Consider the following 94,608-nt stretch of genomic DNA (forward strand, 5'->3'; position numbering starts at 1 on the left):
GCCTTCGCGCGCGCAGACCACGCGGAACTCGACCTCGACATGCACCTCGGCCGCCGGCTGGAAGCTCTTGCGCCCGGTCACGAGGTCGGCGTTGGCGGCCGTGATCATGTAGCCCTGGCTCAGCAACGCGCGGCGCGCGGCCTCGCAGGTCTGGGCTTCGGTCGCTTCGTAGTTGCGCGTGTGGGTGGTGGTGGAGCCGAACTCCTCCGGCTCGTAGTTCACGCGGCGCGAACTGCTGCCGCAACCGGCAAGCACGAGGGCGGACACCAGCCCCAGCAGGAGTGCCGGGGCGCGAAGGGAAGAAAAAGTCATGGGTTGCATGGTCGGCATGGAGCGGCGGCGAATGCTAACCGGCGCCTGTGCCGGCACAGGCTTCGAGCGCGGCCGGATGCCAGCGTTCCCTGCCGCCTGAAATTCTCAGGACCAGAGCAGCACGTGATGGGCCCGCGCCCGGGTCGCCGCGATCAGCCGCGCATTGGGCGCGTCGGTGCTGGCGACCCAGTCGCGCGCGGCCTCGGCGCTGCGGCCGAACTGCTGGTGGCGCTGCACCAGGCGCTGCTCGCGCACGGCGTCGTCGATGTCCACGTACCAGACCTCGTCGAGCATCGCCGCCGCGCCGGCCCACGGGCCGACGTCGTGCAGCAGGTAGTTGCCTTCGGTGATGACGAGCTGGGTCGACGGCAGCACGGCGATGGCGCCGGCAATCGGCTCCTCGATCTCGCGGCGGAATTCAGGGGCGTAGACGATGTCGCCGTCGGGGCGCTGCTCGCGCAGGCGCTGCAGCAGCGCCACGTAGCCGGCACTGTCGAAAGTGTCGGGAGCACCCTTGCGGTCGGCGCGGCCGAGCCGTTGCAGCTCGACGTTGGCCAGGTGGAAGCCGTCCATGGGCACGACCTGCGCGCGGTCGGCGCCCACTGCATGAAGCAATGCGAGCGCCAGCGTGGACTTGCCGGCGCCCGGCGCACCGACCAGCCCCAGCAGCTTGCGCTGCCCGCTGGCCATGAGGGCCTGCAGACGGGCAAGGCCGTCGGCAGGAACGGGAGGAAGCTTTTGCAAGGGGATGGAACTCATCCCTCGAGCGTAGCGTCCCCGCGCGTCAAAAAAACATCAGCCCGTCCGACTCCTCGCCGAGCCAGAAAGGCGACTGGAACATTGGCCAAAGGCATCGTCGATGAGGAATTCGCCGAGCATCGTCAACGCGTGCAACGGCCGGGGGCTTCGCCGCTATTTCCGGATCGCGCGGAACGTCAGGCTGATGCGTTCCCCCACGCCGTCAGCCTTGGGAATTGCGTGCAACCAGTCCTGCTGGACAGCGTCCGACATGTAGAGCAACGAACCATGGGGCAGCGGGTATTCGAAGCGCAGGCTGCTGTCGGTCTTGCTGCGATACGCAATGGACCGCGTGGCTCCGACCGACACGATGGCGACACCGGTGCCGGGCACCAGTGCCGCGATGTCGTCGGAGTGGAAACCCATCGACGATGCCCCGTCGGAATAGAGGTTCAGAAGGCAATTGTCCGGACGAAAACCAAGCTCGGCTTCGATCCTGACGCACAGGATTTCCAGCTCGGCCGGCATCGGCACTGCTTGGTAGGCAATCTGCGAATAGTCGTAGGGCACGCCGAAGCTGGCGGTCTTGCGTGCACGCATGCGCTCGTCCCACGTCACCGCGGCGCCGAGCCATTCGAGAAGGGCATCGGGCGACGCGACGAACGCGGGATCGAGGTGAATCGGCGGGCCACTCATGGGCCCGCAGGATACAAGGACCGGCGCCTTGCGATCAGGGGTACAGGCCGCGTTCCTGACGCGCCATCAGGATGCGCTCGCAAGCCACCGCATACGTCGCCGTGCGCAGCGTGATCTTGTGCTTGTCGGCCGTGTCCCAGATCTGGTTGAGCGCGTTCATCATGATGCGGTCCAGGCGCACGTTGATCTCGTCCTCGTCCCAGAAGAAGGACGAGAAGTCCTGCACCCATTCGAAGTAGCTCACCGTCACGCCGCCGGCATTGCAGATCACGTCGGGCACAACCAGCACGCCGCGCTCGGCGAGGATGTCGTCGGCCTGCGGCACCGTGGGGCCGTTGGCGCCTTCGAGCACCAGCTTGGCGGTGGTCTTCTGTGCGCGCTCGGCGGTGATCTGGCCTTCGAGGGCAGCCGGAATCAGGATGTCGCAGGCGACGTTCCAGAAGTCTTCGTTCGGCACGATATCGCCGCCGGACTTGAAGGCGACCACGCCTTCCTTGTTGGCCACCGGGATCAGCTGGGCCAGGTCGAGGCCGTTGGTGTTGACGATGGTGCCGGTGTGGTCTTGCACGGCGACGATCTTGGCGCCCGCCTCGGCGAACAGTTCGGCTGCGACCGAACCCACGTTGCCGAAGCCCTGCACGGCGATGCGCGCACCGCGCAGGTCCATGCCCAGGCGACGCGCGGCTTCACGGCCGGTGACGAACACGCCGCGGCCGGTGGCCTTGACGCGGCCCAGCGAGCCACCCAGGTGCAGCGGCTTGCCGGTGACGACGCCGGTGGCGGTGCCGCCGACGTTCATCGAGTAGGTGTCCATCATCCACGCCATGATCTGGCCGTTGGTGTTGACGTCGGGCGCGGGGATGTCGGTGTGCGGGCCGATGATGATGCCGATCTCGCTGGTGTAGCGACGGGTGATCTTTTCAAGCTCCTGCAGCGAGAGCTTCTTGGGGTCGACGCGGATGCCGCCCTTGGCGCCACCGTAAGGCAGGTTGACGGCCGCGGTCTTGATGGTCATCCAGGCCGACAGCGCCATCACTTCTTCGAGCGTGACGTCGGGGTGGAAGCGCACGCCGCCCTTGCCCGGGCCGCGGCTCATGTTGTGCTGCACGCGGTAGCCCTCGAAGTGGGCGATGGTGCCGTCGTCCATTTCGATGGGCACGTCGACGATCAGCGCGCGCTTGGGGCGCTTCAGGGTTTCGACCCAGCGGGCCAGCGGGCCGAGGTACGGCACGACACGGTCGACCTGGGAGAGGTACGTTCCCCACGGGCTGTTGGCGGTGGGGGAGACGAAGGAGAGTTTTTCACTCATGAGAGATCCCTTGGTTTGGAAAGGTGGCCGCAACGATAGACCTCTCGCGCCCGTCGCGCCATGGCTTATGCGCGTCGCGCTGACGGTTATGCAAGAGAGGTTGGACGGGCTGGGATGCGGCGGTGCAGCACACCTTCATGACGCCAGCATTGCGCCGATGTAATCGCGCCGTTCGGCTGTTGACGCCCTGGCTTCCTAGATTGGTCCGGCATGACGGCCCGAGCCGGCATGGCCGGCGCCATCGGGCGCGGGCAACCAACCCAAGGAGATCTTCGACATGCTGCAACGCAAACTTTTCGCATCGCTCGCCGCCGTGGCGGCTTCCGCTGCCGCGCTGGCACCCCTGGCCGCTTCGGCGGCCGGCGAGTACCACTTCGCCCCGACCGAGGCCGGCGTGACGCGCCACCCCGACCATCTGCGCCAGGAGCCGTCGCGCGACAAGGTGGTCGCCGAGCTGGAGACGGCACAGAAGCAACCCGCCTGGAACATCGTGAGCCGCGGCGCGCCCTGGCCCACGCCGCGCACCGGCCAGCCCGCCACGCGCGAGGCCGTGGAGGCGGAGACCCTCAAAGCCATGCGCGCGGGAACGATCCCGTCGGGCGAACGGTAGGCAAGGGCATGTCCGGCGGGCCCTGTTTTCCGGGCATGCGCCGGACATGCGCAGATGACGAAACTGTCATCAACGGGTTATCGATCGGGTGGATGCGTTTTTTAGAGTTGGTCTCACCAACCACCACTACCAAGGATCTAGAAATGAAGCAGCTGTCCACCACCCGCCTCCTGAGCACCGCCACCGTCGCAGCCCTGCTGGGCCTGATGGCGGCACCGAGCTTTGCAGGCAACTACGCCGAAGGCGATCCGCGTCCCGTGTCGATGAACTCGTCGACGACGCGCGCCGCCGTGGCATCCGACGCACAACAGTGGCTGAAGACCGCGCCCACGCAGGGCTACACCGACGGCATCTCGCAGCAAGCCGCTGTGGTGTCGGCCAACACCCGCGCCGCCGTGGCGGCCGACACGCGCCTGTGGATGCAGTCGGGCCTTGCAGCCAAGCAGAACACCGAATCGGGCACCGATGCATCGCAGCCGGGCTATCGCCAGGCCGCCGCCGAGTACGCGCGCCTGCGCGCCAGCCCGGCCTACGGCGCGCTGGTCGACCAGTTGAAGAACCAGCAGGCAGCGGCCGCCGCGCAAAACGCGGTTCGCTGAGTGCGCCACGCGAAGGAAATGCGCCGGCCAGCCGGCAAAGGGTAGGCCGACGGCATTTCCTTGGTTCTATCTCCTATGGCTTGAGCCCATAGGCCGCATCTTCTGCAATGAATCGATGTGCGAGCCGGATAATCCTCCGATGCTCGACCTGGACCGCATCGATCTCCGCCTGCTGAAGATTCTTCAGGAGGACGGCCGTATCACCAACCTGAAGCTGGCCGAAGCGGTGGCGCTTTCGCCCACCGCCGTGCTGGCGCGCGTGCAGCGGCTGACGCGCGACGGGTTCATCCATGGCTACGAGGCGCGGCTCGATCCGCACAAGCTGGGCCGTGGCTTCACCGTGTTCGTCGAGGTGCTGCTCGACCGCACCACGCCCAATGTGTTCGACCAGTTCAAGGCCGCGGTGCAGGTGCGCGACGAGATCATGGAATGCCACATGGTCGCCGGCGGCTTCGACTATCTGCTCAAGACCCGCATGGCCGACATGGCCGCCTACCGCGAGTTCGCGGGCACGGTGCTGTGGCAACTGCCCGGCGTGCGCGAGACGCGGACCTATGCGGTGATGGAAGAAGTGAAGAACAGCGCGCGCCTGCCGCTGGGCGTGTGAGCGCGGCCGCGCGCAAAACCCGAGCGGCCCAGGCAACCTAGGCAGGCTTGCGCGCCCTGCCGCCGAAGATCGCGGTGCCCACGCGCACCATCGTGCTGCCCGCGCTGATCGCGGCTTCGAGGTCGGCGCTCATGCCAAGAGAAAGCGTGTCGAGTTCGATGCCCGCGTCGCGGATCGACTGGTACACCGCATGCGCGCGCAGGCACAACGCGCGCTGTGCTTCAAAGTCGGGTGCCGGTTCGGGGATCGCCATGAGCCCGCGCAGCCTCAGCTGTGGCAAAGCAGCCACAGCGCGTGCAAGCGCCAACGCCTCATCGGGCGTCACGCCGGACTTGTTGGCACCGCCGTCCACATTAACCTGAAGGCATACATTGAGCGCCGGCAGATGCGCCGGCCGCTGCGCCGACAAACGCTCGGCAATCTTGAGCCGATCGATGCTGTGCACCCAATCGAAGTGCTCCGCGACGGGCCGCGTCTTGTTGCTTTGCAGAGGGCCGATGCAGTGCCACTCGAGGGTGGCGCGCAGATCGGCGAGGGCCTCGATCTTGTCGAGCCCTTCCTGCACATAGTTCTCGCCGAAGGCCGACTGGCCCGCCGCATGGGCTTCGCGCACCGCGTCCGGCCCGAAGGTCTTGGACACCGCCAGCAGCCGGACCCCGGCCGGGTCGCGGCCGGCGGTGTTGCACGCCTGCGCGATCCGGTTCTTTACTTGCTGGAGGTCGTCGCCAATCATCGTCATAATCGTCCAAAATCGTATCAAAACGTCACCAGATCCGAGCCGAGGAACCCCGTGGACATTACCCAATTGCTGGCGTTCAGCGTCAAGAACAAAGCCTCCGACCTGCATTTGTCGGCCGGCCTGCCCCCCATGATCCGCGTCAACGGCGACGTGCGCCGCATCAACGTCGATGCGCTCGACCACAAGGGCGTGCACGCGATGGTGTACGACATCATGAGCGACACGCATCGCAAGCACTACGAAGAGTTTTTGGAGGTCGACTTCTCGTTCGAGATCGACGGCCTCGCGCGCTTCCGCGTGAATGCCTTCAACCAGGCGCGCGGTGCGGCCGCGGTGTTCCGGACCATTCCTTCGAAGATCCTCACGCTCGAGCAGCTGAACGCGCCAAAGATTTTCGGCGAACTGGCGCTCAAGCCGCGCGGGCTGGTGCTGGTGACGGGCCCCACGGGCTCGGGCAAGTCGACCACGCTGGCGGCGATGGTCAACTACCTCAACGAAAACGAGTACGGCCACATCCTCACGGTGGAAGACCCGATCGAATTCGTGCACGAGTCGAAGAAGTGCCTGATCAACCAGCGCGAAGTGGGCCCGATGACGCTGTCGTTCTCGAACGCGCTGCGCTCCGCCCTGCGCGAAGACCCGGACGCCATTCTTGTGGGCGAGTTGCGCGACCTCGAAACCATTCGCCTGGCCATGACCGCGGCCGAAACGGGCCACCTGGTGTTCGGCACGCTGCACACCTCGTCGGCGGCCAAGACCATCGACCGGATCATCGACGTGTTCCCCGGTGAAGAAAAGGAAATGATCCGCGCGATGCTTTCCGAGTCGCTGCAGGCGGTGATCTCGCAGACGCTGTGCAAGACCAAGGACGGCCAGGGCCGCGTGGCGGCGCACGAGATCATGCTGGGCACACCGGCCATCCGCAACCTGATCCGCGAGGCCAAGGTGGCGCAGATGTACTCCACCATCCAGACCGGCCAGGGCTCGGGCATGCAGACGCTCGACCAGAACCTGACGGACCTGGTGCGCCGCAATACGATCTCTGCCGCCGAAGCACGCGGCAAAGCGAAGATCCCCGAGAATTTCCCCGGCTAGTCATGAAGCCCCCCGGTTTTTCACTTCGCTGCGCTTCGTGTAACTCCACCCCCCATGGGGGAGGCGCGGCCGCCTTGGGGCGGCCCGGCGGTCGGCCGCCAGCGGACTCAATTTAGAAATCAAGGAGCGCTCTCATGGAACGCGATCAAGCCAGCCAGTTCATCAACGACCTGCTCAAGCTCATGGTGAGCCGCAATGGCAGCGACCTGTTCATCACCGCCGACTTTCCGCCGGCCATCAAGGTCGACGGCAAGGTCACCAAGGTGTCGCAGCAGGCGCTGGGCTCGCAGCACACGCTGGCGCTGACGCGCTCGGTCATGAACGACCGCCAGACGGCCGAGTTCGAGCGCACCAAGGAGTGCAACTTCGCGATCTCGCCGACCGGCATCGGCCGCTTCCGCGTGAACGCGTTCGTGCAGCAGGGCAAGGTCGGCATGGTGCTGCGGACGATTCCCGCGAAGCTGCCGACCATCGATGGCCTGGGCATGCCGCAGGTGCTGAAAGACGTGTCGATGACCAAGCGCGGCCTGTGCATCCTGGTGGGTGCCACGGGCTCGGGCAAGTCGACCACGCTGGCCGCGATGATCGATTGGCGCAACGAAAACTCCTTCGGCCACATCGTCACGGTGGAAGACCCGGTCGAGTTCGTGCACCCGCACAAGAACTGCGTGGTGACGCAGCGCGAAGTGGGCATCGACACCGACAGCTGGGAAGCGGCGCTGAAGAACACGCTGCGCCAGGCGCCCGACGTGATCCTGATGGGCGAAATCCGCGACCGCGAAACGATGGAGCACGCGGTGGCCTTCGCCGAAACCGGTCACCTGTGCATGGCCACGCTGCACGCCAACAGCGCCAACCAGGCGCTCGACCGGATCATCAACTTCTTCCCCGAAGAGCGCCGTGCTCAGTTGCTGATGGACCTGTCGCTGAACCTGCGCTCGCTGATCTCGCAACGGCTGGTGCCCACCGAAGACGGCCAGGGCCGCGTGGCGGCGGTCGAGGTGCTGCTGAACACGCCGCTGATCTCGGACCTGATCTTCAAGGGCGAAGTGGGCGAGATCAAGGAGATCATGAAGAAGAGCCGCAACCTGGGCATGCAGACCTTCGACCAGGCGCTGTTCGACCTGTTCGAGAGCCACTCGATCACCTTCGAGGACGCGCTGCGCAATGCCGACTCGGCCAACGACCTGCGGCTGCAGATCAAGCTCAACAGCCAGCGCGCGCGCAGCACCGACTTGGCGGCGGGCACGGAGCACTTCGCGATCGTCTGACCCGACCGGGCCGGCGCGGTTGATTGCGCCGCGCTAGTCGATCTGCCGCTGCCAAGCGGCGAAGACACCGGCCACCAACGCAATCACCGCCATCGCGGTGAACCCGTCGAGCGAGGCCATGAAGGTGGCCTGCTGTTCGAGCGTGCGCCACAGCATGCCCAGCGCCATCGCATGCGCCTCGCCCGCCGAATGCCCCGCTGCCGCAAAGCCATGCGTGAGCGATTCCAGCGCCTGCATGAAGCTGGCATTCGCAGGGTTAGCCGATTCGCTCAGCCGCACCTCGTGCAGCGCCAGCCGGTGCTGCTGCAATGCGATCACGCTCGATGTCGCGAATGAAATCGCAAGCTGCCGAACGAGGTTCTTGAGCCGGTAGCCGTGCGCGAACTCTTCGGCCGCGAAGGGGCGAAAGGTGAGGTTGGCCACCGGCAGCACGACGAACAACATCAGCAGCCCGCGCAGCAACAGCGGCCCCAGCAAGGCTTCGCGGCCCACCTGCGGCGTGACCCGCGACAGCCACCACGCCGCCAGCGCCGCAATGCCGAAGCCCGTGACGATGAGCCACTTCTTGCGCGTGAGCAGCGCCGAATAGCGCAGGTAGACGAACACCAGCAGCCCCGTCGCCAGCGATGCCGCGCCCGTGAAGTAGCCGGTGTTGCCGACGGTGAAACCAAGGCCGCCCTCCATCAGCCGGGGCAGCAGGTAGCTGAAGCCCGTCGACAGGTAGTAGTAGACGACGTACAGCGCCAACCCGACCCGGAAGGACGCGTTGCGCAACGCATGCAGTCGCACCAGCGGCGCCGGGTGCTGCCACTGCTGGTAGCCGAACCACGCGAGCCCCACCACGCCCACGATCGTCAGGCCGATCAGCGCGGGCGAGCCGGTGAAAAGCTCGAAGTGCGAGCGCGTCAGCACCACCTGCAGCGCGGCCTGCGCGAGCGCGAAGACGAGGTAGGCGACGTAGTGCGGCTCGGTGCGTTCGTGCGGCTCGACGTCGCCGATGTCGGGCAAGGTCCAGAGCACCAGCAGGCCGATCAGCGCCGCGGCCGGCGCGGTGCTCGCGAACAGCCAGCGCCAGTCGAAATTGGTGACGAGAAAGGCGCCCACGATCGGCGCCAGCGCACCACCGAAGACGATCAGCACCATGAAGGCCTTCAGCGCCTTGGCACGGCGCGCCGGCGGAATGCCGATCTGGATCAGGATGCGGCAGGCACCCAGCATGGGCCCGACGAAGTAGCCCTGCACCGCGCGCGCCAAGGTCAGTTGCGCGGAGCTGTCGCACAGCGCCGCACCCACGCCACCGGCCGCGAAGGCGAACATGCAGATCGCCAGGTAGCGCCGGTAGCCCAGCCGCTCGACCCACGCATGCTGGTGCAGGATGCCGAGCACGGCGCCCAGCGCGTACGCGCTCGAGGCCCACACCAGTTCGTCGGGCGAGGCGTTGACGCCACCGGCGATGTAGCTCGCGAAGAAGGCGAACAGGGCGTTGTCGAAATAGTCGATGGCCGTGACGAGGCCGATGGCCCAGGGCAGCAGCGCGACCGCGACGCTGCTGCCGCGCGAAGGCCATGCCAGGGCCGGAGAGGTCATTCGAAAGCCTCCGTGCCGTGCACGATGGCACCAGCGCCTTCGGGCGGCCTTGCGGTGTTCATGGCGCCGGCCGCTCCTTGCGCCGGCTTTCGAGCGCCTCTTCGACCGGCTCGCCGGCCAGGCGGCGCTCGACATAGTCGAGGTCGCGCCGCAACTGCGCCTGCAGCGCGCCCGCTTCCTTGAGCTCGCGACGCACCTGGGCCACGCGCGCGTCGAGCGTTTCCAGTTGCCCGGTCAGCGTTTCGCGCAGTGTCTTGAGCGACGCGTTCGACAACCGTGGCCGCCCGCCCTCGGCCGGCGCCTCCATCGGCTGCTGCAGCATCGCGGTGATGGCGGTGAGCGAAAAGCCCAGCGAACGCATGCGCAGCACGCGCGCCAGCTTGTCGAGATCGGCCTGCTCATACAGGCGGTAGCCGCCCTCGCTGCGCACCGGCACCACGATGCCCAGTTCTTCGTAGTACTTGAGCGTGCGCGGCGTGACGTCGAGCCGTGCGGCGGCATCGCGCACGGTGATGGTCTTGGCGGGGTTCGGCTCGGTCATGACGGGGCGATTCTACCCAAACCTGCACGTTCACGTACAGGTTTGGTGCATCCCATCGCTCGCGGAATGGCTTTAAGCTCCTGCCCCATGAGCAGCATCAACACCCGAACCTACGAATCCATCCCCGCGCAGACGGTGGCCTTTCTTGGCCTCGGCGTCATGGGCGGGCCCATGGCCGGCCACCTGGCCAAGGCCGGCCACAGCGTGACGGTCTACAACCGCACGCCCGCCAAGGCGCAGGCCTGGGCTGCCGAATTCGGCGCGCCCGGCCGCCATGCCCCGACGCCGCGCGAAGCGGCCGCCGGCGCCAGCATCGTGTTCTGCTGCGTCGGCAACGACGACGACCTGCGCTCGGTGGTGCTGGGCGACGACGGCGCCTTCGCCGGCATGGCGAAGGGCGCGGTGTTCGTCGACCACACGACGGCATCGGCCGACGTGGCGCGCGAACTGTCGAAGGCGGCGCAGGCGCTGGGCCTGCACTTCATCGATGCGCCGGTGTCGGGTGGACAGGCCGGTGCGCAGAACGGCGCACTGACCGTGATGTGCGGCGGTGAAGCCGCCGTGTTCGAGCGCATCAAGCCGGTGGCCATGGCGTTCTCGCGCGCGGTCACGCTGCTGGGCGAGAGCGGCGCCGGCCAGCTCGCAAAGATGGTGAACCAGATCGCCATCGCGGGCCTGGTACAGGGCCTGTCGGAAGCCATTGCCTTCGGCCAGCGCGCCGGGCTCGACATGGAAGCGGTGCTGGGCGTCATCAGCAAGGGCGCCGCACAGAGCTGGCAGATGGAAAACCGCGGCAAGACGATGATCGAAGGCAAGTTCGACTATGGCTTTGCGGTCGACTGGATGCGCAAGGACCTGGGCCTGGTGCTGGACGAAGCCAAGCGCAACGGTGCGCGCGTGCCGGTGACGGCGCTGGTCGACCAGTTCTATGCCGACGTGCAGCAGGCCGGCGGCCAGCGCTGGGACACGTCCAGCCTCATCACCCGACTTAAATAGGCTCGCCCCCAAGCCTCGCGCACTTCGTGTCGCTGCGCCCCCCTACCGGGGGCAACACCTGAGGCCCGGCGAAGCCGGTTCCTCGGTGTTTCAAAAAAGGCCGGGCTGCGCCGGCCGTTGCTTCATTGCTGCTGGATCAGCGCACGGGGGTTGTTGTCGCACCGCCGGCGGGCTGCGTCGAAGTTCCGCCCGATGGCAGCGGCGCCATCGGCGGGAGCGGAACGCGCGACGATGACGACGAGGCCGGAATGGTTTGCGGCGGCGCGGGCGTGGCCGGGACCGACGAAGTCACCGGTGCGCCGGTGCCACCAGCCTGCGACTGGCTGGCAAGGTCGGCCTCGCTGACGATCTCGACCACGCGCACCACCTTCACGACACCGGCCACGCCGCGCGTGATCTCGGTCGCGCGGTCGGTCTCGCGACGGGTGGCGATGCCCATCAGGTAGACCACGCCGCGTTCGGTCACGACCTTGAACGAGTTGGCGAAGATGTCCTTGGCATCGAGCAGCGAAGCCTTGACCTTGCCGGTGACGTAGAGGTCGTTCGAGCGGTCCTGGAAGGTGCTCGGGGTGCCGATGGTGAGTTCGTTGACCACCGAGCGCACGTTGTCGACGCGCAGCACTGCCTCTTCGACCTTGCGGCGGTCGGCGTCGTTGCCCACCGCACCGGTCAGCAGCACCTGGCGGTTGTAGCTGGTGACGCTCACGTACATCTGGTCGTTGGCCATGTCGCGCACACGGGCAGCGGCGCGCAGCTCGATGCCCTGGTCATCGAGTTGGGCACCCGAGCTGCGGCGATCGGTCGCCAGCAGGCCCACGCCCACCGCGGCGCCGCCCACCACGAGCGGAACGCAGGCGGAAAGACCGGCGACCAGTGCGGCACCCATGGTGAGTGCAATGGCGAAACGCTGGATCGGTGTCGTCGTCATGGTCATGAGGAAATTTCCTGTTCTCCGAGTAACTGGGCGTCCACACCATCGCACAGGCAATGCAGCGCGAGCAGGTGGACTTCGTGGATGCGCGCCGCACGCTCGTGCGGGACGCTGATCTGGACATCGGTTTCGCGCAGCGCGCGGCCGATGACGCCGCCGGTGCCGCTGCTGCCCGCGCCCGGTGCCGAAGGCGGGCCCGAGACCGCGTTGCCCAGCAGGGCGACCACGGTCATGTCGCGTTCGTGCGCGGCCATCACGGCGGCAAGCACCGCGGCAGATTGGCCGCTCGCGCTCAGTGCCAGCAGCACGTCGCCAGCCTGGCCGAGCGCGCGCACCTGGCGGGCGAAGCGGTCGGCATCGATGGCGTTGGCGCTGTCGGCATTGGGGTCGGTGGTGTCGCCAGGCAGCGCGATGGCGCCCAGCTCGGGGCGCTCGCGTTCGAAGCGGCCGACGAACTGCGCGGCGAACTGCGCCGCCAGCAGACCCGACACACCCGCACCGCAGGCCAGCACCTTGCCACCGCTGGTCACGCAGGCCAGGATGGCCTGCATTGCCTGGGAGATGGGTTTGCTGAGGACCGGTCCGGTCTGGTATTTGAGGTCGGCACTGTCGATGAAGTGCTGCTGAATACGTTGCTCGAGCATGTGGCGGGATGATAACTGGGGGTTGTGAAACAAGACGTGTGAGTTGTGGAGCCTTCAGCAAGGCTTCAGTTCCCGCATGAAGCGGGTCAGCCGGCGTCGAACGCGGCCTGCAACCAGGTGATTTTCTCCTCGACCAGCACCACGTCGAAACGACAAGGCGGCACCGTGCGCAACTGGTTCAGGTAGTGCCGCGCGGCGAACACGATGCGCCGCTGCTTCAGCCCGGTGATGCTGCCGCCCGCGCCGCCATGCGCGCCCGAGCTGCGCTGGCGGACCTCGACGAACACCAGCGTGCCACCACCGGCGCCACGCGGATCGCGCATGATCAGGTCGATCTCGCCACCGCCTCGTCCGGGCGTTCGATAATTGCGCGCGACCAGCACCAGGCCGGCGTTGTTCAGATGGTCGAGCGCGGCGTCTTCCGCCGCATCGCCACGATGCTTCGTTGTGATGGTCTTCATGCTCCCTGCCGTCTTCTTGTTTGTATTTCCGGAGAAACCCATTGGCTTCACTCGCACCCGCCTCTTTCGGCGCCGCCCTCGCGGCCGCGCATGACGCCGCGGGTGCGCAGCATTATCCGCAGGCCACGCTCTACGTGGTCGCCACGCCCATCGGCAACCTGGCCGACATCACGCTGCGTGCGCTGCATGTGCTGCAACTGGTGGACGTGATCGCCTGCGAGGACACGCGCCACACGCAGAGCCTGCTGCGCGCCTACGGCATCGACCGGCCGGGCGCCCGGCTGCTGGCCGTGCACCAGCACAACGAGGCCGAGGCGGCGCAAACGGTGGTTTCGCGGCTCGCGCAAGGCGAGCGCATCGCCTACGTCAGCGACGCCGGCACGCCCGGCGTGAGCGACCCCGGCGCCCGGCTGGCCGCGGCCGTGCGCGCGGCGGGGCAGCGCGTGCTGCCGCTGCCGGGCGCGAGCAGCGTCACCACGCTGATCGGTGCCGCCGGGCTCGTGGCCGATGGCGGCGACGGCAACGCAAGCAGCGCCTTCGTCTTCGCCGGCTTCCTGCCGAGCAAGGCCGGCGAACGCGACACCGCCGTGCAGTCGCTGTCGCAGGAACCGCGCGCCGTCGTGTTGCTGGAAGCCCCGCACCGCATCGAAAGCCTGGCACGCGCGCTCGCCACGCTGGGCGAGCGCCGCATCACCGTGGGCCGCGAACTTACGAAACAGTTCGAGGAAATCGCGACCGTGGCGGCCAGCGCCCTGCCCGACTGGTTCGGGGCCGACCGCGACCGCACGCGCGGCGAATTCGCGCTGGTGCTGCATCCGGTGGCTGTGTCGGGCGATGGTGGCGCGGAGGGCGAACGCGTGTTGCGCCTGCTGCTGGCCGAGCTGCCAGTGAAGACCGCGGTGCGGCTCGCGGCGGAGATCAGTGGATCGCCGCGCAATGCGCTCTACGAAACCGCACTGCGCATCCGCAACGATGCGCAGGACGCGGACGACGAATAGTCCGCGCTACGACGTCTCATCGGATTCCGACAGGAACCCCGGCGGCACGGACTCCGTCAGCCACACCCCGTTCTCCGCACGATGGAACGCATGGCCCAGCGCATGCATGCGGCCCGCGTCGACCCGCAGCACATGCGCCTTGCCATGGCGCTGCCCCACCTGCACGGCAGTGGCCTCGTCGGCCGACAGGTGCACGTGCTGCCGCGCGCCAGGCAGCAAACCCTGCACGCGAATGGACACGAGAAAGCGCGTCGCCGTGCCATGAAAGAGCCATGCCGGAGGCGCCACCGACTCGAAGCTGCGCCTGACCTGCAGCGTGGAATGGCCTTGCAAGGCGCGAATGCGCAGCCCGTCCGCCGGCAGCTCGTAGCGCTTCTTCGCGCCTGAGATCGCCGCAAGCGCAACCGCCGGCCGCGTCAGGCCGCGCCCGCTGGCGACGGCGCCCGCAACCAGCGCGTCGATGTCGGCCCAGCCTTCCGCATCGAGCTGCAGGCCGATGGATTCGGGCGCATGCCGCAGCACATAGGCGATGAACTTGCTGGCGTCCTCAGGGGTCATGACGCTCTTCTTCCGGCCGGTCGAAGAGCGGCCTGCCAATGGTCGCCTTCCGCGATCAGGGCGTCCATGAGCCGTTGCACATGCGGTGTCGGCGCCCTGTCGGCCGCGTGGAAGACGTGGTACTCGAGCGGCGGATAGCCGTGCAACGGAATCGCCACCAGCCCCTTGGGCATCCGGCAGCATGCGTTGACCACCGTCAGGCCGAAGCCCAGTTGGGCAAAGCGCAGCATCAGCTCCCAGCCGTTGGCCTCGAGCGAAGGCTGCCAGGGCACCGACTCGGCCTGCAGCAGCCGTCCGAGCAGTTCGCGATGCGGCTTGCCGGCCGGCGGCACGATCAGCTGCGCCCCTTTCAGATCCCGCAGGCGCACCGACTTGCGCGAAGCCAGTGCATGCGCACGCGGCACGACCAGCACCTGCCCCACGACTGTCAGCCGCACGGCATGCAGGTCGGCAGGCACCGTGCCGAGCGGTGCGATGCCCAGTTGCGCCTGACCGGCACGCACCGCCTGGATCGACTCGTCCCGGTTGCGCGTCAGCAATTGCAGGTGCGGCGATGCACCGGGACCCGAGAACTGCGACAGTGCCTTGCCCAGCAGGTAGAGGTAGGCGCCCTCGCCCGCCGCCAGCGTGACGGCCGGGTTGTCGCTGCCCGCGGCGATTCCCTTGACGAAGCGGCGGTTCAGCGCGAGCAGCTCCCGCGCATGCCGGGCAACCTGCTCGCCCGTGGGCGTGAGTTCGAGCGCACTGCCCACCCGCAGGTACAGCCGGGCATCGAGCTGCTCGGAGAGCTTGCGCACCTTGGCATGCAGCGCAGGCTGGCTGATGTGCAGCAGGCGCGCCGACTCGCTGAAATTCAGCGTGTCGGCAAACACGGCAAACGACTGCAGCGCATCGAGGTTGGTGCGGGGGATGTCCATCTATCCATTTTATGGATAGCACTTCCAATATCAGTAGTTCCTGGTGATGGGCTTCATTTCTACGATCCGCCTGCTCAAACACACAAGGAACAAGAAATGAAGAACACCCCACACATTCCCCGCCTCGGCATCGACATCGGCCGTGTGCTGATCGCGGCCGAAGGTGCCAACGGCGCGGACACCGCTTTCATCGGAGGCTCGCTGAACGACGCGCTGAACACGCCACCCTACGAAGGCATGTTCGACGCCGTGGCCCCGTTGGTGAAGAAGTTCGAAGGCCGCGTCTGGCTGGTCTCGAAATGCGGGCCGAGCGTGCAGGCCAAGAGCCGTGCGTGGCTGCTGCACCATCGCTTCTTCGAGCGGACAGGCATGGCACCGGGCAACCTGCGCTTCTGCCTCCAACGGCCCCAGAAGGCCGACCATTGCCGCGAGTTGGGCATCACGCATTTCATCGATGACCGCGCCGACGTGCTGCATCACCTGAAGGGCATCGTGCCGAACCGCTACCTGTTCGGCCCGCAACGCAAGCCGGTGATGGACACGAACCTCGTGCTGCTGCCGGCCTGGAAGGACGCGGCGGCACTCGTCAACTGAGGGCCGAGGCCGTGGTGCTAGCCATCCAGCTCCGCATACCGCCTGAAGATCCCGTCTTCATTGAACGCGATGCGGCGCGGGCTTTGCAGATAGTCGTGCACACGCTGGCGGCGCCTGACGTTGGCGTGCAGCTTCTCGACCGCCGGCGTCGCGGCCAGCGCCCTTGCCGTGGCCTTCGGAAATGCGTAGTGCAGCCCGTCCACCAGCTGGAACAGCGAAAGATCGGCATAGGTCAGCGTGTCGCCGACCAGATGCAGGTCGCCCGCGGGATTGCGCTGCAGCACCTGCTCGAACCAGTTCAAAAATTTTGGAATGCGTTCTTCGCGAAAGGCCCGTGCACGCTGCACGGCGGCATCGCGCTGGTCTTCGTAATAGGCACCGGTCGAGATGGGGTGGTGCGTGTCGTGCGCCTCGGCCACCGCATCGGCGATGGTGAGCTGCAGTTGATGGGTCCACAGCCCATCGGACTCGCCGACGCCCGACAGGCCGAGCCGCGGCCCGAGGTACAGCAGGATCGCGGCGGTCTGCCCCACCACGATGTCGCCATCGACGAGGAACGGCGGCGCGAAGGCGGGACGCGCGTTGTTGGGATCGCCGAGACGGCGGCCCAGTGCCGATTCGCCTCCGCCGCCGGACGCGGGCAGGCGCGCGACATCGACATAGTCGGCACCGGCCGCTTCGAGCGCGAGCCGCACGAATTCACCGCGGCCCTGGATGGTGGGCCAGTAATGGAGTTGGTATGGCATGCGGCCATGGTGTCAGGGTCGGCAGGCCCCCGCAACCCGTCTGGCCGAAGCGTCGACTTTCGACTACGCGGCGAGATCCGCGGGCGTCTTGCCGCTTTCGAGCGCCGCCTTGAACCATGCGGGACGCGGACCACGGCCACCCCAGACGTTGCCCTGGTCGTCCTTGAAGCGGGGCGCGGCGGCGGACTTCGCGGCAGCCTTCTTCGCACCCTTGCGCCTGGCCACGGGCGCGGCCGATGCCTTGGAGGCCCGGGGCTTGCGCGTGCCCACGCCCAGTTCTTCGGCCGTGAAGCCGTACACCGCGATCGCTTCCTTGATGCGGGCCAGCACACCGGCTGCTTCTTTCTTTCTCAGCGTGTCTGCTTCTTTTTGGAGTTGGGCGATCTGCTTTTGCACCTGAAGATAGGTCTTGGTCATTGCTTGCGTCGTTGTTGGGGGAAGCCAGCGGTGCTTATACACAGATCGGACACACAGCCGGTCATCTTTAGAAATCGTGTTCACATTGTTACCAACCTGACGATGCAGTGGCAAGCGACGCCCCGGCAGCCATTCAACGCAGCGCCATGCCGGCCAGCACCGCGAGCAGCAACGCCAGGTAGACCCACGTGTGCACGCGGTCCGGAATACGGCCGATCAGCGGCGCGGCGGCGCGAATGCCCACCAGCGAGCCCACGACCAGGGCGCCGAACGCGGGCACGTCCACATAGCCGACATGCCACCCTTGCAGCGATGAAGTCGAGCGCCATGCCAACGCCATGTAGGTCGCGGTGCCGGCCAGCGCGATCGGAAGCGACAGCGGGTTCGCCATGGCTGTCGCGCGCGTCATGTCGATGCCGCGCCGGCGCATCAGCGGCACGGTCATGACGCTGCCGCCCACCCCGAGGAATGCGGCGATGAGGCCGATGACGACGCTGCCGAACGCGGTACCGGCGCGCGACGGCGAACGTATCGCATCCGGCGCGGCGCGCGTCAGGAAGCCGGGGCGCAGCAGGCAGTCGAGGATCGTCGCGCCCAGGTAGGCGACGAAAGCCCAGCGCACGAACTCGCCATCGGCCGAGACGGCAGCCGCCGCCCCCACGACGGCGCCGAGGCCGATGAAGCCCAGCAGCGGCCGGACCTGCGTCCAGTCGAGCGTGCCGGCACGCTGGTGCCGCCGGGTCGCGAGCAGCGCGCCAACGATCATCACGCAGGTCGAGGTCGCGACCGCGATGTGCATGGCCGACCGGCCGATGTCGCTGTCCGCGCCGTGGGCCGCGATCAGGGCTCGATAGAGCAAGGGAACCACCACGAAGCCGCCGCCGAAACCGAACAGCACGGTGGTGACGCCCGCCAGGCAACCAAAGCCGGCGAGCACGAGATAGATCAGCACGAAGCGCCTCCTGAAGACAGACATTGAAGAAGGCCTTCACGATAGATTCGTACCGTGTGGCTCGCTTGCGCAGCTGGGCCAATAATGTTTTCATTTCGGCCAACCGATTCCTGCCCGCCATGCGCAACATCCCGCTCGACTCCGTGGACGCCATCGACCGGCCGGTGCTGGCCATCGGCACCGACTACCCGCCGAACACGCTGCTGCACACGCACAGCCACCGGCGCGCGCAGTTCCTGTATGGCGCCACGGGCGTAATGGAAGTCGGCACCGACGACGGTGCGTGGGTCGTGCCGCCGCAGCGGGGCGTGTGGATTCCAGCCGGCAAGCCGCACCGCGTGCGCATGATGGGCGTGAGCACGCGCAGCCTCTACATCGAACCGCGCGCGGTGCCGCGCAAGGGCGACCAATGCGAGGTGCTGAATGTGTCGCCCCTGCTGCGCCAGTTGCTGATGGAGGCGATCGAACTGCCGGCCGCCTACGAACGGCAGGGGCGCGACGGCACCTTGATGCGGCTTGTGCTGCACGAAGTGGCGCGCGCGCAAGCCTTGCCGTTGCATGTGCCGCTGCCCCGCGACCCGGCCCTGGCCAGGCTCTGCGTGGCGTTTCTTCACCAACCCGACATCCACGCCACGCCGGCGATGTGGGCCGCGCAGTTGAACGTGAGCGAACGCACCTTCAGCCGCCGCTTCAGCCTTGAAATCGGCATGGCCTTCGGCAAGTGGCGCCAGCGCGCCTGCGTGCTGGTCGCCCTGTCGCGGCTTGCCGAAGGACAGGCGGTGACCGTGGTCGCGCTGGACCTGGGCTACGACAGTCCGGGTGCGTTCTCGACGATGTTTCGCAAGACGCTGGGGCGGTCACCCTCGCATTTCGTCATGTCCTGAGGCGCCAGAGGAAAGCAAGAGCGCGGCGAGCCGGCGGGCCCGCTCACCAGAATTTCCACCAGGCGCGCTTGGCCTCGCGCAACGCGAGCGGGCGGGTGTCGAGGTCGGCGGCCTGGGTGGGGATGATCGAGTCCCCCGTGCGCCGCCGCAATTCGGTTTCAAAGGCATGTGCAATGCCGCGCGCCTGCTTCTCGCCGCGCAAGGCCCGGCGACGCCATTCGGCGGCATGCGCTGCGAGGCTGGCCTCGTCCAGATCAGTCAACTCCGTCATGGGTGGGGAAAGAAAAAAACCGGAAGCCTTTGAGAGCTTCCGGTTTGGTATGTGGTCCCGCCGCCAGGAATCGAACCTGGATCTCAGCCTTCGGAGGGCCGAATTCTATCCGTTGAAATACAGCGAGAGAGGGGGTCCGGCAAGCACCGGAGCCACACATTATCGCCTATCAGGCGACGGTCGTTTCGGCGTCGTCCGCGACTGCGATGTGAAGCGACGTCCGGACGAAGCCAAGCCCTTCGAAATAGACGCGCAACGAGTGCCTTCCCATCGGCACGAGGTCGAAGGCCTCGGGGTCGAGCAGCCAGTTCTGGATGAGCCCGCTGATGAGCGCATGCAGGCCCTGCGCCGCCGCATAGCTGGGCACGGGCAGGCGGATGCGATTGCGGCGCGCGGCCAGCTGCAGGGCTTTTTCGAAGTCGGCCACGCAGGCATTGCGCGCATCGAGATGGCGCTGCTGTACCGAGGCCATGTCGTGCGTGTACTCGACCTTGTGGGTCGCCACGTCGAACACGCGGCGCACCTGCGGGTCGGTGGTCATGAGGGTCAGCGCGTGGATCATGCCCTCCTCGATCTCGGCCAGCGGATCGTCGGCGGTGGTGGCCGCGGTGGATGCGCAGATGGCCTTCGGCCCGGCTTCGAGCGGCAGGATGACCCGCTCCATCATCGCGTTGAACAGGTCGGCCTTGTCTTTGAAGTGCCAGTAAATGGCACCACGCGTCGCGCCCGCCTGCTGCGCGATCTGCTGCAACGAGGTCTGCGAAACACCTTGCGCCTGAAACAGCAGCTCCGCGGCATCGAGCAATCGATGCCGCGTGGCCAGTGCTTCTTCCTTCGTACGACGTGCCACCAAGTCTCCTGTTTTGTAAAGACAACGCCCCTTCCGCATCGTGGGGCCATTGAGCGTTGTCACTATACATCCATGAATGTATGTAGACTACCGGGCTTCCCCGATGGCCCGGCTACTTATGCTGGCTTCCCGTTCGCACCGCGAACGCGCCATCTCCCGTCTTCGCTTCAAAGGAATCGCATGCCTCTCCTGCATGTTTCGCGTCAATCGTCCTTTTCGCCGCGTCTCGCGACCGTGGCCGCCGTCGTTCTGCTGGTCCTCGCGGGCTGCGGCAAGAGCGACGCGCCAGCCGGCCCCGGCGGTGGTGGCGGTGGCGCTCATCCAGCGCCCGAGGTGGGCGTGGTGGTGGCTGCGCCGACCGATGTCGGCCTCGTGACCGAACTGCCGGGCCGCCTCGAGGCTTCGCGCATTGCCCAGGTTCGCGCCCGCGCCTCGGGCATCCTGCTCAAGCGCGAATTCCGCGAAGGCAGCGACGTGAAGGCCGGCCAACTGTTGTTCCGCATCGACCCGGCACCGCTGGTGGCCGCTTCGCAGAACGCCCAGGCCACCCTGGCCCGCGCCGAAGCCAACGCCGTCCAGGCCAAGGCCCTGGCCGACCGCTACAAGCCGCTGGTCGAAGCCAATGCCGTGAGCAAGCAGGAATACGCCACCGCCGTGGCTTCCTACAAGACAGCTGAAGCCGACGTGGCCGCCGGCCGCGCTGCCGTGCAGACCGCCAAGATCAACCTCGGCTACGCCGACGTGACCTCACCCATCGCGGGCCGCATCGGCCGCGCCCTCGTGACCGAAGGCGCGCTGGTCGGCCAGAGCGACGCCACCGAGCTGGCCGTGGTGCAGCAGATCAACCCGCTGTACGTGAACTTCACGCAGTCGGCCTCCGACGCCATGAAGCTGCGCCGCGCAGTGGCCGCAGGCCAGTACAAGCGCGCGAGCGGCGAAGAGGCCGCAACCATCCGCGTGGTGCTGGAAGACGGCACCGACTATCCGCTCGAAGGCAAGCTGCTGTTCTCCGACCTCACGGTCGACTCCACCACCGGCCAGGTCACGCTGCGCGCCGAAGTGCCCAACCCCAAGGGCGAGCTGCTGCCGGGCCTCTACGTTCGCGTGAAGCTCGAACAGGCGCAGGCCACCAACGCGATCACGCTGCCGCAGCAAGCCGTCACGCGCACCCAGCAGGGCGACACCGTGTCGGTGGTCGACAAGGACGGCAAGATCAGCAAGCGCACCGTGAAGATCAGCGCCGCCAAGGACAACCAGTGGGTGGTGCTCGATGGCCTGAAGGCCGGCGAGCAGGTGATGGTCGACGGCTTCCAGAAGCTGCAGATGATGCCGCCCGGCACGCCGGTGAAGGCCGTGCCGTGGACCAAGCCGAACCCGGCTGCCGCGGCCCAACCCACGACATCGGCTGCTCCGGCAGCCCCGGCGGCGGCCGCCGCCGCGAAGCCGGCTGCTGAGCCGGCACCGGCCACGGCCGAGAAGAAGTAATCAGGAGCGCGCCCGCATGGCCAAATTTTTTATCGACCGCCCGATCTTTGCCTGGGTGATCGCACTGTTCATCCTGGTGATGGGCGGTGTGGCAATCACCCAGCTGCCGATCTCGCAGTACCCGCCGGTGGCACCGCCCGCCATCGTGATCAACGTCGCCTACCCCGGCGCCTCGGCCCAGACGCTCGAGGACAGCGTGCTGTCCGTCATCGAGCGTGAAATGAACGGCTCGCCGGGCCTGATCTACATGGAATCGGTGGCCCAGGCCGACGGCACCGGCTCCATCACGATCAGCTTCGAGGCCGGCACCAACGACGACCTCGCGCAGGTGGACGTGCAGAACCGGCTGTCGCGCGCAACACCGCGCCTGCCGGCTGCCGTGACGCAGCAGGGTGTGCGCGTGGACAAGTCGCGCAACAACTTCCTGATGTTCGTGATGCTGTCTTCGGACAACCCGAATTTCGACCCGGTGGCACTCGGCGACTACGCGGCACGCAACGTCGTGCCCGAGCTGCAGCGCGTCGTCGGCGTGGGCCAGGCCCAGCTGTTCGGCTCCGAAAACGCGATGCGCATCTGGATCGACCCGGCCAAGCTGCAGGGCTTCAACCTGTCGCCGACCGACGTCAACAACGCGATCCGCGCCCAGAACGCGCAGGTGTCTTCCGGCACCATCGGCGACCTGCCGAACATTCCTGGCCAGGCCATCGCGGCCACCGTGGTCGTGAACGGCCAGCTCGCCAACGTCGACCAGTTCAAGGACATCGTCCTGCGTGCCAACACCGACGGCTCGACCGTACGGCTGAAGGACGTCGCGCGCGTCGAGCTCGGCGGCCAGTCGTATGCCACCTCGGCGCGCCTGAACGGCGTGCCGGCGGTCGGTGTCGGTATCCAGCCCACGCCCAACGGCAACGCGCTGCAGTCGGCCAAGGCGATCCGCGCCAAGATGGCCGAACTCGAGCGCTACTTCCCGCAAGGCGTGAAGTGGGCCATTCCGTACGACAGCTCGCGCTTCGTGCAGATCTCGATCTCCGAAGTGGTCAAGACGCTGCTGGAAGCCGTGGCACTGGTGTTCGTGGTGATGTTCCTGTTCCTGCAGAACTGGCGCTACACAATCATCCCGACCATCGTGGTGCCTATCGCGCTGCTCGGTACCTTTGCCACCCTGCTCGCGCTGGGCTTCTCGATCAACGTGCTGACCATGTTCGGCATGGTGCTGGTGATCGGTATCGTGGTGGACGATGCCATCGTGGTGGTCGAGAACGTCGAGCGCATCATGAGCGAAGAGGGGCTGTCGCCGCTCGAAGCCACGCGCAAGGCGATGCGGCAGATTTCCGGCGCCATCATCGGCGTGACGGTGGTGCTGATCTCGGTGTTCGTGCCGCTCGCGTTCTTCGCGGGTTCGACCGGCAACATCTACCGCCAGTTCTCGGCGGTGATGGTGGCCTCGATCGCCTTCTCGGCCTTCATGGCGCTGTCGCTCACGCCGGCGCTGTGCGCCACGCTGCTCAAGCCCGTCGAAGCCGGCCACCACCACGAGAAGACCGGCTTCTTCGGCTGGTTCAACCGCGGTTTCGCGCGCACGGCCAAGGGCTATGAAGGCATGGTCGCGCGCATCCTGCGCCGCGCCGCACGCTACCTGGTGATCTACATCGCGATCATCGGCGCGGTGGTGTTCACCTACACCCGCCTGCCGAGTTCGTTCCTGCCGGAAGAAGACCAGGGCAACATCATCGTCAACGTGCAGTTGCCGCCGGGTGCGACGCAAGAGCGTGCGCTGTCGGTCATGCAGCAGGTCGAAGGCTTCATCATGAAGCAGCCTGAAGTGCAGAGCATCGTGGGCGTGATGGGCTTCAGCTTCTCGGGCCAGGGCCAGAACGCCGGCCTCGCCTTCGTGACGCTGAAGGACTGGTCGGAGCGCAAGGACCCGGCCCACTCGGCCAGCGCGCTCGCCGGCCGTGCCTTCGGTGCGCTCTCGGGCATCCGCGACGCCTTCATCTACCCGCTGAGCCCGCCGCCCATTCCTGAACTGGGCAATGCCAGCGGCTTCAGCTTCCGCCTGCAAGACCGTTCGGGCGCGGGCCACGAGGCGCTGATCAACGCACGCAACCAGCTGCTGGGCATGGCTTCGCAGAGCAAGGTGCTCGCGCAGGTTCGCCCCGACGGCCTGGAAGACGCGCCGCAGCTGCAGATCGACATCGACCGCGACAAGGCCAACGCCCTGGGCGTGAGCTTCGACGCGATCAATGCCACGCTGTCGACCGGCCTGGGTTCGAGCTACATCAACGACTTCCCGAACCGCGGCCGCCTGCAGCGCGTGGTGGTGCAGGCCGATGCGCCGGCCCGCATGCAGCCCGACGACCTGCTCAAGCTGAACGCCAGCAACACGCAGGGCCAGCCGGTGCCGCTGTCGGCCTTCGCAACCACCAAGTGGGTGACAGGCGCGACGCAGACCGTGCGCTACAACGGCTACCCCGCGATCCGCATCAGCGGCGACGCAGCCCCGGGCTTCAGCACGGGTGCCGCGATGGCCGAGATGGAAAAGCTCGCTTCGCAGCTGCCGCAAGGCTTCGGCTTCGAGTGGACCGGCCAGTCACGTGAAGAAAAGCTCGCGGGCTCGCAGGCCATCGTGCTGTACGGCTTCGCGATCCTGGCGGTGTTCCTCTGCCTGGCCGCGCTGTACGAGAGCTGGTCGATCCCGCTGTCGGTGATCCTGGTGGTGCCGCTCGGCGTGCTGGGCGTGCTGGTGGCGACGATGCTGCGCGCCTATTCGAACGACGTGTACTTCCAGGTGGGGCTGATCACCATCATCGGCCTCTCCGCGAAGAACGCGATTCTGATCATCGAGTTCGCGAAGGACCTGCAGGCGCAAGGCAAGGGCATCATCGAATCGGCCCTGGCCGCCGCCCACCTGCGTTTCCGCCCGATCATCATGACCTCGCTGGCCTTCGGCCTGGGCGTAGTGCCGCTGGTGATCGCCTCGGGTGCCGGCTCTGCCAGCCAGCGTGCCATCGGCACCGGCGTGCTGGGCGGCATGGTGACGGGCACGGCGCTCGCGGTGATCTTCGTGCCGGTGTTCTTCGTGGTCGTGCGTACCTTGTTCAAGGGCAGCGCGCGCCAGCACGAAGCCGACAAGCGGCATGCGGAAGCCGCCGGCATCACGGAAGAGAAAGCACATGACTAAGAAACTGATTCCCACAGCCCTGGCCGCCGCGATGCTGCTGGCCGGCTGCTCGCTGATTCCGATCTACGAGCGCCCCGCCGCGCCGGTGCCGACCACCTACCCGGGTGACCCGGCGCAACCGGCCGGCCAGGCTTCGGCCTCGCTGCCCTGGCAGGACTTCTTTGCCGACCCGCGGCTGGCGGGCCTGATCCAGACCGCGCTCGCCAACAACCGCGACCTGCGCGTGTCGGTGCTCAACATCGAGCAGGCGCGCGCGCAGTTCCAGATCGAGCGCTCCAACCTCTTCCCGGCCCTGGGGCTGACGGGCAGCGGCTCGCGCTCGAGCCCCAACTCGCTGCAAGGCGTCGACGGAATGGGCAGCGTGGCATCGCAGTACAGCGTCAACTTCGGCTTCACGGCCTGGGAGCTGGACTTCTTCGGCCGCATCCGCGCGCTGAAAGACCAGGCGCTGTCGCAATACCTGGCCACCGAAGAAACGCGCAAGGCCGTGCAGATCAGCCTGATCGCATCGGTCGCCAATGGCTGGCTCACGCTGCTGGCCGACGACGAGCTGCTCGAACTCACGCGCCAGACGATGGTCACGCGCGACGAGTCGGTGCGCCTGACCAAGATGCGCTTCGACAACGGCGTGTCGTCGGAACTCGACTTCCAGGCCGCGAACTCGCTCGCTGAAACGGCACGCGCCGCCTACGCGCAGCAACAGCGCGCGCGCCTGCAGGACGAAAACGCGCTGGCACTGCTGCTGGGCGCACCGGTACCGCCCGAAGCCACGGCAGGCGGCGCCAAGGGCCTGGACGGCATCAAGCCGATGCCCGACGTGCCTGCCGGCCTGCCTTCGGACCTGCTGGCCGAGCGGCCCGACATCCGCGCGGCAGAGCAGCAGCTGATTGCGGCCAACGCCAACATCGGCGCGGCGCGCGCGAACTTCTTCCCGCGCGTCTCGCTGACCAGCGGCATCGGCACTGCCAGCACCGAGTTCTCGGGCCTGTTCGACCGTGGCTCCAAGGCCTGGTCCTTCGCGCCGACGGTCACGCTGACGATCTTCGATGCGGGTAGCAACTTCGCCACGCTCAACTCGGCGAAGGCCGGGCGCGAGATCGCCGTGGCGCAGTACGAGAAGTCGGTACAGACCGCCTTCCGTGAAGTGGCCGATGCGCTCGCGGGCCGCGCCACGCTGGGCGAGCAGGTGCGCGCACAGCGTGCGCAGGCCGATGCCGAAGCCGTGCGCTTCAAGCTCTCCGACCTGCGCTATCGCAACGGCATCGCCAGCGCGCTCGACCTGCTCGACGCACAGCGCTCGTTGTTCACGGCGCAGCAATCAGCGGTCAACGTGCGCCTGCTGCAACTGCAGAACCAGGTCACGCTGTACAAGACGCTGGGTGGCGGCTGGGCCACACGCGACAAGGGTTGAGACGCCTCGGCGTCCGATATCGGGAGGCCAATTGCCCGCTGGGGCAAGGGGCCTCTCTATAATCGCCGGTTGGTTAGAGACAAGCCCCCCGACGAGCCCCCGATTTTGAGGACGCCATGAGCGCAGACCCGCATAACCAGGCCACAGAAGAAGCCCATACCGGGCCGATCAAGAACCCGAAGCAGCTGCTGCTGGCGGTATTTTTCTCCTTCATTGCCCCGATCCTGATCATCGTGGGTCTTGTCTCCTACGTGGTCTCGGGCACCAAGCCCGCCGGCACCGCGGAAGGCGACAACATGGCGCTCTACGGGGTGACCAAAGAAGCACGCGACCGCGAAGTGGCCGAGCGCCTCAAGAAGGTCGGCGCCATCGAGATCCGCGACGCCAACCGCCCGCTCGCGACCGGCGAGGCCGTCTTCAAGGCCCAGTGCGTCACCTGCCACGGCGCGCCCGGCATTCCCGGCGCACCTCACCTGAGCGATGCCGCGGCCTGGGGCCCACGCATCGGCCAAGGCTACGCCACCCTCCTCGAACACGCCCTGAAGGGCAAGGGCGCCATGCCCGCCCAGGGCGGCGGCGACTTCGAAGACCTCGAAGTGGGCCGTGCCGTGGTCTACATGGCGAACGCCGGCGGCGCCAAGTTCCCGGTGCCCGATCGTCCGGCTGCCGCGGCACCCGCCGAAGGTGCCTCGGATGCAGCCCCTGCGACCCCGACCGCCGCAGCGGCGCCTGCCGCCAGCGCGCCCGCAGCCAACTGAGCGCGATCGCTCCAATCAAAAAGCCGGCCCAGCGCCGGCTTTTTTCATGGTCGCGTCGAACCGCGAGCTATTGTTTTGATAGCGACACGGCGGCGGCGTGATGTTCCGCCGGACTCAGCACATGCCCGAAGCGGCCAGGCAGTTCGCTGGCCTGCACCGCTTCAGGCGTCCAGAGGCCCCGCTCGATGGCTTCGGCCGCGATGCCCACGTCCTGCGTGTGAACCAGCCCGAGACCGATCGGCGCAACCAGATAGAGCAGGCCTTCCTCGTCGAGCAGGCAGGCGGACACCTCGGCCACCTGGCCCGAATGGGCCGTGACCGTGAAGCCACCGCCCTCCTCGGCCACGCGCCACACCAGCGGTGCGGCCTCCAGCTCCACATAGACGCGCTGCGGCCCGTTCTGGAAGAACCACTGCCCTTCGTCGTCGTGCTCGTAGTTGCGATGAATGAAGTCGATCAGCTTGTCGTGCCGCAGCATCGAGCCCTTGGCCACGCGGAACGGGCCCTGGGCCTGGGTGCGGTCGTCGCGCATGTACCAGTTGCCGCGCGCGTCGAGGCCGAGCCAGCCGTAGCAGTCGGGCACGTTGGGCCATTTGGCGAGTGCTTGTTTGACGATGTCGTCCATGGCGTCATTCTCCCGCCGGTTGCGCGCTCGGGCCGTCAGCCAATGCGCCGCCATGCACCTGCAGCCAGGAACCGACCCGCTCCGGCATGCCGCGTACATGCCCGGGCGGCAGCCCCATCGGAAAGCCCACGTGCCCGCCATGCGCGGGCTGCCACAGCGTGACATGCGCACCAACCTCGCCGGGGCGCGGCAGGCTGCTTGCAGGAATGAACGGATCGTTGCGGGCGTTCACCACCAGCGCGGGCACGCGGATGCGGCTCAGGTGCGGCTTGGCCGAGCCCCGGGCCCAGTAGTCGTCGGCATCGCGAAAGCCGTGCAACGGCGCAGTGAAGACGTCGTCGAAGGCGTAGAGGTCGCGTGCGGCGAGCAGCCGGTCGCGATCGAACAGCCCCGGAAACTGCGCCAGCTTGGCCAGCGCCTTGGGCTTCATCGTCGCAAGGAACATCCGCGTGTAGACCAGCCGGTTGAAACCCCGGCCGATGGCATCGCCACCCGCCGCGAGGTCGAGCGGCGCGCACACCGAGGCCACCGCGCTCACCACGCTGGCTGCCGCGTCGCCGGCTTCGCAGGCCCAGCGCATCAACGCATTGCCGCCGAGCGACACGCCCGCCGCCAGCACCGGGCCGCCGCCGCGCTGCGCGTGCTGTTCGCGCATGCGCGCCAGGATCCAGCCGATTTCTTCGAAGTCACCCGAGTGATAGGCGCGTGGCGCCAGGTTCATCTCGCCGCTGCAGCCGCGGAAGTGCGGCACCGCGAACGCCATGCCGCGCGACGCGGCGAAGTCTGCAAAGGCCTCGGCGTAGTGGCTGCGCGAAGAGCCTTCGAGGCCATGGAACAGCACCAGCAGCGGCGCCTTCGATGCCGATGCGGGCGCATCGACGAAATCGACGTCGACGAAATCGCCATCGGGCGCGGTCCAGCGCTCGCGGCGATAGACCGGCGCCGGCCCGTCGAAGCGCCTTGCATACAGCGCCGGCCAGATGGTCTGCAGGTTGCCGCCGGGCAGCCAGCGCGGCGCCATGTAATCCATCGCCGACTGGGGCGACGAGGAAGTGGCGGGGGAAGAAGAAAGAACGGCGGAAGACATCAATGCAGGGTCTGGGGCGGATCGTTCGCGTCGTCGGGCTCGCGCGCGCTGCCGGGGCTTGCATGGTGCGCCACCAGCCGCCAACCCTGCGCGGTCTTGTGATAGACGTTGGTGGCCAGCACGAAGGCGTGGCGCGGGCCTTCGGCCGTGAGCACCTCGATGCGCTCCAGCACGTTGTGCACTGCGCTCGCCAAAGACTCGATCTTGCGCACCCGCGCCGGTGTGGCGTGGATCGCGCCATTGCCGAACATCTGCTCGAAGGCCGCGCGGATCGCCACGGCCCCCACGAGGCGCGGGCCGCCGGGGTGCACGCAGAACACCTCGTCTTCGTCGGCCCAGCAGGCCATCAACGCATCGATGTCGCCGCGTTGCAGCGCTTCGTAGAAGGCGGCTTCGACGTCATCGGCAGTACCGCCGATGGCCGCGGCGGCGCGGAGTGGTGTCTTGGGCATGGCGTGATTTTGCCGCGCCGTCCGTGACGCCGGCACTGCACCGCGTGAATCAAGCCTGTATCGCGCTGCCGGAATCGATTCGATTCGGTCAAGACAAGACGATCTAACCGGCTTAACCCATTGATCTGAAAGGAATTGGCAGCCTGGCACGGCACATGCCGAGGGCTTCACGAACCGCTACAGGAGCCCTTTCGCGAGCATCGGCATCTTTGTCTCAGTCGGCAGGCAGTAGCCGGCGGCCTCGCTAACCCGCCTGGCCCAGCCAACGCTGCGCCACCGCTTGCATCTCGCTGCCCTGCGAGGCCTGCCACACCAACTCAGGCGCCGCCACGTGCACGCCTTCGGGCGCGATGCGCAAGGCCAGGTCGAGCAGCTCCGCCACCTTCGACGCGCGCACCGGCTGCTCGCTGCTCGGCACCATGAAGCGCACGACGGACAGCATCCACGCGGCCAGCCGCTCGGCCGGGTTCGCGAACTTCGCATTCGCCGGCTTGCGCGCCGAGCGCACGAGGATCACGCGTTCGAAGCCGTTCGCCACCACCGCCTGTTCGTCCAGGCTCGCGAGCCCGCGCTTGAGCGCCTCGGGCAGCCGGCCCTGGTCGTGCGGCTGCACGATGGCCAGCGTGCGCACACCGCAGGCACGCAGCCAGCGCGAGAGTTCCGGCAGGTCGGACGGCGCGGGCACCCACAGCGCACGTTCGCGCTCGTGATACATGCGCGGCGGATCGAAGGCGATGACCGCCGTGTCGGCCGAGGTCAACGGCCATTGCGCGATCGGCAGGCCGGGGCTCAGGTAGGTCTCGACGCCACGCAGCCCGTCGCGGATCGGCTCGCGTGCCAGCACGCGGGCATGGGCAAAGCGGTGGCTGCCCGCCAGCCGGCGCAGCAACTCCTGGCCCAGGGCGCCGGTCGCACCGGCAATGAGCAGCGTGCCGTCGGTGCTTGCGACGACGGGCGGCGGCGCGCGGTTCGCTGCCTGCAGGGCCTGTAGAGGATCGAGGGACATAGAGCCATCTATGCTAACTTCCGGCTCTTCTAGCGGAGGTAATGCAAATGATGATGAAGCGCTGGCTCTTGATTCTCGTGGCGGTCCTGTCCCTGAGCGGCTGCGGCTACAACCAGTTCCAGGCACTCGACGAGGCCAGCAAATCGGCCTGGAGCGAGGTGCTCAACCAGTACCAGCGGCGCGCCGACCTCGTGCCCAACATCGTCGCCACCGTGAAGGGCGAGGCCAGCTTCGAGCAGGACACGCTCACCAAGGTGATCGAGGCGCGTGCCAAGGCAACCTCGATCCAGGTGACGCCCGAGACGCTCAACAACCCCGAGGCTTTCCAGAAATTCCAGCAGGCGCAGGGCGAGCTCTCGTCGGCACTGTCGCGGCTGATGGCGGTGTCGGAACGCTACCCCGACCTCAAGGCCAACCAGGCGTTTCGCGATCTGCGCGTGACGCTCGAAGGCACCGAGAACCGCATCACCGTGGCGCGCAACCGCTACATCGAAAGCGTGCAGGAGTACAACGTGCTCGCGCGCAGCTTCCCGACCAACATCACGGCCAAGATCTTCAGCTACGCACCGAAGCCCAACTTCTCGGTGCAGAACGAGGCGCAGATTTCCACGCCGCCCACGGTCGACTTCAGCGCACCGAAGAAGTAAGCCGCGCCCGATGGCCATGGATGCTGCACTGCTGATGCTACGTCGCGCGCTGGCCGCGGTCTTCCTGACAGTCATCGCCTGGGCAAGCCTGCCGGCGCTGGCACAGCAAGGGCTCGTGCCGGTGCCCGCGCTCACGGCGCGGGTGATCGACCAGACTGGCACGCTCGACAGCGCGCAGCGCAACGGCCTCGAAACCAAACTCGCCGCGTTCGAGCAGCGCAAGGGTTCGCAGATCGTGGTGCTGATGGTGCCGACGACGCAGCCCGAAGACATCGCCAGCTTCACCCAGCGCGTGGGCGATGCCTGGAAGATCGGCCGCAAGGGCGTGGGCGACGGCCTGCTGGTGGTGGTGGCGAAGAACGACCGCCAGATGCGCATCGCGACCGCCAAGACGCTCGAAGGCGCGGTGCCCGACCTGGCGGCGGTGCGCATCATCGACGAAGAAATGAAGCCGCGCTTTCGCAACAACGATTTCGCGGGCGGGCTGAATGCGGCGGTGGACCGGCTCATCGGGCTGGTCGACGGCGAGCCGCTGCCGGAGCCTTCGCGCGACACGGGCAATGCCAGCGGCGGCAATGGCGGCTTCGACTGGGAAAACCTCGCGATCTTCCTGTTCGTCGGCGTTTTCGTCGGCGCGCCCATCGTGCGCGCGGTGCTGGGCCAGAAACTGGGCGCGCTCGTCATGGGCGGCGGCATCGGCGTGGTGGCCTTCTTTCTCACGACCAGCCTGGTCATCGCGGCGATTGCCGGGTTGATCGCGCTGGTGGCCTCTTTCGTCGTCGGCACCGGCAGGCTTGGTGGCGGCGGTGGGGGTGGCTGGGGCGGTGGTGGCGGCGGAGGCTGGGGTGGCGGCGGCCGAGGTGGCGGCGGGGGCGGTTTCAGCTCCGGCGGCGGTGGCAATTTCGGCGGCGGCGGTGCCTCCGGAGGTTGGTGAACATGGCAAGCGACGCAACGCTGTTTTCAAAGCTCGGCCGCATCTGGCGCCATCGCTGGATCGACGAGGCCGCCGTTCGCCATGCGCTGCCGGCCGATGCGCTGCAACGCCTCGGGGGCCGCGTGGCCGCGAGCGAGCGCCGGCACAGCGGCGAGATCCGCCTGTGCGTCGAAGCCGGCCTGCCGATGTCGTACCTGTGGCGCCATGCACCCGCGCGGGAACGCGCCGTGATGCTGTTCGGCAAGCTGCGCGTGTGGGACACGGCACACAACAACGGCGTGTTGATCTACCTGCTGCTGGCCGAACACGCGATCGAGATCGTGGCCGACCGCGGCATCCACGCGCGCGTGGGCGAGGCCGAATGGGCCGCGATGACGCAGCGCATGGGCGCGGCGTTTCGCGAGGGCCGCTTCGAAGATGGGCTCACGCAGGCACTGGAAGAGATTTCGGCCCTGCTGGTCGAGCACTTTCCGCTGGGTGAGAACGAAGTCAACGTGAACGAATTGCCCGACGAGCCTGTGGTGCTCTGAGCCTTGTCCTGTGTCTTTCTCCCTCCCCTCCCGGGGGAGGGGAGGGGTGGGGGCAAGCGGCGTAGCCATCGGGCGCTCTGCCTGCCCACATCCCAGCCTTCCCCCAGAGGGGGAAGGGGCAAGAGTCAATCGGCCACCGGCAGCGCCCACACGGTCGAACCACCCACCGCATAGAAACGCCGTCCCGGCGCTGGCGCCATCACCAATCCCCCCGTGAATTCGCCAAAAGCCGGCAGCACGGCCTGCTGCGCATCGCTTACGAAGCAGGGCAAGCGCATGCTGTCATGCCCGCGGCCGTAGAGCCTGCAAGCCGGATGCAGATGCCCCGCCAGCACGAAGTGCGTCGCATGCGATTGCGGATGGTGGCAACAGGCGAAAGGCCCCAGCAGAAAGGGCTCGTCGACCACGTCGATGTCCAGTGTGTCCGGCGGATCGCCCGCGCGGCTGTCGTGGTTGCCGCGCACCAGCGTCATCGCGACGCCCGCATGCCGCGCGCGCCAGTCTTCCACGGTGGCGAGCACGGTGCGCGCCTGCGCCGCGTGCAGGAAGTCGCCCAGAAACACGACGCGCTGCGGTGCATGCCGCGCGATCAGCGCATCGAGCCGCGACAGATTTTCCAGCGTGGTGCCGCCCGGCACCGGCTGGCCCAGCGCCCGGTAGGTGGCCGCCTTGCCCAGATGCAGGTCGGCCACGAACAGCACGCGCGCACCGGGCCACCAGAGCGCGCGCTCGGGCAGCAGTTGCAGCAGCTCATCCGCCCAATGGACCGAGAGCAGCGACGCGGAAGATTGCGGGGAAGTCACGGGCTGGCAGTGTCGCAAAAGGCGCAGGTGCTGGCGACCGGCTTGCAATTGGCCCCGGTGGCCCCCAGTTCTTGCGCATGACCGAATCGCCCCCGCTGCACATCGTCTGCCCGCACTGCCACACGACCAACCGCGTGCGCGCGGCGCAACTGGGCAGCGCGCCCGACTGCGGCAGCTGCCACCGCCCCTTGTTCGTCGGCCACTCGACCGCCCTGCCGGACGAAGCCACCTTCGACCGCCACATCGCGCGCAACGAGATCCCGGTGCTGGTCGATTTCTGGGCCCCTTGGTGCGGCCCCTGCCGCCAGATGGCGCCGGGCTACGAACAGGCCGCGGCCCAGCTCGAACCGCATGTGCGGCTGGCCAAGGTCGACACCGAGGCCGTGCCGGCGCTCGGCGCGCGCTTCAACATCCGCAGCATCCCGACGCTGGCGCTGTTCCGTGGCGGCCGCGAAGTGGCACGGCAAGCCGGCGCGATGGGCGCAGCGGACATCGTGCGGTGGGTGAAGGCGCACGGCGCCGGCTGACAAGGTGCGAATCAACCTGCTGCGCGCCCCGATCTCGCACCTGCGGTCCTCACCGTACAAGAGTACGGCTCCGGTCCTCGATGCAAGCTCGGGGCGCTCGCGACGGTTTCTTCACACCTTGTCGGCCACGCTTCAGAGCGGCGGCAGCGGCCTCGAAGGCCGCCGCCGCTCGCGCCGGGTGCCTGATGGCTTCACCGGCTTGCCCGGTCCTTCTTGCCCGAAGGCCAGCGTGCCCTTCACGCGCTCCACCCCACCGGCAGTGACCACGCCACCCGCCGCCTTCTCCAGCTGCTCGACCATGCGCGCGATGCGGTCGGCCACGTTCTCGTTCGACAGCTTCTCGCGAAACAGCTCGACCATCAACGGAAACGAGAACGGCGTCGGCCGCGCGAGCGGCTTCAGCACCAGTTGCTGCGTCGCCATGCGCGAAAGGCTCGCGCGCAGGCGCCCGATCTCCAGCTCCTGCGCCAGCAACTCCTGCTCGGCCTGCTGCAGCAGCCTGTTGCCCGGGTCGTACTTGCGAAACACCTCCCAGAACAGCGAAGACGACGCCTGCAGCTGCTTGCTGCTTCGCTTCTCGCCCGGATAGCCCTGGAAGATCAGCCCCGACACGCGGGCGATCTCGCGAAAGCGCCGCTGCGCGAGTTCGCCCGCATTGAGCGAGGCCAGCACCTCGTGCAGCAACACCGCATGGGCTTCGTCGCCCTCGCCTTCTGGCAAACGCAGCACCTGCGGCAGCAGCGTGGGCCAGTCGACCTCTGTCGCACTCAGCAACTCGAAGCCATAGTCATTGACGGCGATAGAGAAGGTGCGCGCCTCGTGCTGCGCGATGCGCCAGGCCAGCAAGCTCGCCAGGCCCAGGTGCACATGCCGGCCCGCGAACGGATACAGGAACAGGTGCGAGCCCTCGCGCGTGCTCAGCGTCTCGGCCAGCAACGTCTGCGGCGTCGGCAGCGCCGACCACTGCTGCTGGATCTCGAGCAGCGGCCGCACGCATTGCAGCTCGGGCGAGTCGTACCGGCCTTCGCCGGCCAGCGCGAGCTGCTGCACCACTGCATCGGCCAGCGTGTTCGACAGCGGCATGCGCCCACCGCCCCAGCGCGGCACCGCCGGCCGCTTGCCGGAAGTGCGCCGCACCCAGGCCGTCATGTCGTGGATGCGCACGAGTTCGAGCAGCCGACCACCGAACAGAAAGCAGTCGCCGGGCTTCATGCGCGCGACAAAGCTCTCTTCGACGTTGCCGATCTTCGAGCCGCCGAGGTACTGCACCGACATGCTGGCATCGCTCACGATGGTGCCGATGTTCATGCGATGCCGCCGCGCGAGCCGTGCATCGGGCACGCGCCACACGCCATCTGCATCGGGCACGGTGCGCTTGTAGTCGGGGTAGGCCGCGAGCGACGGGCCGCCCTGCGACACGAAGTCGAGGCACCACTGCCAGCTCTCATGCGAAAGGTTTTCATAGGCGGCTGTGCCGCGCACTTCGTCGTACAGCGCGTCGGGCACGAAGCCACCGCCGAGTGCCACCGTCACCAGGTGCTGCACCAGCACGTCGAGTGGCTGGTCTGGCGAATGGCGCGCCTCGATGTGGCCCGCCGCAATGGCCGTGCGCGCGGCCGAGCCTTCGACCATCTCGATGCTGTGCGTGGGCACGAGCGTGATGCGCGACGGCCGCCCCGGCGCATGGCCCGAACGGCCCGCGCGCTGCAGCAGCCGCGCCACGCCCTTGGGCGAGCCGATCTGCAGCACGCGCTCGACCGGCAGGAAGTCGACACCAAGGTCGAGGCTCGACGTGCAGACCACCGCCTTCAGTTCGCCACTCTTCAGGCCCAGCTCGACCCACTCGCGCACCTCGCGGTCGAGCGAGCCGTGGTGCAGCGCGATAAGGCCCGCCCACTCGGGCCGAGCCTCCAGCATGGCCTGGTACCAGATCTCGGCCTGCGAGCGCGTGTTGGTGAAGACCAGCGTGGTCTTGCTCGCGGCGATCTCCCCGAGCACCTGCGGCAGCATCGTGAGGCCCAGGTGGCCGCCCCACGGAAAGCGCTCGGCGCGACCCGGGAGCAGCGAGTCGATGACCAGCTTCTTGGGCACCTGGCCCTGCACAAGCACGCCGTCTTGATGGCCCAGCAGCGCGTGCATCGCCTCCTGCAGGTTGCCGAGCGTGGCCGACATGCCCCAGATCGCGAGATCGGCATTCCAGCGCTTGAGCCGCGCCAGCGCGAGCTGCACCTGCACGCCCCGCTTGTTGCCAAGCAGTTCGTGCCATTCGTCGACCACGGCCATCTGCACATGGCCGAGCACCTCGCGTGCATCGGCGCGGGCGAGCAGCAGCGAGAGGCTTTCGGGGGTGGTGACGAGCACTGTGGGCAGCCGCGTGTTCTGTGCGCTGCGTTCGGCTGATGAGGTGTCGCCGCTGCGGGCGCCGGCGCTCCACGGGTGCACGTCGGCGCCGAGGGCTTCGAGTGGCTGCTGCAGTGCGCGCAAGGTGTCGGCAGCCAGGGCGCGCATGGGCGTGAGCCAGAGCACTGTGAGCGGCATCGGTGTCAGGCTGGAAGCACTCGGCTTGCGGGCTCTGGAGAAAGTCAGCAATGCGCCCAACCACACCGCATAGGTTTTGCCCGCGCCGGTGGTGGCATGCAGTAGGCCAGATTTACCTTCACCGATGGCCTTCCATACTTCACGTTGAAAGTGAAAGGGCTTCCAGTGTCGCGATCGAAACCAAGCAGAAACTGAGAACGGCATGGTCAAGCACTGTAAAGTTTGCTGTTTACTACTCAGCGCAATTCACTTCACGGCCGCTTGATTTTTCGCACGGCCAAAGAGTTAAATCACCACACTCAAGGAAAGCAAATGCCACGTCAAACCACTGCCATTCAAATATTTGTAGCTTCACCGGGCGACGTGGCTAATGAGCGAGATATTCTTGAATCCGTTATTACTCAATTAAATTTAATTTGGAGTCAAAGTCTCGGAATCACATTTGAACTCGTCAAATGGGAAACCAATGTTCACCCCTCGTTTTCAAGCGACCCACAAGCCGCCATAAATGAACAAATTGGTGCTTATGATGTCTTCATTGGAATTTTCTGGGGACGCTTAGGTACGCCAACCCCGCGGGCAGACTCCGGGACCATCGAAGAGTTCGATCAAGCATACGCGCGATGGAAGCAAACAAAATCACCAGAAATCATGCTCTATTTCAAAGATGCGCCAATAGCACCTTCGAAAATTGACACGCAACAACTTCTGCGAGTTCAGCAGTTCAAGAAATCGCTCTCTGATAAAGGTGGTCTGTACTTCGAATTCGAGGATGAGGCTGGTTTCGAATCTTCCTTGAGAGGCCATCTTTCAGCGATTGCTCAGAAATTTTCGACGCAAACGCAATTAAGCAATTCACTTTCAATCGATTCATCATTGCCCATTTCGAGCCTTCTTCCAGAAGATGACTTTGGATACATTGACTATTTGGAGATTTACGATAGCAAACTATCGGAAATGACCCAAGCGCTCGACACGATAAATGAAGCAACAGAGCGTGTAGGAGAACAACTAAGCCAACGGACTGACGAATTAAAAACGCAGATCGTAAATGCCGGATCTGCTCGGCGCTTTATTAAGCGATCGGCAGATGACATGAGTAGTTATGCCGACACACTCAACAGTCGAATTAGTGTAATTTCAGCGTCGCGCAAAATTGCGTTTGACGCATTAACCAACGCACTTGCCTTAAGGGCTGACTTCGAAAAATCCGAGTCCGACGTCAATGATCTTTCGGCGTTAAGGCAAACATTGCAATCTTTAGTTGAGACTTCAAATTTTGCAAAATCAGGTATGCGAGGCATGAGAGAATCCGCAGACGCCCTCCCGCGCATTAGCAAAGATATAAATCTAGCAAAGCGTTCCATGGTCTCAAAGTTGGATTTATTTATGCTTGAAATAGAAAGCATACAGTCCACCGTCATCAACATCGTGGATGCGATTGATCGAATTTTAGGCACTGGAGCAAAAGAATAGGGCGCTCATCCTTTGGTTATAAAAATCAAATTCTTTTCAAAGCAGTTATAAATTAACTCAACTGCGTCCGGTCAGTGAAAGGCTCTGCAGGCAATAGCGCGACCAATGTCTCCAAGGTATCCGCCTCATCCACCGGCTTGTCCTCCCGCCACCGCAGCATGCGCGGAAAGCGCACCGCGATGCCGCTCTTGTGCCGCGTGCTGCGCGCGATGCCTTCGAAACCCAGCTCGAACACCAGCGTCGGTTTCACGCTTTTCACCGGCCCGAAGCTCTCGATGGTGGTCTTGCGGATGATTGCGTCCACGCGTGCCATCTCGGAATCGGTCAGGCCCGAGTAGGCCTTGGCGAAGGGCACGAGCTTGCGGTCTTCCTGTCCGGGCGGGCCGTCCCACACGGCGAAGGTGTAGTCGCTGAAAAGGCTCGCCCTGCGGCCATGGCCGCGCTGGGCGTAGATCAGCACCGCGTCGATGCTCAGCGGATCGATCTTCCACTTCCACCACACGCCCACGTCCTTGGTGCGGCCCACGCCGTACTGCGCGTCGCGGCGCTTGAGCATCATCCCTTCGACGCCCATGGTGCGCGCGGCTTCGCGCTGGCGTGCGAGGTCGGCCCAGTCGACACCGGTGAGCATCGGGCTCGGCAACAGCGAAGGGTGCCGCATGCGCGCGACCAGTTCATCGAGCAGCACGCGCCGCTGCGACTGCGGTTGCATGCGCAAGTCGCGCCCTTCCCATTCGAGGATGTCGTAGGCCAGCAGCACCACCGGAATGTCGCGCAGCAATTTGGCACCGAGCGTCTTGCGGCCGATGCGCTTCTGCAGCTCGGCGAAGGGCTGCACCTTGCCTTCGCTTGCATTCTCCGGCGAGTTCTCGTCGCTGCGCCACACGACGATCTCGCCGTCGAGCACCGTGCCATCGGGCAGCGCCTCGCCGAGCACGGCGAGTTCGGGGAAGCGCTCGGTCACCAGTTCTTCGCCACGCGACCACACCCACACGACACCCGCGCGCTTGACCAGTTGCGCGCGAATGCCGTCCCATTTCCACTCGACGATCCAGTCGGCCGGCGGCCCCAGCACCGCATCGAACTGTTCGAGCGGAATGTTGAAGGGGTGCGCGAGAAAGAACGGATAGGGCTGCCCGCTGGTCTTCTGCACCTGCTCGGCGCCCGACTCCGGCGCGATGAGCGCGCTGTAGTCATCGGGCCGCGGCCGCGCACCGATGTGCGTGTAGCCCATGAGCCGTTGCGCGACACGCTTGGCGTCGACGCCGCCGACGGCCGCGAGCGCCTGCGTCACCTGCAGCTTCGACACGCCCACACGGAACGCGCCGGTGATGAGCTTGAAGTACACCAGCCGCTCTTCGGCTGCGAGCTGTTGCCATTGCACGCGCAGCCGTTCGGCGAGCAGGTCGGGCGATGTCTTCGCGGCATCGCGCAGGGGCAGCAGATGCTGCTCGACCCAACCGGCAAGCCCGAGATCGTGCGTTTCACTCGGCGGGGGCAACAGCAATGCGATGGTCTCGGCAAGGTCGCCCACAGCGTCGTAGCTTTCGTCGAACAGCCACTCGGGCAGGCCCGCCGCTTCTTGCGCGAGCAGGCGCAGCAGCTTGGTGGGCACGAGCTGGCGCGGCTTGCCACCGGCCAGGAAATAGACGGCCCACGCGGCATCGGCCGGCGTGGCTTCGCGCAGGTAGCGCTGCAGCGCCGCCTGCTTGGCAAGGCTCGACGTGCTCGCGTCGAGATCGCGATAAAGCGCGGCGAAGTCCTTCACGTGTTCGCTCCGTCCCCCTCCGGGGGAAGGCTGGGATGGGGGCTCTCGGCATCTCCATCGAGGGCCGCTGGCCCCCTCCCCAACCCTCCGGGGGCGGGAGTTTCCTGATCGTCTTCATCGCCGTACTCGGTCTTGAAGCCCCGCGCATCGAGCCCGTTCTCAGTGAGCCATCGCACCATCACCTGCACGCTGCCATGCGTGACGAACACGCGCTCCGCACCGGTGCCCGCAATGGCTTGCTGGAGGCCGGGCCAGTCGGCATGGTCGGACATCACGAAGCCGCGGTCCACGCCGCGTCGGCGGCGCGTACCGCGCAGTTGCATCCAGCCGCTTGCGAAGGCATCGGCGTAGTTGCCGAAGCGCTTCATCCACGGCGTGCCCTGCGCAGAAGGCGGTGCGAGCACCAGCGCGCGCTTGAGCAGCGCCGCATCGACACCCGGATCGGTCACCCGCAAGGTCTCGGGCAATGCCACGCCGGCCGCGCGGTAGACCGCATTGAGCGGCTCCACGGCGCCATGCACGACGATGGGCCCGATGCTGGCGTCCACGCCATGCAGGATGCGCTGCGCCTTGCCGAAGGCATAGCAGAACAGCACCGACGCACGGCCCGCCTCCGCGTTCGCGCGCCACCAGCCATCGATCTCGGCGAACAGCACGGCCTGCGTGGGCCAGCGGTAGATCGGCAGACCGAAGGTCGACTCGGTGATGAAGGTGTCGCAAGGCACGGGCTCGAAGGGCGTGCAGGTGCCGTCGGGTTCGGTCTTGTAGTCGCCCGAGGCCACCCATACACGGCCGCCGTGTTCGAGCCGCACCTGCGCCGAGCCCAGCACATGGCCCGCCGGATGCAGCGACACGCGCACGCCGTGGTGCTCGATGGCTTCGCCGTAAGGCAGTGTCTGCAGGTTGATGTCGGCACCGAGCCGCGTGCGCAAGGTGCCGGCGCTGTCGGTATGGGCCAGGTAGTGTGCGTGGCCGATGCGGGCATGGTCCGAATGCGCATGCGTAATGACGGCGCGCGCCACCGGCCGCCACGGGTCGATATAGAAATCGCCGGGCGGGCAATACAGGCCCTCGGGCCGTGCAATGACGAGGTCTTCCTTGGCGGACATGGCACGCCATCGTAGGCGGTGCCGTCCTTTCTCGCCGCCGAACGCCGGCCGCAAAGCGCTGTGGGCCGGCGCCTACCTGTGCCTAACCGCAACGGCCTGCGCGGGCTTGCTTACTTCTTGCGGGCCGCCATGGCGTCGAGCATGTTCATCTTGGTGCCGTTGGGCATCACCATGTCGCCGGGCCGCTGGTCGGCCTTGCAGGGGCCGATCCATTTCGCTTCCATGGTGGTGTTGCTTTCCGAGCGGCCCATCAGCGGCGGGTTGTAGCTGGCCTTGCGGTCCATGCGGTAGGCGGAATTGAAGTCGCCGCTGATCACGGTGTGCGTGGTGGCGGTGGTGGTGCCGATCTTGCAGACCGAATCGATGGTGATCTGGTTGCCGCTCTGGGCGCGCACGTCTTGCGAGCAGGCGTCCTTGCCGAGCGCTTGCGCCATGCCCTGGCCGCGCTCCTGCATGGCCTTGTCGCTGGCCGCATCGATGCACTGCTGCATGGTGGCGGCAGGGGTCTTGCCGCTGGCATCGCCCGAATGGATCTCCCACAGGCCGGGCTTGCGGGCGGGCATGTCGAGCGCGAACGCGGGGCCTGCAAGGGCACCACCGATGGCGGCGCACAACGCGAGGGCAGGCAAACGAATCTTCATGGTGGACTCTCCCCATCGGGATGGCTGCGAAGCCGGCTTTGTACAGGGCTTGCCGCAGCGGCGGAATATCGCGATCGGCCTACGCCGCCTGGCCCGCATGCGAGCGCGTGGCCGCGCCCTGCCGCGATGTAATACCGAGTGCCACACCCAGCGCCAGTCCACCGAGCACGTCGATCAGCACATGCTGGCGAACGGCCATCGTCGAATACACGATGCCCACGGCCCACGCAGCATTGAACAGGTGCAGCCATGCCGGCGCGCCGACGTCGCGCAGCTGCCGCGCCAGCGCGATGCAGGTGAACACCGCGAACGACACGTGCAGCGACGGAAAGGCATTGCCGGCCGCGTCGACGGTCTTGAGGAAGTGCAGCGAGCTGCCCGGCGTGGTGTCGATGACGAAGTTCGGGATCGCCGTGGGCATGAACCAGAACACGGCCAGCGCAAAGACCGTCATCGCCGCGCAGCCGAACGAAAAGCCCAGCAGCTCGCGCATGTTCTTTGCCAGCAGCACGGGCAACGCGATGTAGCCCCAGAGCGAGAGGTAGACCGGCAATGCCGCCGGCCAGAACGCGATCAGCCGGTCGAAGCCCGTGAGCGGCAACACCCAGGCCTGGCCCGCGCTCTTCATGATCCAGAAGTACAGCGGAAAGAAACCGAGCGTGGAGACGGTGTAGCCGGCCAGCTTCAGCGGAAACAGCGTGATGCAGCGCAGCCACAGGGCCCGCAGCCACCGCGCCGAGGAAGGAGAAGAAAAAGGCCCGCTGGAAGAAGGAAGGGTCATGGATGCCTGCAGTCATGCGAAGCAGCCTCGCGGGTGCGAGGCCGGCGCGCTACCAGGGCGTCCACTTTAATTCGCTTTTCGACGAGGCCACCGTGCGCTCGATGAAGCGCACGCCGCGCGCGCCGTCTTCCACGCGCGGATAGTCGGCCGCCAACGGATCGGCCGCATGGCCCGCCAGCCGCGCGCGGATGTCGGCCGCCACGCCCGCATAGACATTCGCAAAAGCCTCGATGAAACCCTCGGGATGGCCGGCAGGCAGGCGGCTGGCGCGTTGCGCGGCTTCGCACAGCCAGGGCGCGCCGCGCGTCAGGATGCGCTTGGGCCCGTCGTGCGGCAGGTGCACCAGCTGGCTCGGCTGCTCCTGGTGCCATTCGAGCGTGCCCAGCGTGCCCGAGATGCGCAGGCGCAGGTCGTTCTCCAGGCCCGTGCTGATCTGCGAGGCGACCAGCACGCCGCGTGCGCCGCCCTTGAAGCGCAGCAGCAGGCTGCCGTCGTCGTCGAGCATGCGGCCGGGCACGAGCGAGCTGAGGTCGGCGCACAGGCTTTCGATCTGCAGGCCGGTGACGCTGGCCACGAGGTTCTCGGCATGCGAGCCGATGTCGCCGATGGCGCCGGCCGCGCCGCTGCGCGCGGGGTCGGTGCGCCAGTCGGCCTGCTTGTTGGTGCCACCTTCGACATGGCTGGCGAGCCACCCCTGGTTGTATTCGACGACGACCTTGCGGACCTCGCCGATCTGGCCCGAGCGCACCATCTCGCGCGCCTGCCGCACCATCGGGTAGCCGGTGTAGTTGTAGGTGACGCCGAACACCGTGCCCTGCTTCGCCACGGTGGCGACCAGCGCATCGGCCTGCTCGTGCGTGTGCACCAGCGGCTTGTCGCACACCACGTGGAAGCCCGCTTCGGCAAAGGCCTGCGCCACCGGAAAGTGCACATGGTTGGGCGTGACGATCGAGACGAAGTCGATGCGTTCGCCGGCGGGGCGCTTGAGTTCGTCGGCCAGCAGCGAGGGCCAGTCCGCGTGGTTGCGGTCGTCGGCAAGACCCAGGTCGCGGCCCGAGGCGCGCGCCTTCTCGGGGCTCGACGACAGCGCGCCGGCCACGAGTTCGATTTGGCCGTCGAGTGCCATGGCCTTGCGGTGCACGGCGCCGATAAAGGCATCGCGGCCACCGCCGACCATGGCGTAGCGCAGCTTGCGAAGAGGTGTGTCGGTCATCAATGTGCGGCCGCTGCGAACGGGTCGTAGCTGCCGAAGCTCCAGACGTTGCCCTCGGGGTCGCGGGCATCGTAGCCACGGCCCGGGTAGCCGTCGTTGTCCTTGGGGTCGGTGAGTATTTCCGCGCCTGCCGCACGGGCCCGCGCGCAGTGCGCGTCGGGGTCGTCGATGACGGCGCAGACGCACATGGTGATGCAGCCCGCATCGGCGGCCGTCTTCCAGCGGTACTTGTCCGTCACGGGGCCAGGGCGGTCGGAACCGAGCATGACCATCTGGCCGTTCATCACCAGTTCCGCGTGGTGAATGACCGAGGGATCGCTCTCGTCGGCATACACGGCCTTGCGCTCGAAGCCGAAGGCCTTGCAGAGGAATTCGATGGCGGCCGGCGCATTTTTGTAGCGCAGGCAGGGAATCAACGCGTGGTGCACAGGCATTTCAATCTACTCGGGTGTTCCTGGTAACTGCTCCCTCTCCCCAGGGGGAGAGGGAGCAACACGCCCTCAGAACGGCGAGTTGGGGTGGTAGAAGTCTTTCGCGTTTTCCTTGGTGATGAGCACCGAGGGAATGATCGTCGTCGCCGGCAGCTTCTCGCCCTTCAGGCGCGCTTCGGCCGTGAGCTTGATCGCGTCGTAGATGAACTTGGGCGAGTAGCTCACGTCGGCACCGATGCGCGGGTCCTTGCCGTCCATGATGGTCTTGACCATGTCCTTCGCGCCCGCACCGCCGAACACGATCTTGATGTCGTCGCGCTTGGCCTGCGCGATGGCCTTGAGCACGCCCACGGCCATGTCGTCGTCGGCGGCCCAGATGGCATCGATCTGCTTGAAGCGCGTGAGGTAGTCCTGCGTGACCTTGAAGGCGTCGTCGCGGTTCCAGTTGGCGTACTTGGCATCGAGCAGCTTGATGTCGGGGCTGCCCTTGAGCACCGCGTTGAAGGCGTCCATGCGCTCGTTGTCCAGCGTGGTGGCAATGCCGCGCAGCGCCACCACGTTGCCCTTGCCGCCCAGCGTCTTCACGATGTATTCGGCGGGGATCTTGCCGAAGGCGGTGTTGTCGCCGGCCACGTAGGCGTCTTGCGCGCTGGTGTCGGTCAGGCCGCGGTCGACCACGGTGACGTACGCACCCTTGGCCTTGACCTGTGCGACCGGCTTGGTCAGCGCGGCAGATTCAAACGGGAACACGACCAGCGCATTGATCTTGGTGACCGTCGAGAGGTCTTGCAACTGGTTGGCCTGCTCGGGCGCGTTGGCTGCCGTCTTGATCGTGATCTTCAGGTCCTTGTGTTCCTTCTCCAGGTCTTTCTTCGCCTGGTTGGCCCAGTAGTTGATGCCGCCCATGAAGCTGTGCGTGGCCGCGGGAATCGAAACGCCGAGGTTGACCTTGTCCGCGGCAAGCGCCGGCAGGCTGGCGAACGCTGCGGCGGCAACGGCCGTGAGTGCGATACGACGTGTGAAGCTTGTCATGCTGGATGTCTCCTTGTGGTTGATGGAACGAACGAACGTACGAGCGGGAAAAACTCTATCGGCGTCCACGCTGGAGGAACGCGACGATGATGATCACGAAGCCTTGCACCGCGGCGTTCAGGTACACGCTGATGATGCTGGTGAGGTTCAGGATGTTGCTGATGACCGAAAGCAGGATCGCGCCCACCACCGTGCCGGTGATGCTGCCCGCGCCGCCCTTGAGTGCGGTGCCGCCGACGATCACCGCCGCGATGGCTTCCAGCTCCCACAGCAGGCCGGTGGTCGGCGATGCGGAGCCCAGGCGCGGCACGTACAGCAGCGTCGCGATGCCCACGCACACGCCGAGCAGCACGTAGGTCATGATCTTCACGCGGTCGACGTCCACCGCCGCATAGCGCGCCACCTGCTCGTTCGAGCCGATGGCCTGCACATAGCGCCCGTAGGCCGTGCGGTTCAAGATGACGCCGCCGATGATCGCGACGATCACGAACACCCACACCGGCACGGGAATGCCCGCAAGGCTTGCGTAGTACACCGGTGCATAGAGGTCCGACAGGTCGTTGTCGAGCGTGAGCGCGCCGCCGTCGGCAAAGTACGTGAGGTACGCGCGAAAGATGCCGAGCGTGCCCAGCGTCACGATGAAGGGCTCGATGCGGCCCTTGGTAATGAGCAGGCCATGCGCCAGCCCGAACACCGCGCCGAGCACGATGGCCAGCACCGCGCCCATCACCACCGCCAGCAGCGGCGAGCCCGAAGCGGGGCCGGCCCAGTTGATGAACATGATGACGCTGCCTGCGATGAGCGCGGCCATCGAGCCCACCGACAGGTCGATGCCGCCAGAGATGATCACAAAGCACATGCCCACCGCGATGATGCCGATGAAGGCGGTGCGCGTGAGCACGTTCATCGCGTTGTCGAGCGTGGCGAAGTCGCTGTTGAGCAGCGTGCCCGCGATGCACAGCAGCACGAGGCCGATGACCGGGCCGAGGCCATGCAGGCGCTCGGTCCAGCGCGGCCCCGCCTCGCTGCGGTGCTGCTGCTGTTGCGCGGCTTCAGGCGGCGGCGTGGGTGTCTGCTGTTCCGGTGGCATGAGCGATGAGCTCCTCTTCTGTGAGATGGTCCGCATCGAGCGTGGCGACGAGCTTGCCGGCGCGCATCACCGCGACGCGGTGGCACAGGCCGATCAGCTCCATCAGCTCGGACGAGACGACGATCACCGCGAGCCCTTCGCGGGCGAGTCGCTGGATCAGGAAATAGATGTCGCGCTTGGCGCCCACGTCGACACCGCGCGTGGGCTCGTCGAGCACCACCACCTTCGGCCGTGGCTGCAGCACCTTGGCCAGCGCGAGCTTCTGCTGGTTGCCACCCGAGAGCGACGAAGCCTTGACGTCGAGCGAGCCGGTGCGGATGCCGTAGTCCTTCACCGCCTCGGCCAGCGCGCCGCGTTCGGCCTCGGGCTTCAGCCAAGGCTGCGCGTAGCGTTCGAGCGCCATCAGCGTGAGGTTCTGGCGCAAGCCGAAGTTGACGTGCAGGCCCTTGCCCTTGCGGTCTTCGCTGAGGTAGGTAAGGCCATGTTTCGCTGCATCGCGCGGGTTGCGCCAGCCTTTGCCGTTCGGCACGGGCTGGCCGAGCATTTCGACGCTGCCGCTCGCGGGACGCAGGCCGAGCAGGCCTTCGAAGAGTTCGGTGCGGCCTGCCCCGACGAGGCCCGCGAAGCCGAGGATCTCGCCGGGGCGCACCTCGAAGCTCGCGTCCTGCGCCCAGCCGGGCACGTTGAAATTGCGCACGCGCATCGCGGGTGCATCGGCCGCGATCACCACGTCACGCGGCGGGTACAGGTCGGCCAGCTCGCGGCCCACCATGAGGTTCGCCATCTGCTGGCGCGTGACATCGGGCGTGGGTGCGCGCGCGACGAAGCGGCCGTCGCGCATCACGATCACTTCGTCGGTCACCTGCTCCACTTCGTCGAGCTTGTGCGAGATGTAGACGATGGTCACGCCATCAGCGCGCAGCTGGGCGATGAGCTTGAACAGGCGTTCGGTCTCGCCGGGCGTGAGCGTCGCGGTGGGCTCGTCCATGATGAGCAGGCGCGCGCGGCGGGCGATGGCCTTCGCGATCTCGACGAGCTGCTTCTCGGCCACGATGAGCTTGCGCACCTTGGTGCGCGGGTCGACCTGCAGGCCGACGGCGGCGAGGGCTGTTGCGGCGTCGCGCTCCATCGAGGCATCGTCGAGCAGCCAGCCCTTCTTCTTTTCGTGGCCCAGGAAGATGTTCTGCGCCACGCTCAGGTCTTCGGCGAGGTTGAACTCCTGGTGGATCAGCACGATGCCCAGCGCTTCTGCATCGCGCGAACTCGTGAACCGCTGGGGCTGGCCGTTGATGCGCAGCGTGCCGCCGGTCAGTTGCTCGTAGCCCGCGAGGATCTTCATCAGCGTGGACTTGCCAGCGCCGTTTTCACCGAGCAGGCCGTACACGCGGCCGGGCGCGAGCGCGAAGCTCACGCCGTGCAGCACCTGCACCGGGCCGAAGGCCTTCACCACCGCGTCGAATTCGACAGCGACGCTGCCCTTGGTGTGGTTGCTATCCGCGCTCATGGCGCCACTCCGCGCACCTTGAGGGTTTCGTGCATCGCGAGCACGCCGGCGCCGACAAGGCCGCCCTGCATGCCCAGCGGCGTGTACTGGATCTCGAGGTGCCGCGTCGACAGCGCGAGCGAGCGCTGGTACACGCTCTGGCGCACCGCCGCGAGAAACAGCGGCCCGATGCGCGTGATGCCGCCGCCGATGAACACATGCGACGGATTGAAGAAGTTCACCACCGACGCGAGCATCTGGCCGATGAGGCTGCCCGCGTGCTGGATGATGCCGTTGGCGGCCGTGTCGCCGCCGCGGCTGGCCTGGCCCACGTCGATCGCGTCGATGCGCCCGTGCACGCGCAGGCATTCGGCCAGCGTCGCGCTTTCGCCGGCCTCGGCCGCCTGCACGGCCATGCGCGTGATCGCGGGGCCGGCGGCCATCGCTTCGACGCAGCCGAGGTTGCCGCAATGGCAGCGCGGGCCTTCCTGGTCGACGCAGATGTGGCCGACGTCGCCGGCCGACCCGGCGGCACCGCGGTACACCTCGCCGTGGCAGACGATGCCGCAGCCGATGCCGGTGCCGATCTTGATGACGAGGAAGTTGTTGAGCGAGCGCTTGAGGCGCCAGAGCTCGCCCAGCGCCATGAGGTTCACGTCGTTGTCGACGAAGACCGGCGCCGCGTAGTCTTCGCGCAGGTAGTCTCGGATCGAGAAGCCATCCCAGGCCGGCATCAGCGGCGGGTTCACAAGCTGGCCGATCTCGAAGTTGACCGGGCCGGGCACGCCGATGCCGATGCCCAGAACGTTCTTGGCACTGCAGCCGCAGCGGGCCAGCAGTTCGCGCATGAGGACGCGCACGCGCGCCAGCACGACGGTCGGGCCTTCGCGCACGTCGGCGGGTTCGTCGTGTTGCGCGAGCACGGTGAGGTCGGGGCGCAGCACGGCCACGTCGAGGCTGGTGGCACCGATGTCGATGCCGACGAGCACGCCAAGGCCGGCATGGAGCTGCAGGTTTTCGGGGCGGCGTCCGCCGGAAGAACGTTGCAGGCCCGCTTCAGCCAGCAAGCCCTGTTCGACAAGCCCGGCGATCAGCCCGTTGGCCTTGCTCTTGGAAAAGCCGAGCTGTTCGGCCATCGCATGGCGCGAACCGCCGGCCGACCAGAAGGTCGTTTCCAGCAACCGCATTTCGTCGGTCGTGATGCCGCTCCAGGGTGCCACGCGTTTGTCTCCGGTGTTCTTGCCTTCTTTTGCCGCCGCAGCCTGTGGCCTTGGGCGAAGGCGAATACTAGGGGCAGGGCTTCAGCCGGACAAGGCTGAACTTCGACCAAATTCAGATCGAAGATGGCGTATTCGGTGTGGCCTGAAGCCAGACGCAAAAAAGCCGCCCGGAGGCGGCTTTTTGGAGAGCGAGAGCCTGATGGGCTCTTCTCTTACTTCTTCTGGCGGTACTTGCGCAGTGCCGCGATCTGGGCGGCCATCACGGCCAGTTCCGATTGCGCCATCGCGATGTCGATATCGCTCTTCGCGTTCTTCAGCGCTTCCTCGGCGGCAGCCTTGGCCTGGTTGGCCTTTTCGTCGTCGAGGTCCTTGCCGCGGATCGCGGTGTCGGACAGCACGGTGACGGCGTTGGGCTGCACCTCGAGAATGCCACCGGCCACGAAGACGAATTCTTCGCCGCCGTCGGCCGTTTCGATGCGCACGGCACCCGGGCGGATGCGCGTGATCAGCGGGGTGTGGCGCGGATAGATGCCGAGCTCACCGGCTTCACCGGGCAGCGCGACGAACTTGGCCTCGCCCGAGAAGATCGACTCTTCCGCGCTGACCACGTCGACGTGAATGGTGTTTGCCATCTGAGTTCCCATGCCGCCTTAAGCGACCTTCTTGGCTTTTTCGAACGCTTCGTCGATGGTGCCCACCATGTAGAACGCTTGTTCCGGCAGGTGGTCGGCTTCGCCGTTCACGATCATCTTGAAACCACGGATGGTTTCGGCCAGCGGCACGTACTTGCCAGGCGAGCCCGTGAACACTTCAGCCACGTGGAACGGCTGCGACAGGAAACGCTGGATCTTGCGGGCGCGGGCCACAGCGAGCTTGTCGTCGGGAGCCAGTTCGTCCATGCCCAGAATCGCGATGATGTCGCGCAGTTCCTTGTAGCGCTGCAACGTGCCTTGCACGGCGCGGGCCACGTTGTAGTGCTCTTCGCCGACCACGTTCGGGTCGAGCTGGCGCGAGGTCGAGTCCAGCGGGTCCACGGCGGGGTAGATACCGAGCGAAGCGATGTCACGCGACAGCACCACGGTCGAGTCCAAGTGGGCGAAGGTGGTTGCGGGCGATGGGTCGGTCAAGTCGTCGGCAGGGACGTACACGGCCTGGATCGAGGTGATCGAGCCGACCTTGGTCGACGTGATCCGCTCTTGCAGACGGCCCATTTCTTCGGCCAGCGTCGGCTGGTAGCCCACGGCGGAAGGCATGCGGCCCAGCAGAGCCGACACTTCGGTACCGGCCAGCGTGTAGCGGTAGATGTTGTCCACGAAGAACAGAACATCACGGCCTTCGTCGCGGAACGACTCGGCAATGGTCAGGCCGGTCAGCGCCACGCGCAGACGGTTGCCCGGGGGTTCGTTCATCTGGCCGTAGACCATGGCGACCTTCGAGTCCTCGAGCTTCTCGAGGTTCACGACGCCGGAGTCGGCCATCTCGTGATAGAAGTCGTTGCCTTCGCGGGTACGTTCACCCACACCGGCGAACACCGACAGACCCGAGTGAGCCTTGGCGATGTTGTTGATGAGTTCCATCATGTTCACGGTCTTGCCCACACCGGCGCCACCGAACAGGACCACCTTGCCGCCCTTGGCGAACGGGCACACCAGGTCGATCACCTTGATGCCGGTTTCGAGCAGGTCTTGCGAGGGCGACAGTTCGTCGTAGGCGGGAGCCTTACGGTGGATCGAAGCGGTGACTTCCTGGCCGACAGGGCCGCGTTCGTCGATGGGCGAACCCAGCACGTCCATGATGCGGCCCAGCGTGGCCTTGCCGACCGGCACGGTGATGGGGGCGCCGGTGTTCTTGACGATGATGCCGCGGCGCAGGCCGTCGGACGAACCGAGTGCAATCGTGCGCACCACGCCGTCGCCGAGCTGCTGCTGGACTTCGAGGGTCAGCGCGCTGCCTTCGAACTTCAGTGCGTCGTAAACCTTCGGCATCTGGTCACGCGGGAACTCCACGTCGACCACGGCGCCGATACATTGGACAATTTTTCCTTCAGCCATGACGTTTCCTTCTGGATGGATCTCTAAATAATTGCGACAGGTTCTTGCAGAAGCGTCCTGGTGCCAGTACGGGCCGCTTTTGCAAGAATGCCGGACAGGCCGGCACCCTTGGAATGGTTCAGATCAGCACTTCATTGCCGTGGCTTGCGCGGCGAAGGCGTCCGAGGCGGCCTTGCAGGCTTGGCCCAGGGCATCCTTGTTGGTGCCCATTGCCGCCCAGCTGGCCTTGGTCTGATCGAGGCTCGACTTCATCGCGTCGGCGGCTGCACCGCTTTGCGCAGCCACGCAGGCCGTGACCTTCGCCAGGTAGTCGTTGCACTCTTGCGGCAGGTCGGCGGCCGATGCCGTCGGGGCTGCTGCTGCGGGTGCTGCCGCTGCGGGTTCCGGTGCAGCGGGTGCAGGAGCCGGCGCAGGTGCTGCGGCGGGAGCTGGAGCAGGCGCTGGCGCGTCTTCCTTTTTGGAGCAGGCAGTCAGAGCGGCGGCAATGGCCACCAGAGCAAGAATTTTCTTCATTTGCGCAGAGTCCCCTAAAAGAAGGCCTTGGATTACCAGGCACGCAGAGCGTGCCCGATCAGCAATGTGGCCCGTTGCATTGCCTCAATCAGACGCCGGCAGCCGCAGCCGCGCCGGACACGATTTCGGACAGTTCCTTCGTGATGCCGGCCTGGCGGGTCTTGTTGTAGACCAGCTTCAGTTCGTCGATCACGTTGCCCGCGTTGTCGGTGGCAGCCTTCATGGCCACCATGCGCGCGGAATGCTCGGAAGCCATGTTCTCGGCCACGGCCTGGTACACCAGCGATTCCACGTAGCGCACCAGCAGTTCGTCGATCACGCTTTGCGCGTCGGGCTCGTAGATGTAGTCCCACGAGTGATGACCCGACTCGACCTGCAGCGTCTCGGCCTTCAGCGGCAACAGTTGTTCCACCATCGGCTCTTGCTTGATGGTGTTGATGAACTTCGTGTAGCACAGGTACACCGCCGACAGCTTGCCCTCGGCATAGGCGTCGAGCAGCGTCTTGACGGGCCCGATGAGCTTGTCGAGATGCGGCGTGTCGCCCAGGTGCGTCACATGGGCCACCACGCGGGCGCCGATGCGGTTCAGGAAACCCAGGCCCTTGCTGCCGATGGCCACCGACTCGACCACGTTGCCCGCTGCCTGCGCTTCGCGCAGCTTGCCGGTGACAGCACGCAGCAGGTTGGTGTTCAAGCCGCCGCACAGGCCCTTGTCGCTGGTCACGATGATGAAACCGACGCCCTTGGCATCGGTCGTCTTCATGAACGCGTGGGTGTACTCCGGGTTCGCCTTGCCGAGATTCGCCGCGATGTTGCGGATCTTTTCGCTGTAGGGGCGAGCGGCGCGCATGCGTTCCTGCGCCTTGCGCATCTTGGAAACCGAGACCATTTCCATGGCCTTGGTGATCTTCTTGGTGTTTTCCACCGATTTGATCTTGCCGCGGATTTCCTTACCAGCTGCCATGAGAGCTCCTTCTTGCGTCGATCAAGGCGTCGATCAGGCGAACGACTTCTTGAACGAAGTGGCGGCGGCCAGCAGTTCGGCTTCCGCGTCCTGGCAGACCTTCTTGAAAGCCTTCTTCTCGTCGCTGTCGTCGGCCTTGGCAGGCTTGACGTCCCACTTGGCGCCGTTCTTTTCCATCGTGGCCAGCAGAGGTGCGTGGCTCGACTTGAGGAACTGGTGGAAGCCGTGCTCGAACGAGAGAACCTTCTTGACGTCGATGTCGTCCATGAAGCCCTTGTTCACCGCGAACAGCGTGGCGCTCATCAGCGAGATGGGCAGCGGGCTGTACTGGGTCTGCTTGAGCAGTTCGGTCACGCGGGCACCGCGGTCGAGCTGCTTGCGGGTGGCTTCGTCGAGGTCCGAGGCGAACTGGGCGAAGGCCGCGAGTTCGCGGTACTGGGCCAGGTCGGTACGGATACCGCCGGACTGGTTCTTCACCAGGTTGGTCTGAGCCGACGAACCCACGCGCGACACCGAGATACCGGCGTTGATGGCGGGACGGATACCGGCGTTGAACAGGTTGGTTTCCAGGAAGATCTGGCCGTCGGTGATCGAGATCACGTTGGTCGGAACGAAGGCGGACACGTCGCCGGCTTGCGTTTCGATGATCGGCAGCGCGGTCAGCGAACCGGTCTTGCCCTTGACTTCACCCTTGGTGAAGGCTTCGACGTAGTCGGCGTTCACGCGGGCTGCGCGCTCGAGCAGACGGCTGTGGAGATAGAACACGTCACCGGGGTAGGCTTCGCGGCCTGGCGGACGGCGCAGCAGCAGCGAGACTTGGCGGTAGGCCACGGCTTGCTTGGACAGGTCGTCATAGACGATCAGCGCGTCCTGGCCGCGGTCGCGGAAGTATTCGCCCATCGTGCAGCCCGAGTAGGCCGACACGTATTGCATGGCCGCCGATTCGGAGGCCGATGCTGCCACCACGATGGTGTAGTCCATCGCGCCGGCTTGTTCGAGAGCGCGCACCACGTTCTTGATCGACGAAGCCTTCTGGCCGATCGCAACGTAGACGCAGGTCATGTTCTGACCCTTCTGGTTGATGATCGCGTCGATCGCCACTGCCGTCTTGCCGGTCTGGCGGTCACCGATGATCAGCTCGCGCTGGCCACGGCCGACGGGCACCATCGAGTCGACGGACTTCAGGCCGGTCTGCATCGGCTGGTCGACGGACTTCCGTGCGATCACACCCGGAGCGACCTTTTCGATCACGTCGGTCATCTTGGCGTTGATCGGACCCTTGCCGTCGATCGGCTGGCCCAGCGCATTCACCACGCGGCCGATGAGTTCGGGGCCGACCGGCACTTCCAGAATGCGGCCCGTGCACTTGACGGTGTCGCCTTCGGAGATGTGCTCGTACTCGCCCAGAATCACGGCGCCGACCGAGTCGCGCTCGAGGTTCAGCGCGAGGCCGAACGACGGCGTGCCGTCAGCGCTCGGCGGGAACTCGAGCATTTCGCCCTGCATCGCGTCGGACAGGCCGTGCACGCGCACGATGCCGTCGGTCACCGAGACCACGGTGCCCTCGTTGCGGATGTTGGCGCTGACCCCAAGGCCCTCGATGCGGCTCTTGATCAGTTCGGAAATTTCTGCGGGATTGAGTTGCATGACTCTTTCCTTCTTTCTTTGAGGCTACAAGTAGAGGGCTGGAAACCGATCAGGCCGCCAGCGCAACTTTCATTTGTTCAAGGCGCGCTTTGACGGAGGTGTCGAGCACCTCGTCGCCGACCACCACGCGGATGCCACCGATCAGTTCCGGCTCTTGCTGGACCGTGACCTGGAGCTTGCGACCGAAACGCTTTTCGAGCGCAGCGGCCACATTGGCCAGGGCTGCGGCGTCGATCGGGAAGGCGCTGTAGACCACGGCGTCGGACGAGCCGCTCTTCGCGTTGGCCAGTGCCCGGAACTGCTTCGCAATTTCCGGCAGCACCGAAAAACGCCCGTTTTCGAGCAGCGCACTCAGGAAGTTCTGAGCGGGAGCAGCCAGCGGCGCACCGAATGCACCGGCGACCACGCCGAGAACCTGTTCGGCCGTGGCCTTGGGGTTGTCGGCGAACTGCTGGAGCTCTGGATTGGCCGCGATGGCGGCAACCTTTTCGAGCCAGGCGCTGGTACCGGCAACGTCAGACGACGAAGCCTTGAAAAGCGCCTCGGCGTAGGGGCGTGCAATGGTGGCGAGTTCTGCCATGGCTTCGATCAGAGTTCGGTCTGCAGACGGGCGAGCAAATCGGCGTGGACGCCTGCATTCACTTCCTTGCGCAGAATCTGCTCTGCGCCCTTGACGGCCAGTGCGGCAACCTGCTCGCGCAGGGCTTCACGGGCCTTCAGTGCCTGCTGGTCGGCTTCGACGCGGGCAGCTGCAACGATCTTGTTGCCTTCTTCGGTCGCGCGGGCCTTGGCCTCTTCAACGATGGCCTGGGCGCGACGTTCGGCGTCGGCAAGACGTTGTGCGGACTCGTTGCGTGCCTGGCCGAGTTCGGCTTCCACACGCTTGTTGGCGGCGGACAGCTCGGACTTGGCCTTGTCGGCGGCAGCGAGGCCTTCGGCGATCTTCGCAGCGCGGTCGTCCAGCGCCTTCGCGATCGGCGGCCACACGAACTTCATCGTGAACCCGACCAGGATCAGGAACACGATCATCTGAACGATCAGGGTACCGGTAATGCTCACTTTTCACCCTCTCTTTGGGATTGAATGCGAAGCCATTCCGCAGAAGGGAACGACGACACGGGTCCGACGAGAAAGACTTACTTCGGCAGGTTGGCGATCTGAGCCAGGAACGGGTTGGCCGTTGCGAACCACAGTGCGATACCGGTGCCGATAATGAAAGCGGCGTCGATCAGACCAGCCAGCAGGAACATCTTGGTTTGGAGTTCGCCCATGAGTTCAGGCTGACGTGCGGCCGACTCGAGGTACTTGCTGCCCATGATGCCGATGCCGATACATGCGCCCACAGCGCCCAGACCGATGATCAGGCCGGCGGCCAGTGCAACAAAGCTAATAACTTCCATGATGACTCCTAGAGGACTTTGGTTGAAGAGAAAACGAGAAACAAAAACGAAACTGGATGGGTGATCGATCGATCAGCGCGATCAGTGGTGATCGTGGGCCTGGCCGATGTAGACCAGCGTCAGCATCATGAACACGAAGGCTTGCAGCGTGATGATCAGGATGTGGAAGATGGCCCAGGCGGTGCCCGCGATGATGTGGCCGATGGCCAGGCCGATGCCGGTGGCCGACATGGACCAGGCACCGCCCATCAAGGCGATCAGCAGGAAGATCAGTTCGCCGGCGTACATGTTGCCGAACAACCGCATGCCGTGCGAAACGGTCTTTGCGATGAATTCGATCATCTGCATGGCGAAGTTGAACGGGTACAGCGCCCAGTGGTTGCCGAAGGGTGCGGTGAACAGCTCGTGGATCCAGCCGCCAGCGCCCTTGATCTTGATGTTGTAGTAGATGCAGATCAGCAGCACGGCCACCGACATGCCCATCGTCACCGAGAGGTCGGCGGTAGGCACGACACGCAGATAGGCGTGGTGCGGGTCTTCGCCTGCGATGTGGAAGATCTTGGCCCAGATCGCCGGGAACAAATCGACCGGGAACAGGTCCATTGCGTTCAGCAGGAAGATCCAGACGAAGATGGTGAGTGCCAACGGAGCAACGAACTTGCGGCTCGTGGCGTTGTGGACGATGCCCTTGGCTTGCTGGTCGACCATTTCAACCAGCAGCTCGACGGCGGCCTGGAAGCGACCCGGAACGCCCGACGTGGCCTTGCGCGCAGCAAGCCAGAGGAGCCAGCAACCCAGGATGCCCAGGGAGATGGAGAAAAACAGCGAATCGAAGTTGAAGACCGAAAGATCGGCCACACCTGCAGGCTTGGAGCTTTGCAGATGCGTCAAGTGGTGAACGATGTATTCACCAGCGGTCTGACCTTGTTCCGCAGCGTTTTCAGCAGCCATTCCGTTACTCGTCTCTATGTTTCCGGCGCTTGGGCGTGAGCATCACCGCCAACCAAGCCGCCTTCATTGTCACCACCAAGCCGACCAGCATTGCAGGCCAGCTCAGCGCCGTTATCAGCCTTGGCGCAGCGATGAGCATCGCCACGGACAAGGCCATCTTGACCATTTCCCAGAGGAAGAAGCCAAACACCGCAGTGCCCGGATTCAGGGAAGAAAACCGACCGGTCAGACCGCGCGCGAATACCGCCGATGGAATGACCACCGCGATCGCACCGTAAGCGGCGGACCAACCCAGATTTTGCCTCCCCGTCAGTCCCCAGATGGCCAAAGCCACCACCAGACCGACAACCAACTGACCCGCGACCACCCGCCACGGGGAGATCGAAGGATTCTTCGCTCGCAGTTCACGCGCCTCATCGGCGGTCAACGGCTTGAATTCTGCGTCGAGGTCTTCAGCGACCCCCGTGTCTTCTTGTCGGGCGATTGTTTTCATTTCGAATGAAGCCCGGATGACGACCCAGAATTTCTACAAAGCCATTGATTATAAGTAAAAACCCAACCCATCCCGACACCTGACGTGGCGCGCATGCAAATCAGTCGCCGCATTCCCTGACGCGAGCCCGACCCGACGCGCACAACCATAATTCCGCCATGCACCCTATCACCGACGCCCTGCCCGCCACGCTTTGTTACCTCGATGGCGAATACACCGCCCTGCGCGACGCGAAGATCAGCGTGCTCGACCGAGGCTTCATTTTCGGCGATGGCATCTACGAAGTGGTCCCCGTCTATGGCGGCCAGCCCTTCTGTTTCGAGGAGCACATGGCCCGCCTCGATCGCTCGCTGGCCGAGCTGCAGATCACCAACCCGCTCTCGCTCGAGCAATGGCGCGAGATCGCGATGCGCCTGACCGCACCGGGCGGCGACGCACCGCAGTCCGTGTACTTTCAGATTACCCGAGGCGTTGCACCGCGCGACCACTCGATGGTTCGCGGCCTGCGCCCGACGGTGTTCGTGATGGTCAACCCGCTGCCGCCCATCTCCGATGCGGTGCGCACCAAGGGCGTGGCCTGCGTCACCGCCGCCGACTTCCGCTGGCAGAAGGCCCACATCAAGAGCACCAGCCTGCTGGGCGCCGTGCTCGCGCGGCAGATCAGCGTCGAAGCCGGCGCGACCGAGACCATCATGTTCCGCGACGAATGGCTCAGCGAGGCCTCGTCGAGCAATGTCTGGATCGTGAAGGACGGCATCCTCATCGGCCCGCCGAAAGACAACCTCGTGCTGACCGGCATCCGCTACGGCCTGCTCGAGCGCCTGTGCCAGGAGCGCGGCATTCCCTTCACGTTGCGGCGCGTCTCGCGCGAGGAAGTGTTCGCAGCCGACGAGCTGCTGATCTCCTCGGCCACCAAGGAGGTCTTGCCCGTCGTGACGCTCGACGGCAAGGCTATTGGCAATGGCCATCCCGGCCCTATCTATGACAGCTTGTATGCGGCCTATCAACAGGCCAAGCAGCGCAACGCACAGAAGCAAGGAGCCCCGGCATGACCGACAACACGACCACCACCGAGACCACCTCGATTCCCGACCCGCGCAAGGAGTCGCTGATCGAGTACCCGTCGCAGTTCCCGATCAAGGTCATGGGCGCCAAGACCGACGGCCTCGTGCACGCGATCACGCAGATCGCCGAGCGCTTCGACCCGACCTTCGACGCCACCACGGTCGAGCTGCGCGACAGCAAGGCGGGCAACTACCTCGGCGTGACCATCACCGTCACGGCCACCAGCCGCGAGCAACTCGACGACCTGTATCGCGCACTGTCGTCTCACCCCGCGGTCAAGGTCGTGCTTTGACCCTGCGCTGGCGACGCGTGGCGACGGCGCTGTGCGCCAGCAGCTTCGTGGCCGCCTGCTCGACCGCGTCGAACCCCTACTACGACGCGAGCCGCAAGCACCATCGGCCCGATGGCTTCCAGGACAACTACATCGAATTCCAGCCGAAGAATTTCTTCACCGACGTGTTGCTGGGCTGGCAATTGCCGTCGTGGTTCAAGGGCCTGCCGCCCGCACCCAGCGCACCGCCGCCGGTGGTGGCACCCGACCTCGCCTTCCTGCAGGCCAACACCGGCGCGCAGACCCGCCCCGCCGCCACCTTCATTGGCCACGCCACCGTGCTGATCCAGGTACCGACCGCAACCGGCGGCCTCAACGTTCTGACCGACCCGGTGTTCGGCGAGCGCGCCTCTCCCGTGTCCTTCGCCGGCCCGAAGCGCTTCCAGCCGCCCGGGGTGGCCTTGAAAGACCTGCCCCGCATCGATGTCGTGCTGATCAGCCACAACCACTACGACCACCTCGACGAAGGCAGCGTGAAGGCGCTCAACGCGCAGGCTGGCGGGCCGCCGCTCTTCGTGGTGCCGCTGGGCATCGCGCCCTGGCTCGCGGAGCGCGGCATTTCCAACGCGGTCGAGCTCGATTGGTGGGACAGCATCACGCTGCCGGCCACGTCCTCGCCGCAAGCCGCGCAGGTGCGCGTCCAGCGCAACGGCGCGGGCATCGCGACCGACACGCCCGATGCGGTGCAGGTGTTTCTCACGCCGGCGCAGCACTGGAGCGCACGCGGCCTCGGCGATCGGATGAAGACGCTGTGGGGCGGCTTTGCGCTGCTGTCGCCGAAGATGCACGTCTTCTTCTCCGGCGACACCGGCTACTCCAAGGACTTCGCCGACATCCAGGCTCGCCTTGCGCCCCGCCAGGGGCCCGCGCAAGGCGGCGGCTTCGACCTTGCGCTGCTGCCTGTCGGTGCCTACGAGCCGCGCTGGTTCATGAAGGACCAGCACGCCAACCCCGAGGAAAGCGTGCGCATCCACCGCGACCTGCGGGCCAAGCGCAGCCTCGGCGTGCACTGGGCCACCTTCTCGCTGACCGACGAGGCGCTCGACCAACCACCCAAAGACCTCGCCATTGCACGCAAGGCACAAGGCGTGGCGGACGATGCCTTCTTCACCCTCGCCATCGGCGAGACACGCCAACTGCCCGCGCGGCAGGCCACGCCATGAACAGCACCACCGCCGTCGACATCGAGGTCCGCTGGAGCGGTCGCGTCGACTACGCCGAGACCTTCGCAGCGATGAAGCAATTCACGCTGGAGCGCACGCCCGACACCCCCGATGCGCTATGGATTTGCGAGCATGCCCCCGTATTCACGCAAGGCATCGCAGGCAAGCAGGACCACATCCTGAACCCCGGCGACATCCCCGTGGTGCAGACCGACCGCGGCGGCCAGGTCACCTTCCACGGCCCCGGCCAAGTGGTGGCCTACCCGCTGATCGACCTGCGGCGTGCGGGCTACTACGTCAAGGAATACGTTTACCGCATCGAAGAATCGGTGCTGCGCACACTGGCCCATTTCGGCGTGACCGGCCACCGCGTGGCGAGTGCGCCGGGCATCTACGTGCGGCTCGACGACCCGTTCTCGCACGCCGCCCTCACCGGCCCGCTGCCCGCGGGCGACCCGTTTCGCGGCCTCGGCAAGATCGCCGCGCTGGGCATCAAGGTGAGCCGCCATGCCACCTACCACGGCGTGGCGCTCAATGTCGGCATGGACCTCGAACCCTTCTCGCGCATCAACCCTTGCGGCTATGCGGGGCTGCAGACGGTCGACCTTTCTACAATCGGCATCCAAACCACATGGGAAGAAGCCGCCCGGGTCCTGAGCCAGAAGCTCACCACCTACCTGGCGCCCTGACACTCCAATGAGCACCACCGAAGTCGTCCGCGACGCCCAGAGCGCCGAAACCTACAACCCCCTGGCCAAGCAGAAAGCGGCGGCCAAGCTGTCGCGCATCCCCGTCAAGGTGGTCCAGACCGGCGAAGTACTCAAGAAGCCCGACTGGATCCGCGTGAAGGCCGGCAGCCCCACCACGCGCTTCTACGAGATCAAGCAGATCCTGCGCGAAAGCAACCTGCACACCGTCTGCGAAGAAGCCTCGTGCCCGAACATCGGCGAATGCTTCGGCAACGGCACGGCCACCTTCATGATCATGGGCGACAAGTGCACGCGCCGATGCCCGTTCTGCGATGTGGGCCACGGCCGCCCCGACCCGCTCGACAAGGACGAGCCGCTGAACCTCGCCAAGACCATCGCCAAGCTGCGCCTGAAGTACGTGGTGATCACCAGCGTCGACCGCGACGACCTGCGCGACGGCGGCAGCCAGCATTTCGTCGATTGCATTGCCAACATCCGCGAGCTGTCGCCGATGACGCAGATCGAGATCCTCGTGCCCGACTTCCGCGGCCGCGACGACCGTGCGCTGGAAATCCTGAAGGCCGCGCCGCCGGACGTGATGAACCACAACCTGGAAACCGCGCCGCGTCTTTACAAAGAAGCGCGCCCCGGCAGCGACTACCAGTTCAGCCTGAACCTGCTCAAGAAGTTCAAGGCGCTGCACCCGAACGTGCCGACCAAGAGCGGCATCATGGTCGGCCTGGGCGAAACCGACGAAGAGATCCTGCAGGTCATGCGCGACATGCGCGCCCACGACATCGACATGCTGACCATCGGCCAGTACCTGTCGCCGTCGGGCTCGCACCTGCCGGTGCGCCGCTACGTGCACCCCGACACCTTCAAGATGTTCGAGGAAGAGGCCTACAAGATGGGCTTCAGCCACGCGGCCGTGGGCGCGATGGTGCGTTCGAGCTATCACGCCGACCAGCAGGCACACGCCGCCGGCGTCTGACCGCATCGAAGAAGGGCCCCGTCGAGGGCCTTTTTTCATCCGGGGGAAGAAACAGATGCCCACCGTCCTGACGACGCTCGCCACAAGGCCCGTGAAGGGTCTGGTCGAGAACCACGCAGCCTATGCCCGCCAGCATGGCTACGCACACCACGTGGTCGACAGCACCCACGTGTGGGGCCCGCGCCAGCCGGTCTTTCACCGCTATCACGCGATCTACCAACACCTCGCGCAGACCGAAGAAGGCGGCCTGCTGCTGGTGCTCGACCAGTTCGCGGTCGTCTACTGGCCGCATCCGCTGGAGCCCAACTTCGACGGCACGGACGTGCTGGCCTGCGCGCAGGCTGGCGACGACACGCTCTGCAACACGAGCATGCTGCTGTTGCGCAACACGCCAGCGATGCGCGAACAGATGCGCCAGCTTGTCGATCGCTTCTCCCATTGGACGATGCACATCCTGGAAGACAGCGAGCAGCCCGAGAACGCGCTGGTCGCGCCTCTTTTCGCGCCTCGCCCCTGCAGCATTCCCCTGCCCAACGGGCTCTACCCGAACGTGCAGGCCAACTGGCCCGGGGGCAGCTACTACGAGTCGATCCATACGGTGCGGCCGCTGGTGGCCAACGATGCACCCGCGTGGCGGCGCGTCGAAGGCCGCTGGATGCCTCCGGCCGATTACGACTTCCGAGGCGTGCAGAACCTGGTCGAGGAAGCCGCGGCACTGGCGCGCGGCGAGCGCCCGCCCTTTCTTGCGCTGTCCGAAACCGGTCTTCCACCGCAGGACGAACTGCACCTGAACCCCGATGCGCGCATCGCCTTCGTCAGCATCTACACCGCGAACATTGCAAGCTACGGCCGCATCCACGAAGAGAGCTTTGTGCGCTATTGCCTGCGGCACGGCTACGGTTATCACCTCTACCGCAAGGTGCCCGATTTCGCCGGCGAGCTGACCGGCTCATGGGCCAAGCCGCACCTGATGCGCCGCCACCTCGCGGCGCATGAGTTCCTGCTCTGGGTCGATGCCGACATCCTGGTGTTCGACCAGTCCCGCCCGATGGAGCCGCTGGTCGCGGGCCGCCAGGCACTGGTGGCCAACGACCACACCGCGTGGAACATGAATTCGAGCGTTGTCGGCGTGCGCAACACAGCCGAGGGGCATGCGCTGGTGGAAGAGGTCTGCCAGCAGATCGAGGCCGCGCCCGATCGTTCGTCGGTCCATGTCAATGGCGGTGACCAGACCTACTTCGCGAATGTATTCAGGGCCCGGGGCCTGATCACCGAGGCCCAGGTGGTGGACACGCTGTCGCTGGACGCGCCCGCGATCTACGCGAGCGCCGACCACAGCCATTTCGTGCATTTCCCCACGCAACAGACGGCGCAGCGCGCGGCGTCGATGCATTTCTGGAACCAGCAGAGCCTGGAACGCGACGCCCGTCAGGACGCCGCGCCCTGACGAAGCAAGCCCCGCGCACGGCAGGCGGCTGCCGTACGCGCCTCGTCGCTCACCCGCGGGTGGCGTTCTCTTTCATCTTCGCCAGCGCGATGGCGATGGCCGCGCCGCCCAGCGTCTTGATCAGCCCCGAGTGCTGCGCATAGAACTGGCTGACTCCATCGATCACGCCCGCATGCTGCTCTTCGGCATGCGCGGCGATCTCGGTCACTTGCGCGGGCGACAGTTGCGATGCCTGGTCGGGCGTGATCTGCGTCTGCCCCGGCTGCAGCATGCGTCCGAGCACGCCGCCGGCCAGCCCCGATGCAGCGGCCGGCCCGAGCGTGGCCAGGATCTGGTTGAGCACGCCCGCCTGTTGCGTGGGCGAAGACTGGCCGAAGAGCTTGCCGACCATGTCGCCGAACGGCGGCGTCTGGTCGGACCGCATGGCCGCGGCGAGCCCCGCACCGATCTCGTCGGTGGATGCGTGTTGCGTGACCTGGTCGATGTGCGCATCGGCGTTGTTGCCGCCGATGGCCTGCTGGAGGATGTCGAGTAGACCCATGTGAAGCTCCTTGCGTGAGTGTCGAAGTGGCCCGGCCCGGATTTACTTGGTCACCAGGTGCCAGACCCCGAGCAGCACGGCGGCGCCGATCACAGAGGCAATGAAGCCGGCGCCCCCGCCGGCGGCATAAAGCCCCAGCGCCTGTCCAGCATAGGTTGCAACCAGCGAGCCGGCAATGCCGAGCACCACGGTCAGGATGAAGCCCATCGAGTTGTTGCCCGGCAGGATGGCGCGGGCCAGCAGCCCCGCAATGAAGCCGATCAGAATCGTCCAGATAATGTGCACAGAAAAACTCCCCGTTTGTTCGGCACCGAAGGGCTCTCCGGCGCCACGCCATATCCCGGCGCGTCGCGATCGTGGACCTGCCATCCTGAGCGCCAACTGACGGCGCCCTGCCCGCCCCCGTCGCCAAGGTGCTGGCAGCCGGCGGGTTGTTCGCTATCCTGCCGGCTGGTCAAACGGAAGGATTGATTTTGCAAACGCACCCCGCCATTCAAGCGGCGATGGAGCGCCCGTTCGGCGCCATCGCCGACCTGGTTCGCCTCCACGCCCAGCAAACCCCCGACCGCCCCGCGCTCGCGGACACGACCCACACCCTGGACTACCGCGCGCTCGACGCCCTGATGGACCGCGTTGCCGCCAGCCTGCAGCGCGACGGGCTCAAGGCCGGCGACGCCATCGCGATCTGCGCGGCCTCGTCCATGAACTATGCGGCGGTGTTCCTGGGCGCACTGCGCGCGGGCGTCGCGGTGGCACCGCTGGCCCCCGGCTCCACGCCTTCGAGCCTGGCCCGCATGATCGAGGATGCCGACGCGCGCATCCTCTTCACCGACGCATCGGCGGCCGACGTGGTCGGCCCCGCGAAGGAAGGCGGCATTCCGCGCGTGGCACTCGACGGTTCCGCCGCGGGGCGTGGCCTCGATGCCTGGCTCGCGCCGGCCGGCGCACAGCCGGCAGCGGTCGAGGTGCAGCCCTCGTGGGCCTTCAACATCATCTATTCGTCGGGCACCACCGGCGAGCCCAAGGGCATCGTGCAGGGCCATGGCATGCGCTGGGCCCACGTGCAGCGCGGCGCGAAGTACGAGTACAGCCCCGACACCGTCACGCTGCTGTCGACGCCGCTGTACTCCAACACCACGCTGGTGGTGTTCTTCCCCACCATCGCCTTCGGCGGCTGCGTGCTGCTGATGTCCAAGTTCGACGCACTTGGTTACCTCAAGCTGGCCGAGCAGCGCCGCGTGACGCACACCATGCTCGTGCCGGTGCAGTACCAGCGCCTGATGGCGCACCCCGACTTCGACGCGCACGATCTCTCGTCGTACCGCTACAAGTTCAGCACCAGCGCGCCCTTCAACGCCGCGCTCAAGGCCGACGTGCTCAAGCGCTGGCCCGGCGGGCTGATCGAGTTCTACGGCATGACCGAAGGCGGCGGCACCTGCATCCTCGAGGCGCACCTGCACCCGACCAAGCTGCACACCGTGGGCCAGGCCGCCGAGGGCAGCGACATCCGCCTGATCGACGAAGAAGGCAACGAGCTCCCCCGCAACAACACCGAAGCGGCCGGCGAGGTCGTGGGCCATTCGGCCGGCATGATGACCGGCTACCACCGCCAGCCCGAAAAGACGCGCGAAGCCGAATGGTTCGACGCCACCGGCAAGCGCTTCATCCGCACCGGCGACGTGGGCCGCTTCGATGCCGACGGCTTCCTCACGCTGTTCGACCGCAAGAAGGACATGATCATCAGCGGCGGCTTCAACATCTACCCGAGCGACCTCGAAGCCGTGCTGCGCGGCCATGCGGCCGTGGCCGACGTGGCCGTGGTCGGCGTGCCGTCCGAGCAATGGGGCGAGACACCAATGGCCTTCGTGGTGCGCCGCGCCGGCGACGCCACCACCGAAGACGCCCTGCTGCAATGGACCAACGCCCAGCTCGGCAAGACGCAGCGGCTGGCGCGCCTGCACTTCATCGACGAGCTGCCGCGCAGCGCGATCGGCAAGGTGCTCAAGCGCGAGCTGCGTGACCTTGTCGGCCGCTGAGACGTCGGCATCGCCGCCCTCCGAACAGGGCGGTGGCGGCAACGGCCTGCTGTGGGTGCTGGTCGCGGTCGCCGTGCTGTTCGCCTTCCTGCGCCCGCGTGCGCCGATGGACTGGCTCAAGCTGGTCGACTGGCAGACCGTGGGCGCGCTCGCCGGGCTGCTCGCCATCACGCAGGGCGTGGAAAAGAGCGGCATGCTGCAGGCCACCGCGCAGCGCCTGCTGGCACGCACCACCAACCAGCGCAGCCTGGCGCTGTTGCTCACCGCCAGCGCGGCGCTGCTCTCCGCACTGGTGACCAACGACGTGAGCCTGTTCCTGCTGGTGCCGCTCACGCGCGTGCTCGCCAGCCAGGCGCACCTGCCGCTCGCGCGGCTCGTGGTGCTGGAGGCGCTGGCCGTCAATGCCGGGTCGGCGCTCACGCCCATCGGCAATCCGCAAAACCTTTACCTGTGGCATCGCTCGGGCGAAGGCTTCTTCGCCTTCATGGGCATGATGGGGCCGACCGTGGCCGTCATGCTGTTCTGGCTGTTCGTCGCGACCTGGCTGCTGGTGCCGCGCACGCCGATCGCGCTCAAGCCCGAGACCGAAGCCGCGCCGGTGCAGCCGCGCATGCTGGCGCTGGCGGGCGTGCTGTTCATCGGCTTCGTGATCGCGCTCGACAGGCACTGGCTGCTGGCCGGCCTGGGCGTGGTGTTCGGCGTGTTCCTGGTGTCGTACCCGCGCGTGCTGCGCGGCATCGACTGGGCGCTGCTCGCGATCATCGCGCTGATGTTCGTCGACCTGCGGCAGCTGGCCGAGCTGCCCGCCATCGCTGCGCTGCTGGGCCAGTGGCCCATTGCCGAAGGCTGGCGTGCGTACCTGGCGGCCATCGTCACCTCGCAGTTCATCAGCAACGTGCCGGCGGCGATCCTGCTGGACCGCTATGTGCACGACCTGCCCGCGCTCGCGGCGGGCGTGAGCGTGGGGGGCTTCGGCTGCGTGCTGGGCTCGCTGGCCAACCTGATCGCCCTGCGGCTCGCGAAGCTGCCGAACGGCCTGCGCGAGTTCCACCGCATCAGCATTCCCTTTCTGATCGTGTGCGCGGCCTCGGCACTCCTGCTGCGGCTCGGATGACAAGCCGGGGTGCGCGGGAAGACAATCGCTCCTGCCCACGCGCCTTGCTTGCCTCCATGCACACGCCCGCCACCCACACCCTTGCGCTGCGCGACTACGGCCGTTCGCGCGGCAGCCACGCGCACGATCACTTCCAGGTGCTGATCGGCATCGACGGCGTGCTGGAGATCGAGGTCGAAGGCCGCGGGGCGGGCATCGGTGCCGGCGAAGCGCAGGTGGTCGCACCCGGCGACCGGCATGACTTCGAGGCGCGCGGCCACGGCAGCGTGTGCCTCGTGCTCGACACGCCACATCCGCTGTGGGCCCGGTGTGTCGAGCGGGCGCCCGACCATGCCCCTCAGTTGCATGCGCTGGCGCGCTACCTTGCGCAGTGCATGAGGCAGCCAGCGCACGCCGCCCTGGCGCTGCAGCACGGCCCCGCGCTGTTGCTGGAGGCCTGGGGGCCTGCGCCGCCGCCCTCGGACACACGCCGCCGTCGCATCGACTGGCCCGCGCTCGCCGCATGGGCCCGTGCGCGATGGCACGAACCGCTGACCGTCGCCGACCTGGCCGATGTGGCCTGCCTGAGCCCCAGCCAGTTCGCACAGCGTTGCCGCGACGAGCAGGGCATGAGCGCGATGCACTGGCTGCGCACGCTGCGGCTGGCGCATGCGCGCGAGCTTCGGCTGGAAGGCATGGGGGTGGCAGAGACGGCGCGCCGTACGGGTTATCGCTCGCCTTCGGCGCTCACTGCTGCGTTGCGCCGCTGAAGATCCCCGTGTTTCTCCCTCCCCTTCCGGGGGAGGGCCGGGGTGGGGGCACGACGGCGTCCACTGAAGCGCGGCGCCTGATCGAAGGCCTGCCCCCATCCCAACCTTCCCCCGGGAGGGGAAGGAGCAAGTCCATCGATGTGCGACGACGAACCGGCGTTGCGCGACGACCGCTCGGCGTAGCCTCGCCCGTCATCATGTCGTCCACGCTCTACGCCCTGCTCGCCATCGCGCTCTGGGCCACGCTCGCCTCGCTCGGCACCGCGCTCTCGCACCTGCCGCCGTTTCTGCTGACCGGGCTCGCCCTGATCGTCGGCAGCGTGCCGAGCTGGCCGCTGGCGCTGCGCGACCGCGCCGCGTGGAAGGTGCCGCCACGCACGCTGGCACTGGGCATCTACGGGCTCTTCGGCTTTCACTTCCTGCTGTTCATCGCGCTGCGGCACGCGCCGCCGGTCGAGGCCAATCTCGTCAACTACCTGTGGCCGCTGCTCATGGTGGTGCTGGCGCCCGTGCTGCTGCCAGGTGTGTCGCTGCGGCCTCTGCATGTGGTGGCGGCGCTGCTGGGGTTCGCGGGCGCGGTCATCGCGATCCTGGGTGCGCGCGGCGGCGCGGCATCGGCGCTGTCGGATACCGCCGCCGGGTACTGGGGCTTCCTGCCGGCGCTGGGCTCGGCCTTCATCTGGGCCAGCTATTCGCTGTGGACACAGCGCGTGCCCGCGTTCCCGACCTCGGCCATCGGGCTCTTCGGGCTGGTCTCGGGCGCGCTGTCGCTGGGCTGCCACGCGCTGCTCGAACCGTCCGTCGCGCTGTCCACAAAAGACTGGCTGCTGATCGCGCTGTGCGGCCTCGGCCCGCTGGGCGCGGCCTTCTTCGTCTGGGACATGGCGCTCAAGCGCGGCGACGCGCGGCAGATCGGCATCCTGAGCTACATCACGCCGCTGGCCTCGACCGCGCTGCTGCTCACGGTGACCGGCCGCCCTCTGACGGGGACCATCGTGCTGGCCGCGGCGCTCATCATCTCGGCCGCGGTCATGGGCACGCGCGCCCGCTGAATCGCCCATGTCCGACGGGCCGCGCCCGTTTTTGTGGCTAGAGTGGAGGCTCAGGAAAAAAAGGAGCCTCCACCCATGGATCACAAGAACAAGAACGATGACTTCGAGATCACGCCCAAGCTGGTGTTCGACCTGAACCTGGCGCTGTATCTCGACCTGGTGGCCGCACTCGAGGGCGCTGGCGCCATCACCTACCGCCAGATGGCCGCCCGGGTGCTCAACATCAGCATGGACGCGCGCGCCGACGGCGAAGCCGGCCTGTCGACCGTGCTGGAAGGCGTCGCCAAGGGCTTCGCCGGCCAGAGCGACGGCCTGTCGATCGAACTGCTGAAGGCGGCCCGGGGCCTGCGTGAAGACGAGGCCATGGGCGACATTCCGATGCGGCCTGACCTGGGCTGAGCACGCCCTCCAGCCGGCGTGGCGCCTCAAAAAAACAGCGCCACGCCAAGAACCGCACGCTGTCGTTTTTCCCTCGGGATGTACAACACCAACGCGGGCCCTGGCACGCAGCCAGGGCCCGCGTTCTCGTTCACATCACAGGGAGAAAATCCAATGCGTACATTGAAAGCCATGGCCTTGGCCATCGGTTCCAGCCTTTGCATGATTCCGGGGGCCTGGGCCGCCAACTCGCTGCAGATCGTCTGCGCGTCCGACCAGGGCGGCGAGTGCTATGCCAGCTTCGCCTACGACACGACCGCCTACAACTTCGGGCGCGACGCGCGTTTCGAATGGGAAGGCAGGAACATCGCCATGACACCGCTGGTCGGAGGGCGCGTCAAGGTCGCATGCTTCGGCGATGAAAAGATCAGCAAGATGGACGGCTTCAAGGGAGGCTCCTTGACGGTGCGCGTGCTCGGTCCGACGGACAACTCCGAATACCCGAAGGCCAGTGCGACCGTCCCGATCTGCTATCGCTGGTCGACGCCTTGATCCCGCGGCCGTTGCGCCGGACAGCGACTGCTACTTGTAGTCGATCGTGAAGTTCGCAGTGCCGTTGGCGCGCCCCGGCGTCACGGCATTGCCGGTCTGGAAATAACGCGCGGTGAACGGCAGCACGTAGTCGCCGTCCTTCGACGGCCCCACGAACGCGGCCTCGCCATACTTGACCGGCACCTTCTTGTCGTCGATCACCTGGATGCCCACACCGGTGGCGACACCCTGACCGTCCTGCGTGAGGCGCAGGACACCATCGTCACCGCCCGGATCCTTGGTCGCATCCATGCGCAGATACACCTGATTCGCCATGCCCACGCCTGCCTTGCAGTTGAGCTTGATGTTGAAGTTGCGCTCGGCCGTCGTGCTTCCCTTGCCCTTGAAGGCGCTTTGCGGAACCTTGCCGAACTGCACGGAGATGTTGCGCGAGCCCACATCCACCGTGCAGGATGGCGTGATGATAGTGATCGCATTGGCGCTCAGGAACGTGGTCAGCACCGACCTCGGATCGCTGTTGCTGTAGTACTGCGTGTAAGTGCCCTGGGCCAGCGGTCCGCTGCCAGTGGTAGCCGCGGTCTTGTACACCTCGACCCTGAAGGCCGCGGCCGGATCGAATGGACCGAAGCTCCCCGTCAGATCGTGCGGGTAGTAGTTCTTGCTCGTCGAGGAAATGGTGCGCAAGAGCCGGATGCCGATTCCTTGAACATTGGTGGAGTACATCTTTGGCAGGCCAGGGAAGTTCATGTCCTGCCCCTGCAGCATGACGCCATGCACCGTGTCCGAAGTTGCGCAGATCCACGGCTGGTTGCTTCCGCCGCTGTTGGTGAGCGGGAAATCCCTCTCGCCAAGTTTCTGGCCCACGACCGCGTCATTGGGCACGAGGATCGTCCCCATGACCATGTCGATGACCTTCTCCTTGTAGTTCGGGTTCATCTTGCAGCCGGTATCCGCCGCCCAGGCACCTTGCGCGCCAAACCACAGCACGGCGGCCGGGACCGCGAAGCGCGCGAGCCTCCTGCCCGCCGACGCGTTGCTCTGCTTCATTCGGATCCTTTGGATTTCAAGCCGACCACCACATCCGAGGCGCACTGCCCGGACAACTCGCGGATCGGCGGCGGGTTCTTTTCGTCGGGCAGGCTGTAGGGCACGACGCACTGGTCGGCCGCGCCCCGGCCCCATCGCACGGTCAGGCGGCCGCTGCTGGCCGCGCCGGTGACGAAGGCCTGTCCATCGGGGCCGACGATGCCGACCTCCTGGCCCGCCTCGTTCTCGATCTTCGAACCCAGCGGCAGCACCCGGCCCTTCGCATCGGTCAACGCCATCAGCAGGCGGAAACCGACCGAGGTCTCGAACTTCGCGATCACCACGGCGCCGCGCGTGGGCACCACGTCCAGGGCCGCGTTCTTCACTTCCACGGTGTCGCCGAGATCGCCGGTGCGGATCGCGACGCGGTTCAACCGGTAGGGCGTCATGCTGGGGATGACCGCGTTGCCCGCCGCGTCGGTCGCCACGCCGGGCCGCGACTCGATGCCCACGCCCTGGGCCTTCGGCGCCTGCACCAGCGTCAGGGTCTCGCCGAGCGGCTGCGACATCGTGATGCCGCCGCCATGGAACAGCAGGCCGCCGGCCATGCCCACGGTGCTCTGGCCATAGCCGCGGCCCTGCGAATGACCGAGATCCAGGCGGCCCACCGACCCCAGGTAGCTGGCGCTCGCGCTGCCGCTGCTGCCGCCGCCCTGGTTGGTGTCGCTGGCCGTCACGTTGTAGGTCAGGCGGCTGTCCTCGAGGGCCGAACCGTAGACGCTGGCCTGCTGGCTCATGCGGCCGGTGCTGTCGCGATTGAGCGCGTATTGCGCGCTCGCGCGCGTGTCGCCCAGCGGAATGCTCAGCGTGAACATGAGCTGGCGCACCGGCGGCCGGTTCAGGCTGGTGGTGTAGTTGTAGTTGATGCTGTAGCCGAACTGCTTGTAGTTGCCCGAGTAGCCCACCTGCACCAGCCGGTCCTTGGCGCTCGTGCCCCAATAGCTCTGCTGGCGCGCCGACGCGAACACGCTGCCCCAGTCCTTGATCTGCTGCGACAGCTCGAAGCGCACTTCGTTGCGGCGGCTGTTGAAGGACTCGAACGGCTGCAGGTCTTGCATCTGCACCGCTTCCGCGAAGGTGCGGTAGCCGCTGGTCGAATAGCGGTAGCCGGCCACACGGAAGTTGGTGCCCGAGTCCATGAAGGCCTTCGAGTAAAGAAAGCGCACCGACTGGCCGTCGTAGGTCTTTGCGCCCTGCAGCGGTGTGCGGTCGGTGGTGCGCGCGGTCGACAGGTCGATCGACACCGCGCCGAAGTCCTTCATGTTCTTGCCCACGCCGATCAGCATCGACTGGTAGATGCTCGACAGCAGCAGGCCGCCATAGGCCGAGATCTCGCCGCCCAGGCCACGCGCCAGGGTCGCCTGCAGGAAAGCGGGCTGGGACTGCCGGCGCCATTCGCCGGTCGTGGCGACGTCGAGGTAGTTGTTGCGGTACTTGCCCGCGGTGGCCGAATAGCGCCAGGTGCCCTCGCGCAGCAGCGTGGGCACGGCCGAGAAGGCCTGCGTGTATTTGGTCTCGCGGCCGTCGGCCTCGGTGATGGTGACCTCGATATCGCCGCTCGACGCGGTGGGATAGAGGTCGTCGAGCACGAACGCGCCCGGCGCCACGAAGGTGCTGTAGATCACGTAGCCGTTCTGGCGCACCGTGACGCGCGCGTTGGTCCGCGCGATGCCGCGGATCGTGGGCGCGTAGCCCTGCTGGCTGTCGGGCAGCATCGCATCGTCGGACGACAGCTGCACGCCGCGGAAGGGCACGCTGTCGAAGAAGTTGCCCGGCGTGCTGCCGTCGCCGATCAGCAATTGGCCATTGATTGAGGCGATGTCGCGCTGCGCATAGCTGTTGACGGCCTGCCAGCGGCTCTCTCCGTCGATGCCGCGGTTGTAGGTCGAGAAATGGCGAAAGCGCCAATCGCCGTAGTTGAAGCCCGCGCGCAGGCCGGCGAACAAGGTGTTGCGCTGCGGCGTCTTGTTGCGATCGGCGAAAGGGTTGCCGTCGAACACGTTCTGCGGCGGCGCGAAGGGATTCACGTCGTTGCGGTACTTGTCGCCGCTGTAGCGCGCGAAGTTGAGCTGGTAGTCGAGCATGCCGGCGGTGATGCCCCGGTCCCATTTCTCGGGCCCCACGGCGCCGCGCGCCGAGCGCTTGAGCGCCGCCTGCGGGATGCTGACGAACAGGCGCTGCTTGCCGGCGTCGTAGCTGTAGGTGGCCTCGGGGATGGTCGCGCCCAGATCGATGCAGGCATCGTCTGCGGCACTCGCCAGCGCGGGAAACACCGCCACGTTGACGCCCCAGTCGTCGAGCATGCCGCGCGTGAGGCATGGCTGCGCATCGTTCTTGCCGTCCTTCTCGACGAAGCGGATCTGCGCCTGCCCCGCGCCGCGCTCGTTGAGCGAAACGTCCACCGTGTACTGGCCCGCGAGCACGCGGTTGCCGAAGGCAAAAAGCGAAAGATCCGCCAGCGGCTGGTCGCCGCCGATGTTGAGGAATTCCTCGTTGAAGCTGGAGCCTGCCACCTGCTGCTGCGGCTGCGGCTGCGGCTGCGGCTGCGCATGGCCGGGCGTGCCGAGTGCGCACAGCAGCGCCGCGCCCAGCGTCAACCGGAACGGCGCGCGCAGGACAAGTGAACGACTGCTGTGCATGGAGTCCACCGCTTGCGCCTCAGCGCTTTGCCGCATCCGCGGGCGCCGGGACCAGCTCGGGCTTCACGGCCACGGGCTCGGCGCCTGCCGGCACCTGCACGCGCTCTTCGGGCGTCTCGCCGCCGTAGTCATTGAGGGTCGTGAAGTTGACCTGGATCGCCTGCGGCGTCTTCACCGCGCTCAACGGATAGGTCGTCTCGCCGAGCGGCGGCACCATGTCGGCATTGATCAGTTGCTGGCCGCTGTTGATGTTCAGGGCCGTGAAGGTCACGTGGTAGGCCGTGGGATTGGCGACCTTGAGCACGACGCCCTGCCCGTCGGCACCGGCGCTCACCGCCCACTTGAGCTGCGCGCGCGATTCGTCGGACTTGCCCACGAGTTTCGAAGGCCGGTAGAACAGCTTGATGCGGCTGCGCACTGCGATCTGCAGCACGTTCTCTTCGTTCGACTTCTCGGGAATCTCCTTGACGTTGAGCCAGAACACCGACTCGCGGTCGGCCGGCAGTTCGCCGGCCACGCGCATGATGCGCAGGATGTTCTCCATGCCGGGGTCGAGCCGCGACAGCGGCGGCGTGACGAGCAGCGGGGTCTTGTTCTTGCCTTCACCCGCATCGATCCAGGTCTGGACGACGTAGGGCGAGGTGCCGGTGTTCTTCACCGGAATGGAGGCTTCACGGTCCTTCTCGCCGAGGATCACGCGGGTGCCACCGAGCATCACGCCCGCGCCGGCCGGCCACTGGAGGCCCAGCATCAGCAGGATGGCGAAGGCCCAGCGGAAGCGATGGTTGCTGCACATGGAAAGGAAGTCCTTGGGGCCAGCACGGCGCATGAAGCGCGGGCCGGCACGGCGATGCCTGTCGAGGCATCGTCGAAAAAAGAGGCGAAAAAGAAGAGCCGGCGCCGACCGGGACCCGAGGTCCGGGCGAGCGCCGGGGAATGGCCTCACGGTCCGCCCCGAAGCGGCGAGCGCTTCGGCGGACCGCGAAGGCCTCGGGCGCCGCTTACTTGTAGGCGACCGTGAACTGCGCGACCGCGTTGGCCGGACCGACCGTGACGGCGGTCTTGGTCGACACGTACGTCGCCTGGAACTTCAGCGAGTTGTCGCCCAGACCCAGAACGTACTGGCTCGACTCTGAACCCAGCGGAATCTTGGTGCCGGCGGAGTCGCCGAGTTCGATGCCCACGCCCGAAGCCGCGCCCACACCGACCTGGCCGGCATTGGCCACGCGCAGGACCGTGGCGTCGTCGCCATCGGCCGTGCCCGAGAAGGTCACGGTCGCGCCCTTGGCGGTGGCGCCGCAGCCCAGCAGGTCGATGGTGAACTTGGCGGGCGTGGCCTTCTTGCCGACGGTTCCGGTGAACACGGGCGGCGTGGCGGTGCTGAGGGTGCCGAAGACGTTGCGCGAGACCTTGCCGAGCGGCACGGTCATGTTCTGGCTGTTGGGCGAGATCGAGCAAGGCGCATCAACGATCTCACCGGTGAAGTTGATCGTGCCGTCGGCGGCAAAGGCGCCTTGCGACAGGACACCGGCCGCGACCACTGCGGCCAGCTTGAAGAAAACTGCTTTCTGCATTTACATTCCCTGATGATTGATATAACTAAATTGCTACCCGCTTATGCAAGGCAGGCCGCAGTCTAGTTATCCAAAGACGGGAGAAGAAGTGCAGTTGGCGTCAGTTCACTATGGTTAACATTGCAATCACATTGTTTGTGAAATAGGCACGCCCACTAACAAACTGACACCATTAGTCTGCGACCTGCAACACCAGCTTTCCGAAGTTCTGCCCGGCAAACAGCTTGTTGAGCGATTCGGGGAAGGTGTCCAGGCCCTGAACGACGTCTTCCTTGCTCTTCATGCGCCCATCTTTCAGGTAGCCGGCCAGCTCGGCGATGGCCACGGGGTAGCGGTCGGCGTAATCGAACACCACGATGCCTTCCATGCGCGCACGGTTCACCAAGAGGCTCAGGTAGTTGCGCGGACCGGCGGCCGGCATGCTGTTGGCGTTGTTGTACTGGCTGATGGCGCCGCAGATGATGATGCGGGCCTTGCGCGCCAGCTTGGCCAGCACGTGGTCGAGGATCTCGCCGCCGACGTTGTCGAAATAGATGTCCACGCCCTTGGGGCAATGTTCTTTCAGGCCCGCGCGCACGGTGCCTTCGCCGGCCTTGTAGTCGATGCAGGCGTCGAAGCCCAGCTCCTTGACCACCCATTCGCACTTGGCCGCGCCGCCGGCGATGCCGATCACGCGGCAGCCCTTGATCTTGGCGAGCTGGCCCACCGTCTGGCCGACCGCGCCGGCTGCGCCCGACACCACCACCGTTTCGCCCGGCTTGGGCTGGCCCACGTCCATCAGGCCGAAGTAGCCGGTCATGCCCGGCATGCCCAACACGTTGAGCCACTGGCCGATGGTACCGACGTTCAGGTCGACCTTCACCAGTCCGTTGCGCTTGATCTGGTCCTGCGGGATGAGAACGTATTCCTGCACGCCGAGCGTGCCGTAGACCGTGTCGCCAACCGCGAACTGCGGGTTCTTCGATGCGATGACGCGGCCGATGCCGCCGGCGCGCATCACTTCGTCGATGCCCACGGGCGGGATGTAGCTCTTGGCGTCGTTGAGCCAGCCGCGCATGGCGGGGTCGAGCGACAGCGACAGCGTCTGGACCAGCACGCCGCCCTCGTCCGGTTGGCTGACGGGCTCGGTGGTGAAGCGCCAGTGCTCGCGCGTGGCAGTGCCCTCGGGGCGTTTGGCGAGGCGGACCTGATGGTTGGTGAGGGGGCTGCTCATGGTGTCTCCTTGGTTGACGCTGGCACGGAGGCGCATCGTAGCCGTGCGCTCCACGCCGGCTGGTAGCGCAGGCGACAGCGCGCACCCACCCGCGAACCCCAAGGACTAAGGCAACCGGATGGTGATCTGCAGCCCCGGATGCGCATTGCGCACCGTCAGCTCGCCACCATGCGCCTCGGCGATCAGCCGGCACAGGTACATGCCGAGGCCGACGCCACCGGTGGCGCGCGCGCGGGCGCCGTCGGTCCGGTAGAAGGGCTCGGTCAGGCGTTCGAGCTGTGCCTCGTCGACACCGGGGCCGTGGTCGCGCACCTCGATCTCGACGCCCTGCTTCTTGCCATCGACCACGGCCCGCAGCGACACGCAAGGCGGCCGGGGCGCACCGGCGCTGTAGCGCAGGGCGTTGTCCAGCAGGTTGCGCACCAGCAGGCGGACGCGCATGCGGTCGACGGCGTGCGGCGGCAGGCCTTCGGCCAGGTCCAGGTGCACGTCCTGTGCATCCGGCATCTCGGCCACGGCCTCGCGGATCAGCACCGCCAGGTCGACCGGCTCGCGCTGCAGCGCCACGTGCGGGCTCGCGAGGCGCTCGCTTTCGAGCAGGTCGCTGATCAGGTCGCGCATCTCGTTCAGGTCGCGCAGCAGCGCCTCGCGCTCGGCCTCGCCTTCGGGCGTGGCGGGCAGCAGCTCGGCATTGAGCCGGGCGCGCGTGAGCGGCGAGCGCAGCTCGTGACTCAGCGCCAGCAGCAGTCCGCGCTTGGCATCGAGCATGGCCTGGATGTCGTCGGCCATGGTGTTGATGCGCTGAGCAAGATCGCCGAGGTCGTCGTTGCGGCGGATCGGAATGGGCTGCGTGAACTCGCCGCGGCCGAAGCGCTGCGCGCCTTCGCGGATGTCGATCAGCGGCCGCAGCAGGCGGCTCACGAAGGCATAGGCCAGCACCACCAGCAGCAACAACACGCAGAGCGTGGCCCAACCCGCGGTGCGCGGTGCGAATTGCCAGAGCCTCGGCGCCCAGCCGAAGATGACGCGGTGGCCATCGGCCGTGGGGCGGATGAACCACTTGTCGCTCCTCGTGTCTTCGTCGGGGTCGCGCATCCAGCCACCGGGGCTGTGCAACCCTTCAGGGTTCGAGTCCCAGTTGACCACGGGGCCAACGATGCGGATGGTGATCGGCAACCGGTTCACCAGCGCCTGCGCGCGCGCCACGTCGGGCGGCGTGCCGAGCTCGGCGACGAGCCGGTCGGTGTAGTCCACCAGCATCGGCTGCGCGGCCTCGGCCCAGCCGGTGGAGAAAGACTTTTTCATGCCGCCCACGAACACCGCCGCCATCACCAGCGCCAGCATCACGAACATCATCACCAGCCGCATGCGCAGCGAGCGGCGCCAGCGGCGCTTGCCCTGCACCTTCTCGTGCCACTGCGCGTGCCATTGCTTGCGCATCTCTTCGCGGCGGCATGCCAGCTCGCGCCATGCCTGGCGGTGGTCCCGGCGACGAAAGTTCATGCGGGTTCGCTGCGTGCCACGGCCAGCGCATAGCCGGCATTGCGCAGCGTCTTGATGCAGTCCAGCGGCTCCAGCTTCTTGCGCAGGCGGCTCACCACGATGTCGACCGCGCGCGTGTACAGCTCGGCCTCGTGGCCGCGCAGGCGGTTCAGGATGTCGTCGCGGCTGAACACCTTGCCAGGCTCGGCCGCCAGCAGCGCGAGCAGCTCGAACTCGGTGCCGGTGAGCTCGACGCGCTCGCCGTGGCGCAGCACCTGGCGCCGGTCGAGGTCGATCGACAGGCCATCGAACACGCGGTGCTGCGTGCCGTTGGCCGCAGGCGGCGTGCTGCGCTGCCGCCGCAGGATGGTCTGCACGCGCGCCACCAGCTCGCGCGGCTCGAAGGGCTTGGGCACGTAGTCGTCGGCACCGAGCTCGAGGCCGACCACGCGGTCCATCACTTCGCCGCGCGCGGTGAGCATCACGATGGGGATGTCGCTTTCCTTGCGGATCTCGCGGCACAGCTCGAAGCCGTCCATCTCGGGCAGCATCACGTCGAGGATGGCAGCGTCGTAGTGGCCCGCGCGCAGCTTGGCAAGGCCATCGCTGGGCCGCACTGCGCTTTCGAGCGTGCAGCCGAAGCGTGCGAAGTAGGTGGTCAGCGGCGCGGCGAGGTGTTCGTCGTCGTCGATCAGCAGGATGCGCGGCATGGCGGGATTGTGCCTTCTGGCCAGGAATTGGCGGATGACTTCGCTGACCATCAGACCTGCCGGCATCGCACCGCCAGGGTCAGGCCCGTCGCCAGCAGCGCGAGCAACAGCGCGTGATAGATCACGTCGGGCACCGTGCGCGGACCGATGCCCACGACGATGGTGACCAGGCCGACGAGCGTGCCCAGCAATGCAAAGCCCTGGCCGATGATCGCGGCCGAGCGCGCGTGCGAGGGGCGCAGCCAGGTCTCGACCGAGCCGAGCACCAGCACGACCGCGATCACCGCCTCGGCCGTGCGGGCGTGCGCATGCGCAAAGCCCGGCACGAGCCGGCCGGCATGCACCGTCGATACAATGCCGAGCGTGAGCGCCTCGGTCAGCATCCATGCGCGCGCGACCGACGGGCGCATGGCGTATGCCACACCGCTCACCATGGATCGGCCCGGCCGATGCGGCCGAGGTGCGTGAGGTTGAAGCTCGCGGCGTACTTGAGCCCGTAGCCGAGCGTGCGGTCGAGCCCGATGTGGGCGCACCAGATCAGTCCGCCGGCCACGGCCCACGGCATCGCCGCGAGCACGCCGAGCGCCAGCAGAAGCACCGGGCCGACATATGAGTGCGCGGCGTTGTAGAGCGCCGCGCCAACGCGCGGCCCCGCGAGATAGCCCAGCATCGACAGGTCAGGCACGAACAGCCAGAGCGCGAACGCACCCCAGCCCGCACCGAACTGCGCATAGGCGGCCAACGCCACGCCCAGCACGACGGCCCCTTCGAGCCGCAACAGCGTGCGAACGCGGCCGGCCGCCACGCCCGCCGCGTCATCGGACGTCGCGGCGTGGGACATCCAGGGCGCCGGCGATGCGGCAGCGCGCCGTACCGCGAGCCCGAAGGCCGACATGGCCTCAGCCATGACGGCTCCAGCGTCGGCCGCCGCGCTCCATGAAGTCGCGCACCTTCTGTTGTTGCGCGGCGTTCAGGTTGTCGAAGAAGTCAGCGGCGGCGGCAATGACCTCGGGGCTGCCCGTGCGCACGGCGGCGGTCTTCTCGTCGATGAGCCGCGAGGCGCCGGCCTGGTCGAGCTTGTTGCCGGCGAACAGCGCCTTGAACTGCGAGCGCGGGTCGCCCGAGCCGCCTGCGCCGCGCAGGGCCTCGCGCTGCGCCTGCAGCTTCTCGGCCAGCACGGTGAGCTTCTGCTTTTGCGATGCATCGAGTTCGAGCTTGCTGCCCACGCGTTCGACCATCTTCGCGCGGAAGTCGGCGCTGTCGCCGCCGCTCCAACCGTGGCGTTGGCCGGCACAGCCGGCGATGCTGCCAGCCACCATCGCGGCGCCAGCGAAACCGAAGAGAGTGCGTTTGATCCAGTGCTTCATATCAAGTCCTTGGTGTTGTCTTGTGAGGAGGAAGCTCGATGGTGCTTTGGGCACCGGGCCAAGTCCTCTCGCCGGCGTATCGGCGTGTTTCGTTTGATTGCGACGGAAGCGGTGCGAGCAACAAGCGGGTGCCGCTTACATGCGGCTGCTCTTGGCGTTGGCGGCTGCCGCGCGTGCGTCGACGGGGTTCTGCATGGTCGAGATGACCTGGCTGTTCACGCGCGAGCTGGCCGACACGTTCTGGTCGGGCGCGGCGGCGGTGCGCACGGCTTCGGCGACAACGCGTGCGCGGTCGGTCGACACAGCCATGGTTTCAGCGCCGCGCGAGCCGCGCACGACGTTCTGGTCCGGTGCCGAGGCGGTGCGCACGGCTTCGGCGCTGACTTCGACACGGCTCTTGGCCGACACGAGCGGCTGCACGCCCTCGTAGTTCTCGGCCTTGGCGCCGGCAGCGGCGAGCATGGCGAACGAGCCGACGGCAACGATCTGGGTGAAGGAAAGAGATTTCATGACACAGGCCTTTCAGGGGTTGAAGAGGAAGGCCTGATCGTGCTTGCGGGGTCGCCGCAAGTCCTTTCGCCGCAGTTTCGGCGTGTTTCGTTTTATTGCAGCGCTATTGCTTTCGCAGTAGTTGCAGCAACGCGGCCAGCGCCACGCAGGGCACGAGCAATGCCCAGAAGCCCGCATGCGCATAGCCCAGCCCGCCGCCGAGCGAGCCCACCGCGAAGGCGGCCACCGGCGGCCATGCCTTGTGCACGCGCGCCGATGCGCCGGCCATGCCCGGTGCACGCGTCGCGATGTCGACAAGGTCCATCACGAGTTGCGTGACGTTGCCCGTCATCACAGTGCTGGGCGTCAGCTTCGAGAACACGCTGCGCGCGGCAGTGTTCTGGATCGACATCGCCAGCACGCCCATCAGCCCGACCGCGATGGCCGGCACGCCGTTGCCGCTGACGAAGGGGCCGGCCCACACACCGGCGCCCATGAAGGCCAGCAGGCAGATCAACTGCGTGCCCAGCAGCGGCGCGGCGGTGTCGAGCCCTCGCCGTTCGCGCGACAGCTGGAACAGCCGCGTGGCCGCCACGCCCAGCACGAAGGCCGGCAACGCCAGCAACTTGCCGACCACGCCCGAATGTCCGCTGCCGCCCATGGCGGCACCGATCAAGACGAAGTTGCCCGTGACGTGCGCGGTGAACAGCCCGAACAGTGCGACGAAGCCGAGCGTGTCGACAAAGCCGGCGGTGAAAGCCAGCAGCATGCCGTGCCAGGCGCTCTCGGGCGCAGTGCCGGCGGCGGGTGCTGCGGTGGTGGTAGCAGTAGTAGTGGCGGGTGTGGCCTGGGTCATTGGCGCGGTGTCCTTCTGCAGTGTGTCGGCCGGTGCAACCGCGTTGCCGATGGTGCGCCGCCGACCCGGTCAGCCCGCGAGCGCGACGCCGGGATCGTCGGAGTCGAGCACGCTCTTCGCCCAGGCTTCGAGCTTGCCGGTGTCGGCCCGCAGCACCTCCTGCTTGACCGCGAGGATGCGCGAGGGGTGCATCGAGAAACTGCGCAGCCCCAGGCCCAGCAGCAGGCGAGTGAAGGCCACGTCGCCCGCCATCTCGCCGCACACGGACACGCCCTTGCCCTGGCGCCGGCACTCGGCAATGGTGTCGGCCACCAGCTTCAACACGGCGGGGTGTGCGGGGTCGTACAGGTGCGCCACCGACTCGTCGGCCCGGTCGATCGCCAGCGTGTACTGGATCAGGTCGTTGGTGCCGATGGAAAGAAAGTCGAAGTGCTTGAGGAAGATGCGCAGCGTGAGCGCGGCCGCCGGAATCTCGATCATGGCGCCGAGCTTCACGTGGCCGTACACCGCGCCGCGGTTGTCCAGTTCGGCACGCGCGAAGTCGATCAGCGAGAGGGTCTGGCGGATCTCGCTCGCGTGCGCGAGCATCGGGATCAGCAGGTGGATCTCGCCGTGCGCCGCCGCACGCAGGATGGCGCGCAGCTGCGTGAGGAACATGGCGGGGTCGGCCAGGCTCCAGCGGATGGCGCGCAGGCCGAGCGCGGGGTTCAGGTGTTCCTGCTTGTTGGCCGACTTGCTGTCCAGCGGCTTGTCGGCGCCCACGTCGATGGTGCGGATGGTGACGGGCATGCCCTGCATGCCCTCGACCGCGCGCTTGTAGGCCTGGTACTGCTCTTCTTCGTCGGGCAGGCGGGTCTGGCGCGCCGACGACTCGCGGCCCATGAAGAGGAATTCGCTGCGGAACAGGCCCACGCCCACCGCGCCGGCCTTGACGGCGCCCACGGTGTCTTCGGGCATCTCGATGTTGGCGAGCAGCTCGACGCGCTGGCCGTCGAGCGTGACGGCCGGCTTGTGGCGCAGGCGCGCGAGGCGGCCGCGTTCGAGGTCGCCCTGGCGCTGCTTGAAACCGTACTCGGCCAGGATGATCGGCGAGGGGTCGATGATCATCACGCCGGCGTCGCCGTCGATGATGACCCAGTCGTCCTGGCGCACCAGCTGGCTCGCAGTGCGCGCGCCCACGATGGCCGGGATGTCCATGCTGCGCGCCACGATGGCGGTGTGCGAGGTGCGCCCGCCCACGTCGGTCACGAAGCCGGCGAACACGCTCTTCTTGAACTGCAGCATGTCGGCCGGCGACAGGTCGTGCGCGATCAACACCAGCGGCACGTCGATGCCATCGCCCGCGGTGGGGTCATCGTCTTCGTCGGTGGCGGCGGCGCGCTTGCGGCGCGGCGGGCTCGGCGCGAGCACGGCGGCCGTGCCCTTCATGCGGTGCAGGATGCGCTCGACCACCTGCTCGAGGTCGGCCTTGCGCTCGCGCAGGTACGCGTCTTCCATCTCGTCGAACTGGCGCGCGATGATCTCGAGCTGCGTGGTCAGCGCCCATTCGGCGTTGTAGAGCCGCTCGCTGATCCAGTGCTTGACGCCGCCACTCAGGGCCTCGTCCTGCAGCAGCATCTGGTGCACTTCGAGCAAGGCGGCCAGCTCGTGCGGCGCGTCATTCGGGCCCATCTGCGCGACGCTGCTCTGCAGCTTGATGAGCTCGTCGGCGACGGCGTTGCGCGCGGTGCGCACGCGGTCGATTTCGGTGTCGATCTCTTCGGGCTTGATGAAGTAGTGCGCCACATCGATGCGGCTGGACACCACCAGCACCGCACGCCCGATGGCAATGCCACGGGCAACAGGGAGGCCGTGGACTGCGAATGTCATGGGGTGGCCCTTATTCGCCTTCGCCGAACTTGTCGTCCATGAGCTGGACGATGGCGCTCATCGCTTCTTCTTCCTGCGGGCCATTGGTCTCGAGCTCGACGGTGGAGCCGAGCCCGGCGGCCAGCATCATGACGCCCATGATGCTCTTGGCGTTGATGCGGCGGTCACCGCGAGAGAGCCACACCTCGCAGGGAAAGCTGCCTGCGAGCTTGGTCAGCTTGGCCGATGCGCGTGCGTGCAGGCCCAGCTTATTGCTGATGGTCACGGATTTCTTGATCACTGTGCTTTCTTTTTGCCTGGTTCTGGGGAGCCGCCACGGCGACCTGCATGACACCCGCGGTGCCGCCGGCGATGGCGCGCTGCACGAGCGTGTCGAGCGGCTCGTGCCGGTAGGTGACGGCGCGCAGCAGCATCGGCAGGTTGACACCCGCCACCAGCCGCGAACGCACGCCGTCCACCAGTTTCTGCGCGACGTTGCAAGGCGTTGCACCGAACACGTCGGCCAGCACCAGCACCTGCGAGCGCGGCGCATGCAGTTGCTGCGCGAGCGTGATGCGCGCGGCGGCCAGGGTTTCTTCGGGCGACACGTTGGGCAGCACGTCGAGCGCGATGACGGCCTGCTCGCAGTCGGGAAACACATGCAGCGCGCACTGCCGCAGCGCCTGCGCGAACGGTGAGTGGGCGATGATGAGGATGCTGTTCATGCGGAGCGAGGGACGACGCGTCGATTATGCGGGGGCGCCCCATGGAAGTAGATACAGGACACAACGCAGCAGCCCCGAAAAATGGACACTGCGGCACGAAACGCGGCCCTGGTGAGGGGGCGGGAGCCGCTGAAAAGACCGGTCTGCGGGTGCACACCCCTGCCGCGGGACTTGCTATCAAAATCAAAGCAAAGCCGACCGCCCACGTACGCAAGCGAGCCGATACCCGCCGCCGGCGATCGACGCCTCTTTCGCTGGCCGGCAAGCAGGCCAACGCTCATGGGAGGTGCAGACCCTCGAAGAAGGTCTTGGCCGCTTCCGGCGAAGACGGCTTGCCCAGCACGGTGGCCTGGTAGAGCGCCACGGTGCCGTCTTTCTGCGACTGGGCGAACCAGAGCACCTGGACCGGCGCGGCCCCTTGCTGCGACGGTTGGGCGTCGAGGCGCAGTGGCGCGGGCACGGCCGTCGCGCGCTGCACGGTCGCAGGCGCCTCGGCCACCTGCGCATCGGCCAACTGGCTGCGCGTGGCGGCGCGCCAGGCGTTGAGCCAGGCCTCGGCCTGCACGGGGCTGTTGGCGGCCGCATGGGCGATGGCGAAGGTCGCGCCGCCGGCTTCGCAGCCGGTCATGTCGACCTGCACGGATTCGGCGCCCAGCGGCAAGGCCCGGTTCGCGCGATCGGCCTTGCAGGGCAGCAGCGCGACGAGGCCGGATTCGGCGATCGGCACCTCGCGCCAGTTGAAGGTCGGGCTGCAGGCGGCAAGCAGGGCCGCCGCGCTCAGCGCAAGCCAGGAAGGAAGAGCGGGCGAGGGCATGGGGCAGCGATTATCGAGCCGCTCGGCGCTGCCGGGGCGCCCGCCAGCACGATCCGGCGAGCGGAACTAAAATCGCGCCGCCCTTCTCTCTTCGCTGCCATGAAAAAATACATTGCTGCCGCCGCCGTCGCTCTTGCATTGGCCGTCGGCGTGGGCGTGTACCTCGGCTCCGGCAGCACAGCGGCCCCTGCCTCGACCTTCGTGCTGCTCGACGGCACCCAGAAGAGCACCGCCGACCTGAAGGGCAAGGTCACGCTGGTCAACTTCTGGGCCACCAGCTGCGTGACCTGTGTCGGCGAGATGCCGAAGGTCATCGCCACCTACGACAAGTACAAGTCGCAGGGCTACGACACGCTGGCGGTGGCCATGAGCTACGACCCGCCGAGTTATGTCGTCAACTTCGCCGAAACGCGCAAGCTGCCGTTCAAGGTGGCCATCGACAACACCGGCAGCGTGGCCCAGGCCTGGGGCGACGTGAAGCTGACACCCACCACCTACCTGGTCAACAAGCGCGGCGAGATCGTGAAGCGCTATGTGGGCGAGCCCGACTTTGCCGAGCTGCACAAGCTGATCGAGAAATTGCTGGCCGAAGCCTGATCGCTTCGTTCCCCAATAAAAAAGGCGCTCCAGGGAGCGCCTTTTGCTTTTCTGCCGCAGTGCCTTACTGGTTGCGGAAGCTGTCGTGGCATGCCTTGCAGCTTGCGCCGGTCGGACCGAACTGGGCCTTGAGCGCGTCGATGTTGCCGGCCTTGGCGGCAACCACCAGCTTGCCGGTTTCCTCGATCAGCTTCTGCTGGCGTTCCTTGAACTTCGCGTCTTCCTTCCAGACTTCGGGCTTGGCCTTGCCGCCTTCGGTACCGGGGCCGAAACCTGCCCAGGGCAGCTTGGCCATGTCGGCCACCACCTCGGCATTGGCGGCGGCAGCCGCGGCGTCGTAGGGCACGCGGCCGTTGGCCATGGCGCCCAGGCGACCGAAGTGCTGGCTCATCACGAACAGCGCGCTCTGGCGGTACTTGATGGCGTCCTCGGGTTTGGCGAACTGTGCCGCGGCGGGCAGAGCCGTCGCAGCGCAGGCAGCGGCCAGGGCAAGCGAAGCGAATCGATTCATCGTGGAGCCTTCCTCATTCATGTGTGTGGGGGAAACGCCGTCGAACGCGGCGCTGCTGCGGAGTGTAGAGGCAGCCCATGTCGCACGCATAGCAACAACCCGAAGCGGAGCGGGGCCCGGACTTTGCTAATCTGCGCCTTCCGCAGCATCGCGCCCCGCGCCTTTTTCGATGACCGACTCTTCCGTGGCCGCCCTCCACGCGCGCGCCCCTAGCGAAGCCCGCACACGTGTCTGGGACTTGCCCACGCGCCTGTTCCACTGGGCACTGGCTGTGGCCGTGATCGGCCTGATCGGCACTGGGCTGAGCGGTGTCATGGAATGGCATTTCCGCCTGGGCTACACGGTACTCGCCCTGCTGCTGTTCCGCTTGCTCTGGGGCTTCGTGGGCGGGCGCTGGTCGCGCTTTGCCTCGTTCTTCTACGGGCCGGGGTCTGTCGTCGCCTACCTGCGCGGGCGGGCGCATCCGGACCACCTGATCGGGCACACGCCGCTGGGGGCACTTTCGGTGTTTGCCGTGCTGGCCATCCTCATGCTGCAGGTCACGACCGGACTGATGGCCGATGACGAGATTTCAGCTTCGGGCCCGCTCACGCGCTTCGTATCGGGTGGCGTGGTGAGCCTGGCGACGAGCTGGCACAAGGCGCAGGGCAAGTGGATCGTGATTGCGCTCGTCAGCCTGCATGTGCTGGCCGTGCTGTTCTATGTGCTGGTCAAGCGGCATCGACTGGTGCGGCCGATGGTGACGGGCGACAAGCAAATTTCCGCCGCGAACGGCAACGTCGCAGCCAGTCGCGACGATGCGGCATCGCGCTGCCTGGCGCTGGTGCTGTTCGCGCTGTGTGCGGGCTTGGCATTCTGGGTGGCATCGTTGCGCGTATGAGCTTTTCTGTTTCACGCCCCCTGCCGCTGGCGGACATGCCGGCCGTCGTCCTGCTCGTGCCCGAAGCGGCGAACGAGATCGACGCCGTGCGCGCCATCTTTCGCGACTATGCGGCCTCGCTGAACATCGACCTCGACTTCCAGGATTTCGACGGCGAACTCGCCGAGCTGCCCGGCGAATATGCAGAACCCCGCGGGAATCTTCTGCTGGCGCTCGTCGACCCGGCCAACGTCAAGGAAGACGCCGGGCGCCAGGCCCCGACGCTGCAGCGCGCCAACGGCACGCTGGCGCACATCGCCGGCTGCTGCGCGCTGCGCCCCCTCGACAACGTGGACTACGCGAACGCAGCCGAGATGAAGCGCCTGTACGTGCGCCCCGGCTTTCGCGGACTGGGCCTGGGCCGCCAGTTGGCCGAGGCCACGCTCGATGCCGCGCGCAGTGCGGGCTACGCCTGTGTACTGCTCGACACGCTCGACGACATGGAATCGGCGCGGGCACTCTACGAAGACCTGGGCTTCGCGGAAGTGCCGCCCTACTATCACAACCCCGTTGCCGGGGCCCACTACCTCAAAGTGGATCTTTGATGATTGCCGCGGCTCAGCCGCGGGCTTGCGCCAGCAGCGTGTCGGCGTCGCTGACTTCGAACTTGCCCGGCGCCTCGACGTTGAGCGTCGCGACCTTGCCGTCCTTCACGAGCATCGAATAGCGGTTGCTGCGAAGGCCCATGCCGCGGCCCGTCAGGTCCAGCGTGAGGCCCGTGGCCTTGGCGAAATCGGCACTGCCGTCTGCCAGCATGCGCACCTTGGCGCCGGTCTTCTGGTCGCGCGCCCAGGCGCCCATCACGAAGGCGTCGTTCACGCTCACGCACCAGATCTCGTCCACGCCGGCAGCCTTGAAGTCATCGAAGTGCTGCACATAGCCCGGCACGTGCTTGGCCGAACAGGTGGGGGTGAAGGCGCCCGGCAATGCGAACAGCGCGATCGTCTTGCCGGCCGAAGCCTTGGTCACGTCCACGGCGTTCGGGCCGATGCTGCAGCCTTCGCCCTCGACTTCTGAATATTCCTGCAGCGTGGCCGAAGGAAGGGTGTCGCCGACTTTGATCATTGAATAAGCTCCAGAAAAAGAAAAACGGCCCACATTGTGGGCCGTTTCCGGTTGAGTCGTGTGACTCGAAGATCAGACCAGCACGGCCTTCTCGACCAAGCGGGTCACAACCCAGTTCTTGGTCTTCGAGATCGGACGGCTTTCCGTGATCTCGATGGTGTCGCCCAGCTTGTACTCGCCCTTTTCGTCATGGGCGTGGTACTTGCTCGTCTTGGCCACAATCTTGCCGTAGAGCTCGTGCTTCACACGGCGCTCGACCAGCACGGTCACGGTCTTGGCACGCTTGTCGCTGACCACCTTGCCGATCAAGGTGCGCTTGAGGGATTTTTTAGCTTCCGTCATGTTCACTCCTTACTTGGCGGCTTGGGTTTCTTGCTGCTTCTGAGCAAGAATGGTCTTGGCGCGCGCGATGTCGCGACGCGTCACGCGCAGCGTCGAGGTATTCGACAGCTGTTGCGTGGCTTTCTGCATGCGCAGACCGAAATGGGCCTTCTGCAGTTCCTTGACTTCGGCTTGCAGGCCTGCGACGTCCTTCGTGCGCAGGGTTGCGGCCTTGGTCACCTTGGCCGGAGCCGCGGTTTCTTTTTTCTTACGTGTTGCCATGGATGTTCTCCTCTCAGGCGCCGAGCTGGCGAGCGACGAACGTCGTGCGCAGCGGAAGCTTGGCGGCGGCCAGGCGGAACGCTTCGCGGGCGAGTTCTTCGGGCACGCCGACGATCTCGAACACGATCTTGCCAGGCTGGATTTCAGCGACGTAGTACTCGGGGTTGCCCTTACCGTTACCCATCCGCACTTCAGCGGGCTTGGTAGAGATTGGCTTGTCCGGGAACACGCGGATCCAGATGCGGCCACCGCGCTTCACGTGACGTGAAATTGCGCGACGAGCGGCTTCGATCTGGCGTGCCGTGAGGCGACCGCGGTCGGTGCATTTGAGACCGAAGTCACCGAAGGCAACCGAGTTACCCCGGGTTGCGATGCCGGTGTTGCGGCCCTTTTGTTCCTTGCGGAACTTTCTGCGTGCAGGTTGCAGCATGTTTTGTTACTCCGTGAGGACTGCCCCAGGCGCTTGCGCGCCCGGGAAAGACCGATTACTCGGTCTTGGCACCGTCAGCTGCTGCAGCTGGCGCGGCTTTGCGGACGCGCTTAACGGCGGGTTTCGAGTCTGCACCCGGTGCAGCGGGAGCTGCGCCAGTGGCTTCTGCGGGCTTGTCGCTGCCATCGGCCGGCGCGGTGTTGCCACCGATCGGGCCACGGCCACCGGCACGGGGGCCAGGACCACGGCGGTCGCCACCCGGACGGTCGCCAGGGCGACCATCACGGCGGGGACCACGCGGGCGGCGCTCTTCGTCCGGACGAGGCGTTTCGACGGCCGGCAGGTCGTTACGACCCAGCGTGTCGCCCTTGTAGACCCAGACCTTGACGCCGATGACGCCGTACGTGGTCTTGGCTTCCGAGGTGCCGTAGTCGATGTCGGCGCGCAGGGTGTGAAGCGGCACGCGACCTTCGCGGTACCACTCGCAACGAGCGATTTCAATGCCGTTCAGGCGGCCCGACGACATGATCTTGATGCCCAGGGCACCCAGACGCATGGCGTTCTGCATCGCGCGCTTCATGGCGCGGCGGAACATGATCCGCTTTTCGAGCTGCTGCGTGATGCTGTCGGCGATCAGCTGGGCATCGATTTCGGGCTTGCGCACTTCTTCGATGTTGACAGCGACCGGCACGCCGAGCTGCTTGCCCAGTTCGCGCTTGAGGTTCTCGATGTCTTCGCCCTTCTTGCCGATCACGACGCCCGGACGTGCCGAGTAGATCGTGATGCGTGCGTTCTTGGCGGGACGCTCGATCATGACGCGCGACACCGAAGCGTTCTTCAGCTTCTTCTTCAGGTATTCGCGAACCTTGATGTCTTCGGCCAGCATGCCCGCGAAATCGCGGTCGCTTGCGTACCAACGGCTGGACCAGTTACGGGTGACCGCAAGGCGGAACCCGGTTGGGTGGATTTTCTGTCCCATATTTCTTCCAGGCCTTCTTAGTTGCCAACCGTCACGTACACATGGCACGTGGGCTTGCTGATGCGATTGCCGCGACCCTTGGCCCGCGCGGTGAAGCGCTTGAGCGTTGCACCTTGCTCGACGTAGATGGTCTTGACCTTCAGCTCGTCGATGTCGGCACCGTCGTTGTGCTCGGCGTTGGCGATTGCCGACTCCAGCACCTTCTTGATGATCACAGCGGCCTTTTTCTGCGTGAACTGCAGAACGTTGAGCGCTTGATCGACCTTCTTGCCGCGGATCAGGTCAGCGACCAGACGGCCCTTGTCGACCGACAGGCGGACACCGCGGAGGACTGCACGTGTTTCAGACATGGTCGTTCCTTACTTCTTCTGGACTTTTTTGTCCGCGGGGTGCCCCTTGAACGTGCGCGTGAGCGCAAATTCGCCGAGCTTGTGGCCGACCATCTGGTCGGTGATGTACACAGGCACGTGTTGCTTGCCGTTGTGCACAGCGATGGTCAGACCGATGAACTCGGGCAGAACCATCGAGCGGCGCGACCAGGTCTTGATCGGCTTCTTGTCCTTGGTCGTCACGGCCTTGTCGGCCTTGGCCACGAGGTGGTGGTCGACGAAAGGACCCTTTTTGAGAGAGCGAGTCATTGGCTATCCCTTACTTCTTGCGACGCGACACGATGAAGACCTGCGTGCGCTTGTTGTTACGGGTGCGATAGCCCTTGGTCAGATTGCCCCATGGGTCGACAGGATGGCGGCCTTCGCCAGTCTTGCCTTCGCCGCCACCGTGCGGGTGGTCGACCGGGTTCATCACAACGCCGCGGACGGTCGGGCGGATGCCCTTCCAGCGCTTGGCGCCTGCCTTGCCGAGTTGGCGCAGGCTGTGCTCTTCGTTGGCCACTTCGCCGATGGTTGCGCGGCATTCGATGTGGATGCGACGCACCTCACCCGAACGCATGCGGACCTGGGCGTAGACACCTTCGCGAGCCAGCAGCGTGGCCGACGTACCGGCCGAACGCGCGATCTGCGCGCCCTTGCCGGGTTGCAGTTCGATGCAGTGGATCGTCGAGCCGACCGGGATGTTGCGGATCGGCAGGGTGTTGCCGGCGCGGATCGGGGCTTCGGCGCCCGACAGCAGCGTTGCACCAGCTTCAAGACCGCGCGGGGCGATGATGTAGCGGCGCTCGCCGTCGGCGTAGCAGACCAGAGCGATGTGGGCGGTACGGTTCGGGTCGTATTCGATACGCTCGACCTTGGCCGGGATGCCGTCCTTGTTGCGCACGAAGTCGACAACGCGGTAGTGGTGCTTCGAACCACCGCCACGATGACGGATCGTGATGTGACCGTTGTTGTTACGGCCGGCCTTCTGGAACTGGGGTTCCAGCAGGGCTGCGTGAGGAGCACCCTTGTGCAGGTGGTCACGCGAAATCTTCACCGCGCCGCGTTGGCCCGGCGAAGTGGGTTTCATCTTGATGACGGCCATGATTAAGCGCCTTCCCCAACGAGGTTGAGCTCTTGACCGGGCTTGAGCGTCACATAGGCCTTGCGAACGTTGTCGCGGCGGCCGATGGACTTGCCAAAGCGCTTGGTCTTGCCCTTGGTGTTGAGCACCGACACGCCCTGGACTTCGACCTTGAACATCAGTTCGACAGCGGCCTTGATCTCGGGCTTGGTGGCGTCTTGCAGCACCTTGAAAGTGACAGCGTTCGACTTCTCGCCGACCATCGTGGCCTTTTCGGACACGATCGGGGCGACCAGCACCGCCATCAGGCGGCCTTCTTCGAACGTACGTTCAGCGGCGGTAGGGTTCACGCGGCTCATGCGAACATCTCCTTGAGCTTGTCGACGGCACCCTTGGTGACCAGCACCTTCTTGTAGTGAACCAGCGACACCGGATCGGCGTAACGGGGTTCGACCACGAGAACGTTCACCAGATTGCGCGAGGCAAGGTACAGGTTTTCGTCGACTTCTTCGGCGATCACGAGCACGGACTCGAGATTCATTGCCTTGAAACGGGCTGCCAGCGGCTTCGTCTTGGGCGAATCCACGGTCAGCGAATCCACCACGGCCAGACGGCCTTCGCGAGCGAGCTGCGAGAAGATGGCGGCCATGCCGGCGCGGTACATCTTCTTGTTGATCTTCTGCGAGAAGTTTTCGTCAGGCATGTTCGGGAAGATGCGGCCACCCCCGCGCCACAGCGGCGACGAGGTCATACCGGCACGGGCGCGGCCCGTTCCCTTTTGCTTGAAAGGCTTCTTGGTCGAGTGCTTGACCTGCTCGCGGTCCTTCTGGGCGCGCGTGCCTTGGCGGGCGTTGGCCTGGAATGCAACGACGATCTGGTGAACCAGGTCTTCGTTGTAGTCACGGCCGAACACGGTCTCGGGGGCGTCGTACTTCGACGCGGCCTGGCCTTGTTCGTTCAGGAGTTCGAGTTGCATTACTTCGCTCCTTCAGCCGCTTGCGGCTTGGCCTTGATGGCGGGACGCACGGTGACGAAGCCACCCTTCGAACCCGGGATCGCGCCCTTGATGAGCAACAGTTGACGTGCTTCGTCGATGCGGAAGACGTCGAGGTTTTGCGTCGTGCGGGTGACGTCGCCGAGGTGGCCCGTCATGCGCTTGCCGGGGAACACGCGACCGGGGTCTTGTGCCATACCGATCGAGCCGGGAACGTTGTGCGAACGGCTGTTACCGTGCGACGCGCGTTGCGAGCTCATGTTGTGACGCTTGATCGTGCCAGCGTAGCCCTTACCGATGGAAGTGCCTTGCACGTCCACCTTCTGGCCCACGGAAAACACGCTGGCAGCAGCAATCACGCCGCCAGCCTTGTGCTGACCTGCGGTTTCTGCGGTAACGCGGAATTCCTGGATGATTTCGCCAGCTTCGACACCTGCCTTGGCAAGGTGGCCGGCTTCGGGCTTGGTCACGCGCGATGCTTTGCGCGAACCGAACGTCACCTGCAGGGCGACGTAGCCATCGGTCTCTTGGGACTTGATCTGGGTCACACGGTTGTTGGACACATCCACCACCGTGACAGGAACTGCGTCCCCGTCATCGGTGAAGAGACGCATCATCCCCACCTTGCGGCCCAGCAACCCGAGGGAGTTGCTCAGACTCATTTGTTTTCTCCAAAAATGGAAACTCCCTTCGCCGCTGCCACTTCAATTGGCGACAGCGTTTGGCGGGTTCCCCAGCCTGCGAAAGAAGGTTGATAAATCTCTGCCCGAACAACACCCATGCGGACGCAACAAGGGCAGAGCCAAAGATTATAGCCCGGCATGCGGGCTAGGCGCAAGGGGCGTGTTCAGGCCAGCTTTCCGGGGCTTCCGGACCCGGTTTTTCCCTTATTTGGCGGGCATCGAGATGATGTTGTCCCCGTCCGGTGTCGACTTGAGGTCGCCGCTCGACTTCAAGGCAGGCGTCACACCGCCGGTTTGGATGGGGATGGAAATGGCGCTTGTAGCGTCGCCCTGCTGAATGAATACATTCAGGTAAGCAAGGCCGTCGCCCTGACTCACCACCGAGACGGTCGCACTCGTGCGCTTACCCGCAGGCAGCGTCAGGGTGCTGGCGCCCGAGAGCGTGAGGCCGCTGTCGACGGCAAGACGAACCGTCGCACCGTCGGGGTTGCTCACGCCGTCGAACTGCAGCACGACCGATGTCGCCTTGCCAACCTGCGGCGTGCCTTCGACCTGATATCGCAATGTGACACCGGAGTCATTGGGCTTTCGGGCCGCGACCGTCATGGACACCGCGCGATGCGCCGCCACGGACGGCTTGGCGCTGCGCGAGACTGGTGGCGGCACGCCGTCGGCCAGGACAGGCACACAAAATGCGCCCAGAGAGAGGCACGCCAGAGCGAGTATCGAGTTTGAGCGGATGGTCATGGCACCCTTCCTTACTGAATGGTGACGTTGAAACACACCGAAGACCCCGAGTTGGCGGAGTCGGACACCGCCAGAACGTAATCACCGACCCCGAGGCTGACCTTGCTGCCCGATCGAGGGATCAATCCGCCACGATAGATGTCAAATTGAGGGACAGCGCCAGTCGGGCCACCGCCGACAGCAAACTGGTAGTCACGATTCGCTGGCGCCGTGAATCGAAGGTACGCAAAACTTCCCAGCTTGTTGTCGTTGCCCGCCACGTTCGAGACGCAGGCCTTCGTCACCACCGGCACGGTCATTGCCGCCCCATACATCGGCAGTACACCCGGGACAGTCGGTTGCCCGCCAGCATTCGTTTCCTGGTCGCCGTAAGGATCGTTGGCTGCCGCACTGATGTTCTGGGCCGTCAGCAGACCAGCCAGCGCCGACCTGCCGTCCGACGCCACGACGCCGAATGCCGAAGTGAACGGGTGGATCGACGTGACGGCGGCCCCGCTGCGGAAGGGCAAGCTCGTCATGGTGTTGTGGATCGGCCCAAAACCAACCTGCTGGTTGAGGTTCCAGAAAATCGACTGTATCGAGGCCTCCCGATACCAGCCCGGATTGCTCGAAGGTCCGGTTGTGAGATCCATGCTGCCGCCATTGGCTTGCTTGGGCCCCTTTGAATCCACATAGTTGCGCCGATTGAGCGCAATGCCCGACCAGGCATTGCCCCAGCCCTCGGAAAACGCCAGACGCCGGTCGACGCGATCGTCCCCCGAGTGATCGCCACCCGGCGAGTCATCGCGGCTGAAGGAGGACTGGTAGTAGTGCCCCCATTCGTGCGCGATCACTGGCGCATCGAATTCATCGGTATCGACGTCTTCCTTGCCCAGCACGTAGATCTCGCGCCCGGTGCTTCGATTGATAAAGAAAGTAGTACCGATCTGGCCCGCCGCCACGCTGCCGCCCGCCGGCGCATTGTTGGGGCTCCAGAACACACGCAGCGGCGGAAATGCCGAAGCCGGCGCGACAGACAGCACCTTCTGCATGGCGGTGTAGACCGTGTCGAGAATGGCGAACGGCGCTGCCACCCGCTGTGTTGCGTACTTCGAGCCATCCCAGCCGGTGCTGGCGCGAAGATCGCGCGTCAAGGCGACCGCACCCGACGAGAACGCCGACGATTGCATGGAATAAAGGCCGTTTGCCTGGGTGTTGTCTCTCACACTGACATCCCAGCTCGGCCCCGGGGCGGCACGGGTCAGTTGAGCCCGCACGCGCACGAAAAGGGTTGTGTTCGCCGGCACCGTCAGGGTGTAGGCGCCGCTGTCGTCGGTGGTCGCCGTGGCCAGTTGCGCGGAAGAAGTGGCATCGACCGCTTCGACCATCGCGCCACGCACCGGCTTGGCCGAAATGTTGGCGTACACCAGAGCCCCGTTCGGATTCGGGACGGACTCATAGGTGGCCGTGCCGCTCAGGGTCACGGAAGCCGCCGCCACGGGCGGAAGAATGGGAAACCCGCCACCGCCTCCCCCGCCTCCACCACCACAGCCAGCAAGCAGTGCCGTCGCAAGACATGCGACTCCGAATGCAAAAGAAAACTTGTGACTCATAGTGTGTGCTGCCCTCGTTTCAGCCCCGGCCGAGATGCTGAAAAAGGCCGGTGCGCGAGGATGCCACAGCCGCCCCCAAAAGAACAAAGCCCGCCTGCATTTCTGCAGGCGGGCTTTGTCAAAACGCGACGCGAGGCTGAATTACTGCAGCTTGATCTCGACGTCCACGCCAGCCGGCAGGTCGAGCTTCATCAGCGCGTCCACGGTCTTGTCGGTCGGGTCGACGATGTCCATCAGGCGCTGGTGCGTGCGGATTTCGAGCTGGTCGCGCGACGTCTTGTTGACGTGCGGCGAACGCAGGATGTCGAAACGCTTCATGCGGGTCGGCAGGGGCACGGGGCCCTTGACGATCGCGCCGGTACGCTTGGCGGTGTCAACGATTTCGGCTGCCGACTGGTCGATCAGCTTGTAGTCGAAGGCCTTCAGGCGGATGCGGATTTTTTGCTTGGTTGCCATGGTGATTCCTTTGCGTCCGGCTTAGATGTCGAGGATCTTGGCCACGACGCCCGAACCCACGGTACGGCCGCCTTCACGGATGGCGAAGCGCAGGCCTTC

109 protein-coding genes, 1 tRNA gene and 1 pseudogene (1 of these 111 cut by a window edge) are annotated in these 94,608 nt (G+C 66.2%); 33 read left to right on the forward strand and 78 right to left on the reverse strand.

Features of this window, described 5'->3' with window-relative positions; translation table 11 throughout:
- The 4 genes from BLQ28_RS31120 to BLQ28_RS31135 all read right to left on the reverse strand — a co-directional run.
- Positions 1 to 312, reverse strand: the 5' portion of a protein-coding gene (locus tag BLQ28_RS31120) for a DUF2242 domain-containing protein (RefSeq protein WP_371126723.1). Its footprint begins 354 nt before the window's first position; the window shows 312 of its 666 coding nt (coding positions 1-312); its start codon is at positions 310 to 312; the stop codon falls past the left edge of the window.
- A gap of 105 nt (positions 313 to 417) precedes the next feature.
- Positions 418 to 1,071 carry a nucleoside/nucleotide kinase family protein gene (locus BLQ28_RS31125; protein ID WP_093247207.1) on the reverse strand — a complete coding sequence of 218 codons (654 nt, stop codon included), beginning with the start codon at positions 1,069 to 1,071 and terminating at the stop codon, positions 418 to 420.
- Between the two features lie 153 nt (positions 1,072 to 1,224).
- The gene (locus BLQ28_RS31130) at positions 1,225 to 1,746 is read right to left on the reverse strand and encodes an alpha-ketoglutarate-dependent dioxygenase AlkB family protein (protein ID WP_093247208.1); all 522 of its coding nucleotides are present in this window, start codon (positions 1,744 to 1,746) and stop codon (positions 1,225 to 1,227) included.
- 34 nt (positions 1,747 to 1,780) lie between these two features.
- Entirely contained in the window at positions 1,781 to 3,055 is a 1,275-nt protein-coding gene (locus tag BLQ28_RS31135; RefSeq protein ID WP_093247209.1) for a Glu/Leu/Phe/Val family dehydrogenase, read from the reverse strand.
- Positions 3,056 to 3,332: 277 nt separating this feature from the next.
- Between BLQ28_RS31135 and BLQ28_RS31140 the strand changes: the two genes are divergently transcribed.
- The 3 genes from BLQ28_RS31140 to BLQ28_RS31150 all read left to right on the forward strand — a co-directional run bounded on the left by BLQ28_RS31140 (position 3,333) and on the right by BLQ28_RS31150 (position 4,871).
- Complete coding sequence (locus tag BLQ28_RS31140) at positions 3,333 to 3,665, forward strand: DUF4148 domain-containing protein (protein WP_093247210.1); 333 nt, start codon at positions 3,333 to 3,335, stop codon at positions 3,663 to 3,665.
- Positions 3,666 to 3,808: 143 nt separating this feature from the next.
- A complete protein-coding gene (locus tag BLQ28_RS31145; RefSeq protein ID WP_093247211.1) occupies positions 3,809 to 4,264 on the forward strand; it encodes a hypothetical protein in 456 nt (151 codons plus the stop codon).
- 139 nt (positions 4,265 to 4,403) lie between these two features.
- The gene (locus BLQ28_RS31150; protein WP_093247212.1) at positions 4,404 to 4,871 is read left to right on the forward strand and encodes an Lrp/AsnC ligand binding domain-containing protein; all 468 of its coding nucleotides are present in this window, start codon (positions 4,404 to 4,406) and stop codon (positions 4,869 to 4,871) included.
- A 37-nt stretch (positions 4,872 to 4,908) separates the two neighbouring features.
- Here BLQ28_RS31150 and BLQ28_RS31155 read toward each other — a convergent pair whose 3' ends face one another.
- Positions 4,909 to 5,610: a YggS family pyridoxal phosphate-dependent enzyme gene (locus BLQ28_RS31155; protein ID WP_093247213.1), complete on the reverse strand. Its 702-nt coding sequence runs from the start codon at positions 5,608 to 5,610 to the stop codon at positions 4,909 to 4,911.
- 51 nt (positions 5,611 to 5,661) lie between these two features.
- Between BLQ28_RS31155 and BLQ28_RS31160 the strand changes: the two genes are divergently transcribed.
- Complete coding sequence (locus BLQ28_RS31160) at positions 5,662 to 6,705, forward strand: type IV pilus twitching motility protein PilT (RefSeq protein WP_093247214.1); 1,044 nt, start codon at positions 5,662 to 5,664, stop codon at positions 6,703 to 6,705.
- A gap of 134 nt (positions 6,706 to 6,839) precedes the next feature.
- Positions 6,840 to 7,976: a PilT/PilU family type 4a pilus ATPase gene (locus BLQ28_RS31165; protein ID WP_093247215.1), complete on the forward strand. Its 1,137-nt coding sequence runs from the start codon at positions 6,840 to 6,842 to the stop codon at positions 7,974 to 7,976.
- A gap of 33 nt (positions 7,977 to 8,009) precedes the next feature.
- Here BLQ28_RS31165 and BLQ28_RS31170 read toward each other — a convergent pair whose 3' ends face one another.
- Both BLQ28_RS31170 and BLQ28_RS31175 read right to left on the reverse strand, forming a co-directional pair.
- Positions 8,010 to 9,563 carry an MFS transporter gene (locus tag BLQ28_RS31170; RefSeq protein WP_093247216.1) on the reverse strand — a complete coding sequence of 518 codons (1,554 nt, stop codon included), beginning with the start codon at positions 9,561 to 9,563 and terminating at the stop codon, positions 8,010 to 8,012.
- A 58-nt stretch (positions 9,564 to 9,621) separates the two neighbouring features.
- On the reverse strand, positions 9,622 to 10,104 hold the full coding sequence (locus BLQ28_RS31175; RefSeq protein ID WP_093247217.1) for a MerR family transcriptional regulator: 483 nt from the start codon (positions 10,102 to 10,104) through the stop codon (positions 9,622 to 9,624).
- 87 nt (positions 10,105 to 10,191) lie between these two features.
- Between BLQ28_RS31175 and BLQ28_RS31180 the strand changes: the two genes are divergently transcribed.
- Positions 10,192 to 11,100, forward strand: a complete 909-nt coding sequence (locus BLQ28_RS31180) for an NAD(P)-dependent oxidoreductase (protein WP_093247218.1) — start codon at positions 10,192 to 10,194, stop codon at positions 11,098 to 11,100.
- Between the two features lie 136 nt (positions 11,101 to 11,236).
- Here BLQ28_RS31180 and BLQ28_RS31185 read toward each other — a convergent pair whose 3' ends face one another.
- The 3 genes from BLQ28_RS31185 to BLQ28_RS31195 all read right to left on the reverse strand — a co-directional run bounded on the left by BLQ28_RS31185 (position 11,237) and on the right by BLQ28_RS31195 (position 13,178).
- A complete protein-coding gene (locus BLQ28_RS31185) occupies positions 11,237 to 12,034 on the reverse strand; it encodes a BON domain-containing protein (protein WP_093247219.1) in 798 nt (265 codons plus the stop codon).
- The gene (locus BLQ28_RS31190) at positions 12,031 to 12,675 is read right to left on the reverse strand and encodes an SIS domain-containing protein (RefSeq protein WP_093247220.1); all 645 of its coding nucleotides are present in this window, start codon (positions 12,673 to 12,675) and stop codon (positions 12,031 to 12,033) included. The genes BLQ28_RS31185 and BLQ28_RS31190 overlap by 4 nt, the downstream gene beginning before the upstream one ends.
- A gap of 86 nt (positions 12,676 to 12,761) precedes the next feature.
- Positions 12,762 to 13,178: a YraN family protein gene (locus BLQ28_RS31195; RefSeq protein ID WP_371126724.1), complete on the reverse strand. Its 417-nt coding sequence runs from the start codon at positions 13,176 to 13,178 to the stop codon at positions 12,762 to 12,764.
- On the opposite strand from BLQ28_RS31195, the gene rsmI reads away from it, so the two are divergent.
- Positions 13,178 to 14,134 carry a 16S rRNA (cytidine(1402)-2'-O)-methyltransferase gene (gene rsmI, locus BLQ28_RS31200; RefSeq protein WP_093247222.1) on the forward strand — a complete coding sequence of 319 codons (957 nt, stop codon included), beginning with the start codon at positions 13,178 to 13,180 and terminating at the stop codon, positions 14,132 to 14,134. The two genes, BLQ28_RS31195 and rsmI, sit on opposite strands and share 1 nt — an antisense overlap.
- A gap of 6 nt (positions 14,135 to 14,140) precedes the next feature.
- On the opposite strand, the gene BLQ28_RS31205 is transcribed toward rsmI, so the two are convergent.
- Positions 14,141 to 14,692: an RNA 2'-phosphotransferase gene (locus BLQ28_RS31205; RefSeq protein ID WP_093247223.1), complete on the reverse strand. Its 552-nt coding sequence runs from the start codon at positions 14,690 to 14,692 to the stop codon at positions 14,141 to 14,143.
- Positions 14,689 to 15,609 (reverse strand): LysR family transcriptional regulator, encoded by a 921-nt coding sequence (locus BLQ28_RS31210; protein WP_093247224.1) that lies wholly within the window; start codon positions 15,607 to 15,609, stop codon positions 14,689 to 14,691. The genes BLQ28_RS31205 and BLQ28_RS31210 overlap by 4 nt, the downstream gene beginning before the upstream one ends.
- Before the next feature lie 96 nt (positions 15,610 to 15,705).
- Here BLQ28_RS31210 and BLQ28_RS31215 point away from each other — a divergent pair, with 96 nt between their 5' ends.
- Positions 15,706 to 16,203 (forward strand): hypothetical protein, encoded by a 498-nt coding sequence (locus BLQ28_RS31215; RefSeq protein WP_093247225.1) that lies wholly within the window; start codon positions 15,706 to 15,708, stop codon positions 16,201 to 16,203.
- 17 nt (positions 16,204 to 16,220) lie between these two features.
- Here BLQ28_RS31215 and BLQ28_RS31220 read toward each other — a convergent pair whose 3' ends face one another.
- The 3 genes from BLQ28_RS31220 to BLQ28_RS31230 all read right to left on the reverse strand — a co-directional run bounded on the left by BLQ28_RS31220 (position 16,221) and on the right by BLQ28_RS31230 (position 18,315).
- Positions 16,221 to 16,949, reverse strand: a complete 729-nt coding sequence (locus BLQ28_RS31220; protein ID WP_093247226.1) for a glutathione S-transferase — start codon at positions 16,947 to 16,949, stop codon at positions 16,221 to 16,223.
- Positions 16,950 to 17,012: 63 nt separating this feature from the next.
- Positions 17,013 to 17,366 carry an H-NS histone family protein gene (locus BLQ28_RS31225; protein ID WP_093247227.1) on the reverse strand — a complete coding sequence of 118 codons (354 nt, stop codon included), beginning with the start codon at positions 17,364 to 17,366 and terminating at the stop codon, positions 17,013 to 17,015.
- 133 nt (positions 17,367 to 17,499) lie between these two features.
- A complete protein-coding gene (locus tag BLQ28_RS31230) occupies positions 17,500 to 18,315 on the reverse strand; it encodes a sulfite exporter TauE/SafE family protein (protein ID WP_176801285.1) in 816 nt (271 codons plus the stop codon).
- Positions 18,316 to 18,437: 122 nt separating this feature from the next.
- Between BLQ28_RS31230 and BLQ28_RS31235 the strand changes: the two genes are divergently transcribed.
- Entirely contained in the window at positions 18,438 to 19,202 is a 765-nt protein-coding gene (locus tag BLQ28_RS31235; protein ID WP_093247302.1) for an AraC family transcriptional regulator, read from the forward strand.
- A gap of 43 nt (positions 19,203 to 19,245) precedes the next feature.
- On the opposite strand, the gene BLQ28_RS31240 is transcribed toward BLQ28_RS31235, so the two are convergent.
- From BLQ28_RS31240 to BLQ28_RS31250, 3 genes are all read right to left on the reverse strand, one after another.
- Positions 19,246 to 19,473 carry a hypothetical protein gene (locus BLQ28_RS31240; RefSeq protein ID WP_093247229.1) on the reverse strand — a complete coding sequence of 76 codons (228 nt, stop codon included), beginning with the start codon at positions 19,471 to 19,473 and terminating at the stop codon, positions 19,246 to 19,248.
- Between the two features lie 52 nt (positions 19,474 to 19,525).
- Positions 19,526 to 19,600, reverse strand: a tRNA-Arg gene (locus BLQ28_RS31245).
- 42 nt (positions 19,601 to 19,642) lie between these two features.
- Positions 19,643 to 20,326, reverse strand: coding sequence for a TetR family transcriptional regulator (locus tag BLQ28_RS31250; RefSeq protein ID WP_093247230.1), 684 nt, complete (start codon positions 20,324 to 20,326; stop codon positions 19,643 to 19,645).
- Between the two features lie 177 nt (positions 20,327 to 20,503).
- Here BLQ28_RS31250 and BLQ28_RS31255 point away from each other — a divergent pair, with 177 nt between their 5' ends.
- The 4 genes from BLQ28_RS31255 (at position 20,504) to BLQ28_RS31270 (ending at position 27,158) form a co-directional block, all read left to right on the forward strand.
- The gene (locus BLQ28_RS31255; protein WP_093247231.1) at positions 20,504 to 21,808 is read left to right on the forward strand and encodes an efflux RND transporter periplasmic adaptor subunit; all 1,305 of its coding nucleotides are present in this window, start codon (positions 20,504 to 20,506) and stop codon (positions 21,806 to 21,808) included.
- A 16-nt stretch (positions 21,809 to 21,824) separates the two neighbouring features.
- The gene (locus BLQ28_RS31260) at positions 21,825 to 24,989 is read left to right on the forward strand and encodes an efflux RND transporter permease subunit (RefSeq protein ID WP_093247232.1); all 3,165 of its coding nucleotides are present in this window, start codon (positions 21,825 to 21,827) and stop codon (positions 24,987 to 24,989) included.
- A complete protein-coding gene (locus tag BLQ28_RS31265) occupies positions 24,982 to 26,400 on the forward strand; it encodes an efflux transporter outer membrane subunit (RefSeq protein WP_093247233.1) in 1,419 nt (472 codons plus the stop codon). The genes BLQ28_RS31260 and BLQ28_RS31265 overlap by 8 nt, the downstream gene beginning before the upstream one ends.
- Positions 26,401 to 26,516: 116 nt before the next feature.
- Complete coding sequence (locus tag BLQ28_RS31270; RefSeq protein ID WP_093247234.1) at positions 26,517 to 27,158, forward strand: c-type cytochrome; 642 nt, start codon at positions 26,517 to 26,519, stop codon at positions 27,156 to 27,158.
- Between the two features lie 67 nt (positions 27,159 to 27,225).
- Here BLQ28_RS31270 and BLQ28_RS31275 read toward each other — a convergent pair whose 3' ends face one another.
- The 4 genes from BLQ28_RS31275 to BLQ28_RS31290 all read right to left on the reverse strand — a co-directional run bounded on the left by BLQ28_RS31275 (position 27,226) and on the right by BLQ28_RS31290 (position 30,328).
- A complete protein-coding gene (locus BLQ28_RS31275; protein ID WP_093247235.1) occupies positions 27,226 to 27,783 on the reverse strand; it encodes a DUF2946 family protein in 558 nt (185 codons plus the stop codon).
- 4 nt (positions 27,784 to 27,787) lie between these two features.
- Positions 27,788 to 28,813 (reverse strand): YheT family hydrolase, encoded by a 1,026-nt coding sequence (locus BLQ28_RS31280; protein WP_176801286.1) that lies wholly within the window; start codon positions 28,811 to 28,813, stop codon positions 27,788 to 27,790.
- Between the two features lie 56 nt (positions 28,814 to 28,869).
- On the reverse strand, positions 28,870 to 29,322 hold the full coding sequence (locus BLQ28_RS31285) for a YybH family protein (RefSeq protein WP_081266065.1): 453 nt from the start codon (positions 29,320 to 29,322) through the stop codon (positions 28,870 to 28,872).
- A gap of 244 nt (positions 29,323 to 29,566) precedes the next feature.
- On the reverse strand, positions 29,567 to 30,328 hold the full coding sequence (locus BLQ28_RS31290) for a hypothetical protein (protein WP_093247237.1): 762 nt from the start codon (positions 30,326 to 30,328) through the stop codon (positions 29,567 to 29,569).
- Positions 30,329 to 30,375: 47 nt separating this feature from the next.
- Here BLQ28_RS31290 and BLQ28_RS31295 point away from each other — a divergent pair, with 47 nt between their 5' ends.
- From BLQ28_RS31295 to BLQ28_RS31305, 3 genes are read left to right on the forward strand one after another with little or no spacing between them, the layout of a single operon-like run.
- Positions 30,376 to 30,975 carry a LemA family protein gene (locus tag BLQ28_RS31295; RefSeq protein WP_371126725.1) on the forward strand — a complete coding sequence of 200 codons (600 nt, stop codon included), beginning with the start codon at positions 30,376 to 30,378 and terminating at the stop codon, positions 30,973 to 30,975.
- A gap of 16 nt (positions 30,976 to 30,991) precedes the next feature.
- A complete protein-coding gene (locus BLQ28_RS31300; RefSeq protein ID WP_176801287.1) occupies positions 30,992 to 31,909 on the forward strand; it encodes a TPM domain-containing protein in 918 nt (305 codons plus the stop codon).
- Positions 31,910 to 31,911: 2 nt separating this feature from the next.
- The gene (locus tag BLQ28_RS31305) at positions 31,912 to 32,439 is read left to right on the forward strand and encodes a TPM domain-containing protein (RefSeq protein WP_093247238.1); all 528 of its coding nucleotides are present in this window, start codon (positions 31,912 to 31,914) and stop codon (positions 32,437 to 32,439) included.
- Positions 32,440 to 32,564: 125 nt separating this feature from the next.
- Here the strand turns inward: BLQ28_RS31305 and pdeM are convergent, their stop codons facing one another.
- Positions 32,565 to 33,215 carry a ligase-associated DNA damage response endonuclease PdeM gene (gene pdeM / locus BLQ28_RS31310; protein WP_371126727.1) on the reverse strand — a complete coding sequence of 217 codons (651 nt, stop codon included), beginning with the start codon at positions 33,213 to 33,215 and terminating at the stop codon, positions 32,565 to 32,567.
- 104 nt (positions 33,216 to 33,319) lie between these two features.
- Between pdeM and trxC the strand changes: the two genes are divergently transcribed.
- A complete protein-coding gene (trxC, locus tag BLQ28_RS31315) occupies positions 33,320 to 33,769 on the forward strand; it encodes a thioredoxin TrxC (protein WP_093247239.1) in 450 nt (149 codons plus the stop codon).
- Positions 33,770 to 33,901: 132 nt separating this feature from the next.
- Here the strand turns inward: trxC and BLQ28_RS31320 are convergent, their stop codons facing one another.
- Complete coding sequence (locus BLQ28_RS31320; RefSeq protein ID WP_093247240.1) at positions 33,902 to 36,511, reverse strand: ligase-associated DNA damage response DEXH box helicase; 2,610 nt, start codon at positions 36,509 to 36,511, stop codon at positions 33,902 to 33,904.
- A 108-nt stretch (positions 36,512 to 36,619) separates the two neighbouring features.
- On the opposite strand from BLQ28_RS31320, the gene BLQ28_RS32860 reads away from it, so the two are divergent.
- Complete coding sequence (locus BLQ28_RS32860) at positions 36,620 to 37,783, forward strand: DUF4062 domain-containing protein (protein ID WP_143012608.1); 1,164 nt, start codon at positions 36,620 to 36,622, stop codon at positions 37,781 to 37,783.
- A gap of 52 nt (positions 37,784 to 37,835) precedes the next feature.
- On the opposite strand, the gene BLQ28_RS31325 is transcribed toward BLQ28_RS32860, so the two are convergent.
- The 20 genes from BLQ28_RS31325 to BLQ28_RS31420 form a co-directional block, all read right to left on the reverse strand.
- Positions 37,836 to 39,551: an ATP-dependent DNA ligase gene (locus BLQ28_RS31325; RefSeq protein ID WP_093247241.1), complete on the reverse strand. Its 1,716-nt coding sequence runs from the start codon at positions 39,549 to 39,551 to the stop codon at positions 37,836 to 37,838.
- Positions 39,548 to 40,660 carry a ligase-associated DNA damage response exonuclease gene (locus BLQ28_RS31330; protein WP_093247242.1) on the reverse strand — a complete coding sequence of 371 codons (1,113 nt, stop codon included), beginning with the start codon at positions 40,658 to 40,660 and terminating at the stop codon, positions 39,548 to 39,550. Before BLQ28_RS31330 ends, BLQ28_RS31325 begins: the two co-directional genes overlap by 4 nt.
- Positions 40,661 to 40,770: 110 nt before the next feature.
- Positions 40,771 to 41,301: a DUF3617 domain-containing protein gene (locus BLQ28_RS31335; RefSeq protein WP_093247243.1), complete on the reverse strand. Its 531-nt coding sequence runs from the start codon at positions 41,299 to 41,301 to the stop codon at positions 40,771 to 40,773.
- Positions 41,302 to 41,380: 79 nt separating this feature from the next.
- Positions 41,381 to 42,082 (reverse strand): phosphatase PAP2 family protein, encoded by a 702-nt coding sequence (locus BLQ28_RS31340; RefSeq protein ID WP_093247244.1) that lies wholly within the window; start codon positions 42,080 to 42,082, stop codon positions 41,381 to 41,383.
- Between the two features lie 49 nt (positions 42,083 to 42,131).
- Positions 42,132 to 43,295 (reverse strand): Gfo/Idh/MocA family protein, encoded by a 1,164-nt coding sequence (locus BLQ28_RS31345; protein WP_093247245.1) that lies wholly within the window; start codon positions 43,293 to 43,295, stop codon positions 42,132 to 42,134.
- Entirely contained in the window at positions 43,295 to 43,729 is a 435-nt protein-coding gene (locus BLQ28_RS31350; RefSeq protein ID WP_093247246.1) for a VOC family protein, read from the reverse strand. Before BLQ28_RS31350 ends, BLQ28_RS31345 begins: the two co-directional genes overlap by 1 nt.
- A 66-nt stretch (positions 43,730 to 43,795) precedes the next feature.
- Positions 43,796 to 44,758 carry a substrate-binding domain-containing protein gene (locus tag BLQ28_RS31355; protein ID WP_093247247.1) on the reverse strand — a complete coding sequence of 321 codons (963 nt, stop codon included), beginning with the start codon at positions 44,756 to 44,758 and terminating at the stop codon, positions 43,796 to 43,798.
- Between the two features lie 55 nt (positions 44,759 to 44,813).
- Positions 44,814 to 45,848 (reverse strand): ABC transporter permease, encoded by a 1,035-nt coding sequence (locus BLQ28_RS31360; RefSeq protein WP_093247248.1) that lies wholly within the window; start codon positions 45,846 to 45,848, stop codon positions 44,814 to 44,816.
- Positions 45,811 to 47,352 (reverse strand): sugar ABC transporter ATP-binding protein, encoded by a 1,542-nt coding sequence (locus BLQ28_RS31365; protein WP_093247249.1) that lies wholly within the window; start codon positions 47,350 to 47,352, stop codon positions 45,811 to 45,813. Before BLQ28_RS31365 ends, BLQ28_RS31360 begins: the two co-directional genes overlap by 38 nt.
- A complete protein-coding gene (locus BLQ28_RS31370; RefSeq protein WP_093247306.1) occupies positions 47,349 to 48,518 on the reverse strand; it encodes an ROK family protein in 1,170 nt (389 codons plus the stop codon). Before BLQ28_RS31370 ends, BLQ28_RS31365 begins: the two co-directional genes overlap by 4 nt.
- A 245-nt stretch (positions 48,519 to 48,763) precedes the next feature.
- Complete coding sequence (locus BLQ28_RS31375; protein WP_093247250.1) at positions 48,764 to 49,183, reverse strand: F0F1 ATP synthase subunit epsilon; 420 nt, start codon at positions 49,181 to 49,183, stop codon at positions 48,764 to 48,766.
- 18 nt (positions 49,184 to 49,201) lie between these two features.
- Positions 49,202 to 50,602, reverse strand: coding sequence for a F0F1 ATP synthase subunit beta (gene atpD, locus BLQ28_RS31380; protein ID WP_093247251.1), 1,401 nt, complete (start codon positions 50,600 to 50,602; stop codon positions 49,202 to 49,204).
- 123 nt (positions 50,603 to 50,725) lie between these two features.
- Positions 50,726 to 51,115, reverse strand: a complete 390-nt coding sequence (locus BLQ28_RS33135; RefSeq protein WP_093247252.1) for a hypothetical protein — start codon at positions 51,113 to 51,115, stop codon at positions 50,726 to 50,728.
- 88 nt (positions 51,116 to 51,203) lie between these two features.
- Positions 51,204 to 52,079 (reverse strand): F0F1 ATP synthase subunit gamma, encoded by an 876-nt coding sequence (gene atpG, locus BLQ28_RS31390; protein WP_093247253.1) that lies wholly within the window; start codon positions 52,077 to 52,079, stop codon positions 51,204 to 51,206.
- 33 nt (positions 52,080 to 52,112) lie between these two features.
- Entirely contained in the window at positions 52,113 to 53,726 is a 1,614-nt protein-coding gene (gene atpA / locus BLQ28_RS31395; protein WP_093247254.1) for a F0F1 ATP synthase subunit alpha, read from the reverse strand.
- 49 nt (positions 53,727 to 53,775) lie between these two features.
- Complete coding sequence (locus BLQ28_RS31400) at positions 53,776 to 54,306, reverse strand: F0F1 ATP synthase subunit delta (RefSeq protein ID WP_093247255.1); 531 nt, start codon at positions 54,304 to 54,306, stop codon at positions 53,776 to 53,778.
- Between the two features lie 8 nt (positions 54,307 to 54,314).
- Entirely contained in the window at positions 54,315 to 54,785 is a 471-nt protein-coding gene (locus tag BLQ28_RS31405; RefSeq protein WP_007830193.1) for a F0F1 ATP synthase subunit B, read from the reverse strand.
- Between the two features lie 77 nt (positions 54,786 to 54,862).
- Positions 54,863 to 55,126 carry a F0F1 ATP synthase subunit C gene (atpE, locus tag BLQ28_RS31410; protein WP_007830191.1) on the reverse strand — a complete coding sequence of 88 codons (264 nt, stop codon included), beginning with the start codon at positions 55,124 to 55,126 and terminating at the stop codon, positions 54,863 to 54,865.
- An 81-nt stretch (positions 55,127 to 55,207) separates the two neighbouring features.
- Positions 55,208 to 56,077 (reverse strand): F0F1 ATP synthase subunit A, encoded by an 870-nt coding sequence (gene atpB, locus BLQ28_RS31415; protein WP_093247256.1) that lies wholly within the window; start codon positions 56,075 to 56,077, stop codon positions 55,208 to 55,210.
- A 4-nt stretch (positions 56,078 to 56,081) separates the two neighbouring features.
- Positions 56,082 to 56,570 (reverse strand): ATP synthase subunit I, encoded by a 489-nt coding sequence (locus tag BLQ28_RS31420; RefSeq protein ID WP_093247257.1) that lies wholly within the window; start codon positions 56,568 to 56,570, stop codon positions 56,082 to 56,084.
- Positions 56,571 to 56,728: 158 nt separating this feature from the next.
- Between BLQ28_RS31420 and BLQ28_RS31425 the strand changes: the two genes are divergently transcribed.
- From BLQ28_RS31425 to BLQ28_RS31450, 6 genes are read left to right on the forward strand one after another with little or no spacing between them, the layout of a single operon-like run.
- The gene (locus BLQ28_RS31425; protein WP_093247258.1) at positions 56,729 to 57,622 is read left to right on the forward strand and encodes a D-amino acid aminotransferase; all 894 of its coding nucleotides are present in this window, start codon (positions 56,729 to 56,731) and stop codon (positions 57,620 to 57,622) included.
- Entirely contained in the window at positions 57,619 to 57,927 is a 309-nt protein-coding gene (locus tag BLQ28_RS31430) for a YbeD family protein (RefSeq protein ID WP_093247259.1), read from the forward strand. The genes BLQ28_RS31425 and BLQ28_RS31430 overlap by 4 nt, the downstream gene beginning before the upstream one ends.
- Entirely contained in the window at positions 57,924 to 59,129 is a 1,206-nt protein-coding gene (locus BLQ28_RS31435) for an MBL fold metallo-hydrolase (protein ID WP_256327529.1), read from the forward strand. Before BLQ28_RS31430 ends, BLQ28_RS31435 begins: the two co-directional genes overlap by 4 nt.
- The gene (gene lipB / locus BLQ28_RS31440) at positions 59,126 to 59,818 is read left to right on the forward strand and encodes a lipoyl(octanoyl) transferase LipB (RefSeq protein ID WP_093247260.1); all 693 of its coding nucleotides are present in this window, start codon (positions 59,126 to 59,128) and stop codon (positions 59,816 to 59,818) included. Before BLQ28_RS31435 ends, lipB begins: the two co-directional genes overlap by 4 nt.
- Positions 59,819 to 59,825: 7 nt before the next feature.
- Positions 59,826 to 60,809: a lipoyl synthase gene (gene lipA / locus BLQ28_RS31445; protein WP_093247261.1), complete on the forward strand. Its 984-nt coding sequence runs from the start codon at positions 59,826 to 59,828 to the stop codon at positions 60,807 to 60,809.
- Positions 60,810 to 60,864: 55 nt separating this feature from the next.
- On the forward strand, positions 60,865 to 62,256 hold the full coding sequence (locus tag BLQ28_RS31450) for a glycosyltransferase family protein (protein ID WP_093247262.1): 1,392 nt from the start codon (positions 60,865 to 60,867) through the stop codon (positions 62,254 to 62,256).
- A 49-nt stretch (positions 62,257 to 62,305) separates the two neighbouring features.
- On the opposite strand, the gene BLQ28_RS31455 is transcribed toward BLQ28_RS31450, so the two are convergent.
- Both BLQ28_RS31455 and BLQ28_RS31460 read right to left on the reverse strand, forming a co-directional pair.
- Positions 62,306 to 62,797 (reverse strand): hypothetical protein, encoded by a 492-nt coding sequence (locus tag BLQ28_RS31455; RefSeq protein ID WP_093247263.1) that lies wholly within the window; start codon positions 62,795 to 62,797, stop codon positions 62,306 to 62,308.
- Between the two features lie 42 nt (positions 62,798 to 62,839).
- A complete protein-coding gene (locus BLQ28_RS31460) occupies positions 62,840 to 63,082 on the reverse strand; it encodes a GlsB/YeaQ/YmgE family stress response membrane protein (protein WP_093247264.1) in 243 nt (80 codons plus the stop codon).
- Between the two features lie 218 nt (positions 63,083 to 63,300).
- Between BLQ28_RS31460 and BLQ28_RS31465 the strand changes: the two genes are divergently transcribed.
- The 6 genes from BLQ28_RS31465 to BLQ28_RS31490 all read left to right on the forward strand — a co-directional run bounded on the left by BLQ28_RS31465 (position 63,301) and on the right by BLQ28_RS31490 (position 68,678).
- Positions 63,301 to 64,833, forward strand: coding sequence for a class I adenylate-forming enzyme family protein (locus BLQ28_RS31465; protein ID WP_093247265.1), 1,533 nt, complete (start codon positions 63,301 to 63,303; stop codon positions 64,831 to 64,833).
- Entirely contained in the window at positions 64,820 to 65,947 is a 1,128-nt protein-coding gene (locus BLQ28_RS31470; RefSeq protein ID WP_371126726.1) for an SLC13 family permease, read from the forward strand. The genes BLQ28_RS31465 and BLQ28_RS31470 overlap by 14 nt, the downstream gene beginning before the upstream one ends.
- A gap of 56 nt (positions 65,948 to 66,003) precedes the next feature.
- Positions 66,004 to 66,696 carry a helix-turn-helix transcriptional regulator gene (locus tag BLQ28_RS31475; RefSeq protein ID WP_093247267.1) on the forward strand — a complete coding sequence of 231 codons (693 nt, stop codon included), beginning with the start codon at positions 66,004 to 66,006 and terminating at the stop codon, positions 66,694 to 66,696.
- 197 nt (positions 66,697 to 66,893) lie between these two features.
- Positions 66,894 to 67,748 (forward strand): DMT family transporter, encoded by an 855-nt coding sequence (locus BLQ28_RS31480; RefSeq protein WP_093247268.1) that lies wholly within the window; start codon positions 66,894 to 66,896, stop codon positions 67,746 to 67,748.
- A 75-nt stretch (positions 67,749 to 67,823) separates the two neighbouring features.
- Positions 67,824 to 68,147 carry a hypothetical protein gene (locus tag BLQ28_RS31485; protein WP_093247269.1) on the forward strand — a complete coding sequence of 108 codons (324 nt, stop codon included), beginning with the start codon at positions 67,824 to 67,826 and terminating at the stop codon, positions 68,145 to 68,147.
- A gap of 153 nt (positions 68,148 to 68,300) precedes the next feature.
- A complete protein-coding gene (locus BLQ28_RS31490; RefSeq protein WP_143012609.1) occupies positions 68,301 to 68,678 on the forward strand; it encodes a hypothetical protein in 378 nt (125 codons plus the stop codon).
- A gap of 30 nt (positions 68,679 to 68,708) precedes the next feature.
- Here BLQ28_RS31490 and BLQ28_RS31495 read toward each other — a convergent pair whose 3' ends face one another.
- The 16 genes from BLQ28_RS31495 to BLQ28_RS31570 form a co-directional block, all read right to left on the reverse strand.
- Complete coding sequence (locus BLQ28_RS31495; protein ID WP_093247271.1) at positions 68,709 to 69,725, reverse strand: fimbrial protein; 1,017 nt, start codon at positions 69,723 to 69,725, stop codon at positions 68,709 to 68,711.
- On the reverse strand, positions 69,722 to 72,403 hold the full coding sequence (locus BLQ28_RS31500; RefSeq protein ID WP_093247272.1) for a fimbria/pilus outer membrane usher protein: 2,682 nt from the start codon (positions 72,401 to 72,403) through the stop codon (positions 69,722 to 69,724). Before BLQ28_RS31500 ends, BLQ28_RS31495 begins: the two co-directional genes overlap by 4 nt.
- Positions 72,404 to 72,422: 19 nt before the next feature.
- Positions 72,423 to 73,199, reverse strand: a complete 777-nt coding sequence (locus BLQ28_RS31505) for a fimbrial biogenesis chaperone (protein WP_093247273.1) — start codon at positions 73,197 to 73,199, stop codon at positions 72,423 to 72,425.
- A 205-nt stretch (positions 73,200 to 73,404) separates the two neighbouring features.
- On the reverse strand, positions 73,405 to 73,977 hold the full coding sequence (locus BLQ28_RS31510) for a fimbrial protein (RefSeq protein ID WP_093247274.1): 573 nt from the start codon (positions 73,975 to 73,977) through the stop codon (positions 73,405 to 73,407).
- A 172-nt stretch (positions 73,978 to 74,149) separates the two neighbouring features.
- On the reverse strand, positions 74,150 to 75,190 hold the full coding sequence (locus tag BLQ28_RS31515) for an NADP-dependent oxidoreductase (protein WP_093247275.1): 1,041 nt from the start codon (positions 75,188 to 75,190) through the stop codon (positions 74,150 to 74,152).
- Between the two features lie 105 nt (positions 75,191 to 75,295).
- Positions 75,296 to 76,693, reverse strand: coding sequence for a HAMP domain-containing sensor histidine kinase (locus BLQ28_RS31520; protein WP_093247276.1), 1,398 nt, complete (start codon positions 76,691 to 76,693; stop codon positions 75,296 to 75,298).
- Complete coding sequence (locus BLQ28_RS31525; RefSeq protein ID WP_176801283.1) at positions 76,690 to 77,382, reverse strand: response regulator transcription factor; 693 nt, start codon at positions 77,380 to 77,382, stop codon at positions 76,690 to 76,692. The genes BLQ28_RS31520 and BLQ28_RS31525 overlap by 4 nt, the downstream gene beginning before the upstream one ends.
- Positions 77,383 to 77,432: 50 nt before the next feature.
- Complete coding sequence (locus tag BLQ28_RS31530; protein WP_256327530.1) at positions 77,433 to 77,804, reverse strand: hypothetical protein; 372 nt, start codon at positions 77,802 to 77,804, stop codon at positions 77,433 to 77,435.
- A gap of 5 nt (positions 77,805 to 77,809) precedes the next feature.
- Complete coding sequence (locus tag BLQ28_RS31535; protein ID WP_093247279.1) at positions 77,810 to 78,289, reverse strand: DUF4260 domain-containing protein; 480 nt, start codon at positions 78,287 to 78,289, stop codon at positions 77,810 to 77,812.
- Complete coding sequence (locus BLQ28_RS31540; protein ID WP_093247280.1) at positions 78,282 to 78,749, reverse strand: Spy/CpxP family protein refolding chaperone; 468 nt, start codon at positions 78,747 to 78,749, stop codon at positions 78,282 to 78,284. The genes BLQ28_RS31535 and BLQ28_RS31540 overlap by 8 nt, the downstream gene beginning before the upstream one ends.
- Before the next feature lie 135 nt (positions 78,750 to 78,884).
- Complete coding sequence (locus BLQ28_RS31545; RefSeq protein ID WP_093247281.1) at positions 78,885 to 79,259, reverse strand: DUF4148 domain-containing protein; 375 nt, start codon at positions 79,257 to 79,259, stop codon at positions 78,885 to 78,887.
- A gap of 103 nt (positions 79,260 to 79,362) precedes the next feature.
- Positions 79,363 to 80,094: a YoaK family protein gene (locus BLQ28_RS31550; RefSeq protein WP_093247282.1), complete on the reverse strand. Its 732-nt coding sequence runs from the start codon at positions 80,092 to 80,094 to the stop codon at positions 79,363 to 79,365.
- 69 nt (positions 80,095 to 80,163) lie between these two features.
- A complete protein-coding gene (gene ptsP, locus BLQ28_RS31555; protein ID WP_093247283.1) occupies positions 80,164 to 81,963 on the reverse strand; it encodes a phosphoenolpyruvate--protein phosphotransferase in 1,800 nt (599 codons plus the stop codon).
- 10 nt (positions 81,964 to 81,973) lie between these two features.
- The gene (locus tag BLQ28_RS31560) at positions 81,974 to 82,243 is read right to left on the reverse strand and encodes an HPr family phosphocarrier protein (RefSeq protein WP_093247284.1); all 270 of its coding nucleotides are present in this window, start codon (positions 82,241 to 82,243) and stop codon (positions 81,974 to 81,976) included.
- Positions 82,212 to 82,667: a PTS sugar transporter subunit IIA gene (locus tag BLQ28_RS31565; RefSeq protein ID WP_093247285.1), complete on the reverse strand. Its 456-nt coding sequence runs from the start codon at positions 82,665 to 82,667 to the stop codon at positions 82,212 to 82,214. The genes BLQ28_RS31560 and BLQ28_RS31565 overlap by 32 nt, the downstream gene beginning before the upstream one ends.
- A gap of 277 nt (positions 82,668 to 82,944) precedes the next feature.
- Entirely contained in the window at positions 82,945 to 83,481 is a 537-nt protein-coding gene (locus BLQ28_RS31570; protein ID WP_093247286.1) for a hypothetical protein, read from the reverse strand.
- Positions 83,482 to 83,580: 99 nt separating this feature from the next.
- On the opposite strand from BLQ28_RS31570, the gene BLQ28_RS31575 reads away from it, so the two are divergent.
- Positions 83,581 to 84,078 (forward strand): TlpA disulfide reductase family protein, encoded by a 498-nt coding sequence (locus BLQ28_RS31575; RefSeq protein ID WP_093247287.1) that lies wholly within the window; start codon positions 83,581 to 83,583, stop codon positions 84,076 to 84,078.
- Positions 84,079 to 84,142: 64 nt separating this feature from the next.
- Here the strand turns inward: BLQ28_RS31575 and BLQ28_RS31580 are convergent, their stop codons facing one another.
- Positions 84,143 to 84,589 (reverse strand): c-type cytochrome, encoded by a 447-nt coding sequence (locus BLQ28_RS31580; RefSeq protein ID WP_093247288.1) that lies wholly within the window; start codon positions 84,587 to 84,589, stop codon positions 84,143 to 84,145.
- Positions 84,590 to 84,758: 169 nt separating this feature from the next.
- On the opposite strand from BLQ28_RS31580, the gene BLQ28_RS31585 reads away from it, so the two are divergent.
- Positions 84,759 to 85,469 carry a cytochrome b/b6 domain-containing protein gene (locus BLQ28_RS31585; RefSeq protein ID WP_093247289.1) on the forward strand — a complete coding sequence of 237 codons (711 nt, stop codon included), beginning with the start codon at positions 84,759 to 84,761 and terminating at the stop codon, positions 85,467 to 85,469.
- Entirely contained in the window at positions 85,466 to 86,053 is a 588-nt protein-coding gene (locus BLQ28_RS31590; protein WP_093247290.1) for a GNAT family N-acetyltransferase, read from the forward strand. Before BLQ28_RS31585 ends, BLQ28_RS31590 begins: the two co-directional genes overlap by 4 nt.
- A gap of 13 nt (positions 86,054 to 86,066) precedes the next feature.
- On the opposite strand, the gene BLQ28_RS31595 is transcribed toward BLQ28_RS31590, so the two are convergent.
- From BLQ28_RS31595 to BLQ28_RS31665, 15 genes and pseudogenes are all read right to left on the reverse strand, one after another.
- Positions 86,067 to 86,573 carry a peroxiredoxin gene (locus BLQ28_RS31595; protein WP_093247291.1) on the reverse strand — a complete coding sequence of 169 codons (507 nt, stop codon included), beginning with the start codon at positions 86,571 to 86,573 and terminating at the stop codon, positions 86,067 to 86,069.
- A 72-nt stretch (positions 86,574 to 86,645) separates the two neighbouring features.
- Positions 86,646 to 86,915 carry a 30S ribosomal protein S17 gene (gene rpsQ, locus BLQ28_RS31600; RefSeq protein ID WP_015867662.1) on the reverse strand — a complete coding sequence of 90 codons (270 nt, stop codon included), beginning with the start codon at positions 86,913 to 86,915 and terminating at the stop codon, positions 86,646 to 86,648.
- 9 nt (positions 86,916 to 86,924) lie between these two features.
- Positions 86,925 to 87,134, reverse strand: a complete 210-nt coding sequence (gene rpmC / locus BLQ28_RS31605; protein WP_093247292.1) for a 50S ribosomal protein L29 — start codon at positions 87,132 to 87,134, stop codon at positions 86,925 to 86,927.
- 55 nt (positions 87,135 to 87,189) lie between these two features.
- Entirely contained in the window at positions 87,190 to 87,606 is a 417-nt protein-coding gene (rplP, locus tag BLQ28_RS31610) for a 50S ribosomal protein L16 (protein WP_021012789.1), read from the reverse strand.
- A gap of 55 nt (positions 87,607 to 87,661) precedes the next feature.
- Positions 87,662 to 88,585, reverse strand: a complete 924-nt coding sequence (gene rpsC, locus BLQ28_RS31615; RefSeq protein ID WP_093247293.1) for a 30S ribosomal protein S3 — start codon at positions 88,583 to 88,585, stop codon at positions 87,662 to 87,664.
- 17 nt (positions 88,586 to 88,602) lie between these two features.
- The gene (gene rplV / locus BLQ28_RS31620) at positions 88,603 to 88,935 is read right to left on the reverse strand and encodes a 50S ribosomal protein L22 (RefSeq protein ID WP_007838134.1); all 333 of its coding nucleotides are present in this window, start codon (positions 88,933 to 88,935) and stop codon (positions 88,603 to 88,605) included.
- A 9-nt stretch (positions 88,936 to 88,944) separates the two neighbouring features.
- Entirely contained in the window at positions 88,945 to 89,223 is a 279-nt protein-coding gene (gene rpsS, locus BLQ28_RS31625; RefSeq protein ID WP_007838132.1) for a 30S ribosomal protein S19, read from the reverse strand.
- A 10-nt stretch (positions 89,224 to 89,233) separates the two neighbouring features.
- Complete coding sequence (gene rplB / locus BLQ28_RS31630) at positions 89,234 to 90,058, reverse strand: 50S ribosomal protein L2 (RefSeq protein ID WP_093247294.1); 825 nt, start codon at positions 90,056 to 90,058, stop codon at positions 89,234 to 89,236.
- Between the two features lie 2 nt (positions 90,059 to 90,060).
- Positions 90,061 to 90,396, reverse strand: a complete 336-nt coding sequence (rplW, locus tag BLQ28_RS31635; RefSeq protein WP_007838129.1) for a 50S ribosomal protein L23 — start codon at positions 90,394 to 90,396, stop codon at positions 90,061 to 90,063.
- On the reverse strand, positions 90,393 to 91,013 hold the full coding sequence (gene rplD / locus BLQ28_RS31640; protein ID WP_028259871.1) for a 50S ribosomal protein L4: 621 nt from the start codon (positions 91,011 to 91,013) through the stop codon (positions 90,393 to 90,395). Before rplD ends, rplW begins: the two co-directional genes overlap by 4 nt.
- On the reverse strand, positions 91,013 to 91,693 hold the full coding sequence (rplC, locus tag BLQ28_RS31645; RefSeq protein WP_007838124.1) for a 50S ribosomal protein L3: 681 nt from the start codon (positions 91,691 to 91,693) through the stop codon (positions 91,013 to 91,015). The genes rplD and rplC overlap by 1 nt, the downstream gene beginning before the upstream one ends.
- A gap of 225 nt (positions 91,694 to 91,918) precedes the next feature.
- Positions 91,919 to 92,461 carry a hypothetical protein gene (locus BLQ28_RS31650; protein WP_093247295.1) on the reverse strand — a complete coding sequence of 181 codons (543 nt, stop codon included), beginning with the start codon at positions 92,459 to 92,461 and terminating at the stop codon, positions 91,919 to 91,921.
- 11 nt (positions 92,462 to 92,472) lie between these two features.
- A complete protein-coding gene (locus BLQ28_RS31655) occupies positions 92,473 to 93,924 on the reverse strand; it encodes a hypothetical protein (RefSeq protein WP_256327531.1) in 1,452 nt (483 codons plus the stop codon).
- Between the two features lie 270 nt (positions 93,925 to 94,194).
- A complete protein-coding gene (rpsJ, locus tag BLQ28_RS31660) occupies positions 94,195 to 94,509 on the reverse strand; it encodes a 30S ribosomal protein S10 (RefSeq protein ID WP_007838118.1) in 315 nt (104 codons plus the stop codon).
- 21 nt (positions 94,510 to 94,530) lie between these two features.
- Positions 94,531 to 94,608: pseudogene (locus BLQ28_RS31665) on the reverse strand (elongation factor Tu); the annotation flags it as partial.

It is taken from the genome of Variovorax sp. EL159, assembly GCF_900100965.1.
Taxonomy (GTDB): domain Bacteria; phylum Pseudomonadota; class Gammaproteobacteria; order Burkholderiales; family Burkholderiaceae_C; genus Variovorax.

Coding starts and splice junctions, on each gene's coding strand:
- BLQ28_RS31140 (WP_093247210.1), top strand. CDS start 3,333: ATGCTGCAACGCAAACTTTTCGCATCGCTCGCCGCCGTGGCGGCTTCC.
- BLQ28_RS31550 (WP_093247282.1), bottom strand. CDS start 80,094: ATGACCCAGGCCACACCCGCCACTACTACTGCTACCACCACCGCAGCA.
- BLQ28_RS31290 (WP_093247237.1), bottom strand. CDS start 30,328: ATGTCCCTCGATCCTCTACAGGCCCTGCAGGCAGCGAACCGCGCGCCG.
- atpE (WP_007830191.1), bottom strand. CDS start 55,126: ATGGAAGTTATTAGCTTTGTTGCACTGGCCGCCGGCCTGATCATCGGT.
- BLQ28_RS31595 (WP_093247291.1), bottom strand. CDS start 86,573: ATGATCAAAGTCGGCGACACCCTTCCTTCGGCCACGCTGCAGGAATAT.
- rplC (WP_007838124.1), bottom strand. CDS start 91,693: ATGAGTCTGAGCAACTCCCTCGGGTTGCTGGGCCGCAAGGTGGGGATG.
- rplD (WP_028259871.1), bottom strand. CDS start 91,013: ATGCAACTCGAACTCCTGAACGAACAAGGCCAGGCCGCGTCGAAGTAC.
- BLQ28_RS31500 (WP_093247272.1), bottom strand. CDS start 72,403: ATGCACAGCAGTCGTTCACTTGTCCTGCGCGCGCCGTTCCGGTTGACG.
- BLQ28_RS31270 (WP_093247234.1), top strand. CDS start 26,517: ATGAGCGCAGACCCGCATAACCAGGCCACAGAAGAAGCCCATACCGGG.
- BLQ28_RS31335 (WP_093247243.1), bottom strand. CDS start 41,301: ATGAAGATTCGTTTGCCTGCCCTCGCGTTGTGCGCCGCCATCGGTGGT.
- BLQ28_RS31360 (WP_093247248.1), bottom strand. CDS start 45,848: ATGCCACCGGAACAGCAGACACCCACGCCGCCGCCTGAAGCCGCGCAA.
- BLQ28_RS31130 (WP_093247208.1), bottom strand. CDS start 1,746: ATGAGTGGCCCGCCGATTCACCTCGATCCCGCGTTCGTCGCGTCGCCC.
- BLQ28_RS31580 (WP_093247288.1), bottom strand. CDS start 84,589: ATGAATCGATTCGCTTCGCTTGCCCTGGCCGCTGCCTGCGCTGCGACG.
- BLQ28_RS31540 (WP_093247280.1), bottom strand. CDS start 78,749: ATGAAGCACTGGATCAAACGCACTCTCTTCGGTTTCGCTGGCGCCGCG.
- BLQ28_RS31275 (WP_093247235.1), bottom strand. CDS start 27,783: ATGGACGACATCGTCAAACAAGCACTCGCCAAATGGCCCAACGTGCCC.
- atpG (WP_093247253.1), bottom strand. CDS start 52,079: ATGGCAGCTGGTAAGGAAATCCGCGGCAAGATCAAATCGGTGGAAAAC.
- BLQ28_RS31485 (WP_093247269.1), top strand. CDS start 67,824: ATGGATCACAAGAACAAGAACGATGACTTCGAGATCACGCCCAAGCTG.
- BLQ28_RS31350 (WP_093247246.1), bottom strand. CDS start 43,729: ATGCCTGTGCACCACGCGTTGATTCCCTGCCTGCGCTACAAAAATGCG.
- BLQ28_RS31340 (WP_093247244.1), bottom strand. CDS start 42,082: ATGACCCTTCCTTCTTCCAGCGGGCCTTTTTCTTCTCCTTCCTCGGCG.
- BLQ28_RS31205 (WP_093247223.1), bottom strand. CDS start 14,692: ATGACCCCTGAGGACGCCAGCAAGTTCATCGCCTATGTGCTGCGGCAT.
- BLQ28_RS32860 (WP_143012608.1), top strand. CDS start 36,620: ATGCCACGTCAAACCACTGCCATTCAAATATTTGTAGCTTCACCGGGC.
- BLQ28_RS31565 (WP_093247285.1), bottom strand. CDS start 82,667: ATGAACAGCATCCTCATCATCGCCCACTCACCGTTCGCGCAGGCGCTG.
- BLQ28_RS31475 (WP_093247267.1), top strand. CDS start 66,004: ATGCACACGCCCGCCACCCACACCCTTGCGCTGCGCGACTACGGCCGT.
- rplB (WP_093247294.1), bottom strand. CDS start 90,058: ATGGCCGTCATCAAGATGAAACCCACTTCGCCGGGCCAACGCGGCGCG.
- atpD (WP_093247251.1), bottom strand. CDS start 50,602: ATGGCTGAAGGAAAAATTGTCCAATGTATCGGCGCCGTGGTCGACGTG.
- BLQ28_RS31210 (WP_093247224.1), bottom strand. CDS start 15,609: ATGGACATCCCCCGCACCAACCTCGATGCGCTGCAGTCGTTTGCCGTG.
- BLQ28_RS31165 (WP_093247215.1), top strand. CDS start 6,840: ATGGAACGCGATCAAGCCAGCCAGTTCATCAACGACCTGCTCAAGCTC.
- BLQ28_RS31345 (WP_093247245.1), bottom strand. CDS start 43,295: ATGACCGACACACCTCTTCGCAAGCTGCGCTACGCCATGGTCGGCGGT.
- BLQ28_RS31455 (WP_093247263.1), bottom strand. CDS start 62,797: ATGGGTCTACTCGACATCCTCCAGCAGGCCATCGGCGGCAACAACGCC.
- BLQ28_RS31650 (WP_093247295.1), bottom strand. CDS start 92,461: ATGACCATCCGCTCAAACTCGATACTCGCTCTGGCGTGCCTCTCTCTG.
- BLQ28_RS31220 (WP_093247226.1), bottom strand. CDS start 16,949: ATGCCATACCAACTCCATTACTGGCCCACCATCCAGGGCCGCGGTGAA.
- BLQ28_RS31320 (WP_093247240.1), bottom strand. CDS start 36,511: ATGCCGTTCTCAGTTTCTGCTTGGTTTCGATCGCGACACTGGAAGCCC.
- lipB (WP_093247260.1), top strand. CDS start 59,126: ATGAACAGCACCACCGCCGTCGACATCGAGGTCCGCTGGAGCGGTCGC.
- BLQ28_RS31575 (WP_093247287.1), top strand. CDS start 83,581: ATGAAAAAATACATTGCTGCCGCCGCCGTCGCTCTTGCATTGGCCGTC.
- BLQ28_RS31135 (WP_093247209.1), bottom strand. CDS start 3,055: ATGAGTGAAAAACTCTCCTTCGTCTCCCCCACCGCCAACAGCCCGTGG.
- BLQ28_RS31255 (WP_093247231.1), top strand. CDS start 20,504: ATGCCTCTCCTGCATGTTTCGCGTCAATCGTCCTTTTCGCCGCGTCTC.
- BLQ28_RS31185 (WP_093247219.1), bottom strand. CDS start 12,034: ATGACCATGACGACGACACCGATCCAGCGTTTCGCCATTGCACTCACC.
- BLQ28_RS31170 (WP_093247216.1), bottom strand. CDS start 9,563: ATGACCTCTCCGGCCCTGGCATGGCCTTCGCGCGGCAGCAGCGTCGCG.
- BLQ28_RS31490 (WP_143012609.1), top strand. CDS start 68,301: ATGCGTACATTGAAAGCCATGGCCTTGGCCATCGGTTCCAGCCTTTGC.
- rpsS (WP_007838132.1), bottom strand. CDS start 89,223: ATGACTCGCTCTCTCAAAAAGGGTCCTTTCGTCGACCACCACCTCGTG.
- BLQ28_RS31235 (WP_093247302.1), top strand. CDS start 18,438: ATGCGCAACATCCCGCTCGACTCCGTGGACGCCATCGACCGGCCGGTG.
- BLQ28_RS31190 (WP_093247220.1), bottom strand. CDS start 12,675: ATGCTCGAGCAACGTATTCAGCAGCACTTCATCGACAGTGCCGACCTC.
- BLQ28_RS31365 (WP_093247249.1), bottom strand. CDS start 47,352: ATGAGCGCGGATAGCAACCACACCAAGGGCAGCGTCGCTGTCGAATTC.
- BLQ28_RS31450 (WP_093247262.1), top strand. CDS start 60,865: ATGCCCACCGTCCTGACGACGCTCGCCACAAGGCCCGTGAAGGGTCTG.
- BLQ28_RS31545 (WP_093247281.1), bottom strand. CDS start 79,259: ATGAAATCTCTTTCCTTCACCCAGATCGTTGCCGTCGGCTCGTTCGCC.
- BLQ28_RS31155 (WP_093247213.1), bottom strand. CDS start 5,610: ATGACGATGATTGGCGACGACCTCCAGCAAGTAAAGAACCGGATCGCG.
- BLQ28_RS31570 (WP_093247286.1), bottom strand. CDS start 83,481: ATGCCCTCGCCCGCTCTTCCTTCCTGGCTTGCGCTGAGCGCGGCGGCC.
- BLQ28_RS31175 (WP_093247217.1), bottom strand. CDS start 10,104: ATGACCGAGCCGAACCCCGCCAAGACCATCACCGTGCGCGATGCCGCC.
- BLQ28_RS31300 (WP_176801287.1), top strand. CDS start 30,992: ATGGATGCTGCACTGCTGATGCTACGTCGCGCGCTGGCCGCGGTCTTC.
- BLQ28_RS31280 (WP_176801286.1), bottom strand. CDS start 28,813: ATGGATTACATGGCGCCGCGCTGGCTGCCCGGCGGCAACCTGCAGACC.
- BLQ28_RS31125 (WP_093247207.1), bottom strand. CDS start 1,071: ATGAGTTCCATCCCCTTGCAAAAGCTTCCTCCCGTTCCTGCCGACGGC.
- BLQ28_RS31525 (WP_176801283.1), bottom strand. CDS start 77,382: ATGCCGCGCATCCTGCTGATCGACGACGACGAACACCTCGCCGCGCCG.
- rplP (WP_021012789.1), bottom strand. CDS start 87,606: ATGCTGCAACCTGCACGCAGAAAGTTCCGCAAGGAACAAAAGGGCCGC.
- rpsQ (WP_015867662.1), bottom strand. CDS start 86,915: ATGACGGAAGCTAAAAAATCCCTCAAGCGCACCTTGATCGGCAAGGTG.
- lipA (WP_093247261.1), top strand. CDS start 59,826: ATGAGCACCACCGAAGTCGTCCGCGACGCCCAGAGCGCCGAAACCTAC.
- BLQ28_RS31330 (WP_093247242.1), bottom strand. CDS start 40,660: ATGTCCGCCAAGGAAGACCTCGTCATTGCACGGCCCGAGGGCCTGTAT.
- BLQ28_RS31510 (WP_093247274.1), bottom strand. CDS start 73,977: ATGCAGAAAGCAGTTTTCTTCAAGCTGGCCGCAGTGGTCGCGGCCGGT.
- BLQ28_RS31420 (WP_093247257.1), bottom strand. CDS start 56,570: ATGAAAACAATCGCCCGACAAGAAGACACGGGGGTCGCTGAAGACCTC.
- BLQ28_RS31215 (WP_093247225.1), top strand. CDS start 15,706: ATGAAGAACACCCCACACATTCCCCGCCTCGGCATCGACATCGGCCGT.
- BLQ28_RS31370 (WP_093247306.1), bottom strand. CDS start 48,518: ATGCGGTTGCTGGAAACGACCTTCTGGTCGGCCGGCGGTTCGCGCCAT.
- BLQ28_RS31425 (WP_093247258.1), top strand. CDS start 56,729: ATGCACCCTATCACCGACGCCCTGCCCGCCACGCTTTGTTACCTCGAT.
- ptsP (WP_093247283.1), bottom strand. CDS start 81,963: ATGACATTCGCAGTCCACGGCCTCCCTGTTGCCCGTGGCATTGCCATC.
- BLQ28_RS31265 (WP_093247233.1), top strand. CDS start 24,982: ATGACTAAGAAACTGATTCCCACAGCCCTGGCCGCCGCGATGCTGCTG.
- BLQ28_RS31400 (WP_093247255.1), bottom strand. CDS start 54,306: ATGGCAGAACTCGCCACCATTGCACGCCCCTACGCCGAGGCGCTTTTC.
- BLQ28_RS31375 (WP_093247250.1), bottom strand. CDS start 49,183: ATGGCAAACACCATTCACGTCGACGTGGTCAGCGCGGAAGAGTCGATC.
- BLQ28_RS31195 (WP_371126724.1), bottom strand. CDS start 13,178: ATGGGTTTCTCCGGAAATACAAACAAGAAGACGGCAGGGAGCATGAAG.
- BLQ28_RS31430 (WP_093247259.1), top strand. CDS start 57,619: ATGACCGACAACACGACCACCACCGAGACCACCTCGATTCCCGACCCG.
- BLQ28_RS31225 (WP_093247227.1), bottom strand. CDS start 17,366: ATGACCAAGACCTATCTTCAGGTGCAAAAGCAGATCGCCCAACTCCAA.
- trxC (WP_093247239.1), top strand. CDS start 33,320: ATGACCGAATCGCCCCCGCTGCACATCGTCTGCCCGCACTGCCACACG.
- atpB (WP_093247256.1), bottom strand. CDS start 56,077: ATGGCTGCTGAAAACGCTGCGGAACAAGGTCAGACCGCTGGTGAATAC.
- BLQ28_RS31590 (WP_093247290.1), top strand. CDS start 85,466: ATGAGCTTTTCTGTTTCACGCCCCCTGCCGCTGGCGGACATGCCGGCC.
- rplV (WP_007838134.1), bottom strand. CDS start 88,935: ATGTCTGAAACACGTGCAGTCCTCCGCGGTGTCCGCCTGTCGGTCGAC.
- BLQ28_RS31465 (WP_093247265.1), top strand. CDS start 63,301: ATGGAGCGCCCGTTCGGCGCCATCGCCGACCTGGTTCGCCTCCACGCC.
- BLQ28_RS31520 (WP_093247276.1), bottom strand. CDS start 76,693: ATGAACTTTCGTCGCCGGGACCACCGCCAGGCATGGCGCGAGCTGGCA.
- BLQ28_RS31145 (WP_093247211.1), top strand. CDS start 3,809: ATGAAGCAGCTGTCCACCACCCGCCTCCTGAGCACCGCCACCGTCGCA.
- BLQ28_RS31305 (WP_093247238.1), top strand. CDS start 31,912: ATGGCAAGCGACGCAACGCTGTTTTCAAAGCTCGGCCGCATCTGGCGC.
- BLQ28_RS31295 (WP_371126725.1), top strand. CDS start 30,376: ATGATGATGAAGCGCTGGCTCTTGATTCTCGTGGCGGTCCTGTCCCTG.
- rpsC (WP_093247293.1), bottom strand. CDS start 88,585: ATGGGACAGAAAATCCACCCAACCGGGTTCCGCCTTGCGGTCACCCGT.
- BLQ28_RS31260 (WP_093247232.1), top strand. CDS start 21,825: ATGGCCAAATTTTTTATCGACCGCCCGATCTTTGCCTGGGTGATCGCA.
- BLQ28_RS31495 (WP_093247271.1), bottom strand. CDS start 69,725: ATGAAGCAGAGCAACGCGTCGGCGGGCAGGAGGCTCGCGCGCTTCGCG.
- rplW (WP_007838129.1), bottom strand. CDS start 90,396: ATGAGCCGCGTGAACCCTACCGCCGCTGAACGTACGTTCGAAGAAGGC.
- BLQ28_RS31285 (WP_081266065.1), bottom strand. CDS start 29,322: ATGCCCAAGACACCACTCCGCGCCGCCGCGGCCATCGGCGGTACTGCC.
- BLQ28_RS31505 (WP_093247273.1), bottom strand. CDS start 73,199: ATGTGCAGCAACCATCGCTTCCGCTGGGCCTTCGCCATCCTGCTGATG.
- BLQ28_RS31585 (WP_093247289.1), top strand. CDS start 84,759: ATGACCGACTCTTCCGTGGCCGCCCTCCACGCGCGCGCCCCTAGCGAA.
- BLQ28_RS31515 (WP_093247275.1), bottom strand. CDS start 75,190: ATGAGCAGCCCCCTCACCAACCATCAGGTCCGCCTCGCCAAACGCCCC.
- BLQ28_RS31180 (WP_093247218.1), top strand. CDS start 10,192: ATGAGCAGCATCAACACCCGAACCTACGAATCCATCCCCGCGCAGACG.
- rpsJ (WP_007838118.1), bottom strand. CDS start 94,509: ATGGCAACCAAGCAAAAAATCCGCATCCGCCTGAAGGCCTTCGACTAC.
- BLQ28_RS31535 (WP_093247279.1), bottom strand. CDS start 78,289: ATGGCTGAGGCCATGTCGGCCTTCGGGCTCGCGGTACGGCGCGCTGCC.
- BLQ28_RS31480 (WP_093247268.1), top strand. CDS start 66,894: ATGTCGTCCACGCTCTACGCCCTGCTCGCCATCGCGCTCTGGGCCACG.
- BLQ28_RS31240 (WP_093247229.1), bottom strand. CDS start 19,473: ATGACGGAGTTGACTGATCTGGACGAGGCCAGCCTCGCAGCGCATGCC.
- atpA (WP_093247254.1), bottom strand. CDS start 53,726: ATGCAACTCAATCCCGCAGAAATTTCCGAACTGATCAAGAGCCGCATC.
- BLQ28_RS31150 (WP_093247212.1), top strand. CDS start 4,404: ATGCTCGACCTGGACCGCATCGATCTCCGCCTGCTGAAGATTCTTCAG.
- BLQ28_RS31355 (WP_093247247.1), bottom strand. CDS start 44,758: ATGACAAGCTTCACACGTCGTATCGCACTCACGGCCGTTGCCGCCGCA.
- BLQ28_RS33135 (WP_093247252.1), bottom strand. CDS start 51,115: ATGAAGAAAATTCTTGCTCTGGTGGCCATTGCCGCCGCTCTGACTGCC.